Raw genomic sequence first — 113,397 nt, 5'->3', positions numbered from 1 at the left:
GCGGCGGTGTGCTCGGCAGCTTCGAGGTGGACACCCTCGACGCGGCCGACGCCGAGGCCCCCGTCGTCTACGTGGACGGCTGGGCCGTGCTGGGCTCCGTCGAGGCCCGTCCCAGGCGCGGCAAACTCGTCGCGGACCTGCTGGACCGGGTGCACCGCACGGCCGAGAGGGGTGTGCGCAAGCGCGTGTAGCGCGGCGCCGGCCACGGCGGGAAACCCAGTGCATAGGCGTGCGCACAGCGGGTAAGCCTGACGCATCGTCTCTCGCTCGCGAAGCCGTCGTCAGGAGTAGACCGTGCTGCAACCGCCGCATTCGTCCCTGCAGGTAGCCGCTGTTCCGGCCCAGCGGGTGCCCGTGCGGGACAGGGACCAAGACGCTCCCTGGCACACCGAGGCGGTGTGCCGGCGCGACGAGGCCGGACTGTTCTTCGCACCCTCCAAAGAACCCACCGCCGCCCGGCTCTCCCGCGAGGAGGCGGCCAAGCGCGTCTGCGCCCGCTGCCCGGTCATGGTCGAGTGCCGCGAGCACGCCCTCCTGCAGCCCGAGCCCTACGGCGTCTGGGGCGGCCTCACCGCCGCCGAACGCCGGGTGGTGCTGGCCCGGCGCCGCCGCCGCGACCTCGAACTGAAGAAGACGGCCCGCACCGCGGCGGACCGCATAGCCGCGGCCGGCTAGGACACGCCCACGCCGAAGGGGCACCCTCTCCGTGCACCGAGGGTGCCCTTTCGGCGTGGGCGCGTGGCGTTCCGCACGGGGACGCGCAGCCGGCCCGGGAGGGTGGCGGTCCTGGCGGATCGCCGTACCCGCAGGGGCGGTGACGTCGGCGCTCGCCGTACCCGTGGGGGCGGCCGGCCCAGGGGTGCGGGGAACCGCGCGGTCGGCCAAACTCACCCGCAGTCGTCCGTTCCGCGGCCCGGCCCCCGCTCAGGAGCCGTTCCGCGGCCCAGCCCCCGCTCAGGAGCCGTCCCGTGGGAGCGGGCGCGTCACTTCGCCCGGTCGAAGTCGATCGCGCTGTAGGCCCGCAGCTTGCTCAGCCGGTGCTCGGAGTCGATCCGCCGCACCGTGCCCGACTTGGACCGCATGACGATCGAGTCGGTCGTGGCCGTCTCGGACCGGTAGCGCACCCCGCGCAGCAGCTCGCCGTCGGTGATGCCGGTCGCGACGAAGAAGACGTTGTCCCCGGAGACCAGGTCGTCGGTGGTCAGCACCCGGTCCAGGTCGTGCCCGGCGTCGATCGCGCGCTGCCGCTCCTCGTCGTCCTTGGGCCATAGCTTGCCCTGGATGGTGCCGCCCAGGCACTTCACGGCACAGGCCGAGATGATGCCCTCCGGCGTGCCGCCGATCCCGAGCAGCAGGTCGATGCCGGTGCCCTCGCGCAGCGCCAGGATGGAGCCGGCCACGTCGCCGTCGGAGATCAGCTTGATGCGGGCGCCGGTCTCCCGGACCTCCTTGATGAGGCCCTGGTGCCGGGGCCGGTCGAGGATGACGACGGTGACGTCCTCGGGGGTGCGCCGCTTGGCCTTGGCGATCCGGCGGATGTTCACGGACACGGGTGCGTTGATGTCGACGAAGTCGGCGGCCTCCGGCCCGGTGACCAGCTTGTCCATGTAGAAGACGGCCGACGGGTCGAACATGGAGCCCCGCTCGGCGGCGGCCAGCACCGCGATCGCGTTGGTCATGCCCTTGGCGGTCAGCGTGGTGCCGTCGATCGGGTCGACGGCGATGTCGACCTCGGCCCCCGTGCCGTCGCCGACCCGCTCCCCGTTGAAGAGCATCGGGGCCTCGTCCTTCTCCCCCTCGCCGATCACGACGACGCCGTTCATCGAGACGGTGTGGACGAGGGTCCGCATGGCGCGCACCGCGGCACCGTCGGCGCCGTTCTTGTCACCGCGCCCGACCCAGCGGCCGGCGGCCATCGCCGCGGCTTCGGTGACCCGTACGAGTTCCATGGCGAGGTTGCGGTCGGGGGCCTCTGAGGGGACGTCCAGCTCGGACGGCAGATGATGCTCGGTCATCGGAACGCACCTTTCTGATACGACGACGGCCGGATGAGGGTGTGCCCAGACTCTATCGCCAGTCCGACAGGATGAGCAGGGGACCCCACGTATGAGCGGACCGGGCACCTGCGACGATAGGAGGCGTGGCAGGAACGAGTGGCAAGCAGAAGTCGGCCCGGGACATGATCCTCTCCCTCGGGCTCATCGTGCTCGCGGCGGGCGTCATCTGGATCTTCATCCCGCACGACGACGGCGAACCTCCGGTCAAGCGGGTCGACTACCGGGTCGAGCTGCTCACCGCGCAGCGCGCCGCGTCGTACCCGGTGGCGGCGCCGGAGGGCCTGTCCGAGGACTGGAAGGCGACCTCCGTGCGCTTCAAGGGCGACGACTCCGACGCCTGGCACCTGGGCTTCCGCGCCCCCGACGGCGAGTACGTGGCGGTCGAGCAGTCCACGAAGAAGCCGGCCGCGTTCATCGAGGACGCCAGCCAGGGTGCTCGGGCCACCGGGGCGACGCAGGAGATCGGCGGCCGGACGTGGACCCGGTACACGGGTGGCCGCTACGACGCGCTGGTGCTGAAGGACGCGGAGGGCATGGCGGGCGCGACCACGGTCGTGGCGGGCACGGGGTCGTTCGAACAGCTGGGCGCGATGGCGGCGGCGCTGAAGCTGGCGTGAGCCGGCCGCGCACCCCGCGAGCACGACGAAGCCCCCGGTGTGCGCCGGGGGCTTCGTCGTGCCGGGGGCCGTGCTCGGGCAGCGACGGGGCGGCCTGCCTCAGACCGTGGTGACGACCTGGTCGTACTCCAGGCGCGGCGAGCGCGGGAACCAGGCGTCCGGGCCCGGACGGCCGATGTTGACGACCATCAGCGGGGTGTGGTCGTCGTCCAGGAACTCCTTGCGGACGCCCTCGAAGTCGAGGCCGGTCATCGGGCCGGCGGCCAGGCCCGCGGCGCGGACGCCGACGATGAAGTACGCGGCCTGCAGGGCGGCGTTCAGCAGGGCGGCGCCCTCACGCGCCGGGCGCTCGCTGAAGAAGGCGTCCTTGGCCTGCGGGAAGTGCGGGAAGAGCTGCGGCAGCTCCTCGTGGAACTCGTTGTCCGCCGACAGGATCGCGACCAGCGGGGCGGCGGTCGTCTTGGGGCGGTTGCCCTCGGCCATGTGCCGGACGAGACGCTCGCGGGCCTCGGGGGAGCGGACCAGGGTGATGCGCAGCGGCGACTGGTTGAAGGCGGTCGGGCCGTACTTGACCAGGTCGTAGATCGCCTGGACCTGCTCGTCGGTCACCGGCTCGTCGGTGAAGGTGTTCGCGGTGCGGGCCTCGCGGAACAGCAGGTCCTGGGCGGCGGGGTCAAGAACGAGAGACATGCGTGATCTTCCTCGGGTGTGCGTCGGCGCTCCGCGCCCGTCGGTGCGGAGCCGTTGACGGGGACGACGCTACGGGAGATATGTTCAAGCTTCAACCAAAAGTGGGACGCGGTGATCCGCTTCACGCGAACGCCGGACGGGGAGGCCTTCGAAGTGACGTGGATCACAGGGGATCGGCGATCACTTCACGGGGCGTCCGCGGTCCTACCCGGCGTACACCGTCACTCGCACCGAGGGAGCGCACCGGCATGACGAACAGCACCGTGAAGGGGCCCGCCGGCTACTTCCCGTCGATCGAGAAGAAGTACGGCCGCCCCGTGGCGGACTGGAAGGAGCTGATCCGCTCCTCGCCGCTCACCCAGCACATGCAGCTCGTCTCCTGGCTCAAGACCGAGCACGGACTGGGCCACGGACACGCCAACGCCCTCGTCGCCCACACCCTCGCCGAGGACAGCGGGAAGTAGGCGTTCGCCCCCGGCGGGCCGGGGCGTCGGGGGCGGGGGCCGCAGTCCGGGGCCGGAGCGGACGGGGACCACGGGGGCTGGGGCTGGGGGTTGACGACTGAAGGCTGAGCGCCGGTGACTACCGGCTTTGGGACCCCGGCTCCGGTGACACCGGCCCGGGAGTGCCGGCCCAGAGCCACTGACCGGGGAGTGCCGGCTCAGAGCTACTGCCGGGGGCTGCCGGCCCGAGACGACTGGCTCGAGACGACTGGCCCGGGACGGCTGGCCCGGGACCACCGGGGGACTACGGGACGGGCGCCCCGGTCTGCGACCGCGGGCCGGGGGCTACAGCTCCCCGGCCTCGTCCTCCGCGCCCGCCTCCTCGGCCAGCGCCGCGTCCAGGCGGGCCCGGGCGCCGTCCAGCCGGCGGCGGCAGACCTTCGCCAGTTCCTCGCCCCGCTCCCACAGGGCGAGTGACTCCTCCAGCGTCGTACCGCCGGCCTCCAGCCGCCGTACGACCTCGATCAGCTCGTCCCGCGCCTGCTCGTACCCGAGCGCCTCGGACACGGCCGTCGGCTGCTCCACCTCGCTGGTCATCCACCCACCTTATGCGTCGACTCGAACGGAGAAATCACCTTCGGAGACGCGTGCGCGCAGCGTCTCGCCCGGCTCCACCTCGCCGGGGTCACGCACGGCGTGGCCGTCGGCCCGCTGCAGCACCGCGTACCCGCGCTTCAGGGTCGCCGCGGGGGAGAGGGCCACCACGCGCGCGTGCGTGTGCGTCAGCTCCGAGTCGGCCCGGTCGAGCTGGTGCCGCAGGGAACGGCGGCCCCGGCCCAGCAGGGCCGCCACCTGCTCGGCCCGCTCGTCGATCATCCGGTGCGGATCCTGTATCGACGGCCGGGCCAGCGCGTGGGCCAGCCCCCGCTCCTCGCGGTCGACGTACGCCGCCACGCAGCGCCGCGCGCGGTCCCGGAGCTGGCGCACCCGCTCGTACTCCTCGCCGACGTCCGGCACGACCTTCTTCGCGGCGTCGGTCGGCGTGGAGGCGCGCAGGTCGGCGACGTGGTCCAGAAGCGGATTGTCCGGCTCGTGCCCGATCGCCGAGACGACCGGCGTACGGCACGCGGCGACCGCCCGCACCAGCTGCTCGTCGGAGAACGGCAGCAGATCCTCCACGCTGCCGCCACCCCGCGCGACGACGATCACGTCGACGTCGTCCCTCGCGTCCAGCTCCTTCACCGCCTGCACCACCTGCGGCACGGCGTGCACGCCCTGCACGGGGACGTTGCGCACCTCGAAGCGGACGGCCGGCCAGCGGTGCCGGGCGTTCTCCAGGACGTCCCGCTCGGCGGCCGAGGCCCGACCGCAGACCAGGCCGACCAGCTGCGGAAGGAACGGCAGCGGCTTCTTCCTCTCCGGTGCGAAGAGCCCCTCGCGCGCGAGTGTCTTCTTGAGCTGCTCCAGACGGGCGAGCAGCTCCCCGACCCCCACCGGCTTGATCTCGGCGGCCCGCAGCGACAGCTGCCCACGCGGCGCGTACCACTCCGGCTTCGCCTGTACGACGACCCGCGCGCCCTCGCCGACCACGTCCGCCACCGCGTCGAACACCTGCCGGTAACAGGTCACGCTCACGGAGATGTCGTACGACGGGTCGCGCAGCGTCAGGAACACGACCCCCGCGCCGGGCCGCCGCGACAGCTGCGTGATCTGCCCCTCGACCCACACCGCGCCGAGCCGGTCGATCCAGCCCCCGATCAGCCGTGACACCTCGCCCACGGGCAGAGGGCTTTCGGGAGTCGAGTGAACAGCCATGCGCCCGAGCCTAACGGCCGGGTCCGACAACCCGGCCCGGCGTGACACCCCCGCCCGTCCCAGCGCCCACCGCCCGGCCCGCGTGCCGGGCGCCTCGCCCACTCGCGAGTACACCGCCCGACCCCCGTGACCAGGCGTCCCGCTCACTCGCGAGTACGCCGCCCCGGCCGCGTGCCAGGCGGTCCGCCGGGTCGGCTCACGCCCTCGCCGGGCGCCGCCGGCGTGCCTGGACAGCCAGCACCACCAGCCCCACCACCAGCCAGACCGCCCCCACCGCCTGCGCGGTGTGCGAAGCCTCCACGATCACCGCCACGGTGATCGCCGCGCCGAGCACGGGCACCAGCACATGACGCCACCAGCTCACCGGTCCTCCGCGGCGCCGTACCGCGAACCAGCCCACCACGCTCGCGTGCAGCAGCGTGAACGCCGTCAGTGCGCCGACGTCGACCACCGAGACCAGGTGGTCGAGGCCGTCGTCCCGCCGGGCCGCCCACACCGCCGCCACCATCGTGACCACGGCAGAGACCAGCAGCGCGACCCGCGGCACCCCGGAATCCGTCCGCGACAGCACCTTCGGCAGCCGCCGGTCGCGGCCCATCGCGAACAGCAGCCGCCCGGCCGCCGCCTGCCCGGCCAGCGCGGCGAACGCCGCGCCGATCGCCTTGCTCACCGCCACCAGGTCGTGCAGCCACGTACCGACCGACACGTCCACGGCGTCGTAGAACGCCGACCCCTGCCGCTCCGGCTCCGCCGCCAGCTGTGCCGACGACACCGGCTCCAGCAGCGCCACCAGGTACGTCTGCGCCACGAACAGCACGCCCGCCAGCGCCAGGCAGAACAGCAGCGCCCGCGCGACCTTCGCCGACCCGCCGGTGACCTCCTCCGCGAACGTCGCGATCGCGTCGAAGCCCAGGTACGACAGCACCGCCACCGACACCGCGCCCACCACCGCCGACAGCGCGAACGCCCCCTGCGTGCCGTCCCCGGACAGCGGCGACAACCAGCCGCGCTCCGCTCCGTCGCGCGCGAGGACCACGACCGCCGCCACCACGAACACCAGCAGGACCACGATCTCCATGGCGAGCACCAGGAAGCCCACCCGGGCCGCCGCCCGCACCCCCCACAGGTTCAGCAGGGTCGTGACGACCACGGCGACCACCGTCCAGACCCAGCGCGACACCTCCGGGACCAGCGCCTCCATCGCGATGCCGGAGAAGAGGTACGCCACCGCCGGGATGAGGACGTAGTCCAGCATCGCCATCCAGCCGGCCACGAAACCGGCCCCGTTGCCGAGCCCCGCGCGCGCGTAGGCGAACACCGACCCCGCCTGTGGGACCACCCGCACCATCTGGGCGTAGCTGAAAGCGGTGAACGCCATCGCGACCGTGGCGACGACGTAGACGAGCGCCACCGCACCGTGCGACTTGGCGTCCAGGGTGCCGAAGACGCCGACCGGCGCCATCGGCGCGATGAACAGCAGCCCGTAGACGACCAGGTCCCTGAAGCCCAGGCTGCGCTTCAGCTGGTGTTCCCCACCGGCCCCCTGGGCCGTCGTACCGGTCTCGGACATCGTGCCTCCGCCAGCGCATCGGACTGTGCCTCGGAACGTCCCCGCCAGTCTCCCCGGCACCGCCGCACCCACGCGATCTTTGACCCGCCGAACGCGGCCTTACGATGGGTGCCATGACTGCTTCGCCTGGCCGCCGTGTCCTGCTCGCCGCCCCCCGTGGCTACTGCGCGGGTGTGGACCGCGCCGTGATCGCCGTCGAGAAAGCCCTGGAGCAGTACGGGGCTCCCGTCTACGTCCGGCACGAGATCGTCCACAACAAGTACGTCGTCCAGACCCTGGAGAAGAAGGGGGCCGTCTTCGTCGAGCGGACGGAGGAGGTCCCCCCGGGGAACATCGTCATGTTCTCCGCGCACGGCGTGGCCCCGGTCGTTCACGAGGAGGCCGAGCGCGGCAAGCTCGCCACCATCGACGCCACCTGCCCGCTCGTCACCAAGGTCCACAAGGAAGCGGTCCGCTTCGCGGACGACGACTACGACATCCTCCTGATCGGCCACGAGGGCCACGAGGAGGTCATCGGCACCTCCGGCGAGGCCCCGGACCACATCCAGCTCGTCGACGGCCCCGCGGACGTCGCCAAGGTCGAGGTCCGCGACCCGTCCAAGGTCGTCTGGCTCTCCCAGACCACCCTCTCCGTCGACGAGACCATGGAGACCGTCGACGCCCTCAAGGACAAGTTCCCGCAGCTGATCTCCCCGCCGAGCGACGACATCTGCTACGCCACGCAGAACCGCCAGCTCGCCGTCAAGCAGATGGGCGCCGAGGCCGACCTGGTCATCGTCGTCGGCTCCCGCAACTCCTCCAACTCCAAGCGCCTCGTCGAGGTCGCCAAGCAGGCGGGCGCGCGCGACGCGTACCTCGTGGACTTCGCCGACGAGATCGACGCGGCCTGGCTGGAGGGCGTCACCACGGTCGGTGTCACCTCCGGCGCCTCCGTCCCGGACGTCCTGGTCGAACAGGTCCTGGAGTGGCTGTCCCAGCGCGGCTTCGAGGACGTGGAGATCGTCAAGGCCGCCGAGGAGTCGATCACCTTCTCGCTGCCCAAGGAACTCCGCCGCGACCTGCGCGAGGAGGCGGCCTCCCTGGTGGCGGAGCGGGGCGGCTCGGGTACGGCGGGGGCGTGACCGTCAGTCGTCCGTCGTAACGTGGAGCCATGCAGATCTTCGGCGTGGACATCGGCGGATCCGGGATCAAGGGCGCCCCTGTGGACCTCGACAGGGGCGACCTGGCGCAGGAGCGCCACAAGGTACTGACCCCGCACCCGGCGAGCCCCGACGGCGTGGCCGACGGGGTCAAGCAGGTCATCGAGCACTTCGGGTGGACCGGGCCGGTCGGGCTGACCTTCCCGGGCGTGGTCACGGACGGCGCCACCGTCCGCACCGCGGCCAACGTGGACAAGGGCTGGGTGGACACGGACGCGCGGGCCCTGTTCAGCGAGCGGCTGGGCGGGCTGGACGTGACCGTCGTCAACGACGCCGACGCGGCGGGCGTCGCCGAGATGCACTTCGGCGCCGGCCGCGACCGCAAGGGCACGGTCATCCTGCTCACCTTCGGCACCGGCATCGGCAGCGCCGTCTTCACCGACGGCGTCCTCGTGCCCAACAGCGAGCTGGGCCACCTGGAGCTGGACGGCCACGACGCGGAGAAGCGCGCCTCCAGCAAGGTCAAGGAGGACCACGACATGTCGTGGGAGCACTGGGCCCACCGCGTGCAGACGTACCTCGCCCACGTCGAGATGCTGTTCTCACCCGAGCTGTTCATCATCGGCGGCGGGGTGAGCCGCAAGTCCCAGAAGTTCCTGCCCCACATCGAGGGCATCAAGGCGGAGATCGTCCCCGCGCAGCTCCAGAACAACGCGGGCATCGTGGGAGCGGCGATGCACGCGGCGGACCGGACGGACCGGAGCGCCACCGGCTGATCCCCTCGACTCGCCCCGCCGGCTGATCCGTCCGTCACACCGGCGGACGGTTCCGGGCGGCGGCCCGCCGGCGCAGCAGCCGGATCCGCCGGACGATCACGGTCGTCCCCGCGACCAGGGTCCCGCCGTACAGCCAGCCCGCCTCCGTGGCCAGGGCGGTCACGAGCCCCATCAGCCGCCCGCCCAGCCCCTCACCGCTCTCGGCGACGGCCACCAGCCCCACGGCGAAGGCGATCGGCACGACGACGGGGGCGGTCAGGACATCGCCCCTGCGCACCCAGAGCGCGGTGAGCAGGCACACCGGCAGGAACAGCACGCCGTACACCGTCAGGGACGCGCCGAACAGCACCCGGTCGAGACAGCCGAGCACGAGCATCGCCGCCGCGCAGAACAGGCCGCTGCCCAGACCGGTCAGCCGCGGGCCGGGCATCGGACGCAGGGCGCGCAGGGCATGCAGCGCCCGCGCCACCGGCGGACCGGACCGCACGGCCGGCGCAGGCCGCACCGGCGCCGACCGTGCCGTGGCCGGCCTGCGCGGTCCGCCGCCCGCACCCGGACCGCCGCCGGGCCGCGCGACGGGACGTCCGGCCGCGGCGTCGCCCGCTCTCCGCCCCTGCGGGGGCAGCGGCGCCCGGCCCCGTCGCGGTCCGTACTGCGCAGGTCGCGTCCTGTGTTGCTCCACTGGACCAACTTAGGTCGTTTTATGTGCCGAATAGCCCGACAGACACGCCGTCGGGCGCAGCTTGGCCAAGCGTTCGACGCCACGCGGGGGCGGTACCGGCCACCCCGTAGACTGGTGGATCGGCCCCCTGCCCGGCCCGCTCCGCCCCCTCCGCATCCTCACGTACGGGAAGTCGCAACGTGTCGCTCACGATCGGAATCGTCGGTCTGCCGAATGTCGGCAAGTCGACCCTTTTCAACGCCCTGACCAAGAACGACGTGCTCGCGGCCAACTATCCGTTCGCCACGATCGAGCCCAACGTCGGCGTCGTGGGCGTCCCCGACCCCCGCCTGGCGAAGCTGGCCGAGATCTTCTCCTCGGAGAAGGTCCTCCCGGCCACGGTCGACTTCGTCGACATCGCGGGCATCGTGCGCGGCGCGAGCGAGGGTGAGGGCCTGGGCAACAAGTTCCTCGCCAACATCCGCGAGTCCGACGCGATCTGCCAGGTCATCCGCGCCTTCAAGGACGAGAACGTCGTCCACGTCGACGGCAAGGTCTCGCCCAAGGACGACATCGAGACGATCAACACCGAGCTGATCCTCGCCGACCTCCAGACCATCGAGAAGGTCCTTCCGCGCCTGCAGAAGGAGTCGCGCATCAAGAAGGACGTCGCGCCGAAGGTCAAGGCGGTCGAGGAGGCCAAGGAGATCCTGGAGAAGGGCGACACGCTCTTCGCCCACGGCATCCTCCAGGGCAGCGAGCGGGCCGAGCTCCTCCACGACCTGCACCTCCTCACCACCAAGCCCTTCCTCTACGTCTTCAACGTCGACGAGGACGAGCTGACCGACGAGGACTTCAAGAACGAGCAGCGCGCCCTGGTCGCCCCCGCCGAGGCCATCTTCCTCAACGCCAAGCTGGAGGCGGACCTCGCCGAGCTGGACGAGGACGAGGCCCTGGAACTCCTCCAGTCCGTCGGCCAGGACGAGCCCGGCCTCGCCACCCTCGCCCACGTCGGCTTCAACACCCTCGGCCTGCAGACCTACCTCACGGCCGGCCCCAAGGAGTCCCGCGCCTGGACCATCAAGAAGGGCGCCACCGCCCCCGAGGCCGCCGGTGTCATCCACACCGACTTCCAGAAGGGCTTCATCAAGGCCGAGGTCATCTCCTTCGACGACCTGGTCGCCACCGGCTCGGTCTCCGAGGCCCGCGCCAAGGGCAAGGCCCGCATGGAGGGCAAGGACTACGTGATGCAGGACGGGGACGTGGTGGAGTTCCGCTTCAATGTGTAGCGGCTGACATGTCACCACGTCGTTGATCTAGCAAACATGCAGGTCAGAGAGGGCCCAACTCTTCGGGGTCGGGCCCTTGGTTTTTCCCGTGCTGGGATCGTGCTGGGATGGGACGGCGGCCCCCGTGCTGGGTCTCGGACAGTGGTCTGAGAGGGCGTTACTGACTTCGGCTCTTCAAGGTGACGTGGGTTCGTCGAGGGTCAGGCCGGTGCCGGCTATGAAACCGTCGAGAGTGTCGGGCCGGTACTGCAGGCGCTTGAGCCGGCTGCGGACGAGGGCTTCGAGCCGGTCCAGGGCGACCACGGCGAGGTTGGCCAGGCTGCGCTTGACGTGTGCCCAGACCCACTCGACGGGGTTGAGATCGGGCGAGTAGGCGGGCAGGAGGAACACCGTCAGCCACTCCCGCTCGGCGATCAGCTCACGCATGGCGTGGGAGACGTGAGTGTTCAGGCGGTCCCAGACCAGCACGATCGGTGCCTTGACGAGTTGGTGGACGCCGTCGACGAGTGCGATGAAGTCCCGCTCGCCCATGCTGCGGCGTACGCCCTTGCCCGCCCGGTGGGTGCGCAGTCGGTGGCACAGCCGGGTGCGTGAGCCCGGCCGTATCGCGATCAGCCCAGCCACCGACAGGCGCCCCGAGCGTCGCCCGCTGACGGTCACGACCGGGGTGCGGCCGCGCCGGCCCCAGGTTCGACCCCGTGGTGGCTTCCGGGTGAACCCTGCTTCGTCCTCGAAGCAGATGTAACCCCCGCAGGCCGCCCGGGCTCTTTCACCTCGGCCCAGGTCACCTCCTTCCACACGGTGACGGCCTGCTCGTCGCGCTCGGCGACCTGGCGTGCGGGGACCTGCGGGCTGAAGCCGAGCCGGTGCATCAGCCTCGTGGCGCCGGAGACGCTGTAGGAGACGTGGAACTTCCTGCCGATCAGCGTGGCCACCCTCGATGCGGTCCACACCTGGTCCTCCACCCAGCCGTGGGCGGCCGGTCCCTCATCGAGGTACGCGGCCAGTTTCTCCAGGCAGCGCGGGGACAGCCGGCAACGGGATCCGCTCGGGCCGCGGGAAGCCAGAGCCTCACGACCGCCCTCCCGCCACAACTGGTGTCACTGATACGCCGATTTCACGCTCACCCGCAGCTGCCGTGCGACCTCCGGCGGCTTGATCTCCTGTTCGAACCACTCGGCTGCCTGCATCCGTACCGACTCCCGGCGCCGACGCCCCGCAGGGGTCAGCCCGCCCCCATCCGCATGTCTCACACCACACGGATACAGCCACCCACCCACACCCATCTGGGGCTTCTCAAACATTCACCCCGATGAGCTGAAGTCGGTAACCACGCGCAGCGTCCCGCGCTGGAGCACTACGGATGACTCGTCCGCCAAGGACTCCTCGAACAACCCGGACGCGACCGCCACCAGAAACGGACTCAACGCCCTCTGGATCCCGTCGCTCGTGGCGGGGCGACGGCGGTGCCGTGTGATGTTAGGTCAAGTTCACGGGCGAGAGCGGGAGTTCCGAGCCTGTGATCTGGCGGTCGTGGCGCAAGAGCAGCGACAGTGCCTGGGCGTCCAGCATCAGTAACCCGGCCGCGGGCTCCTTCATGCGGCGCTGTCATTCGAGGCGTGCGGCGCCGGTGCGTCAGCGGCAACTCGTGCTGCGCGTCCTGGATCTCGGCCTCACTCAACGGTCGTGCTCGGCTTCATACGCCGTCACGATCGTCGACCTGGTCCGCCCGGACTGTCCGGAATGTAAGGGACGTGCCGTGGAGGACACAGACTCTTACCCCGCGCACAGGTCTTTGACATGCCCTCCCTAACCGCCGGAGACACCGTGCGTGGCATGACCGACACCATGCAGGAGAACAAGTCGCGCACGCCGGGAGCCCATCGTTCCCGCCGTTGGTTCATGAACAAGGCTCTGCTCGCGGGCGGTGTCTCGGCCGTCGCGGTCATGGGAGGCTACGCCGCCACCACGGCCGGCGCCGAGGAGGCGGCCTCCTCGGACGCGACGGCGAGCGCCACGCCGTCCGGCCCGCCGCGGGGCGGTGGCCCCGGCGGCGGGCCCACCCCGATCGCCTATGACGACTTCGTGGGCGTCACCACGGACGGCACCGTCGTCGGCGACCTGTACGCGATCCACTCCACCGGGGTCTCCACCACGCCGGTGACCCGCGCCGCCAAGAGTTTCGTCGACTCGCTCACCGAGGAGCAGAAGTCGGCCACGCTCTACGACGTCGACTCCGACCAGTGGCTCGCCTGGACCAACGTCGACTCCAACGACCGCGACGGCCTCGCCCTGCGCGACATGACGGAGAAGCAGTACGCGCTCGGCATGAAGCTGCTCAAGGCCGCGCTGTCGGCCCGCGGGCTGAAGCAGGCCAACGGCATCCGCAAGCTCAACCAGTTCCTCGGCGAGTACGGGGGCGACACCACCAAGGCGCTCAACGAGGACGCCTACTGGTTCACCATCATGGGCACCCCGTCGGCGACCGAGGCGTGGGGCTTCCAGTTCGAGGGCCACCACCTCGTCATCAACTACTTCGTCCTGGGTGACCAGGTCGTGATGACGCCGACCTTCATGGGCTCCGAGCCGACGAAGATGACGTACGACGGTGTGAACTACCACCTGTTCAAGGAGGAGACCGCCGCCGGTCTCAAGCTCCTCCGCTCGCTGGACAGCACTCAGCTCGCCACCGCCCTCTCCGACCAGGAGAAGTCCGGCGACGACCTGGGGGTGGGGGCCTACAAGGACAACACCGTCCTCGCGTACGCGGGCGTCAAGGGCTCCGACCTGAACCGTCGCCAGCAGCAACTCCTGCTCGACCTGGCCGAGGTGTACGTGGGCTACCAGGACCAGGGCCACGCACGGGTGCGGATGCGGGAGATCGAGAAGCACATCGACGACACGTACTTCTACTGGATGGGGGAGTACGAGGACGACTCGGCGTTCTACTACCGCGTCCACAGCCCGGTCGTGCTGATCGAGTACGACGCGCAGCACCCCCTCGCCTATCACGAGGGCGAGGACGGCAGCTCGGCGTCGCCCGCCGCCTCCGCGGCCACCGGGTCGCCGAGCCCGGGCGCGGGCGCGGGCGCGGGTGGCCCCGGCCAGTCGGCCGAACCCACCCAGCAGCACATCCACACCGTCATCCGCACCCCCAACGGCAACGACTACGGCGTGGACCTGCTCAAGCTGCACCTGGAGACGGCCCACCGGAAGTGACACGACCCGCGCCACCAAGGGCGCGTCGGCCCGGCCGACGCGCCCTTGGTGGCTGTGATGCGGGGCGCCACTCCGTGAGCACCCTGTCCCGGCTGGAGACTGGAGAGCGGACAGCGCCGGGCGACGCCGGAGCTGCTGCTGCCCCTCGCCCGGATCCACGACGTCCCGCCGGACGACCTCGCCGGCGCCCCGCGCACGGGCGACCCCGCGTCCGCCCGAAGCCGATCCGGCGGTTCGGGATGGTCTTCGTACCGCTCCTCCCGCAGGCCCGGCGGGACGCAGGCCTTCAAGATGATCCTCCCGGGCCGGCCGCGACCGCTCGAACCGGCCCCGCGGACGCACGAGGGCTTCGAGTGGCTCCACGTGCTGAGCGGCCGGCTGCGGCTGGTGCTCGGGGAGTGCGACCTGACGCTGTCGGCGGGTGAGGCCGCCGCATGCGGCACCTCCCTGCCGCACCGGACGGGCAGTGCCGACTCGGGCGCGGTCGAACTTCTCGTACTCTTCGGCCTGCAAGGGGTGCGTGCGCACGTGCGCAGCGGCTGAACGGTGGGGCCGGGGGGCCGGGTCCCCGGCGGCCGGGAGGGAGTGCGGTAGGGGATGGGGCGCGGTGAGCGGGAGGCGGTCGCGCGCGGGGCGCGGCTGCGGGAGACGGCGCGGTCGCTGGCCGGTGACCACGAAAGGGCCGTCGAGGCGGTCCGGGCGGCGCTGAAGCCGCTGCACGACACGGCGGTGGCCCAGGCCCTGGACGCCATCCCCGTGGCCCGGTTGCAGGATGTCACCGGTGGGCGGCTGCGGCTGGGCGCCGTCGAGAAGAGCGGTCTCGGCACGGTCCGGGCCGTCCTGGACGCCGGTCCCTACCGGCTGCGGCAGATCCCCGGTGTGGGGCAGCGGACCGTCGACCAGATCGTCGCCGCCGCACGCGGGCTGGCGGAGGCCGCCGAGGAGACCGCCGCCGTGCACCTGGACGTGGACCGGCCAGAGCCGCGCACGACGGCGCTGGTCGGGGCGCTGCACGTGCTGGTCGAGGCCGGGCCGGACGCGCGGCGCGCGGTCGACGCGGCGGCGGGGCTGGTCCGGCGGCTCGACCCGCTGCTGGCCGACGCCCGGCCGGCCGCCGGGCGGGTCGGACTGCTGCTGGCCGGGCGGGCGCGGAAGACCCGCGCGCTGGAGGCCGTCGCGGCGATCCGGTCCCTCACCGACGAGGCGGAGCGGGAACGGATTCCCGAACAGCTCGCCCAGGCGTCGGTGGACCTGCTGCGCGGGCCGCCGGGCGACCTCGCGGCCTGGACCGACTTCGCGCTCCGCTCCGCCGAGTACTACGGGCTGCTCGGCGAGATCGCCGGACGCGCGCCCGACACCGCCGCCGCCGAGGGGTTCCTGCCCGACGACGTCGCCGAGCGGGTGCGGGGCCTGCGGCTCGACGACTCCCACCGGCGGGTCTCCCTGCGCGGGTACCAGGCGTTCGGCGCGCGCTTCGCCCTGGCACGGCGCCGGGTGATCCTCGGCGACGAGATGGGTCTCGGCAAGACCATCCAGGCCATCGCGGCGCTGGCCCACCTGGCCGCGGGCGGGCGGACCCACTTCCTGGTCGTGTGCCCGGCGAGCGTGCTGGTCAACTGGACGCGCGAGATCGGGTCCCGCAGCACCCTGCGGGCCCTGCCCCTGCACGGGCCGGACCGGCAGGACGCGTTCGCCGACTGGCGGGAGCGGGGCGGGGTGGCCGTGACCACCTTCGACGCCCTGCGCGGATTCCCGGTCCCGGACGCGGACGAACTCGGGATGCTGGTGGTGGACGAGGCGCACTCCGTGAAGAACCCGCAGGCACTGCGGTCGCAGGCGGTCGACCGGTGGGCCGCGCGGTGCGAGCACGTCCTGTTCATGACGGGTACGCCGATGGAGAACCGGGTCGCCGAGTTCCGCAACCTGGTCAGGATGCTCGACGCCGGCGTGGCGGACGATCTGGAGGACGGTGCCGGACTGGCCGGTTCGGTGGCGTTCCGCAAGGCGGTCGCGCCCGTCTACCTGCGCCGCAACCAGGTGGACGTCCTGACCGAACTGCCCAGTCTCCAGCACACGGACGAGTGGGAGGAGCTGAGCGCCGCCGACCAGGACGCCTACCGCGAGGCCGTGCGGGACGGTAACTTCATGGCGATGCGCAGGGCGGCGTACGCGCGTCCGGAGACGTCCGCCAAGCTCGGCCGGCTCCGGGAGATCGTGCGGGAGGCCGGCGAGAACGGGCTCAAGGTCGTGGTCTTCTCGAACTTCCGGGACGTCCTGGCGGCGGTGGCGGAAGCCCTCGCCACCGACCCCGCCGGCACCGCCGATGCGTCCGCCGTCCTCGCCGACGTCACCGTCCTCGCCGGTCCCGTCGGCCCTGCCGGCCCAGCCGACGCGCCGGACCTCGCCGACGCGTCCGCCGCCCACGAGACAACCGCCGCCCACGACACCGCTGCCGTCCCCGCGCCTTCCGCCCCCGTCCCCGGCCCCTCCGCCCCTCACGGCCCCGTGTTCGGTCCGCTCACCGGAGGTGTGCCGCCCGCCCGGCGGCAGTTGCTCGTCGACGAGTTCACCGCCGTGCCCGGTCCGGCGGTGCTGCTGGCGCAGATCCAGGCGGCGGGGGTCGGGCTCAACCTGCAGGCCGCCTCCGTGGTGGTCATCTGCGAACCCCAGATCAAGCCGACGACGGAGCACCAGGCGGTCGCGCGGGCCCACCGCATGGGCCAGGTCAGACCGGTGCGCGTGCACCGGCTCCTCGCCATCGGCGGGGTCGACGAGCGGATGGTGCGGATGCTGGAGAGGAAGGCCCGCCTCTTCGACGCCTACGCCCGACGCAGTGAGACGGCCGAAGCGACCCCGGACGCCGTGGACGTGTCGGACACGGACCTGGCACGTCGGATCGTCGAGGAGGAGCAGGCCCGGCTGGGCGTGGACGACGGGCAGCCGGCGCCGGCGACCTGAGCGGGCGTCACCCTGCTCGGCCGCCCGGCGGTCCGTTTCCCCGTGCCCCCGGCGGCGCGTTTCCCCGTGCCCCCGGCGGTCCGTCTGCCCGTGCCCCCGGCGGTCCGTTTCCCCGCGCCCCCGCCGGCACGTCTCCCCGCCCCGCCCGTCGGCACGCCTCAACGCCCCATCAAGTCCGTGCCCCCATCGAGCCCATCCCCCCATAGAGTCCACGCCCCCGTCGAGCCGGGCGTCTCCCGCACCGGCACCGGTCCGGTCGCGCACGGCCCAACGCCGGGGTCAGCGCAGACGGCGGTTCGGCGGCTGACCGACCGGTCAGGAGGGAGGTCCGGTAGCGGTCCGCTCAAACGGCACGGGGCCCCGCACATCCGTGCGGGGCTCTTGTGCAATTCCTCTGGAAGCCTCAATCTTTCGGCTGACGCACCAAAGTCGCCCCCGACTTGGCATGGTCATGACTTGAGAGTCTCCGGGGCGGCCTGCTCGGCGTGCACGAACCCCACCACGCACCACCGACTGAGGAGGACCCCTCACATGGCAGTGCTGCGTCACCACCCCCACCGCCCCACCCGGCGAAGACTGGCCGCCGTCTGCGCCGCGGCCACCGCGGCCCTCGCCGCGAGCCTCGTCTCCGCGCTCCCCGCGGGCGCCGCCCCGGCCGCCGCGGAGGGCCGTGTCCAGTACCAGGACGCGGCGAACGCGGTCGCAGGCAGCTACATCGTGACCCTGAAGGCGGACGAGGCGAGGTCCGGGACCGCCGAGGGCCGCGCCGTGGCGAAGAAGTACGGCGCCGACATCGAGCGCACCTACACCAAGGCCCTCAACGGCTACGCGGTCGAGGCCTCCGAGTCCGAGGCGAAGCGTCTCGCCGCCGACCCGGCCGTCGCCTCGGTCGTCCAGAACCGCACCTTCCACGTCACCGGCACCCAGCCCAGCCCGCCGTCCTGGGGCCTGGACCGCATCGACCAGCGGAACCGCCCGCTGAACAACTCGTACACCTACCCGGACAGCGCCGGGCGGGGCGTGACGGCGTACGTCGTCGACACCGGCGTGCGCATCACCCACAGCGACTTCGGTGGCCGCGCCTCCTACGGCTACGACGCCATCGACAACGACAACACCGCCCAGGACGGCCACGGCCACGGCACCCACGTCGCCGGCACCGTCGCGGGCGGCGCGTACGGCGTCGCCAAGCAGGCGAAGGTCGTCGGCGTCCGGGTCCTGGACAACTCCGGTTCCGGGACCACCGCCCAGGTGGTCGCCGGCATCGACTGGGTCGCCCGCAACGCCGTCAAGCCGGCCGTCGCCAACATGTCCCTCGGCGGCGGCGCGGACAGCGCCCTGGACGCGGCCGTGCGCAACGCCGTCGCCTCCGGCATCACCTTCGTCGTCGCGGCCGGCAACGAGTCCACCAACGCCTCCACCAAGTCCCCGGCCCGGGTGACGGAGGCGATCACGGTCGGCGCCACCACGTCGAGCGACGCCCGCGCGAGCTACTCCAACTACGGTTCGGTCCTGGACCTGTTCGCGCCCGGCTCGTCCATCACCTCGGCGTGGAGCAGCGGCGACACGGCCACCAGCACCATCTCGGGTACGTCCATGGCGAGCCCGCACGTCGCCGGGGCCGCGGCCCTCCACCTGGCCGACAACCCCTCGGCCACCCCCGCCCAGGTCGCCTCCGCCCTGACGTCCGCCGCCACCACCGGCGTCGTCACCAACCCGGGCAGCGGTTCGCCCAACCGGCTGCTGTACGTCGGCGGCGGCACCACGCCCCCGCCGACCGGTGACCGCTTCGAGAACACCGGCGACTACACCATCCAGGACAACGCCACCGTCGAGTCCCCGGTGACCGTCTCCGGCGTCCCGGGCAACGCGCCCTCGTCCCTGGCCGTCGAGGTGAACATCGTCCACAGCTACATCGGCGACCTCCAGGTCCAGCTGGTCGCCCCGGACGGCACCGCGTACACGCTGAAGGCGTACGGCACCGGCGGCAGCGCGAACGACATCAGCACCACGTACACCGTGAACGCCTCCTCGGAGACGGCCAACGGCACGTGGAAGCTGCGGGTCGGCGACAACGCGTCGTTCGACACCGGGCGCATCGACGCCTGGGCCCTGCAGTTCTGACGCCCGCTCAGTGACAGCCCTCGTCCTCGCGGTACGGCTCCGGGTCGGTGACCCAGCCGGCCGCGAGGGCGAGGCGCGTGTGGCGGTGCACGGCGAGAAAGCCGAAGGGGCGGTCGAAGACGGCCCGGACCGTGGTGCGCGACCAGCGCAGGCGCGGCATCCCCGCCCCGGGCACGCCGAGGGCCGTCACCGCGGCGGCCTCGAAGCCCCGGGCGTCGAACCGGGCCACGGCGGACTGCCGGGCCGCCCGGACGCACAGGGGATGCGCGCTGACGCCGGGGAAGTGACCGGGCACCGGCAGCGCCGCGGTCGCCAGTCCGAACCGCTCCGGGCGTTCCAGCAGGTCGTGTCCGGCCGTCATGCCGTACGCCGGCGTCGTCACGTCGAGCGTCGGCGGCTCGGGCGTCACCGTGGGCTCCCGTACGACACGCAGGCCCGGGCCCGCCTCCCCGTACGGCAGGCGGGGGCCCGGTACGACCGGGTGCGTGCGCGCGAGGACGCCGATGCCGGCTCCCAGGACCTGTCCGGGCGTCATGTCCACCTCGCCGAGCAGCAGATGGACGTCGACGGCGTCGTGCCCCAGCACCGCCAGCCCGGTGACCCGGCCGCCGGGCGTGTCCGCCACACCGATCCGGTCCAGCAGTGCGCTCTGCCGCCACAGTCCCCGCAGCCCACGTCCCGCCCAGGGGCCGCTCTCCGGCGCGAGGTACGTCTCCTCGAAGGGCCGCAGCCACCGGGTGCGCAGCGCCAGCGCGCTCGCCAGCACCATCTCGGTGTCCGGCGCCGCCGCGACCGGCATCCGGTCGACCAGCCCGCCCGTGCGCCTCACCGCCCAGGCGTCCAGTGCCTCCCGGTCGGACGTCTCGTCGCCCGTGAGCACCCCGTGCGCGCCGACGGGCAGTTTCGCCTCCCACTCCTCGTGCAGCTCCAGCGTGCGCCTGGTCCACAGCCCCAGGGCGGTCTCCAGGCCGCGCACGCGGCCCAGCCCGGCGAGCAGTTCCCGGGCGGCTCCGGCCGCCCGGTCGGCGGGCACGCCCACCGCCTCCGTCAGCTCCGCCCGGGCCGCGCCCGCCGCGCCGTCCGCGAGGAGGGCCAGCAGCGGCCACACGCCCACGGCGGAGAACACCGTGCCGCCGCTCGTGGCGGCCGCCCAGCGTCCGGTCAGGGCGTTCACCGCCCGGATCGTCGTGGGTGTGACCCGCATACCGCCCCCGTCCGTCGCGTACCTGCCCGGCGCTCAGTGATCGGCCGGACGCCCCACGGGCGCGGCCCGGCCCCGCCCCGCGGCGCCTGCACGTCACCGCCCGAAACAGGAGCACGGTACACGTGCCCACACCGCCGCCGCCCGGCCCCGGGGGCCCCAGGGACGGGTCCCGCGGGGCTCACCCCCGCCGGACGTCCGTCAACGGGGCGGCCGTCGCCGCCTTCGTGCTCGACGTCCTCCGCTTCGTGCCCGGGACCGGTCTCGCGCCGGGGGTGGTCGCGCTCGCCCGGGTCCGGAGGAGGGGCGAGCGGGGCGATGAGCTTCGCGGTGGGCGGTCGCCGAACTGGTCGCCGGTCCGGAGGCGGCGCGCGAGGAGTCCGCCGCCGCCCGGGCGAGCCTCGACGCGGGCCCGTTCCGGGAGCACGTGGACAAGGGCCGCGCGCGTCGGCGCCGGCACCGCGGTCACCGCCCGCCGGTCCCCGGGACTGGACGCCACGCCGCCGGTGGACGAGGAGGACGGCGGTGGGGGAGGGAGCCCCGGCGGGGAGGTGTGACGGTGGCCATACCGGGGAGAAAGTGCCTGCGTAAAGCCCCCCGCACCCACAAGTCATCACATCGAGTGGTTCTCTGGCCTTTGCTTGCCTGGGCGAACCCGCGGTTGCCACGCTGTTGCTGTCTGTACAACCTGACGGGAGCGGCCAGTGACATTCGGTGAGCAGCCGGCGTACCTGCGTGTCGCGGGTGATCTCCGCAAGAAGATCGCCGACGGCCTGCTGCCGCCCCACACCCGCCTCCCCTCCCAGGCCCGGATCCGCGAGGAGTACGGCGTCTCGGACACCGTCGCCCTGGAGGCGCGCAAGGTGCTGATGGCCGAGGGCCTGGTCGAGGGACGCTCCGGTTCCGGGACGTACGTGCGCGAGCGGCCGGTGCCCCGCCGCATCGCCCGCTCCGGATACCGCCCGTCGGGCGGCGCCACCCCCTTCCGGCAGGAGCAGGCCGAGGGCGAGACGCGCGGCACCTGGGAGTCGCGCAGCGAGCAGGCCGAGGCGAGCGGCGCCGTCGCCGAGCGGCTCGGGATCAAGCCCGGTGACCGGGTGATGTGCACGCGGTACGTCTTCCGGGAGGCCGGCGAGGCCATGATGCTCTCCACTTCCTGGGAGCCGCTGGACCTCACCGGCCGCACGCCGGTGATGCTGCCCGAGGAGGGGCCGCTCGGCGGCATGGGGGTCGTCGAGCGGATGGCCGCCATCGACGTCGTCGTCGACAACGTCACCGAGGAGGTCGGCGCCCGCCCCGGCCTCGCGGAGGAGCTGCTCGCCCTGGGCGGCGTTCCGGGGCATGTGGTCCTGGTCGTCCAGCGCACGTTCTACGCCTCGGGCCGCGCGGTCGAGACGGCCGACGTGGTCGTCCCGGCCGACCGCTACCGGGTGGCGTACCACCTGCCCGTCAAGTAGCCGCTCCGGCCCGGGGATTCAAGCCCGCGGCATTCCCGCCGGTGTGCCCGCCCGTGGTGCTCCCATCCGCGGCATTCCCGCCGGCGGTGTGCCCGCCCGTGGTGCTCCCAAGCGCGGCATTCCCGCCGGTGTGCCGGCGCGCGGTGCTTTCGCCGGAAGGAACACGCGCGGTGCTCCTGCCGCGGTGCCCGCGCGCGCTGCGTCCGCCGGTGTGCCCGCCCGCGGCGCTCCCGCCGGAGTGCGCACGCGCCTGCTTCCACCGCAGTGCGCGGCCGTGGTGCTCCCGCGGGAGTTCACGCGCCCCGGGTGTGTGAGATGGCGCACGCCTCCCGTGCGCCTCTCGCGCCCCTGCCCCGCCTGCCCACCGGCGCCCGTGCCTCGCGCCGACGTCCGCATGGCGCCGCGATCCGGCCGTTCCCGCTGGTCGCCCTCGCAGTCCCCGGTGCGCCTCCGACCGGAAGCGTCCCTGTGCGGGGCGGCGCGTTTCGTCTCGCGCGCCCCCTGCGTTCTGGCTGGTTGCGTACCTCTTTGTGCAAAGTCGTGTTCGCTGCGTGAAGGTTGGGCGTAGGGTCCGGCATATGCGGATCGGGGTTTCCTTGGCGGGCGGGGCGCGGGGCGTGCCGCGGACGGGAAGTGGAGGGGTGCGATGAACGACGGCACGGTCACTCTGCCCTGGCTGGTCTTCCGGCAGGACGACAACGGCAATCGCTACCGGGTGGGCCGGTACGCGACGCGGGACGAGGCCCAGAGCGTCGCGGACACCCTCGACGGCCGCGGGCACCAGCAGCTCTACTGGGTCGAGGAACTCGGCGTGAGCGGTACGGGCGCGGCGGACTGACCGCCCCGGCGGCGCCGGAGCACCCGCCGGACGGCCGTAGGCTCCGGCGTATGACGGAACGGATCGTGGTGGGCGCCGCCCTGATCGACGACGGACGCCTGCTGGCCGCACGCCGCAGCGCACCGCCCGAGCTGGCCGGACGGTGGGAGCTGCCCGGCGGGAAGGTGGAGGCGGACGAGGCGCCCGAGGCGGCCCTCGTGCGCGAACTGCGCGAGGAACTGGGCGTGACGGCCGAGCCCGGTGAGCGGGTCCCGGGACAGTGGCCGCTGAGACCCCCTCTCGTCCTCCAGGTGTGGACCGCGCGTCTGCTCCCCGGCTCCGCCGCCCCCGAACCCCTCGAGGATCACGACGAGCTGCGCTGGCTCACCCCCGCCGAGATCTGGGACGTGCCCTGGCTCGACCAGGACGTACCGGCCGTCGAGCGGGCGCTCGAACACCTGGGACCGGCGGTGACGGACACGCCGGGTGCGTGAACGGACCGACGGGAGCGCCCTGTGCGCCGGTGGTGCCACCATGCGCCTGTCCGGACGGTACCGGGGCGTGCATATCGGGTATGTCCCCACTAACCCCTAAAAATCGGGCAGGGTTGCGGGCGTCGGCCGGGGAAGTGAGCGGCGTGATCGACAGCGAGGGCGGACGTGCCGAGTGGGTCTTCCCCGCGGCACCGGACGCCGTGCGGACCGCCCGCTCCCTCGTCCGCCGCACGCTGCACGGGTGGGAGCTCGACAGCGTCGGCGACATCGCCGCCCTGCTGGTCAGCGAGCTGGTCACCAACGCCCTGCGGCACGCCACCGGCCCCATCGGCGTCCGTCTGGTGCACCGCCCCGCCGGACCGGTCGGCGTGCTGCTGGTGGAGGTCTCCGACCCGCTCCCGGACCCGCCCCGCAGACGCGTCGCCCGTCCCGGGGACGAGAACGGCCGGGGACTGCAACTGGTGGCTTCCTCCGCGCGGCGCTGGGGAACCCGGCCCGGAGAGGTGGGCAAGACGGTGTGGTTCGAACTCGCGGTGACCGGATGACCGGATGACCGGGTGGCGCGGGCGTCTCACGGCCTCCTCCACCGCCCGGATTCGCCCCGGTTCCGGGTCCGGTCCCGCCGGCCGACCGGATCAGGCCGGTGGCAGTTCTCGGATCGAGTGGTTCGATGTCGTGTCCGCTGGTTAGAAGACTGGAAGTGTTGTCACGGTCCGGACCGAAAAGCATCGGGATCGTGCTGTGATCGTGAACACCGTGTCGTGCGGCGCCGTAGTGCTGGATACTGCGGACAGCCGCCCCCGGTGACCGGTGCCGGACGCGGTGAGCTGGAGGGGACGGTTCGCGTGAGCGAGATACCAGCGAGGGCCTCGGAGTCCGAGGGCCCGTCGGACGGCGCGCCGTTCGGTGACGCGGTGTGGCAGAGCAGCCCGCCCGGCTCCATCTACGACTACGTCAAGGTCGCCTCCTTCTCCATCGGTCCCGACGGGCTCGTCGAACAGTGGAGCCTGCGCGCGGAGCAACTGCTCGGCATCCCGGCCGAGCACGCCGTGGGCACCGATCCCATCGAGGCCTTCATCGACCCCGACCTGCGGGAGCGGGGCCAGCGGAAAATGGCCGAAATCCTCGACGGACGGGAGTGGACCGGCGTGGTCCCCTTCCGGACACCGGACCGGACACCGGACACCGGCACCGGAGGCGGGCGGCGCGGACGCGGACAGCGCGGCCTCGCCGAGGTGTACGTCATGCCGACGCGGACCGAGGACGGTGAGAAGGCCGCCGTCTGCATCGTCGTCGACGTCCGCGTCCTGCGCAGCATCGAGACCGACCTCGCCGCCTCGCAGGCCATATTCGGCCAGTCTCCCTTCGGCTTCCTGCTGATCGACCCCGACCTCAGGGTGCGCCGCGCCAACCAGCGCTTCGCCTCCGTCTTCGGCGGTACGCCCGACGGCCACCGTGGCAAGGGCGTCCACGACTACCTGCCGCGCGCCGAGGCCGACCGGGTCTCGGCGACCCTGCGCCGGGTGCTGGAGACCGGCGACTCCATCACCGACATGCACGTCACCGGCTTCGCGCCGGGCTCCGACGAGCGCCGCCACTGGTCCGTCAACCTCTACCGGGTGCACAGCGGTTCCGGCCGGCCCATCGGCGTCGCCTGGCTCGGAACCGACATCACCGCCCGTCGCGAGGCCGCCCGCGAGGCCGCCGCCGCCCGGCGCAACCTCGCCCTCCTCAACGAGGCGGGCGCCCGCATCGGCAACTCCCTCGACCTGGAGACCACCGCCCGGGAACTCCTCGACGTCGTCGTCCCCGGCTTCTGCGACCTGGCCACCGTCGACCTCTACCAGGGCCTGCTGGCCGGCGACGAGACCCCGCCCGGCCTCGCCGACGGCAGCGCGGAGCTGCGCCGCGTCGCCTTCTCCAGCGCCGTCTCCGACGCACCGTTCCAGGGGGCCGGCGAACGGGTCCGGCTCGGCGCCGTCCACCACTACCCGTTCACCTCGCCCTGCGCGGACGCCCTGCGCGCGGCCCGTCCGCGCACCGTCCCCGCCGAGGACGGCGGCCTCGTGCAGTCCACGCTGGCCGTGCCGATGGTCGCCCACGACACGGTCGTGGGACTGGTCCAGTTCGCCCGGACCAAGGGCAGCGAGCCGTTCGGGGACCGCGACCGCGACCTCGCCGTGGAGCTGGCCGCGCGAGCAGCCGTCTGCATCGACAACGCCCGCCTCTACCGGCGCGAGCACGAACGCGCGCTGATACTGCAACGCTCCCTGCTCCCGCCGGGCGACCCGGAGGCCTCCGGCCTCGACATCGCCTGCCGCTACCTGCCCGGCAACGCCGCCACCGGCCGGCCGAGCGAGGTCGGCGGCGACTGGTTCGACGTCATCGAACTCCCCGGTCACCGCACCGCGCTGGTCGTCGGCGACGTCATGGGCCGCGGACTGCGCGCCGCCGTGGCGATGGGGGAACTGCGCACGGCCGTCCGCACCCTGGCCCAGCTCGACCTCGAACCGGCCGAGGTGCTCTCCCAGCTCGACGAGATCGCGCGCGGCCTCGGAGCCCCCGGAGGCGTCCAGCAGGCGACCCGGGCCGCCCGCCGCCCCCGCGAGGCCGACCTGTCCGAGGTGTACCTGGCGACCTGCGTCTACGCCGTCTACGACTCGGTGACCAGGCGCTGCACCTTCGCCAACGCGGGCCACCTGCCGCCCGTCCTGGTCGAGCCCGGCGAGTCCGCGCTGATGCTGGACGTGCCGCCGGGCCTGCCGCTCGGCGTCGGAGGGGAACCCTTCGAAGAGGTGGAGGTCGAACTGCCCGAGGGCGCCCTGCTCGCCCTCTACACGGACGGGCTGGTCGAGAGCCGCGACCACCCCCTCGACGAGGGCCTCCAGGCCTTCGTCGGGGCGCTCAGGGACCCCACCCGTCCGCTGGAGGACGTCTGCGACCAGGTCCTCAACACCCTGGACAGCCACCACGGCGAGGACGACATCGCCCTGCTGATGGCCCGCGTCCAGGGCCTGCCCAGCGAGTCCGTCGGCGACTGGACCCTGCCGCGCGAGCCGCGCAGCGTCGGCCGGGCCCGCGAGTACGCCCGTGTCCAGCTGCTCGCCTGGGACATGGAGCCACTGGTCGACACGACGGAACTGCTCGTCAGCGAGCTGGTCACCAACGCCCTGAGGTACGGCGAGGGGGAGATCAGGCTCCGCCTGCTCCTCGACCGCACCCTGGTCTGCGAGGTCTGGGACTCCGGCCTGGTCCAGCCCCGCCGGCGCCGTGCCCGGGACACCGACGAGGGCGGCCGCGGCCTGCAGCTGGTCGGCCTGCTCAGCGCGGCCTGGGGCTCACGTCGTACGCCGCGCGGCAAGACGGTGTGGTTCGAACTGCCCCTGCCGGGCGGCGACACCCGGCTCACCGACCCGGCGGAGGCCCTGCTGAGCCTGTTCTGACGCGGCCGGGAGTCGTACGGGTCCGGGTGCGCCGGATGCGGCGCACCCGGGCGCGCCCGGCCAGGAGAAGGGCCGCCCCGGCCGCGACCAGGGGCGGCACCAGGTCGGCGGAGATCATCGTGGCGAGCCCCCGGCTGCAACCGGAACACCGGTTCGAGTCGTCCACGTCGGCAACACCAGCCACGACCGGTCCCACCTGCCACATGGCCTCACCCGCGCAGCGTACGAGTGCGAGGGGGCCACCGCGACCGGGGCGGGCGACAGGGAGGGGAACGCCGTGGACCACACACAGCCGAAGACCGACGAACCGGCGGCCGGTGACCCGGAGACGGGTGCACCGAAGGCCGGCGATCCGGCGGCCGGTGCACCGGCCGCCACCGCCCCCGCGGCCACTGACTCTGAACCCACCGCCCGCGCGGCCACCGCCCCTGACCCCACCGCCCCCGCGGACGACGAGGAGAACTCCCCGCAGGGGCCACCCGCACCGGCCGGCGAGGGGGAAAACGGTGTCGCGGAGGGAAGACCGCGGAAGAACCGCCGGCCGCGCCGCACCCGCGCCCGCGCCCGCCGAACCCTCCTCGCCGTCCTAGCGGTCCTGCTGCTGCCCCTCCTCACCGCCGAGGCGGCCCTGCGCGTCGCGTACGTCGGAGACCCCGCCGACGGCACGTACACCAGGAACCGCGACGCGATGTGGCTCGGCCACGCCTGGGTCGACGGCCGCAAGGACGACGCGGACGTCACCGCGCTCGCCCGGCGCCTGAGGACCACCGGCATCCGGGACCTGTACGTCCACACCGGCCCGATGGAACACGACGGCACTCTGCCGAGGTCGCGCTACCCGAAGGCCCGCCGGCTGACCGACGCCGTGCACCGGGAGCTTCCCGGAGTCCGCGTCCAGGCCTTCCTCGGCGACGTCCTCGCCACCGAGACCCCGGACGGCATGCGGCTGGAGCGGGCCGGTACCCGTGCCGCCGTCGTCCGCAGCGCCGGCCAGGTCCTGGACGCGGGCTACGACGGCGTCCACCTCGACGTGGAGCCCCTGCACTCCGGCGACCGGAACTACCTCTCCCTCCTGGACGACCTGCGCGAGACGACCCGCGCCCGCGAGGCGCAGCTGTCCGTCGCCGCGCACCAGATCGACCCGCTCCCCGCCTTCCACTCCTTCTGGGGCGCCCTCACCGGGCACCCGAAGTGGTGGTCGCAGGAGTTCTTCGGCCAGGTCGCCCGCCGCGTCGACCAGATCGCCGTCATGACGTACGACACCATGCAGCCCCTGCAGAGCACCTACGGCGGCTACGTCGCCCAGCAGACCTCGCTCGCCCTGGAGGCGACCCCGCCCACCACCCACCTCCTGATGGGCCTGCCCTTCTACCACGAGAACCGCTTCGGCCACTGGAACCACGCCGAGACGGTCGCCGCCGCCGTCCGCGGTGTCCGCCTGGGCCTGTCCCGCACGGACGCCGGCCGGGCCCGCTTCGGCGTCGCCGCCTACATCGACTTCGCGGCGACGGAGGAGGACTGGCGGGCGTACCGGGAGGGCTGGGTGCGCTGAGCCCGCCCGCGCACCGTCAGGAGCGGCGCCTGATCTTCGAGCCCAGCCACACCAGCGGGTCGTACGCGCGGTCCACGGCCCGTTCCTTCAGGGGGATCAGCGCGTTGTCCGTGATCCTGATGCCCTCGGGGCAGACCTCCGTGCAGCACTTGGTGATGTTGCAGTAGCCGAGGCCGTGTTCCTCCTGGGCCGTGCGTCCCCGGTCGAGGCCCGTGTCGTCGGCGGAGTCCAGCGGGTGCATGTCCAGTTCGGCGACGCGCATGAGGAAGCGCGGGCCCGCGAAGGCCGGCTTGTTCTCCTCGTGGTCGCGTACGACGTGGCAGGTGTCCTGGCACAGGAAGCACTCGATGCACTTGCGGAACTCCTGCGAGCGGTCCACGTCCTCCTGCATCATCCGGTACTCACCCGGCCCGAGGTCGGCGGGCGGCACGAACGCCGGGATCTCGCGGGCCTTGTCGTAGTTGAAACCGACGTCCGTCACCAGGTCGCGGACGACCGGGAAGGCGCGCAGGGGCGTGACGGTGATCGTCTCCTCTCGGGTGAAGACGGACATGCGGGTCATGCACAGCAGTCGCGGGCGCCCGTTGATCTCCGCCGAGCAGGAACCGCACTTGCCCGCCTTGCAGTTCCACCGCACGGCGAGGTCGGGGGCCTGGGTGGCCTGGAGGCGGTGGATGACGTCGAGGACCACCTCGCCCTCGTTCACCTCGACCCCGAAATCCTCCAGGCCGCCGCCCTCCACGTCGCCCCGCCACACCCTGAAGCGGGCCTCGTAGCCGCTCATTCGGACAGCTCCTCCTCGGTGAGGTACTTGACCAGCTCCTCCTTCTCGAAGAGGGCGAGCAGGTCGGGTCGGACGGGTTCGGTGGCCGTCCGCTCCAGGACGATCCGGCCGCGTTCCGCGTCCGTCGCCGCCGGGCCGCCCGTCGGGTCGGCCAGCGAACACAGCAGGTTGACCGGGCGCCAGCGGCGGTCCATCGACGGATGGTCCTCGCGGGTGTGCCCGCCGCGCGACTCGGTGCGCTCCAGCGCGGACCGTGCCACGCACTCGCCGACCAGCAGCATGTTGCGCAGGTCCAGGGCGAGGTGCCAGCCCGGGTTGAACTGCCGGTGCCCCTCCACGCCGGCCCGGCGGGCCCGTACCCGCAGCTCCGCGAGCTTCTCCAGGGCCCGCTCCATCTCCGGCCCGCGGCGGATGATGCCGACCAGGTCGTGCATCGTCTGCTGGAGTTCCTGATGGAGCGTGTACGGGTTCTCCGGCGGACCGTCGTCGGGCGAGCCCGTCCCGGCGGAGAACGGCCGCAGCGCCTCCGCGGCGGCCGCGTCCACCTGCGCGTCGTCCACCCGGGGCCGCGCCGCGTCGGCCCGCCCCGCCGCGTACCGGGCCGCGTGCCAGCCCGCCCGGCGCCCGAACACCAGCAGGTCGGACAGCGAGTTGCCGCCGAGCCGGTTGGAGCCGTGCATGCCGCCGGCCACCTCACCGGCCGCGAACAGCCCCGGTACCCCGCGCGCGGCGGCCGAGTCGGAGTCGACGGCGATGCCGCCCATGACGTAGTGGCAGGTCGGTCCGACCTCCATCGGCTCGGCCGTGATGTCGACGTCGGCCAGCTCCTTGAACTGGTGGTACATGGAGGGCAGCCGGCGCTGGATCACCTCGGCGGGCATGCGGGTCGAGACGTCGAGGAAGACGCCCCCGTGCGGGGAGCCCCGGCCCTCCTTCACCTCGGTGTTGATGGCGCGCGCCACCTCGTCGCGGGGGAGCAGTTCGGGGGGCCGCCGGTGGTGGTCCGGGTCGTCGTACCAGCGGTCGGCCTCCTCCTCCGTCACGGCGTACTTGTCCTTGAAGACGTCCGGGACGTAGTCGAACATGAACCGCCGGCCGTCCGCGTTCCTGAGCACCCCGCCGTCGCCGCGCACCGACTCCGTGACGAGGATGCCCTTGACCGACGGCGGCCAGACCATGCCCGTCGGGTGGAACTGCACGAACTCCATGTTCAGCAGGGGCGCCCCGGCCAGCAGCGCCAGGGCGTGGCCGTCCCCGGTGTACTCCCACGAGTTCGACGTCACCTTGAAGGACTTGCCGATGCCGCCCGTGGCGATCACCACCGAGGGCGCCTCCAGCACGAAGAAGCGGCCCGTCTCGCGCGCGTAGCCGAAGACGCCCGAGACCTGGCCGTCGGCCTTGAGCACGCGGGTGACCGTGCACTCCTGGAAGACCTTCAGACGGGCCTCGTAGTCGCCGCTCTCCGCGAAGTCCTCCTGCTGGAGCGAGACGATCTTCTGCTGGAGGGTGCGGATCAGCTCCAGGCCCGTACGGTCACCGACGTGGGCCAGGCGCGGGTACTCGTGGCCGCCGAAGTTGCGCTGCGAGATCCGGCCGTCCTTCGTACGGTCGAACAGCGCGCCCCAGGTCTCCAGCTCCCACACCCGCTGCGGCGCCTCCTGGGCGTGCAGTTCGGCCATCCGCCACTGGTTGAGGAACTTGCCGCCGCGCAGGGTGTCGCGGAAGTGGACCTGCCAGTCGTCCCCGGCGTTGGCGTTGCCCATCGCCGCCGCGATGCCGCCCTCGGCCATCACCGTGTGCGCCTTGCCGAACAGGGACTTGCAGATGACGGCCGTACGGGCGCCCCGCTCGCGGGCCTCGATCGCGGCGCGCAGCCCGGCGCCGCCCGCGCCCACCACGACGACGTCCCATTCCTGCCGGTCGACCACGGACATCAGAAGGCCTCACTCATCAGAAGAAGCGCGGATCGTCGAAGGCGCCGGACGCGACGAGGTACACGTAGAGGTCGGCGAGGGCCACGCTCACCAGCGACGCCCAGGCCAGCTGCATGTGGCGGGCGTTGAGCCGCCCGGCCCACCGCCACATCCGGTAGCGCACGGGGTGCCGGGAGAAGTGCTTGAGCTTGCCGCCGACGATGTGCCGGCAGGAGTGGCAGGAGAGGGTGTACGCCCAGATCAGCACGATGTTGGCCAGGAACACCAGGGTGCCCAGGCCCATGTGGCCCCAGTCGTGGTGCTCGTCGCGGAAGGCGAGCACGGTGTCGTAGGTGAGGATCAGCGCGACCAGGAGGGCGGCGTAGAAGAAGTACCGGTGGATGTTCTGCAGGACGAGCGGGAAGCGGGTCTCGCCGGTGTACTTCCTGTGCGGCTCGGCCACCGCGCAGGCCGGCGGGGAGGCCCAGAAGGCCCGGTAGTAGGCCTTGCGGTAGTAATAGCAGGTCAGGCGGAAACCGAGCGGGAAGACCAGGATGATGATCGCGGGGGAGAGGCCCCACCAACCGCCGAGGAGTTCCCAGTTGGGGCCGCCTTGCATCGGCCGGCAGTTCTCCGCCAGGCAGGGGGAGTAGAAGGGCGACACGTAGGGGGCCGCGTAGTAGTCCGCGCCCGCGAAGGCCCGCCAGGTCGAGTAGACGACGAAGGCCAGCAGGCCCGCGGCGGTGGCGGCCGGGGCCAGCCACCAGCGGTCGGTGCGCAGGTGCGGGGCGCGGATGGCGGCGCGCGTCGGGCTGTGGACGCCGCGGCCCCGGGATTGCGGTGCGGTGTCTGGGGGTTCCGTGCCAGTGGCCACGGGGCGACTCCGGTCGGTCGGGTCGGGTTCAGGGGGCGCGTCGGTCGCGGGCGCCGAGGCCCTCGTCGTCCGAGTCCGTCCACAGCGAGCCGTCGTACGGCGTGTCGGGGATCGGGACGAGGTCCGGACGTCCGGGCGTGTCCGGAGCGGCCGCCGCGCGCAGCAGCGCGACGCTCTCGCGCAGGTGGTCGGCGTCGGTGCGGACCCGGCGGACCTCCAGGCCGCCGCTGCCCATCTGCTGCTCCAGCCGGGCCACCGACCGGGACAGGTCGTCGAGACTGCGCTGCATCGATGTCAGGTCGTCGTGCACGGACATGACGTGACCTCACTTCCGCCCGCCAACGGCGCGGGCCGGCCCTGGATGGCGACGTTCATGCGCCTGAGAGTGTCGCGCGTCACACCTGCCGCTGGGAAGGGACGTGCCGCGATTGGCCGGGGCGTGTCGGTGCGTCGCGGGTGGCGTTGCGCCGCACGGGTGGGCTTGCGCGCCGTCGCCGTCGTGTCTCCCGGCGTCGGCGAACCGTTTCCTCTTCAGTGGCCGCATCCCCGTCCGGATACAAATGATCAACTCCAAATACCGCATATCGCGCCTGTCACGCAGACGCCGCCAGGGCGATCACCGCGCCCGCGGCCTTCCGGAGGTAGCAGAGATGTCTCACGTCGGCGTCGGACCGCGCGCGGTCATGCGCTCGGTCGCCTTCCTCACCGCGAGCGCGCTCGCGGTCCCCGCGCTGGCCGGCTGCAGCTCCGAGGACCCGTCGGGCAAACCGCTCGCCGAGCAGGACATCGCCTCCGCGGCCCGCGCCCGGATCGCCGACGGCGGCACCCTGCGCTGGGCGGTGGACTCCGTGCCGGACACCCTCAACACCTTCCAGTCGGACGCCGACACCACCACGACCCGCGTCGCGCAGGCCGTGCTGCCCTCGATGTACCGGATGGACGAGGCCGGCCGTGCGGTGCGCGACCCCGAGTACCTGGAGTCGGCGAAGGTCGTCGAGACCGAGCCCAAACAGGTCGTCGTGTACAAGCTCAACCAGCAGGCCGTGTGGAGCGACGGCCGGGAGATCGGCGCCGCCGACTTCGCCGCCCAGTGGCGTGCCCTGTCCGGCAAGGACAGCGCCTACTGGACCGCCCGCAACGCCGGCTACGACCGCATCGAGAAGATCGAGCGCGGCGCCGGCGACCTGGAGGTCAGGGTCACCTTCAGCCGGCCCTACGCCGACTGGAAGTCGCTGTTCACACCGCTGTACCCGAAGGACGTCATGGGCACCCCGGACACCTTCAACGACGGCGCGCGACGCAAGCTCAAGGTCACCGCCGGCCCCTTCGCCCTCAAGAAGGTCGACACCGAGGCCGACGAGGTCGTCCTCACCGGCAATCCGCGCTGGTGGGGGGAGCCGGCCAAGCTGGACGAGATCGTGCTGCGCGCCGTACCGCGCGACGAGCGGGTCGCCGAGCTGGTCGCCGGCAGGCTGGACCTGGCCGAGATCGACCCGGACACCGCCGGCCGGGTCGCCCTGGCCGCCGCCCCCGAGGGCGCCGGCACCGGCACCCCGCTCACGGGCCCCGACGGCACGCCGGCCGCGGACGCGTCGCCCCGCCCGGGGCCGCAGGGCAGGTCCGCCGCGGCCGCCCTGCGTTCCTGGGCGGTCGCCAACGGCTCCGACGAGGAGGCCGCCGAGGAGGAGGTCCTCGCCCGTGAGAAGCGGCGCGAGGCCGCGGCGAAGCGCGAACGCCGGCAGAAGGCCCTCAGCGGCTTCGAGGTCCGCAAGTCGCTGGAGCCTGCCTACACCCAGCTCGCCCTCAACGGCGCCGACGGCCCCCTCGCCGACGAACGCGTCCGCCGGGCCGTCGCCCGCGCCCTGGACCGCGACGCGCTCGCCAGGGCGGTGCTGAAGCCGCTGGGCCTGCCCACCGAGCCGGTGGGCAGCCACCTCGCCCTTTCCGGCCAGCCCGTCTACGCCGACGGCAGCGGCGCCCTCGGCGACCAGAACGCCAAGGAGGCCCGGGCCCTCCTCGCGGACGCCGGGTGGGTGCCCGGCGGGCCGGTGAAGGAGCCCGAGGAGGGCGAGAAGGCGGCCGGCGCCGAGAAGTCCGGGGACGACGAGGGCGGCGACAAGTCCGACGGCGGCGACGACGGGACGTACATCGTCGGCGAGGACGACAAGAACGCGGACGGCGGGGACGAGAAGGACGGGGACGAGAAGGACAAGAAGGAGAAGGGGGAGAAGGGGGAGAAGGGCAAGGCGGAGAAGGAGGGCGACGGCGCCGGCGGTAGCGGCCAGGAGAGCGGCGAGAAGCACAGCAGCGGCAAGAACACCGCGCAGGGCGGCGCCCCCGGCGCCTACGCCCCCAAGGGCACCGCCGCCCCGGCCGGCTCCGCGGTGGCACCGCTCGCCAAGGACGGCAAGGCGCTCACCCTGAGCTTCGTGCTCCCCTCCGGTCCCGGCGCCGAGCCGCTGCGCACCGTGGCCGACCGCATCACGGACATGCTGGAGGAGATCGGCATCGGCGTCGAGACCACCAAGGTCTCGGACGAGAGCTACTTCAAGGACCACATCGCCTCCGGCGAGTACGACCTGGCGCTCTACTCGTGGCCGGCCTCGGCCTACCCCGCAACCGACGCCCGCCCCGTCTACGCCAAGCCCGTCCCGGCCGCCGACGGCTCCCTGAACGTCGCGCAGAACTACACCCGGGTCGGCACCGACCAGGTCGACCAGCTCTTCGACCAGGCCATGGCGACGCTGGACGAGAAGGAGGCCCGCGACCTGCTGCGCAAGGCCGACTCGCGGATCTGGGCGGCGGCCGGTTCCATCCCCCTCTACCAGCGTCCCCAGCTCATGGCGGCCCGCAAGGACCTCGCCAACGCGGGCGCCTTCGGCTTCGAGACGCCCGTCCACGAGGACATGGGTTTCCTGAAGAAGGGGGCCCGGGGCGCCGAGGCCCCGGCGCGCCCCTCGTCGTGAGCTCGTGAGCGGCCGCCCCCGGCCCGTGCGTCCGCGACCCGGCAAGCCGCAGCCCCCGGGGCCCCGTACCATGGGGTGAGGCCGTGGCATGTACCGCCCGGCAGGCCCGCGTGACACGGACGTACGCAAGGGCCGTCCTCACATCTCCGGGAGTACGCCTCAATATGGCCACGCGCCACGACATCCGCAACGTCGCCATCGTCGCCCACGTCGACCACGGCAAGACCACCATCGTCGACGGAATGCTCAAGCAGGCCGGTGCCTTCGCCGCGCACCAGCTCGACTCCGTCGACGACCGCATGATGGACTCGAACGACCTGGAGCGTGAGAAGGGCATCACGATCCTGGCCAAGAACACGGCGGTCAAGTACCACCCGAAGGATGGCGGCGACGTCATCACCATCAACATCATCGACACCCCCGGCCACGCCGACTTCGGCGGTGAGGTCGAGCGCGGCCTGTCGATGGTCGACGGCGTCGTCCTGCTCGTGGACGCCTCCGAGGGCCCGCTGCCGCAGACCCGCTTCGTGCTGCGCAAGGCGCTCCAGCAGCGGCTGCCGATCATCCTGTGCATCAACAAGACGGACCGGCCGGACTCCCGGATCGACGAGGTCGTCAACGAGACCTACGACCTCTTCCTCGACCTGGACGCCGACGAGGAGCAGATCGAGTTCCCGATCGTCTACGCGTGCGGCCGGGACGGCGTCGCCTCCCTCACCAAGCCCGAGGACGGCACGGTGCCGGCGGACTCCACCAGCCTGGAGCCCTTCTTCTCCACCATCCTGGAGCACATCCCGGCCCCGACCTACGACGAGGACGCCCCGCTCCAGGCGCACGTGACCAACCTGGACGCCGACAACTTCCTCGGCCGTATCGCCCTGCTGCGCGTCCACCAGGGCGAGCTGAAGAAGGGCCAGACGGTCGCCTGGATGAAGCGCGACGGGACCGTCAGCAACGTGCGCATCTCCGAGCTGATGATGACCGAGGCGCTCACCCGCAAGCCCGCCGAGAAGGCCGGCCCTGGTGACATCTGCGCGGTCGCCGGCATCCCGGACATCATGATCGGCGAGACGCTGGCCAACCAGGAGAACCCGGTCCCGCTGCCGCTGATCACGGTGGACGAGCCCGCGATCTCCATGACCATCGGCACCAACACCTCCCCGCTGGTCGGCCGCGGCGCCACCGGCAAGGGCGCGGACAACAAGGCGGTCGTCAAGGACCGCAAGGTCACCGCCCGCCAGGTCAAGGACCGCCTCGACCGCGAGCTCATCGGCAACGTCTCGCTCCGGGTCCTGGACACCGAGCGCCCCGACGCCTGGGAGGTGCAGGGCCGCGGTGAGCTGGCGCTGGCCATCCTGGTCGAGCAGATGCGCCGCGAGGGCTTCGAGCTGACCATCGGCAAGCCGCAGGTCGTCACCCGCGAGATCGACGGCAAGGTCCACGAGCCGGTCGAGCGCATGACGATCGACGTGCCCGAGGAGCACATGGGCGCGGTCACGCAGCTCATGGGCGTGCGCAAGGGCCGGATGGACAACATGTCCAACCACGGTTCGGGCTGGGTCCGCATGGAGTTCGTGGTCCCGTCCCGCGGTCTGATCGGCTTCCGGACCGAGTTCCTGACCCAGACCCGCGGCACCGGTATCGCCCACTCCATCCACGAGGGCCACGAGCCCTGGTTCGGCACCCTCACGACCCGGAACAACGGCTCGCTGGTCGCCGACCGCTCCGGCGCCGTCACCGCCTTCGCGATGACGAACCTCCAGGAGCGCGGCGTGCTCTTCACCGAGCCCGGCACCGAGGTGTACGAAGGCATGATCGTCGGAGAGAACTCCCGCTCCGACGACATGGACGTCAACATCACCAAGGAGAAGAAGCTCACGAACATGCGGTCGTCCTCGGCCGACTCGTTCGAGGCGATCGTCCCGCCGCGCAAGCTCTCGCTGGAGCAGTCGCTGGAGTTCTGCCGCGACGACGAGTGCGTCGAGGTGACCCCGGAGGCCGTACGTATCCGCAAGGTGAACCTGGACGCCCGCGAGCGCGCCCGCGCCGCGAGCCGCGCCAAGCACGGCTGACCCGCCAGCCGCGACGGCGACACACAGCGGAGCCCGGGTGCCCCCATCATGGGGGCACCCGGGCTTTTTTCAACCGGTTTTCCGAGCGTCGGACGCCCCTCCGTGACCTCCCCAGCACCCCCTTGTGTCCGAAACGCGGAGATCGACGCCCGATAGGCATGTAACACGTCCGTTTCGCGGTCTTCTCGCCCCGAACGGTTTGTCCAGATTTTGGAAGATCTACCCCGCAGCTGTGACTGAATTGAGATTTAAAGACGGTGGTCGGTTCTTCTGCTCATGGCAGATAGTTAGCCGCGTAACGCTCGGGTCGATGGGTCAAGACACTGTGGGGACAGTGCCCGACTCACGAGCACCGGGGGGTGACTGAGCTTCCGTCAGGGGTGTCGGAAGCCAGACGCACGCCCCCTCCTGTCGGTGAACACGTGGAGTCATGAGGAGGAGTCCCATGCGAGGTGTCACGAACACCAGGTGGGTCACACGGTCCGTCGCCCGCATCTGTGCACCGTTGGACGGCGACCGACTCTGAGGAGCGGGCCGGCCGCTGAAGTCCGGGCATCCGGCTACGCGCGTCCGGCTGCGGGTTTCCGGTGTCTTCCGGGACGTCCCGACGCTTCTTCATGATCCGTTCCGCGATGGCGCACACCCTGCGCCCGTCGCCGGTTCGGCACACCCACACCTGTGAAATGGGCGAATTGTGACAAGTCCGATCGACATTGAGGACGGCGGAACGGCAGCCGTCGCCGCCGACGCTCCGGAGCCCGTCAAGACGGGGGAGGCGAAGAGCCACGAGGGCCGGTCACCCGGGCAGTTGAGGTGGCTCCGCTTCAAACGCGACCGCACCGGAGTCGTCTCCGCCTGTATCGTGATCCTCTACTTCGTCGTCTCCGCACTGGCGCCGCTCATCGCCAAGGTGTACGGGAAGAACCCCTACACGCTGTACGCCCGGGAGCCCGATTACCCCTTCCTCCTGGATGACTTCGCGATGCCCACGGGTTCCTTCGGCGGCATGTCGGGCGACTTCTGGTTCGGCGTCGAACCCAAGCTGGGCCGCGACGTGTTCACCATGCTGCTGTACGGCATGCGCACCTCCCTTTACATGGCCGTGCTCGTCACCACGCTCTGCGTCGTCACCGGCGTGCTCATCGGGATGGTCAGCGGCTTCTTCGGCGGCCGGGTCGACTACTGGCTGGGCCGGGTCATCGACTTCTTCCTGGCCTTCCCGCAGCAGCTGTTCTTCATCGCCTTCATGCCCGTCGTGACCGCGATGTTCGTCTCCCCGCAGGACGAGACCCCCACCTATCTCAGGGCCGTGGCCATCACCCTGGTGATGTGGTTCCTCGGCTGGATGGGTCTGGCCCGTCTGGTGCGCGGCTCAGTACTGACGCTGCGGGAGCGGGAGTTCGTGGAGGCCGCCAAGGTGTCCGGGGCCTCTCCTTGGCGCATCGTGCGCAAGGAGATCCTGCCGAACATCGTCACACCGATCCTGGTGCAGGCCACCTACATCCTCCCGAGCACGATCCTGTCCATCGCCTTCCTGTCGTACATCGGCGTGGGCTTCGTCGAACCGACCCCGGACTGGGGCCGCATGTTCGCCATCGGTGCCGACGTGTACGAGCAGGACCCGATGTTCATGTTCTTCCCAGGAGTGGCGCTGGTCGTCTTCGTCCTCTCCTTCAACCTTCTCGGCGACTCCGTCCGGGACGCATTCGACCCCAAGACCGGACGGTAACCGTCCATTGGTGGGTGGGGGAGCTGCCACCCCCGTGCCGGGCTTCCGGACCGTCAGGCAGCACTCGTGGACAACTCTCGACAGGCAGGTGGATCGGCACTATGAAGCCCATCAGAACCCGCACCACGCGCAGCACGCGCGCCATAGCCGTGGCCATCGTGGCCGGCGCGCTGGTGCTGACCGGCTGCTCCGGCGACAACGACGGGGGCGGCGGCAAGGGCAAGAGCGACGCCAAGAACCAGAAGGACGCCGCCGAGCAGCAGGACCCGGTGGCCTACGGCGACGCCGCGGCCTCCAACGGTCCGGCCGAGGAGGTCCCCGGAGCCAAGCCCGGCGGCTTCATCAACGTCTACATGCAGTCGGACCTGACCCACATGGACCCGGGCCAGATCTACGTCAGCGACGCCGGCCAGTTCGCCAACCTGATCCACCGCGGCCTGACCAACTTCCAGGAGGACGACGAGGGCAACCTGACCGTCGTCGGCGACATCGCCACCGACTCCGGCCAGTCCTCCGACGGCGGCAAGACCTGGACGTACAAGCTCAAGGACAACGTCAAGGACGACCAGGGCAACGCCATCACCTCGGCGGACGTCCGGCACAGCATCGAGCGCCTGTACTCGAAGGTGATCTTCGACGGCCCGACCTACATCCAGTCCTGGCTCTCCGGCAACGACTACCGCAAGGCGCTGCCGGACGGCCCGTACAAGGGCAAGCACCTGCCGGACTCGGTGCTGGAGACCCCGGACGACAAGACGGTCGTCTTCCACTTCTCCCAGCCGCGCCCGGACCTCCCGCAGGCCCTCGCCATGGCCGGCTACGCCATCGTGCCCGAGAAGCGGGACACGAAGGAGAAGTACGACGACGCCCCTGCGTCCCTCGGCCCCTACAAGATCGCCGAGTACAAGCCGGGCAAGTCCATGAAGCTGGTCAAGAACGACCAGTGGGACCCGAAGACGGACTCGGTGCGCCACCAGTACGTCGACGGCTACAACTTCACCAGCACCATCGACCAGGCCAGCCAGACCAAGCGGCTGATCGCCGACCAGGGCGAGGCCAAGAACGCCATCCAGTTCACCGACCCGGTCGACCCGGCCCAGATGTCGACGGTCGTCAGCGACCCGGCGACGAAGAAACGTACCATCGCGGGCTACCAGGTCTACGTCTGGCAGATGAGCTTCAACCTGGACCGTCTGAAGGACAAGAAGGTCCGCGACGCGATCACCTACGCGATCCCGAACCAGTCCATGGTCCAGGCGGACGGCGGCCGCTACGGCGGCGAGGTCGCCGGCGGCCTGCTCGCGCCGACCCTGCCGAACTTCGACCCGAAGTACGACCCGTTCGGCAAGCTGAAGAAGCCCAACGGCGACCCGGAGAAGGCCAAGGCGCTGCTCAAGGAGGCGGGTGTCAAGGAGGGCACGAAGCTCACCTACGCCTACTCCAACACCCCGCGCGGCCAGGCCCAGATGCTCATCGTCAAGGACGCCCTGGCGAAGATCGGCTTCGATGTCCAGGCCAAGGAGATCGACCGGGCCAGCTTCTACGAGCAGATCGGCAAGCTGAACAACCCGTACGACCTCTACATGACCGGCTGGGGCCAGGACTGGCCCAACGCGTCCACGGTCATCACCCCGGTCTACGACGGTGAACTGGTCGCCGACGGCGGGTCCAACTACTCGCACATCGACGACGCGCAGGTCAACGCACTGATCAAGAAGGCGCTGACGCAGCAGCCGGAGGAGGCGGCGAAGACCTGGGAGAAGGCCCACCACCGCATCGTGGAGGAGATCAACCCGGCGGCCCCGGTCTACTACTCCAAGCAGATCCAGCTCTACGGGTCGAACATCGGCGGTGCCCGGTACAGCAACGAGTCGAGCTACATCGACATCAACGACCTGTACCTGAAGCAGCCGTAGCCCGCCGGCCCGGCTGACCGCGGGGGTGCGCGCCAAGCGGAGCGCGACGGAGCGCACCCCCGCGGAGGTCCTCCTCACCTGCCGCCGCGTTTCCGAAGAGAGCATCCACCTGCCATGCTTCAGTTCCTCGTTCGCAGGTTGATCGGCGCATGCGTGATCATCTTCCTGATCGGCGCCTTCACCTTCTTCCTGTTCTATACGATCCCCCAGGACTTCGCCGAGCTGTCCTGCGGCAGAAACTGTACCCCGCAGAACATCGCGGTGATCCGCGAGAACCTCGGCCTCGACAAGCCCATCACCTCCCAGTTCTGGGAATTCATGGCGGGCATCGTGAGCGGCCGGGACTTCACCCAGGGGCACTGCTCCGCGCCGTGTCTGGGGGTGTCCTTCGACACCGGAGAGTTCGTCTGGGACTCGATCCTGGACCGGTTCCCGCTGACGCTCTCCCTGACCCTCGGCGGCCTGGTCATCTTCCTGTTCCTGGGTCTCGGCTCGGGTCTGCTGGCCGCCTGGAAGCGCGGCACCGTCGTGGACAAGGCCGTCAGCGGTGCCTCGATCGTCCTCAGCTCGTTCCAGATCTACTTCCTCGGCCCGATCGTCCTCGGCATCTTCGTGTACCAGTCGGGGATCATGGACAACCCGAAGTACGAGCCGTTCACGGAGAACCCGATCGCCTGGATGGTCGGCATGATCATCCCCTGGTGCGTGATGGCCACCATCTTCACCGCCCAGTACACCCGTATGGCGCGCTCGACCATGATCGAACAGCTCCAGGAGGAGCACGTCCGCACCGCCCGGGCCAAGGGCATGAAGCAGCGCTACGTCTTCTTCCGCTACGCCTGGCGCGGTTCGCTGATCCCGATCGTCACCATACTCGGCGTGGACCTCAGCGCGCTGCTGTCCGGGGCGGTGGTCACGGAGTTCACCTTCGACCTCGCCGGCATCGGCCGGCTCGCGGTCGACTCGTCGCTGACCAAGGACCTGCCGGTGACGATGGGCGTCATGCTGTTCGGGGCCTTCTTCATCCTGCTCCTGAACATCGTCGTGGACCTCGCCTACGCCTACATCGACCCGCGCGTGCGGCTCAGCTAGGAGAACTTCGTGAGTACTTCGACCAAGACCGAAGGCGCCGCGGCCCCGACCGGGCCGGAGTCCTTCTTCTCGGTCCGCGACCTCCGGGTGCGGTTCTCCACCGAGGACGGCATCGTCAAGGCGGTCGACGGCCTGTCCTTCGACGTCGAACGCGGCCGGACCCTCGGCATCGTGGGGGAGTCGGGCTCCGGCAAGTCCGTCACGAACCTCACCGTGCTCGGCCTGCACAACCCCAAGACGACCACGGTCGACGGCGAGATCGTCCTCGACGGCAAGGAACTGGTCACGGCGACCGAGAAGGAGCTGGAGAAGCTCCGCGGCAACAAGGTCGCCATGATCTTCCAGGACCCCCTGACCGCGCTGTCGCCCTACTACACGGTGGGCCGGCAGATCGCCGAGCCGTACATGAAGCACACCGGTGCCTCCAAGAAGGAGGCGCGGGCACGGGCGATCGAGATGCTGACCAAGGTCGGCATCCCGCAGCCCGAGTCCCGCGTGGACGACTACCCGCACCAGTTCTCCGGCGGTATGCGCCAGCGCGCGATGATCGCCATGGCCCTGGTCTGCGACCCCGACCTCCTGATCGCCGACGAGCCGACCACCGCCCTGGACGTCACCGTGCAGGCGCAGATCCTGGACCTGCTCAAGGACCTCCAGCAGGAGTTCGGCTCGGCCATCGTCTTCATCACCCATGACCTCGGCGTCATCTCCGACATGGCCGACGACCTGCTCGTGATGTACGCGGGACGAGCCGTGGAGCGCGGCAGCGCCGCCGAGGTGCTGCGCAGCCCGCGGCACCCCTACACCTGGGGCCTGCTCAGCTCGATGCCGCGCCTCGGCGGCAGCCTCGACCAGCCGCTCAGCCCGATCCCGGGCTCGCCGCCCAGCATGCTCAACCCGCCGTCCGGCTGCCCCTTCCACCCGCGCTGCGCGTTCACGGACGAGGTGGCCGGCGACCGGTGCGCCACCGAGCGTCCGCCGCTCGGCGAGGGACGCGCCGCAGCCTGCCATCTGACGGCGGAGCAGAAGCAGACCCTCTTCATCGACAAGATCCAGCCCCGGCTGCGTTAGGGAGACCGAGACATGAGCGACGACGTCACGCTTCCCGCGCAGCAGTACACCGCCACCGCCTCCGCCCCGTCCGAGGTGCTGCTGAAGGTCGCGGGCCTGACCAAGCACTTCCCGGTCTACGGCGGCTTCCCGATCAAACGCAAGGTCGGAGCAGTCCAGGCCGTGGACGACGTCGACCTGACCGTCGGCGCCGGCGAGAGCGTCGGCCTGGTGGGCGAGTCCGGCTGCGGCAAGTCCACCACCGGCCGGCTCATCACCCGGCTCATGGAACCGACCGGCGGGAGGATCGAGTACGCGGGCCGGGACATCACCCACGCCTCACGCAGGCAGCTCGCGCCCGTCCGGTCCGAGATCCAGATGATCTTCCAGGACCCGTACTCCTCGCTGAACCCCCGGCAGACCGTCGGCACGATCATCAAGTCGCCCATGGAGGTCAACGGGATCAACCCCAAGGGCGGCCGGGACACGAAGGTCCGCGAGCTGCTCGAACTGGTGGGTCTCAACCCCGAGCACTTCAACCGCTTCCCGCACGAGTTCTCCGGCGGCCAGCGCCAGCGCATCGGCGTCGCCCGCGCCCTGGCCCTCAACCCGAAGCTGATCGTGGCCGACGAGCCGGTCTCCGCGCTCGACGTGTCCATCCAGGCACAGGTCGTCAACCTGCTCCAGAAGGTGCAGCGGGAACTGGGCATCGCGTTCCTCTTCATCGCCCACGACCTCGCCGTCGTACGGCACTTCTCCCAGCGCGTCGCGGTGATGTACCTCGGTAAGGTGGTCGAGGTCGGCGACCGGGTCTCCATCTACAGCAGGCCCCGGCACCCCTACACCCACGCCCTGCTGTCGGCGGTCCCCGAGGTGTCGACGATCGACGAGCCGGAGGACCGCGAGCGCATCCGCCTCGCCGGCGACGTCCCCTCACCGATCATGCCGCCCTCCGGCTGCCGCTTCCGCACCCGCTGCTGGAAGGCGCAGGACAAGTGCGCCAGCGAGGTGCCGCCCCTGGTCCGCATCGACGGCAACCACGAGGACCACCTGACCGCCTGCCACTTCCCGGAGCAGCCGACGACCGCGGCCCGCGACGAGGACATCGTCCTGGACCCGGCGCTGACCGCACTGGAGGACACCGGGAAGGACTGAACCCGGCACCGCGGAGAAGACAGACCGAGGGCCCGCGCCTGGGGAGGCGCGGGCCCTCGGTTTCCCTGGAAGCGGACGAGTCCGGGCTCGGGTCAATGGGCCTTGGACGGTCCCTTCCGCGGGCGGTGCCGACAGAATAGGGGTGTTGTCAGGCGGCCGCCCCGGGGCTCTTGGTGAGACGGGGCGAGGCTACGTCATCCGTCTCGGGGTAGTGACAGGCAGTGAGGTGACTGGCCTTGTTGCCCTCCACCTGGACCAGCGGCGGAGCTTCGGACGCGCACTTCTCCGTCGCCTTCCAGCAGCGGGTGCGGAAGCGGCAACCCGAGGGCGGGTTGATCGGTGAGGGCACGTCGCCGACGAGCCGGATGCGCTCGCGGGGCGTGTCCTCCACCGTGGCCTCGGGCACGGCGGAGAGCAGGGCGCGCGTGTAGGGGTGACGCGGGTTGTCGTACAGGTCGTCGCGGTCGGCGATCTCCATGATCTTACCCAGGTACATGACCGCGACGCGCTGCGAGAAGTGCCGTACGACGGCCAGGTCGTGGGCGATGAAGACGAACGCGATGCCCAGTTCCCGCTGCACCTTCTGGAGCAGGTTGACGACCTGCGCCTGGATGGACACGTCGAGCGCGGAGACCGGCTCGTCGGCCACGATCAGCTTCGGCTCCAGGGCCAGGGCGCGGGCGACGCCGATGCGCTGGCGCTGGCCGCCGGAGAACTCGTGCGGGAAGCGGTTGAAGTGCTCGGGGTTGAGACCCACGATCTCCAGCAGCTCGCGCACGCGGTTCTCGCGGCCGCCGACCGGGTTGATGTTGTTGATCTCCATCGGACCCGCGATGATCTTGCCCACCGTCTGGCGCGGGTTGAGGGACGCGTACGGGTCCTGGAAGATCATCTGGATCTCGGACCTGATCGGCGCGAGCGCCCTGCGCCCCGCGTGCGTGATGTCCTGGCCCTGGTAGACGACCTTGCCGCCGGTGGGCTCCAGCAGGCGAGTGATCAGCCGGCCGGTGGTCGACTTGCCGCACCCAGACTCGCCGACCAGACCCAGGCTCTCGCCCGCGCCCACCGTGAAGTCGAGGCCGTCCACGGCCCGGACGGCACCGACCGTGCGGGAGATCGGGAAGCCGCCCTTGATCGGGAAGTGCTTGGTCAGGCCGCTGACGTCCAGGAGCGTTTCCGCGTTGCTCATGATGGTGAAGTCCTGTCTCTTGTACGTCAGTTGTGCCGCGAGGCGACGGAGTCGGCGAACAGCTCCTTGCGCTGCTCCTTGGGAAGGTGGCACGCGGACCCGCGGCCCTCGAGCACCGTGAGCACCGGCTGCTCCGAGGAGCACAGCCCGCCCTCGACCTTCTCGAGGAAAGCGCACCGCGGGTGGAACCGGCAGCCCGTGGGCGGGTTGAGCAGCGAGGGGGGCGAGCCCGGAATCGGCTCCAGCGGCACGTCGACCGGCCCGTCCAGGCTCGGCATCGAGCTCATCAGGCCCAGCGTGTAGGGGTGCTGCGGGTCGCGCAGCACCTCCTCCTTGGTCCCCCGCTCCACGCACCGGCCGCCGTACATCACCAGGACGTCGTCCGCGATGTCGGCGATGACACCGAGGTCGTGGGTGATGAAGACGATGGCCGTGCCGAACTCCTGCTGGAGGTCCTTGAGCAGGTCCATGATCTGCGCCTGGACCGTCACGTCCAGGGCCGTGGTCGGCTCGTCCGCGATGAGCAGCTCGGGGTCGCAGACCAGGGCCATGGCGATCATCGCGCGCTGGCGCATACCGCCGGAGAACTGGTGCGGGTAGTCGTCCACCCGCATCTCCGGCTGCGGGATGCCCACCCGGCGCAGCATCTCGATCGCCCGCGCCCGCGCCTCCTTCTTGGAGGCGCCGGTGTGCTTGCGGTACGTCTCGCCGATCTGCTTGCCGATGGTGTGGTATGGCGACAGCGAGGCCAGCGCGTCCTGGAAGATCATGGCCATCTTGTTGCCGCGCAGCCGCTCCAGCTCCCGCTCGGTGGCGGTGAGCAGGTTCTTGTCGTCGAGGACGATCTCGCCCTCGATCGAGGTGTGGTCCCGGTCGTGCAGGCCCAGGATCGTCAGGTTGGTGACCGACTTGCCCGAGCCCGACTCACCGACGATGCCGAGCGTCTTGCCCTTGGCGAGATCGAAGGAGAGCCCGTCGACGGCCTTGACGATGCCGTCCTCGGTGGAGAAGTGGACCTTCAAGTCCCTGACGGAGAGGAAGGGCTGCTGTTCGGTGCTCGTCACGGGGACGCTCCAGGAGGTGATGCGGGGGGTAGCCGGGTGGGGCGGTGGGAGAGGCGACTGTGGCGGGCGCAGGTCAGGCGAGCCGGATCCGCGGGTCGATGAGGGCGTAGACCGCGTCGACGACGATGTTGAAGATCACGATGGCGCCGGCCGCCAGCACGGTGACGCCGAGCAGCATGGGCAGGTCGCTCTTGAACACGGACTCGATCGCGAGCCGGCCGATGCCCTGGAGGCTGAAGGTCGTCTCGGTGATGATGGCGCCGCCGATCAGGACACCGAGGTCGACACCGAAGATGGTGACGATCGGGCCCATCGCACCGCGCCAGGCGAAGCGGAAGAAGACGTTGCGCTTCGACAGGCCCTTGGCCCGCGCGGTGCGCACGTAGTCCTCGCTCAGCTGCTCCACCATCTGGGAGCGCGTCATACGAGTGTAGTTGGCGGTGAAGATGATCGACAGCACCAGCCAGGGCAGCAGCAAGCCGGACACCCAGGCGGCCGGGTCGTCGGTCAGCGGCGTGTACGACGGCTGGCTGAGGATGCCGAGCTCACCGACCAGGAAGAACATGGCGATGTAGCCGACGAAGTAGATCTGCAGCGAGGAGCCGAGCAGCGACACGGAGCTGGCGAACTTGTCCAGGAACTTGCCCTGCTTCGAGGCCGCGAGCATGCCAGCGCCGATACCGATGATCAGGAAGAAGATGGCCGCACCGAAGGCGAGCGACAGGGTCAGCGGCAGCCGGTCCATGATCGTGCCGTAGACGGGCTGGTTGTTGGCGAACGAGTAGCCGAGGCACGGCGCCTCGCAGTTGCCGTAACCGGCGTAGTCGCGGCCCGCAAAGATGCCGGAGAGCCAGTGCCAGTACTGCATGACGATCGACTCGTCGATGCCCAGGTTCTTCCGGATCTGCTCAAGGTTTTCCGGCGTGCAGTTCTTGCCGCAGGACATCATGGCGGGGTCGCGCGGCACGGCGTAGAAGAGCCAGAAGGTGATGGCGCTGATGATCAGCAGGATGACCAACGCACCGAAGACTCGGCGGACTAGGAAGCGGAACATGGGGCGTGACTTTCCGGACGGGGCGCCGTCGCCGGGGTGAGAGGGGGGTGGGCCTCAGGGGGGCGGCCATAAGGGTGGTGGCCGCCCCCCTGTGCGTCTGCGCGCTTACTTCTTGACGTAGAGCTTGCAGAGGGCGATGCAGGTGTTGCCGTAGTCGAACACGACGTTGCCGATCTTCGATCCGTACATCCAGTTGCGGATCGAGTGGTAGTCGGGCACGACGGCCGCGAGCTCCATGATCTGGCGGTCGATGGCGCCCCAGGCCTTGTTGGCCTCCTCCGCGTCGGCGATCTTGGACGCGGCGTTGATCGCCTTGTTCACGCTGGGGTCGTCCAGCTGGGCGTAGTTGCTGCGGCCGTTGCCGATGTTCTCGCCGCTCCAGCACGGGTAGAACACCGAGTAGCCGTTCGGCCAGTCCGGGCTCCAGCCGGCCGCGAACAGGTCGTAGCCGTTGTCGATCTTGCCGATCTGGGTGTAGAAAGTCGACTTGTCGAGCTGCTTGTTGACGACCTTGAAGCCCGCGGCCTCCAGGGCGTTCTTGATCGCGACGGCCTGCTTCAGCGCGTTGTCCGAGGTCTGGTACGCGATGACCAGCTTCTGGCCGACCTTGCCGGCCTCCTTCAGCAGCGCCTTGGCCTTCTCCGGGTCGCCACCGGGCTTCTTGTCGACGCCGTACAGGTCGAACTCCTCGTGGCCGGGGGTCACCGGGCTCAGGATGGTGGTGGCGAGCTCGCTGGTGGAGGCGCCGCCGCGGATCGTCTGGAGCTGCTGGTGCGGCCAGGCCCAGTTGATGGCCTGGCGGACCTTGACGTCCTTGATGCGGGTGGTGTTGATCGGCCAGTAGTAGGTGACCGTGTCGACCGCGGTGAGGACGCGCTTCTTCAGGCTCGGGTCGGTGAGCACCTTGGCGATGCGCTCCGGCGCGACCTCGTTGAAGATCGCCATGGCCTGCTTGTCCTCGCCGGAGTCGGCGATGAAGCGGTCGGTGGCGGCCAGCGGCTGGTAGCCGAACCGGAACTGGTACTCGTCCGGGTAGGCGTTGCGGATCGCGTCCGTCTTCGGGTCCCAGTGCTCGTTGCGCACGTAGGTCAGGGACTTGCCGACGCTGCGCTCCTTGATCTTGTAGGGACCGCAGGAGAACGGACGGCTGTCGTACTTCTGCTTGGTGTCCTTCGCCTTGGGCACGAGGGAGTAACCGCGCATGGCCAGCGTGAAGTTGAAGTCGGCGCGGGGCTCGTTGAGGCGGAAGGTGATGGTCTTGCCGTCGACCTCGACGGAGTCCAGCTGCTTGCCGTCGTACGGGCCCTTGTACTTGTCACCGCCGACGAGGAACTGCTGCACGTAGCGCGGGCCCTCGGTGACGAAGTCCGCGAAGAGACGTTCGAAGGTGTGGCGGACGTCGTCCATGGAGACGTCGGAGCCGTCCTCCCACTTCACGCCGTCCTTGATGGTGAACGACCAGGTCTTGCCGCCGTCCTTCATCGTGCCGGCGTCGGTGGCCACGTCGCCGACCAGGGTGCAGCCGCCCTTGTCGTCGAGCTTGTAGCCGGTCAGACCGCGCATGATCGGAACGGTGATGGCGCCCTCGGTCGAGACGTAGATCTGCGCCGGGTCCATGTGGTCCATGTCGAACTGGTCGAGCGAGTGGATGATCCCGCCCTTCACCGCGCCCTTGACCTCGGGCGCCGGACCGGTCGAGTCGGCCTTCGTGCCGACCAGGATCTCGACAGTCTTGGAGCCGGTGACCTTCGGAGCGTCGCTCTTGCCGCCGCCCTTGTTGTCGCTGCCGCCACAGGCGGTCAGGACCGACGAGGAGGCCGCGACGACACCGGTCGCTATGAGGAAGTTTCTGCGGGAGAAAGCCATGGAGAACCTACCAAGGGTGGTCATACGGGACGGAGGTGGCCGGCCGGACTCCTGTGTACGGACCGGGGAAGGAACGGATCAGCGCTTGGTCTTCGGGTCGAGCGCGTCGCGCACCGAGTCGCCGAGCAGATTGAAGGCGAGGACGAAGATCACCATGGAGAGGCCCGGGAAGAGCATGAAGGTGAGGTCCTCGGTGTAGAACTGGGCGCCTCGTTGGATCATGACGCCCCAGTCCGGCGTCGGGTCGATCATGCCGACGCCGAGGAATGCCAGCCCCGCCTCGGCGGTGACGAACATCGGCAGCATCAGCGTGGTCTGGATGATGATCGGAGTCCAGAGGTTCGGCAGCAGCTCCTTGAAGACGATGCGCCAAGGAGACGCGCCCGTGACCTTCGCGGCCTCGACGAACTCCCGCTCGCGCAGGCCGAGTACCTGACCGCGCAGCAGACGGGCGAGGGAGGCCCAGCCGAAACCGGACAGCACGATGATGAGCGAGATGGCCCGCAGGGACGTCGGGATGTTCTCGTCCGGCGCGACGAACAGGCCGTAGATGACCGGCATGAACGCGATGAAGAACAGCGTGGAGGGGAACGACAGCAGGATGTCGATGATCCGTCCGACGAGGTAGTCCGTCTTGCCGCCGAGGTAGCCCGCCGTGGTGCCGATGACGACGCCGAGGACGGCCGTGACGATCGTGGCGGCCAGCGCGAGGCCCAGCGAGGTCCGGATGCCGTACAGCAGGAAGGTGAAAACGTCCCGGCCGAGCTGTGGCTCGATGCCGAACCAGAACTCCGAACTCATACCGCCGTTCGGGCCGGCCGGGTACGAGAAGGCGTCGAGCAGCTCGGGTCGCTGGCTGGCGTACGTGGTGTACGGGTCCTTGCCGTAGAGCTTGGCGATGAGGGGCGCCGCGAGCGCGATCACGAAGAAGAAGATCACGATGCACGCCGATATGACGCCCGTGCGGTCACGCTTGAAACGCTTCCAGGCCAGTCGGCCCGGCGAACGGCTCTCGCTGCCCTTGGGGGTGGCGGGCGTGGGCGACTTATCGACGGTTTCGTCGGTCACCTCGAGCGGGGCGGCCGCTGATGGAGTTGGGGGGGTCATGGTGCTCCTGGCCCAAGGGAGGGTCTGATGACTCCGCAGGGCGTCCCCCTACGGGCTACGCCGGACTTTTTCAACGCAATTCGTTCAAGGTCAATAAAATCTGGCTCGAGTTGACCCTGTCTTTAACTTCTTTACCTTCTCTTGGTCATACTGTAGTTACGCGTGTAGCGCGTCGTGATCGATCCGTGCCTTAAATCGGGCCAACTGAATCAATCGGACAAGGTGTTCGTTATGTGGACGCCAGGTCGTCGGAATGCGTACACCTGAGGGTCGCAAAGTAACGGCTTCGCATCGCTTTTTGGTGATCCATTGCGTGGTCGGCCGGACGAATCGCGGCGCTGTCCCGCGGCGTCCGTGCGTGATCCATGCAGAACCCGAACGTCCGGTCCGCACAGTGAGAGGTGCCGCTGACACCAGACCGACGAAGACCTTCAGGGGACCGCGTGAACGTACAGATCCTGGGTTGTATCGAGCTTCACGCCACAGACGGTGGAAGCATTCCGGTCAGCCCGACCGTCAGCCGCCTTCTGGCCACGCTGGCCTGGTCCGCGAACTCCTTCATCACCGACGAGGACACGATCGGCAGGGTCTGGGAAAGCAGGGTCCCGGCCCACCCCCGCGCCGCCCTCTACACAGTGGCGACCCGGCTGCGCAAGGCGCTGCAGGCGGTCGCCGCGCCGGACGCCTCGTGCGACGTCGTCCGTAGGCCGGGCGGATACACCCTGGTCGCGGCCGAGGAGACCGTCGACGTCCTTCGCTTCCGCGCCCTCGTCCGGCAGGCCAGGAACGCGCAGTGCCGGGGAGAGGAGGCGGGGGCCCTTGAGTTCTACGAGAGGGCGCTGGCCCTGTGCCACGGCCGCCCCCTGTCCGATGTCCGGACGGCATGGGCGGAGGCCGCGCGCGTGACGTTCGGCCAGGAGCTGCGGGCCGCAAGGGTCAACAGCGCGGAACTGGCGCTCGGCCTCGGGCGCTGCGACGACTACGTGCCGTTGCTCCACGAGCTGGTCGAGGCCCACCCCCTGGACGAACGGATCGCCAGTCTGCTGATGCTGGCGCTGTACCGCAGCGGACGCCAGGACGAGGCGCTGCGCTGTTTCCGTTCGACCCGCTCACGGTTCGTCGCGGAACTCGGCGTCGAGCCCGGGGGCAGGCTGCGCATGCTGCACGAGCGGATCCTGCGCAGGGACGAGGTCGTGCACGGCGGCCGTCCGGTGTGGGCGGCCATGGCGTCATAGCGGCCCACCCGTGACGGGCCCGTCGTCCGTGAGGTCGTCGAAGTGATCGGCGAGGTAGCGCGCGAGACGTTCCTCCGGGTCGTCCGGCAGGGGAGGCCGCGCGCTCCGTGCCGCGGGGCTCCGGTCCGGCGCGGCGTCGACTCCCCGGCGTCCGGTGGCCGTCCGGCAGGAGGACGGGACGCCGATCGCGTTGAACAAGGTCTCCGCCTCGTCGCGGTACCCGGCGGGGGACCGGACGTCGCCGGCAGCCTCGCGGGCGCCGGCGAGAGCGGTCAGCGCACGAGCCAGCACCAGGCGCTGACCCGAGTGCCGCGCCTGCTCCACCGCCTCCCGCGCCGCCTCTGTCGCGGCGGCGGTCTCACCGGTCTCCCGGAGGGCCACGGCATACAGGTTCCGGATACGGGGCAGCGTGAGGGGACTGCCGTTCACCGCGAGCCCGCCGGCCGTCTCCAGAACAGCCGTCGCCTCCCGGTACCGTCCCTCCGCGCAGTGCAGGGCCCCGCGCACCAGCAGGATCTCGATCAGGCCGGTCCGGTGCCCGGTCTCCTCGGCGATGGTCCGGGCGTCGTCGAGGTGGGCGGCGGCCTCCCGCTTCCGGCCCGTGCGCAGTTCGACGGAGGCGAGGCCCACCAGGGAGTCGACCTGACCGTTGCGGTTGCCGACGCGCCGGGCCAGCCCGAGCGCGTCCTCGTAGGCGAGCAGGGCACGGGTGTCCTGGCCCGCGTCGTCGCGCACGCGGCCGAGGGTCTCCAGCATCACCGCCTCCGCGTAGAGCGATTCGGAGGCGCGGGAGACCTCGAGGCCCTTCCACAGAGTAGCGGCGGCTTCCCGGAACCTCGCCTGCTTCTGCTGCACGAGCGCGTGGTTCACCAGGGTCATCGAGTGGAGGTGCCCCTGCGTGCCGTCGTCGAGCGCGAGCGCTCCGGTCACCGCCTCCTCGGCCTCGGCGAGCCGTCCCAGCGCGAGCTGCAGGGAGGCCGTGTTGGTCAGCATGATCTTCTCGGCCTCCGTCATGCCGAGGGTGCGGTAGAGGGTGAGGGCGCGGTCGTAGAAGGGCAAGGCCTCACGCGGTTCGCCCAGCAGTTTCAGCGTCACCCCCGTGCCCTGCGCGCTCCGTGCCTCTCCCGACAGCCACCCGGCGTCGCGGGCCGCGAGCTGTGCGCTCTCGTAGGCGCCGAGGGCACCCCTGAAATCGCCGCTCCGCCACAGGGCGTGGCCGGACGACAGGTGGACGACCGCCTGCCCCCGCCGGTCGCCGCCGCGTTCGGCCGCCTTCCCGGCGAGCGCGGCCAGCCGCAGCCAGTCGGAAAGCGGGCGGCGGTGGTGGAACAGGTCCTGCAACGCGTCGACGATCTGCCAGGCGAAGCGGGAGGGCCCGTGCTCGGCCGCGTACGCGATCGCCGCCGCGATGTCCTCCCACTCCTCGTCGAACCAGGCGAAGGCCTCCTCCGGGGTGCGGAAGGTCCGGGGGGCGGAGCCGCCGACGGGTTCCGGAAGGGGCTGCGGGCAGTAGAGGCGGCACGTCACGGCGACGCGGGAGACACTCTGCAGGTAGTGGTCGAGGAGGCGGTCGACCGCCCGGGCCCGCTCCGTTTCGGCGTCCTCGGTGACCACGCGTTCCACGGCGTACTCGTGCACGAGGTCGTGCCAGGCGGTACGGCCGTCCTCGGTGTCGCGCAGCAGGTGCACCCGCTGGGCGAGCCTCAGCAGGTCGGCCGTGTGCGACTCGTCGAGTCCCGCGCCCGCCGCGGTCGCGGCCACCGAGCGACCGGTGCCCGGAAGGAGCCCCAGGGAGCGGAAGACCCACTTTGCCTCGTCGGGCAGCGTCCCGTAGGACAGGTCGAGCGCGGCCCGTACGGCGACGCTCTCCTCCCCCTCCACGTGCAACCGGGCAAGACGGCCGCGTTCCGCGAGACTGGTGACGTAGGCCCGGACGCTCCCGGCCCCGGTACCGATCCAGGAACCGGCGACGCACAGAGCCAGGGGCAGGTGGTCGCAGAGTTCGACCAGGTGGGCCGCGGCCCCGGGGTCGGCCGCCACGGCGTCGGCACCGATCGCGGCGCCGAACAGCTCCAGCGCCTCTTCGCGGGACAGCACGTCACAGGTCACCCGGTGGGCCCCGTCCAGGACGAGCCCGTTCAGTTTCCGCCGGCTGGTCACCAGGGTGAGCGACCCGCTGGTGGAGGGAAGGAGCCGGCGTACGGTCGAGGCGTCGGCCACGTCGTCGAGGAGGACGAGGACCCGACGGCCCGCCAGGAGCGTGCGGTAGAGCGCGGTCTGCGCGTCCAGCCCCAGCGGGATGTCGTGCGGCGCGCAGCCCAGCCCCTGCAACAGCAGGGGCAGCGCCTCCTCCAGGGACATGGGACCGGCGTTGTCGAAGCCCCGCATGTCCAGGAAGAGCTGCCCATCGGGATAGCCGTCGGCTATCCGGTGGGCCCAGTGCAGGGCCAGCGCGGTCTTTCCGGCGCCGGCGGGCCCCACGATCACGGCCGGAGCGCCGTCTTCCCGCCGGCAGGCGTCGAGCAGGCGCAGCTCCGTGTTCCGGCCGACGAAGCGGTGGGGAGCCCGGGGCAGCTGTCGGGGCACCCAGCGGTGCCGGGAGGGCTCGGGGGGAGCGGACCCGGCCGTGCGGGGCGCGGCGTCTCCGACGAGCAACCTCCGGTGGAGTTCCGTGAGTTCGTCCGAGGGGTCGACGCCGAGTTCCCTCACCATGCGGTTGCGCAGGCCGGTGTAGACGGCCAGGGCGTCCGGCGACCGCCCGTCCCGGGCCAGGGCGCGCATCAGCAGCGCGTGCGGGCGTTCGCGCAGCGGGTGCTCGGACGTGAGCCGGACCAGGTCGGCGACGGCGGAGCGCGGCCGGCCCAGTTCCAGTTCCGCCTCCGCCCTGCCCTCCTCGGCGGCGATGCGCAGTTCGGTCAGGCGCCGGCGCTCCGCTTCCATGGTCAGCAGATCGGGGAGCGGGTCGCCGCGCCACAGCGCGAGGGCGTCGTCGTGGTAGCGGTACGCCTCCGCCCACTCCTTGTGCGCCAGCGCCCGCAGCCCGTCCCTGATCAGCGCTTCGAAGAGGAACGCGTCGACCTCTGCGGGAGCGGCGCGCAGGACGTACCCGGGCTTCTGGGTGGCCAGCAGAGCGGCTCCGTCCGGGCCGAAGGCCTGCCGGACCTCGGAGACCAGGGCGCGGATGCGTGCGGCCGACGCGCTGGGCATCCGTTCGTTCCACAGTCCCTGGGCCAGCCGGTCCACGGAAACGACGCGGTCGGCGTGCAGCAACAGGACCGCGCAGAGGGCGCGTTGGCGGCCGGTGAGAACGACGGCGGTGTCGTCGACTCGGATCTCCAGGGGGCCGAGCAGACGGAACCGGGGCGAGCGGTTGTGCATCAGGGAAGGGTAGACCAGCGGCCTTCCCCCGGGCTATGGGACTCCTCTCAGTGACCGCGCCGCCACCTGCGGGCCGCCCACTTCACACGCCGGACCCGGCCACCATGGCGTTTCCACCACAGGCGTGCCCACAGCGTCTGCATGCCGCACAGGACCAGGACGGTGGCGAGCGCGTCGAGCCGCAGCCACCAGTCGGATCCGTCTGCCATGTGTACGAGGGACCGGCGTAGCAGCGGCCAGGTGACCTCGGTGAGCACCCGGAAGCCGATGGCCAGGCAGACCGCGCTGCCCACGGCCACGGCGACGGCGTAGGCCTGGACGAAGCGCCGCTCGCGGGAGGGCAGCGACCGCAGGGGGTGCGGGGCCCGGCGACCGAAGGGCAGGGCGGCCACGTGGCGCAGGTAGCGGGTCGTGTCGGTGAACAGGTTCCGGCAGCCCGTCAGGTCCTGGACGACGAAGTACAGGTCCGTGCGCATGAACACCAGGCACTGGTTCGCCAGCGCCAGGAACAGGGTCGCCACGATGACGGGAAGCAGGACGAAGTCCGCTCCCCAGCCGCGGGCCAGCAGGCAGCCGCCCCAGATCACCGCGTCCAGGATGATGCCCGACAGGTACACCGTCAGCCGCTCCCGCCGGCCCTTGAGCCAGATGCCCGACACCTCGGTCTGCGCCACCAGGAACTGCAGGCGGGTACCGAGCCGGATCCGCCCGCGCACCCCCGTGGCGCGGGCGGTCAGCAGGTGCGCGGCCTCGTGCAGGGCGATGAGGCACCAGCCGATCACGCACTGCACCAGCACCGTGAAGGTGCCGTACTCCGTCCACAGGAAGCTGTCCCAGGAGGGGAAGGTGCCCGGACGCGTCAGCGCGACCGCGAGACCCGCGACCGGGGCCAGGAGCAGGACGGCGTGCAGCACCGGGTTCAGGAGCAGGCGCACATGGTGCGGCCGCACCCGGGGAAACGAGACCGCGGCCGGTGCGACGGGGAAGCGCCGCTCGCCGATGGACGCCACCAGCCCGGCCGACGCGAGCCGCTCCACGAAGGCCCGGACGTCGACATCGCGGCCGGTGGCCGCGCGCAGGCTGCTCCTGGTCTCGTCCACCGTCCGGCCGGCGGACAGCAGCCGTAGCGCGTCCATGCCGATCGCGGGCAGGGCGACGATCTCGTCGGTGCCCTGCTGTCCGACGATCCACTCGTCGCGGTCGGGGCGGAACTCCAGGCCGTGGAAGGAGACCCGGAGACCTTCCGGACCACCGGTCAGGGGCTGCACAACGGGCATTCCGGCCGGGCGGGGTGCCGCACGTGGACGAGGTGGTCGGGGGCGATCAGATTCAGGCCGCGCACGTAGCCGGGAGCGGCCGCGCCCGTACCCGTGATCAGCGAGACGACCTCGTTGGCGATCAGCTGCCCGGAGATCCCGGCGGCCGGTGCCAGGGCCCCCGTGCCGCCCAGGTCCGGATGCCAGCCCGGCTTCAACTTGGCCTCCTCGCCGGCACCGACGCATTCGAAACACGGACCCTCGGGACCGTAGACACCGACCGTCACCAGCGGACCGTTGTAGCCGGCGGTCACCCAGGGAATCCCCAGCGCCGCGCAGACCCTGCTGGTCATCGTGTTGATGACGTCATTGCGCGGCTCGTCCGCGCCCAGCACGAAGACGTCGCAGCCGGCGACGAGTTCACGCAGTGCGTCCTCGGTGTCCACCCGCCCCACGTCGTAGGTGAACGTCCCCGAGGAGTTGACCGCGGCGAGGCGTTCGGCGGCCACCCGTGCCTTGGCCCTGCCCACGTCCGCCTCGGTGTACAGCGTCTGCCGGGTCAGGTTGGACACCTCGACACGGTCGGGATCCACGAGATGAAGGGCCCCGACGCCGACCGCGGTCAGCGCCCAGGCGGCATGGCTGCCGGTGCCTCCGACGCCCAGCACCGTCACACGGGCGCGTCTGATGCGCCGCTGGGCCTCCCAGGGGTCGCTCCCCGGACGCAGATCGACGCGCCGGAAATAGTCGTGGTTGCGGCTGTAGCGCTCGATCTCGACGTCCGCGAACCCGTCGGGACGGCCGGCGGCCGCGTCTTCCACGTAGCCGGTGCCGATCAGCTCCCGCACCAGCCGCCGGGCGCCGTCGGTACCGAGGCGGGGGTGCCGCCCGGCCAGCGCTGTCTCTATGTCCTGGCGTGGAGCCGTCCCGTCCATCCTGGTCAGGGCGTCCCACGCCCAGCCGTGGGGGTCGGCGATCTCCGCCGCGATTCCGTAGACCTCGCCGCCGATGCGGACCGTTCCGTCGTCGAACCGGTGCGGGATGTGTTCCCGTTTCACTCGTGGACGTCTCACAACCAGCCTTCCCGGAGTACTTCTCCGACGCAACGGTCCGCCGTGGGCCGGCGACTACCCGGCGATTACCTGGCGACTGCCTTGCTGTCGATGGTCTCGATCTTGTCGAGCATGCGGATCTCGATCAGCTCGGTCTGTCCCTCCGGCTCCGTCACCACGGGGACCGCCCTCTCGTCGTCCTGCGTGACGCGCGTGTTGTCCTGCATGTGTCTTCCTCTCCTCTGGGTGTGCGTTTCCTTGGTCCGCCGTGATCCTCCGACGAAGCTCCGAACAAGCTCCGAAGAAGCCTCGGAGGTCACAGCCGCCGCCACACCGCGCCGAGAACCCGTTCCGCAGGGAAGGGCCCCATCTGACGCGAGTCGAAACTGACGGACGCGTTGTCCCCGAGCAGCAGCAGATGGCCCGGTGGCACCCGGCCGGCCGCCGCGTCCCGGCCGCCGCACGGATCGCCAGCCACGGCGGAGACCCGTTTGAGCAGCCACTGGCGCTCGGTCACCGGCGTCCCGGGACTGCCCAGTCCGGCCGGTTCGGAAATCCAGCTGCGGTGCTCCGTGTCCGGGAGCTCCACGACGACCACTCCGCCGCGGCGCGGGACGACACCACGCCGCACCAGGACCCGGTCGCCGGGCCGGTACGCCGGCAGCATGCTGTGTCCCGTGACGGTGACCGAGACGAGGCGCCTGCGCAGCAGCGCCGTCCCCGCGACGACGAGTCCCGCGCACCCGCCCACCGCCGCCCACATCACGGCACCGCTCCTTCCACGGCGGCCGGCCCCTGTTCCGGCAGGTGCGGGGACCCACCCGCGTACCCGGCGGCCTGGAGCCCGAAGAGCCGGGCGTACGAGCCGTCACGGGCCATCAGGGCGGCGTGGTCGCCTCTTTCCGTGATCCGTCCCTCGGAGAGGACGACGATGACGTCCGCCTCCCGTACGGAACCCAGCCGGTGGGAGATGAGCAGACTCGTCCGCCCGTGGTGGAACTCGCTCAGCCGCGTGTGCAGTTCGTGCTCGGCCTCGGCGTCGAGACCGGACGTGGGCTCGTCGAGGATCAGGAAGTCACGCTGCTCGCGCACCAGGGCACGGGCCAGGGCCAGCCGCTGCATCTGGCCCCCGGACAGCAGGACGCCGGTGGTCGCGTCGTCCTGCTCCTCGCCGGGGAAGAAGGTCCGGGTGACCAGGGTGTCGTATCCGCGGGGGAGGCCCTCCAGCGTCCGGTCGATGCCCGCATTGCGGGCTGCCTCGGCGACGCGTGAGGAAGAAGCCAGCGCGTCCAGGTCGCCGAGCGCGATGTTCTCCCGTGCGGTCAAGTCGTAGTGCATGAAGTCCTGGAAGACCGCGCTCGTCCGCCGGCGCAGGTCGTCCGGGTCGAACTCGCGGATGTCGACGCCGTCCCAGAGGATCGCGCCGCGCGTCGGGTCGTAGAACCGGCACAGGAGCTTGACCAGCGTGGACTTGCCCGCTCCGTTGAGGCCGACGAGGGCCGTGCTCCGTCCCTGGGGGATGAAGAGGTCGACCCCCCGGAGTATCCACGGCTGGTCCGGACCGTAGCGGAACCAGACGTCGCGGAGTTCGAGTCCGTGTGCCAGGGCGGGGGCGGGCAGCGGATCGGCGGCGCGCACCAGGTCGGGTTCCGTGGCGACGACGTCCTGGTAGTGACCGAACAGCACCAGCGCCTGGTGGGCCTGGGCGGCGCTGGCCGACAGCTGGCCGACGGAGCTCTGCACCCCCGCGACGGCGGCGATGAAGATCGCGACGTCTCCCAGCGTGAGCCCACCGGACAGCGCACTGTGGATGGCCCAGACCAGGCCGGTTCCGGACACCAGCGCCGCGAACAGCGCCAGCAGGGACTGGGTCGAGAGCTCACGGCGGTCCACCCCGCGCCGCGCGGCGTTCGAGGCGAGCCGCTCCGTCTGCATCCGGCCCAGCAGAAAGCCACCGATACCGAACAGCCGTACTTCCTTGGCGGCCTCGACGTTGGAGAGCAACTGGTCGAAGAAGAATTCGCGGCGCTCCCGCGGGCTGATGCGCCAGATCATGTCCGCCCTGCGACGGGACAGCACGATCTCGGCGACCAGCACGGGCACGGCGAAGACCAGGACGAACAGGGCCATCAGCGGCGCGAGGACCAGGAGGGAACTGAGAAATCCCACGATGGTGACGCCCGCGCGCACGGTTCCCAGCACCCCTCCCACCACCTGGCCGGGCGCGCTCTTCCCCGACTGCTTGGCCAGGCGCAGCTTGTCCAGGAAGCGCGGGTCCTCGAAGGGCCCGATTCCGACGAACCGGCCCACCGCGGTGAACAGCCGCCCCTGCGCCAGGGTCCCGGTGGCCCGCTCCACCTCCGCCTGCAGATAGCCGGAGACGTGCGGGACGACGGCCTGGACGACGCCGACGAGGGCCAGCCCGACGGCCAGCGCCACCAGGGTGTTCACCGGCGCCTGGGCGCCCAGCTCGTCGAGGGCGAGCTTGGTGAGCCAGCCGGCGGCGACCGGGAAGGCCCCGCTGAGCAGGTCGAGCGCGGCATAGGCGGCCAGCTTGAACGCGGCGGCCTCGCGTGCGAGGGAAAGAACGCCCAGAATTGGGACGAGGCCGCGCCTGATCCATCCGGTCCGTCGGCTCGTCGCGCCCTCCGAGGCCTGCGAGGTCGCTCCACGTGTCTCGGGAGGCATGACCACTAACTCCCGGCGAGGGCCGACGAGGACAGCTCGGGGACGCTGCCGGCGAGCCGGGCCGAACTGCCGGACGACACCGTCACCCTGCCCTCTCCGTCCACCACGAGGTAGGTGGGGAACATCGACACCCCCAACTCGCCGATCAGCGTGGGTGCCTGCTTCTCACCGGCGACGACGTGGGCCAGTTCGCCGAGCTGGTCCCGGTAGAGGGCGGCTCCGTCCGGGTCCCCGACGACGAAGGAGACGACGCGGTCCCGGTCGACACCCGCGTCGCGCAGGAACTTCGCGTATCCCGGCAGCTGCTGTTCACAGCCGCTGCAGCCGACCGATTGGAAGGAGAGGATCCACGGCCGCGAGCCGGGAACGGGCAACCGCACCTCGTTCCCGTCCATGTCGAGGAGTCCGGGCACCGGCGGGACGACGGTGCCCACGGCGGGGAGCTCGTCCGGACGGCGACTCAGCGCTCCCTCCTGGGTAAGCGGATCGAGGAGCTTCTTGACGCGCAGCGCGACGGCCACGGAGAGACCGCACGCGGCGGAGGCAACCAGCAGGGCGAGGACGGCGAGCGTGATGCTCATAAGGACTCCAGTTCTCAGGTCGTGCGCGGGGGGCGGAAGAAGGAGACCAGTTCCCCGAGGTGGAGCAGGGCGACGCCGAAGACCGCGGCGGGTGCCACGACGACGGCGTAGGCGACCGGGCCGGGACCGCCGCCGGTGCGCACGGTCGCCCACCAGGTGAGGACGCAGACGGTCAGGAGCAGGACGTTGCGCAGGACGTGCACTTCGGACACGGGCGTGTCGTCCGCTCCGGCGCAGCCGCAGGACGCGTCCGGGCGCGACCGCATCAGGCCGATCAGATATCCCGTGAAGGCCAGCAGCAGCAACGTGGCCGCGGCACACCCGAGCCAGGCCCACGGCCGGATCAGCAGAAGCCCCGCGGCGGCCACCTCGACGGCGGGGACCGCGAGTGCCAGGGCTGCCGGAAGGCCGCCCCCCAGCCGCGGCAGGGTGGTGGCGACGTGCCGGCGAAAGGCGGAGACGTCCCGGAGCTTGAGCAGGCCCGACCAGAAGAGCACGGTGGCCAGACACAACTGGCCGAATGCTACTGCCATGTCTGTCAATTCCCGCTAGATGTGGATCGGTGGCCGATGGCCGCCGTGCACCTGTTCGGACACGGCGGCCACGGGTCTCAGACGTAGCAGCGCACCGAGCAGTTCGGGTTGTAGCAGCACTTGTACTCGTAGAACTGGCCACCCGCGCTGCTGCGCTCCATCCAGCAGCCCGGTGCGCAGCCGGCGGCGGCGGACGTCTGGGGCAGCAGCTTGTCGGCGATACGGCTCAGTATCTTGGACATGGAGTTCTCCTTGTCGTGTTCTCCGTCGGGGCGTCAGGCGGGCGCCCGGCCTCGGTCCCCAGGCTCCACCGGCGAACTTTCCGTCGTCTTTCAGTGGCCTTTCCGGCGCGGTGAGCGGGCGTCGGAGCCGGTGGGCGGCTGCCCTCCGGCCGCGGAGCACCCCGGATGGTGGGACTGAAGGTGCGGAGTGTCAGTGATCAACGGATATTGACTGAAATGGGGTAAAGGACGAGTCAGGGCACGAGGAGGCACTCCATGCGCGGAGCCACGCACGCCAGATGGGCCGCTTGCGCGGCGGCGGTAGTCCTCGCGGCGACGGCCTGCGGAGGCGGGGGCGGGAGCGGCGGGGACACGAGCGCGGTGCTCAGCTCCTCCTGGGGCGACCCGCAGAACCCGCTGGAGCCGGCCAACACCAACGAGGTGCAGGGCGGCAAGGTCCTCGACATGATCTTCCGGGGGCTGAAGAAGTACGACCCGAAGACCGGCGAGGCGCAGGACATGCTCGCCGAGAAGATCGAGACCTCCGACTCGCAGAACTTCACCGTCACCGTCAAGGACGGCTGGACCTTCAGCAACGGCGAGAAGGTGACCGCCCAGTCCTTCGTGGACGCCTGGAACTACGGCGCGAGCCTGAAGAACAACCAGCGCAACGCGTACTTCTTCGCCTACATCGACGGCTACGACAAGGTGCACCCCGAAGAGGGCGAGCAGAGCGCCGACACCCTCTCCGGGCTGAAGGTCACCGGGCCGCTCACCTTCACCGTCAGGCTCAGCCAGAAGTTCTCCACCTTCCCCGACACCCTCGGCTACCCGGCCTTCGCACCGCTGCCCCGGGCGTTCTTCGACGACCACGACGCCTGGCTGAAGAAGCCGGTCGGCAACGGCCCGTACAGGGTGGACAACTACACCCGCGGCTCCCAGATGTCCCTGCGCACGTGGGAGGAGTACCCCGGCGACGACAAGGCGCGAAACGGCGGCGTCGACCTGAAGGTCTACACCGACAACAACACCGCCTACACCGACCTGATGGCCGGCAACCTCGACCTCGTCGACGACGTCCCCGCCGCCCAGCTCAGGAACGCCGAGAAGGACCTCGGCGACCGGTACATCAACACCCCCGCCGGCATCATCCAGACCCTCGCCTTCCCGTTCTACGACAACGACTGGAACAAGCCCGGCTCCGAGAAGGTCCGCAAGGGCCTCTCGATGGCGATCGACCGCGAGCAGATCACCGACACGATCTTCCAGCAGACCCGCACCCCGGCCACCGACTGGACCTCACCCGTACTCGGCGAGGACGGCGGCTACCGGGCGGGCCTGTGCGGCGAGGCCTGCGAGTACCGGCCCGACGAGGCCAAGGAGCTGATCCGGGAGGGCGGCGGACTGCCCGGCGGCCAGGTCAAGATCACCTACAACGCCGACACCGGCTCCCACGGCCAGTGGGTGGACGCGGTCTGCAACTCCATCAACAACGCCCTGGACAACGACCGCGCCTGCGTCGGCAACCCGGTGGGCACCTTCGCCGACTTCCGCAACCAGATCACCGACCGGAAGATGAGCGGCCCCTTCCGCGCCGGCTGGCAGATGGACTACCCCCTGATCCAGAACTTCCTCCAGCCGCTCTACTACACCAACGCCTCCTCCAACGACGGCAAGTGGTCCAACGAAAAGTTCGACGACCTCGTCGACAAGGCCAACGCCGAGACCGACACCGCGAAGGCCGTCGACCTGTTCCAGCAGGCCGAGGAGGTGCTGCGGGACGAGATGGGGGCCATCCCGCTCTGGTACCAGAACGGCAGCGCCGGCTACTCGGACCGGCTCTCCGAGGTCGAGCTGAACCCCTTCAGCGTCCCGGTCTACCACGAGATCAAGGTCGGCTGAGGAGGCGCCATGGGACGCTACGTCGTCCGGCGGCTGCTCCAGATGATCCCGGTCTTCATCGGGGCCACGCTGCTGATCTTCCTGATGGTCAACGTGATGGGCGACCCCATCGCGGGCCTGTGCGGCGACCGGGAGTGCGACCCGGCGACGGCCGCCCAGCTGCGCCACGAGTTCGGCCTCGACCAGCCCGTGTGGCGCCAGTACGCCACCTACATGGGCAACGTCTTCACCGGGGACTTCGGCACCGCCTTCAACGGCCAGCCGGTCACCGAGCTGATGGGCACCGCCTTCCCGGTCACCATCCGGCTGACGATCGTGGCGATCCTCTTCGAGATCGTCGTCGGCATCGTCCTCGGCGTCGTCACCGGTCTGCGCCGGGGCCGTCCGGTCGACACCGGGGTACTGCTGCTCACCCTGGTCGTCATCTCCGTCCCGACCTTCGTCACCGGCCTGCTGCTCCAGCTCCTGCTCGGCGTCAAGTGGGGATGGATCGACCCGGCCGTCTCCTCCGAGGCGACCTTCGCCGAGCTGATCGTCCCCGGCCTGGTCCTCGCCTCGGTCTCCCTGGCCTACGTCACCCGGCTGACCCGTACCTCCATCGCGGAGAACCGGCGCTCCGACTACGTCCGCACCGCCGTCGCCAAGGGCCTGCCCCGCCACCGGGTCATCACCCGGCACCTGCTGCGCAACTCCCTCATCCCCGTCGTCACCTTCATCGGCACCGACATCGGCGCCCTGATGGGCGGCGCCATCGTCACCGAGCGGATCTTCAACATCCACGGTGTCGGCTACCAGCTCTACCAGGGCATCGTCCGGCAGAACACGCAGACCGTCGTCGGCTTCGTCACGGTCCTGGTGCTGGTCTTCCTGGTCGCCAACCTCGTCGTCGACCTCCTGTACGCCGTACTCGACCCGAGGATCCGCTATGTCTGACCAGCCCCACGAGCCCGAACGCGCCATCGCCGGAACCGGCATGGGCGGGACGATGGACCTGGGCGCGAGCGAGGCGGCCACGCTGGAGCAGCCGCCCGGCCCGGACGGGGGCGACCCGCGGGACAAGCCCCGCAGCCTCTGGTCCGACGCCTGGCACGACCTGCGCCGCAACCCCGTCTTCCTCGTCTCCGCCCTGGTCATCCTCTTCCTGGTCGTCATCTCGCTCTGGCCGTCGCTGATCACCTCCGGCAGCCCCCTCACCTGCGACCTGGCCAGGGCCCAGGAGGGGTCCCAGGCCGGCCACCCCTTCGGCTTCAACGGCCAAGGCTGCGACGTCTACACCCGCACCGTCTACGGCGCGCGCACGTCGGTGGCGGCCGGCGTCCTCGCCACCCTCGGGGTCGCCGTCCTCGGCAGCGTCCTCGGCGGCCTCGCCGGCTTCTTCGGCGGCGCGGGGGACGCCGTGCTCTCCCGGATCACCGACGTCTTCTTCGCGATCCCGGTCGTCCTGGGCGGTCTCGTCCTGCTCTCCGTCATCACCAGCAACACCGTCTGGCCGGTCATCGGCTTCATCGTGCTGCTCGGCTGGCCGCAGATCTCCCGCATCGCCCGCGGCGCCGTCATTACCGCCAAGCAGAACGACTACGTCCAGGCCGCCCGAGCCCTCGGCGCCTCCAACTCCCGCCTGCTGCTGCGGCACATCACCCCCAACGCCGTCGCCCCCGTCATCGTCGTGGCGACCATCGCGCTCGGCACCTACATCTCCCTGGAGGCCACCCTGTCCTTCCTCGGCGTCGGCCTCAAACCGCCCAGCGTCTCCTGGGGCATCGACATCTCCGCCGCCGCCCCCTACGTCCGCAACGCCCCGCACGCCCTGCTCTGGCCCTCCGGGGCGCTCGCCGTCACCGTCCTCGCGTTCATCATGCTCGGCGACGCGGTGCGCGACGCCCTCGACCCGAAGCTGAGGTGAGCCGCCGCATGCTGCTCGAAGTACGCGACCTGCACGTGGAGTTCCACACGCGGGACGGCGTCGCCAAGGCCGTCAACGGCGTCAGCTACGGCGTGGACGCGGGCGAGACCCTGGCCGTCCTCGGCGAGTCCGGCTCCGGCAAGTCCGTCACCGCCCAGACGGTCATGGGCATCCTCGACGTGCCACCGGGCCGGGTCACCGCCGGCGAGGTCCTCTTCGAGGGCCGTGACCTGCTGAAGCTGAAGGAGGCGGAACGCCGGAAGGTCCGCGGCGCCGAGATGGCGATGATCTTCCAGGACGCACTGTCGTCGTTGAACCCCGTCCTGACCGTCGGCGACCAGCTCGGCGAGATGTTCACCGTGCACCGCGGGATGTCCCGCAAGGACGCCCGCGCCAAGGCCGTCGAGCTGATGGACCGCGTGCGCATCCCGGCCGCCGGGGAACGGGTCGGGCAGTACCCGCACCAGTTCTCCGGCGGTATGCGCCAGCGCATCATGATCGCGATGGCGCTGGCCCTGGAGCCGAAGCTGATCATCGCCGACGAACCGACCACCGCCCTCGACGTCACCGTCCAGGCCCAGGTCATGGACCTGCTCGCGGAACTCCAGCGCGAGCTGCACATGGGCCTGATCCTCATCACCCACGACCTGGGCGTGGTCGCGGACGTCGCCGACAGGATCGCCGTCATGTACGCGGGCCGGATCGTGGAGACGGCACCCGTCCACGACATCTACAAGGCGCCCGCGCACCCGTACACCCGCGGTCTGCTGGAGTCGATCCCGCGCCTGGACCAGAAGGGCCAGGAGCTCCACGCCATCAGGGGCCTGCCGCCCAACCTCACCCGCATCCCGCCCGGCTGCGCCTTCCACCCCCGCTGCCCGATGGCCCAGGACGTCTGCCGCACCGACGTACCGCCGCTGTACGAGGTGACGCGAGCTCAGGCGGAGCGGGGCAGCGCCTGCCACTTCTGGAGGGAGTGCCTGCATGGCTGAGCCCATCCTCGAGGTCCGGGGCCTCGTCAAGCACTACCCGCTCACCACCGGCATCCTCCTCAAGAAGCGGGTCGGCGCGGTGAAGGCGGTCGACGGCGTCGACTTCCACCTCGACCGCGGCGAGACCCTCGGCATCGTCGGCGAGTCCGGCTGCGGCAAGTCGACGGTCGCCAAGATGCTGGTCAGCCTGGAGAGGCCGACGGCCGGCGAGATCCGCTACAAGGGCGAGGACATCACCAGGCTGTCCGGCAAGGCGCTGAAGGCCGTCCGCCGGAACATCCAGATGGTCTTCCAGGACCCCTACACCTCCCTCAACCCCCGGATGACGGTGGGCGACATCATCGGGGAGGCGTACGACATCCACCCGGAGGTGGCGCCCAAGGGCGACCGGCGGGGCCGCGTCCAGCACCTGCTGGACGTGGTCGGCCTGAACCCCGAGTACATCAACCGCTACCCCCACCAGTTCTCCGGCGGCCAGCGCCAGCGCATCGGCATCGCCCGCGGGCTCGCCCTGCGCCCCGAGATCATCGTCGCGGACGAGCCGGTTTCGGCGCTCGACGTGTCCGTGCAGGCGCAGGTGATCAACCTGATGGGCCGGCTCCAGGACGAGTTCGACCTGTCCTACATCTTCATCGCCCACGACCTGTCGATCGTCCGGCACATCTCGGACCGGGTCGGCGTGATGTACCTCGGCCGCATCGTGGAGACCGGCCGGGACGCCGAGATCTACGACCACCCCACGCACCCGTACACCCAGGCCCTGCTGTCCGCCGTGCCGGTGCCCGACCCGGAGGCCCGCGAGCACCGCGAACGGATCATCCTGGCCGGGGACGTGCCGTCGCCGACCGCCATCCCCTCCGGCTGCCGCTTCCGCACCCGCTGCTGGAAGGCGCGGGAGCGCTGCGCCCTGGAGGTGCCGGCCCTGGCGGTGCCCGCCGAGTTCCGGGGCGTCCGCGGGCCCGTGGCGCACGACTCGGCGTGCCACTTCGCGGAGGAGAAGCAGGTGGTGCCGCCGGAGGAACACGGCGTGGACGCACCCGGCCCGCACGGCTCGCACCGGGAGGACAGCGCGGAGGCCGGGGACGGCGACGGGCACGGCAGCGGGCCGGGGTGACATGGTGCTCCCCGGCCCGCTTACGGCACCCGCACGGCCGTACGCAGACCAGCGTCACGCGTCCGTATATCGGAACCGCGTCGGCGAAGTTGCCTGCGTGTTACAGCGGTTGGTGCCCTCGTGCGACGCGCAGGCGCTACGCCGGTGACGCCAGCGACCGCCTGAGGAAGTCCACCTGGAGCAGCAACAGGTTCTCGGCGACGGACTCCTGCGGGGTCATGTGCGTCACGCCGGACAGCGGGAGCACCTCGTGCGGGCGGCCGGCGGCCAGCAGGGCCGAGGACAGGCGCAGCGAGTGGGCGACCACCACGTTGTCGTCGGCCAGCCCGTGGACGACCATCATGGGCCGGTGGGGTTCGGCGGCGTCCACCAGGCCCACGTCGTCGATCACCGAGTTGCGGCGGTAGACCTCCGGCTGCTCGTCCGGATGTCCGACGTAGCGCTCCTGGTAGTGCGTGTCGTAGAGGCGCAGGTCGGTGACCGGGGCGCCCACGACGGCGGCGTGGAAGACGTCCGGCCGGCGCAGGGCCGCCAGCGCCGCCAGGTACCCGCCGAAGGACCAGCCGCGGATGGCGACGCGGTTCAGGTCGAGCGGGAAGTCGGCGGCCAGGGCCTGGAGCGCGTCGACCTGGTCCTGGAGGACGACCGCGGCCACGTCGTCCTTGATGGCCTTCTCCCAGGCGGGGGACCGCCCCGGAGTGCCCCGCCCGTCGGCGACGACCACCGCGAAGCCCTGGTCGGCGAACCACTGCGAGGTGAGGTGGGCGTTGTGCGCGGCGACGACGCGCTGACCGTGGGGGCCACCATACGGGTCCAGGAGGACGGGGAGGGGGGTGTCACCGTGGTAGTCCCTTGGCATAAGCACGGCGCACGGGACGCGGCGTGCGCCCCCTTGTGTGAGCGTCACGCGCGGGGACAAACCGGGGTCTTCGGCGTAGGACGTGAGGGTCGCCGCCGTCTTGCCGTCCCGCAGCACCCGGGCCCGGGCCCCCGGCCGGTCGAGGGTGGCGGAGACCAGGACGGTCACGCCCCCGGCGCGCACCGCCGAGTGCACACCGGCCTCCTGCGAGACGCGCTCCACGCCGAGTTCGTTCACCCGGTACACGTGCACCTCGCCGGTCTCCGGACCGGCCGCCTCCTCGCCGGCCGACGCGGAAACCAGCACGTCGTCGTCGGAGACGTCCAGTACGGCGCGCAGGTGCAGCTGCGCGCCGGTGAGCGGGCGTTCCCCGACCGCCAGCACCCGCGCGCCCCCCTCGTCGGCGATCCGCACGAGCTGCCCGGAGGGGCTCCAGCAGGGCACACCGGGGAAAAGTTCAAGCCAAGTTGGATCTTCATCGGCGTGCACCATCCGGGTCGTGCCGGACGCGGTGTCCACGGCCAGGAACAACTGGCTGCGCTGGTCGCGCGCCTGTACGAGAAGCAGTGGTGCACCCGCCGCTGACCAGTGCACTCGCGCCAGATAGGGATACCGCGCCCGGTCCCAGAGGACCTCCGTGCGCCCCCCGTCCAGCCCGAGCACGAACAGCCGTACGTCCGCGTTGGCGGTGCCCGCCGCCGGGTACGGCACGTGGTGTGGATCACGCTCGGGGTGGGCCGGGTCGGAGATCCACCACCGGCTGACCGGCGTGTCGTCCACGCGCGCCACCAGCAGCCGGTCCGACTCCGGGCCCCACCAGAAGCCCCGGCCGCGCCCCATCTCCTCGGCGGCGATGAACTCGGCCAGCCCGTGGGTGACGCCCTCCGCGTCGGCCTCGGCCAGGGCCCGGTCCCCGTCCCCCTCGGCGCCCACGACCCGCAGGGCACCCTGGGCGACGTAGGCGATGTGCCGTCCGTCGGGGGAGGGGCGCGGGTCGATCACCGGGCCGGGGGTGGGCAGTTCGCGCGCCGTCCCGGCCCGCAGTTCGGCCGCGAAGAGCCGCCCCGACAGGGCGAAGGAGGCCAGTTCGACGGCCGCGTCGGTGGCGTAGCCGACGATGCCGGCACCGCCCTCGCGGCTGCGCTCACGCCGTGCCCGTTCCTCGGGCGACAGATGTTCCTCGGTGTCGCCCAGGAGGGCGCGCGGGTCGGCGGCGACGCGCTCCCCGCCCTCCTCGACGTCGAGGACCCACAGGGAACCGGCCCGGTCCGTACCGGAACCGGAGCGCAGGAAGGCGACCCGCGAACCATCGGGTGCCACGGTGAACGAACGCGGCGCGCCGAGCGTGAACCGCTGGGTGCGGGCGTGCCGTCTGGGGAAGGAATCGGGCTCGGTCGTCATGCCTCGACCATATTGGCCATGCGCCCCCTTGTGCGGCCGTGCGCCGAGAGATGCGCGCGCACGGATAGTTATGATCACTAGCGCATTGTGGGTAGCAATCGGGTGCCCGCCGTGTGGATTCATCCGTCTCAAGGTTTCGACTGCGTCCGACCCCCCTGTCCCTGGGCTTATTGGAGGTGAGCCGCCATGGCACTCTCGATTTCGGCGGTTGTGCTGCTGGCGATCATCGTCTTCCTGCTGGTCAAGAAGTCAGGACTGAAGGCGGGGCATGCGGTCGTCTGCATGCTGCTCGGCTTCTACCTGGCCTCGTCGACCGTCGCGCCCACGATCAGTGAGCTGACGACGAACCTCGCGGGGATGATCGGAAGCATCAACTTCTGACGTACGGACGGCCCGAGGGCCGGCCGGAGGCGGTGGGCCCGGCCGGTCGCGGCCGGGTCCGGTCCGCACGGCCTCGCTGCCGCGGGGCCGTGCGCCTCATCGCCGGTGTCGTGCTCGCACGGCCCGGCCGGAGGGCGTCCCCCGGTGCCGGGCCGTCGCCCGCAGTGCCACCGTCCCGGCCGGACGACCCCACGGACGGTCTCCCGCGTTACGGGCTCCGGGACGCGGCCTCATAGGGTGGACCCATGACGGAACTGCCCGCCCGGCGTCTGCTGCTGGTGCACGCTCACCCGGACGACGAGTCGATCAACAACGGCGTCACCATGGCCAGGTACGCGGCCGAGGGCGCCCATGTGACCCTGGTGACCTGCACCCTCGGTGAGCGGGGGGAAGTCATCCCGCCCGGGCTCGCGCACCTGACCGGAGCCGCGCTGGGCGGACACCGCAGGGAGGAGCTGGCGGCCGCGATGCGCGCGCTCGGCGTGGACGACCACCGGCTGCTGGGCGGACCGGGCCGGTTCGCCGACTCCGGGATGATGGGCCTGCCCGACAACGACGACCCCGGCTGCCTGTGGCAGGCGGACGTCGACCGGGCCGCCGGACTCCTCCTCGACGTGATCCGCGAGGTACGGCCCCAGGTCCTCGTCACCTACGACCCCGACGGCGGCTACGGCCACCCCGACCACATCCAGGCCCACCGCGTCGCCATGCGGGCGGTGGAACTGGCGGCCGAGGCCGGGTGCCCGGTCGCCAAGGTCTACTGGAACCGCGTGCCGCGCACCGTCGCCGAGGACGCCTTCACCCGGCTGGACCGGGAGCTGCCCGCGCTGCCCTTCGAGAAGGCGGCCGGCGTCGAGGACGTACCGGGAGTCGTCGACGACGAGCGGATCACCACCGAGATCCGCGGCGACGGCGACGCGCACGCCGCCAAGACCGCCGCCATGCGCGCGCACGCCACCCAGATCACCGTGGCCGGGCCCTGCTTCGTCCTCTCCAACGAACTGGCCCAGCCCCTCTTCACCACCGAGTACTACGAGCTGGTGCGCGGTGAGCGGGGCCCCGGGGGCGGGGACGGACGCGAGGACGACCTCTTCGCCGGGATCGCCGCCGAGGAGGCGTCGTGAGCGGGCGCACCGGGCCGACGGTCTCCGCCCTGGCCCAGCCCCCGCGCGCGCCGTCCCTCGGGCGGGCCGCCCTCCACCTGGGCCTCTTCGTGCTCGGTGCCGTGGTCGGGGTCGCGGGGGCGCTGGTGCAGCCCGGGTGGTTCCCGGGCGGGCTGCTGCTCGCGCTGGCCGCGGAGGCGGGTCTCTGCCTCGGCGCGGGCCGGGCCGTGGGGCGCCGCAGCGGGGCGGTCGCGCCCGCCGCGGGCTGGGCGCTCGCCGTGGTGCTGCTCACCACCAGCCGTCCCGAGGGCGACTTCCTCTTCGCCGCGGGCAGCGGCTCCTACCTCTTCCTGCTGGGCGGGATCGCCGTCGCTGTGATGTGCGCCACCCTCGCGCCGGTGCGGCAACCGGACGGCGACGGCGGCCGACTTCGCAAGTGACGTACCTCTGCCACGGCACCGGCGTGCGCGTCCCGTGCGGGTTTCCCGGTGGTCACGGGATACGCGCCAGAAGTGGCCAGTATGGTGGTGCGCGCCGCCGAGCCGCCCGCTGCGAAGGGGTGGCGGGCGGCGGAGCCAACCGGGAGAACCTGCCTTGAGTCGTGAAACTGACAGTTCGTCCTCCGGGCCCCACGGGCGCGGCGGAGCCGCATACCCCTCGGGCACCCCGCCCTACGGGACACCCACGGCTCCCGACGCCGGTGCGGACGCGGGCCGTTCGGCCTCGCGGCCGGGGGAGCGCAAGACCGAGACGACGCTGACGACCCGCATCCGGATCAACATCCCCGGGTCGCGGCCCATCCCGCCGGTCGTCATGCGCAAGCCCGTTCCGGACGCCGAGTCCGACGCCGTCGACGCGGGGACGGCCGAGCGGCCCGAGCCGGGCGCGGCCGTGCCCGCGGGCGCCGGCGAGGCTCCCGCCGAGCCCGTGCAGCACGCCGGGCCGACCAGTGACTGGTTCGCGCCGCGCAAGTCCGGTCCCGCCCAGGGCGCCCAGGGCGGCGGGTCCACCAACGGCGCCGGTCAGCCCGGCGGTTCGGCGGCGGCGGCGGGCGGTCCGGGCGCGGGCACTCCCGGTGCCGGTGCCGGTGCCGGTGCGCGACCGGGTGGCGGGAGCGGCCGTCCCGGCGGCGTCGTCGGCTCCATGAACGTGCCGGGCGGCTCCCGGCCCGGGTCCACCGACGGTGCCGGTCCCACCGGCGCGACCGGCGGCCCCGTGGCGCCCGGCCACGGCGGCGGCACCGGCTCCTTCGACGTGACCGAGGCGCTGGCGGCCGGGCCGCTGGGCAACGGCGGCAACGGCACCGGTCCGGGTGCCGACGGCGGCCCCGCACCACGCCGCGACGACCTGCCGTACGTCCCGGGGAGCGGGCAGGGCGACCTCGGCGCGGGCGCCCGCGACGCGCAGCACGGTCCGAACGGGCCGTCCCCGTACGGCGGCGGCCCCGCGGGCCCGACGGGCGGCCCGGTCACCGGGAACGGCCCGCTGACGCCTTCCCCGGCGGCCGGTCCCGGCGTGCCGGGCGGGTCCGCCCACTCCGGCGCACCCGACGGACAGCGCGGACCCGCTCCCGACGGTCCGGGTGGCCCCGGCGGGCCGGGCGGACTGCGCGGCCCGGGCGCCCCCGACGGCCCGCGCGGTCCCGGCGCCCCGGGCGTGTCCCGGAGCCCCGGCGCGGCCCGGCGCGGCCCGGGCGGCGGGCTCAGTGACGACACCGCGATCCTCACCCCGCAGAAGCAGGTCCCTCCCGGTTACGGCAACCCGGACAACGTCTCCGGGAACACCGTCACCAGCGGCATCCCCGTGGTGCCGAGCGACCGGAGCGCACCGTTCCAGGACGCGCCGGCCGACGGGCCGCCGCCGAAGCGCTCCGAACCGGTCTCCGCCTCCCCGGCGGGTTCCGCCAAGCCGGCCGGGAAGAAGGGCCGCGGCAAGCTCCCGCTGCTCGTCGGCGGCCTGGTCGTGGTCGCCGGTGTCACCTACGGCGCCGGCCTGCTCATGAACCGCTCGGACGTGCCGAAGGGCACCAGCGTGCTCGGCGTCGACATCGGCGGCGGCACGCGCGACGACGCCGTGGAGAAGCTGGACGACGTCCTGTCCGCGCGCGCCGGCAAGCCGCTCAGGATCACGGTGGACGGCGAGACCGTCTCCCTGAAGCCGGACCAGGCGGGCCTGCAGCTCGACACCCAGGCCACGGCGAGTTCGGCGGCGAAGAGCGACTACAACCCGGTCTCCGTGATCGGCTCGCTCTTCGGGCAGCAGCGGGTCGTCGAGCCGGTCATGCCCGTCGACGAGGAGAAGCTGCACGCCGCCCTGGAGGAGGCCGCCGGCGGAGCCGGGTCGGTGACCGAGGGCACCATCGAGTTCGAGTCCGGCAAGGCCGTCCCCGTGTACGGCAAGGCCGGCAAGGGCATCGACGTCGACAAGTCGACCGAGGCCGTCCAGGCGGCGTACCGGACCCAGGTGGAGACGGGCACCGCCACCCCGGTGAGCGTGCCGACGACCACGCAGCAGCCCACGGTCTCCAAGGCCGAGGTCGACCGGATGCTGAAGGAGTTCGCCGAGCCGGCGATGTCGGGCAACGTGACCGTGCAGACCGACGCGGCGCACTCCGTCCCGATGAGTCCGGAGAAGTCGCTCTGGAAGTTCCTCAGGGTCACGGCCGTCAACGGCAAACTGGTCGACAAGCCCGACCTGGACGCCCTCGAGGAGCTGTACGGCGGAGCGTTCGACGGTGTGCTCATCACCCGCGCCACCGGGGAGAAGACGCCCGTCACCCCGGAGGACGTCTACGGCGCCCTGCGCCAGGCCCTGAAGAGCGAGACCGACCGCGTGGCGGTCATCGAGACCGACCCGAGCTGACACCACGCGACGACGGGGGCGCCCGGCACCCGCCGGACGCCCCCGCCGTCGTGAAACCGGTCGTACGGGGTGCGACGAACCGGTCGTACGGCGGGCGGGACCGGTCCCACGGGGTGCGACCGACCCGCCGTACGGGGCGAGCGGTACCCCGCGACCGGCGGCGGCCGTACGACGCCGGCGCCCCGCGGCGGGCCGGCCGCCTCCTCAGTTGAGCAGGGCGCGGGCCGCCCGGGCCTCCCCGCGCACCTGCTCCGCGACCGTCTCGTCCACCGCGGCCACCACCTCGGCGTACGCCTCCAGCTCACCGGCCCCCGCCGAGAACTCCCCCCGCTGCACCAGCAACCGGGCCCGCTCGTAGCGCAACCGCGCCGCGTGCGCCGGCAGCAGCAGCGCCAGCTCGATCGCCCACAGCCCGACGTCCGACCGCTCCGGCCGGGCCGCCGCCCACGCCCGGACGTTGTTCAGGATGCGCGCCACCACGTCCAGCGGCGCCGCGGGCTCCATCAGCGGGGGCCGCGGGCCGGCCCCCGTGGCCCCCGCCACCAGCGCCTCCGCGTCGCTCCCGCCGAGCACCCGCCCGCCGTCGAACGGATCGGCGAGCACCCGCTCCTCCTCCGGGCCGCGCTCCGGACCGAACCCGACCACGAAGTGCCCCGGCAGCGCGACCCCGTACACCGGAGCCCCCGCCCGCCGGGCCACCTCCAGCCACACCACGGACAGCATGATCGGCAGCCCGCGCCGGCGCCGCAGCACCTCGTGCAGCAACGACGACTCCAGCCGCCGGTAGTCCGCCGCGACCCCGTGGAACCCGTACCGCTCGCCGAGCAGGTCCCGCAACGCCACCGCCCAGGCCCGCGGCGCGCCCGGCCGGAACGGCAGCTGTCCGGCCAGCCGGTCGAGCTCCATCTGCGCGGCGTCCAGGCCCGCCTCGTCCAGCGCCCCGTCCGCCTCCGCGCCCACCAGCAGGCAGAGCGTCGCCAGGTCGGGCCGCTCGGACCGCGCCTCCTCGGCGAAGCGCCGCCGCACTTCGGCGGAGCGTTCCGGTGACGGGGGATGAGGGTGACGCATGGCCGGCTCGTGCCCTTTCGCGGAGATCGGTCACCGGTCCGTCCCGGCACTCGCCGGTTCCCGGTAGTGGTGGTAGGCGTGGTGCGCCGCGAAGCCCATCCCGGCGTACAGCGCCCGTGCCCGAGCGTTGTCCGCCTCGACCTGGAGCCAGGCCGCCGACGCGCCCTCGTCGAGCGCCCGCCGGGCCAGCGCCGCCATCACGGCGGTGGCCAGTCCCCGGCGCCGCTGCGCGGGGTCGACCTCGACGGCCGCGAAGGAGGCCCACCGGCCGTCCACGGCACACCGTCCGACGGCGGCCGGTACGTCCGGTCCGGGCACCGTGGCGAACCACACCGAGGGTCCCGCCCCGCCGTCTTCGCGGGAGGCGCCCGACCCCAGCACCCGCAGGGCCACGTCGCTCACGCCCTTGCGCCGGTAGCGGGCCAGCCAGGCCCCGTCCGCCTCCCGGGCCAGGACCACACCGGTGCCCTCCGCCCGGTCGGCGACCGGTGCCAGTGCGCCGGTCCACACCTCGGCCGTCACCTCCCGCACCCAGCCCCGCCGCTCCAGCTCGCCGCAGAGCAGCTCCTGCGTGCCCTCGGCGCCGGTGGCGGTCTGGACGTAGGCGGGCAGGCCGCGCTCGCCGTACCAGCGGCGTACGGCGGTCAGCGCCTCGTCGAGCGGTAGGCCCGGATCGCCGAGCGGCAGCACGGAGTTGGCCCGCCGCGTGAACCCGGCGGCGGCCCGCAGCTCCCACCCGCCGAGCCACTCGCTCTCCACCGGCCGCCAGGCCCGTGAGGCCGAGCGCGCCAGCTCCTCGTAGGTGGCGGCGGGACCGCGCCGGCGGGCGGGGGCGGACGGCACCACCTTGCCCGCGACCAGCGCGGATTCGAGGATGCGCACGCTCTCACCACTCTTCCGTGTGATCAGCAGCACACCGTCGTCCCATGATGTGAGAACACCGACCGTGTCGGTGAACTTCTCACCCGCCGCACCAGTTTCGCTCAAGCGCCGTACGGAGACTCGTTTGCCCACGTCAGCAGCGGTGATGCGGACCTCTAGACGCCCAGCGGCGGAGATTTCCACGGGTCGGTCCACCCCTCCTGTTCGGATCGTGCCCAAGAACGGAGATACTAGGGGCGGGCATCGACGACGCCGCGCTCCCGCGCGCCAGGCGGCGGAGCCTGAGGAGGCCCGCCAGCGCCCTATCGAGGAGGAACGACAGCGTGACCTACGTCATCGCGCAGCCTTGTGTCGACGTGAAGGACAAGGCGTGCATCGAGGAGTGCCCGGTCGACTGCATCTACGAGGGCCAGCGGTCCTTGTACATCCACCCGGACGAATGCGTCGACTGTGGTGCCTGTGAGCCGGTCTGCCCGGTCGAGGCGATCTTCTACGAGGACGACACTCCGGAGGAGTGGAAGGACTACTACAAGGCGAACGTCGAGTTCTTCGACGAGCTCGGCTCGCCCGGTGGTGCCAGCAAGCTGGGGCTGATCGAGCGCGACCACCCCTTCGTCGCCGGGCTGCCGCCGCAGAACCAGTAGGAGCGGCCCGCACCGCGCCGCCTCGGTCCCGTACGGCTGATCACCCCCGATCGGTGCCGTGCGGGACCGAGGCGTGTGGCCGTACGAGCGCCGCACCGGCCGCACCGAGGAAAGTGAGCCAGGAACCGTGTCCGCAGTCTCCGACCCCCCGCCCGTCGCCCGCCGCCCCGCCCCGCCGTCGCTGCGCGACCGCCTTCCGGCCTTCCCCTGGGACAGGCTGGAGCCGTACAGGAAGACGGCCGCCGCGCACCCCGACGGCATCGTCGACCTCTCGGTCGGCACCCCGGTCGACCCGGTCCCCGAAGTGATCCAGAAGGCCCTGGCGGACGCGGCGGACTCCCCGGGCTACCCGACGGTCTGGGGCACCACGGCCCTGCGCGACGCGATCACCGGCTGGGTCGGGCACCGCCTCGGCGCCCGCGACGTCACCCACCGCCACGTCCTGCCCGTCGTCGGCTCCAAGGAACTCGTCGCCTGGCTCCCGACCCAGCTGGGCCTCGGCCCCGGCGACAGGGTGGCCTTCCCGCGCCTGGCCTACCCGACGTACGAGGTCGGCGCGCGTCTGGCCCGCGCGGAGTACGAGGCGTACGACGACCCGACCGAGCTGGACCCGGCGGGTCTGCGGCTGCTGTGGCTCAACTCCCCGTCGAACCCGACCGGCAAGGTCCTGTCGAAGTCCGAGCTGACCCGCATCGTGGCCTGGGCGCGCGAGCACGGCGTCCTCGTGGCCTCCGACGAGTGCTACCTGGAGCTGGGCTGGGAGGCCGACCCGGTCTCCGTCCTGCACCCGGACGTCAACGGCGGTTCCCACGACGGTCTGGTGGCCGTCCACTCGCTCTCCAAGCGCTCCAACCTCGCGGGCTACCGCGCGGCCTTCCTGGCGGGCGACCCGGCGGTGCTGGGCCCGCTCCTGGAGATCCGCAAGCACGGCGGCATGATGACGTCCGCGCCGACGCAGGCGGCCGTGGTGGCGGCCCTCGGCGACGACGAGCACGTCCGCGTCCAGCGCGAGCGCTACGCGGCCCGCCGCACGGCCCTGCGCGAGGCCCTGCTCGGCCACGGCTTCCGCATCGAGCACAGCGAGGCCGGCCTCTATCTCTGGGCCACCCGCGACGCCTCCTGCTGGGACACCGTGGCCCACCTGGCCGAGCGCGGCGTCCTCGTGGCCCCCGGCGACTTCTACGGCCCGGCGGGCGGGAACTTCGTCCGCGTCGCCTGCACGGCGACGGACGAACGCGTCCACGCGGCCGTGCGGCGCCTGGCGGCCTGACGGTCCGGCGGTACGCAGGGGCCGGCGGTACGCACGAGGCGGCGGGGCCCGGAAACACCGGACCCCGCAGGCCGTGCGGCGCCTGACGGTCCGGCGGTACGCACGAGGCGGCGGTACGCACGAGGCCTTAACCCACCCCCCCCCCCCCCCCCCCCGCCGCACCGGCCGGAATCGGCCGTCGTCAGCCGGCTGTCGTCAGCCGAGCGGCAGCCCCTGGACCGGCAGCGATCCGGTGGCCGGCAGCCCGCCCTTGCCCAGCGCGTCCGTCGGCAGGCCGCCCTTCGTGGCGGTCTGCGCGGTGTCGCCGACGATGTCCCCGGCGGAGCCGGCCGCGTCCCCGGCCGTCTTCTGCGCCACGGGCGTGGTCTTCCTGACGGCCTTGCCGCCGGTGTCGTCCGCGGTCTCGGTGATGTTCTGGGCCGCGGCGTCGACGGTGCTGCCGACGTTCGCCCCGTCCAGGGCGGTCAGTCCCCCGAGGTTCGGGGTGGCGGGCAGTTCGGGAGCCGCGCTGGCGGAGCCGGCCGCACCGACCCCGGCGGCCGCTCCCGCAGCGACGAGCAGCGCGGCACGGGCGATCCGGCGGGTCAGGGGGAGGGACATGATGCTCCTTCGACGGAAGTCAACGATGGGTGATCCGACCGCACCCGGCGGAGTGATCGGCCGGGCGCGGACGCAGTGACTACCGCTCGAAGGCCGCGAAGGTTGCGGCGGCCCAACGTAAAGACTTGGTAATGCGTCGCATTATCAGGTGCACAGAAAAACGGGCAAAAGGGAGCCCGTCGTAGCGGCCCCCGAACCCTTGCGGCCCTTGGTCCGTCTGGGCTCCACGGGATGCGAGGCGACCTCGCGGACCCCCGTGGCCCGCACCGCCCCGCCGCCGACGCGGGTAACCCCCGGGAGTGACGGCTCGTACGCGCGAGCGCTACCGCGCGGAGGTGATCCGGACCGGGCCCCCGGACCGCTCCGCGCCCTGGGTGCCGCCCGCATCCGTCGGGCGCCACGTGCTGGCGGTGTTTCCCGCGGTCCACTCCCGGCCCGCATAGGAGACCCGCTGGATGTGCAGCGACGAGGCGTTCGCCACCGCCCAGTGCGCCAGTTGCCAGCCGCGCCGCTCCGGGCTCAGGTCCGTGTCCGTGCCGCCGCCCGCGGTCACGGGCAGCGTGACGGTCCGCCCGTCGGAGCCGCCCGCGGCCGCCGGGGGCGAGGGCTTCGCGGTCGCGGTGTCCGCCTGCGCGCCGGCGGGCTGGAGGACGTCCCGGCCGAAGTCCCGTACGAGCGCCGCGCGGACCGCGTCCGGGCCCCTGGTCCCGGTCGCACCGGGTCGTCCCTCGCAGGTCAGGGTCGCCGCCGACCGTCCGGTCAGCGCGGCGGCGAGCAGCGTGGCGTCCGGCTCGTGCTTGGCGTACGCCTGCGGGAAACCGCTGCGCTGCACGCGCTGCGCGGCGACGGTCAGCGGGAGGCGCGTGTAGCCGGGCACCTCGACCAGGTGGTCGTAGAACATGCCCGCCGAGTACGCCGGGTCCATGATCTCCTCCGGCGTGCCCCAGCCCTGCGAGGGGCGCTGCTGGAACAGGCCGAGCGAGTCGCGGTCGCCGTGGTCGATGTTGCGCAGCGACGACTCCTGCAACGCGGTCGCCAGCGCGATCGCCACCGCGCGTTCCGGCAGGTCGCGCGCGGTGCCCACGGCGGTGATCGTCGCCGCGTTCACCGCCTGCTCCGGCGTGAACTCGTACGTCGCCCGGCCGTCCCCGTCCGAGACGACCCGGCAGCCGGGAGCGCCCGCGCCCCCGGTGACGTACTGCACTGCGAGGTAACCGGCGACCGCGAGCAGGACCATGAGGGCCGCTCCGGAACGGAGGAGGCGGCCATGGCGTTTGCGGGGTGGCGACGGCTGAAGCACGCGTACAAGGTACTGGAGGGTAGGGAGTGGTGTACGCCGAGCGCGGACAGTGCCCGCGAGGGCGGGGGCGCTAGGGTCGGGGCCATGGCCGATACCCCGCTTGACCTCACGCTGGACGCCGCGGAGCTGACCGCGCGGCTCGTCGACCTCCCCTCCGAGAGCGGCACGGAGAAGCCGCTGGCGGACGCGATCGAGAGCGCCCTGCGCGCCCTGCCGCACCTGGCGGTCGAGCGGTACGGCAACAACGTCGTGGCGCGCACGGACCTGGGCCGGGCGGAGCGCGTGATCCTGGCCGGTCACATTGACACCGTTCCGATCGCGGACAACGTACCGTCCCGGCTGGACGAGGACGGCGTCCTGTGGGGCTGCGGCACCTGCGACATGAAGGCCGGCGTCGCGGTCCAGCTGCGCGTCGCGGCGACCGTACCGGCCCCCAACCGCGACCTGACCTTCGTCTTCTACGACAACGAGGAGGTCGCCGCCGAGCTGAACGGGCTGAAGCACGTCGCCGAGGCGCACCCCGAGTGGCTGGAGGGCGACTTCGCGGTACTGCTGGAGCCGTCGGACGGACAGGTGGAGGGCGGCTGCCAGGGCACGCTCCGGGTGCTGCTGAGGACGACCGGCGAGCGGGCGCACTCGGCGCGCTCCTGGATGGGCTCCAACGCCATCCACGCCGCCGCCCCGATCCTCGCCCGCCTGGCGGCCTACGAGCCGCGCCACCCGGTGATCGACGGCCTGGAGTACCGCGAGGGCCTCAACGCGGTCGGCATCACCGGCGGGGTGGCGGGCAACGTCATCCCCGACGAGTGCGTGGTCACGGTCAACTTCCGCTACGCCCCCGACCGCAGCGCGCAGGAGGCGCTCGCGCACGTGCGCGAGGTCTTCGCGGACTGCGGGGTGGCGGAGTTCGTGGTCGACGACCACAGCGGTGCGGCCCTGCCGGGGCTGTCCCACCCGGCCGCGGCGGCCTTCATCGAGGCGGTGGGCGGCACCCCGCAGCCCAAGTACGGCTGGACGGACGTGTCGCGCTTCTCGGCGCTCGGCGTCCCGGCCGTCAACTACGGTCCGGGCAACCCGCACTTGGCGCACAAGCGCGACGAGCGGGTCGACACGGCCAGGATCCTCGCGGGGGAGGAGCGCCTGCGGTCCTGGCTGACGGCCTGATCACCCCTTGGTTTGGCGCGGCGCGTGGTGGACATGCTGAGGTCCCTCGTACGTAACCCGCGTGGATCTACGCTGAGGTGGACGAACCTGCAACTGGAGGGAGCGCGCATGGCTACTGGCAACCCGGAGGGCAAGAAGCGGCCACCGGAGGAGCAGCGCCTGGGCCCCGTCCTCCGGCGGCGGGACCAGGTCCAGGGGAGCACCACGGACCAGCGCCTGCTGGACGAGCGTGCCCCGTCGGACTGGGTCCACACCGACCCGTGGCGCGTGCTGCGCATCCAGTCGGAGTTCATCGAGGGCTTCGGCACGCTCGCCGAACTCCCGGCCGCGATCAGCGTCTTCGGCTCCGCCCGCACGGCGGCCGACTCACCGGAGTACGAGGCGGGCGTGCGGCTCGGACGCGGCCTGGTGGAGGCGGGCTTCGCGGTCATCACCGGCGGCGGACCCGGCGCCATGGAGGCGGCCAACAAGGGCGCCCTGGAGGCGCAGGGCACGTCGGTCGGCCTCGGCATCGAGCTGCCCTTCGAGCAGGGGCTCAACCCGTACGTCGACATCGGCCTGAACTTCCGGTACTTCTTCGTCCGCAAGATGATGTTCGTGAAGTACGCGCAGGGGTTCGTGGTCCTGCCCGGCGGCCTCGGCACGCTCGACGAGCTCTTCGAGGCCCTCACCCTGGTGCAGACCCAGAAGGTGACACGCTTCCCCATCGTCCTGTTCGGCACCGAGTACTGGGGCGGTCTGGTCGACTGGCTCCGCAACACGCTGGTCGCCCAGGGCAAGGCCGCGGAGAAGGACCTGCTGCTCTTCCACGTCACGGACGACGTGGACGAGGCGGTCGCCCTGGTCTCGAAGGAGGCGGGGCGCTAGCGGGTTCCGGACGGGGGCCGGAGACGAAGCCCCGGGGCCGGCGCGGGTGAGGACGGCGGGGCGGGTGAGGACGGCGGTGCGAACCACCCCGCCAGGGCCCCCACCACCCAGCCCCGGCCCCCCGCCGGCCCGCGGCGGCGCTCCGGACCCCGCCCCGGCCTCAGCCGTCGTCCGGCCCGTCTCCGGGCCCTGTTCCGCCTGCGTCGGCTTCTGCCCGGCCTGCGTCGGTCGTCGGACTGCGCGCGCCCGTGACCCCGTCGGCCCGTACCGGCCCCGCCCCGCCTACGCCAGCCCCCGCCGGGCCACCGCGGGTGCCCGGTGCCCCGCGATCGTCGCCACCATGTCCAGTACCTGCCGCGTCTCCGCGACCTCGTGCACCCGGTAGACCCGCGCCCCCAGCCACGCCGACACCGCCGTCGTCGCCAGCGTTCCGAGCACCCGCTCCTTCACGGGCCGGTCCAGGGTCTCCCCGACGAAGTCCTTGTTGGACAGGGACACCAGCACCGGCCACCCCGTGTCCACCATCTCGCCGAGCCGTCGCGTCGCCTCCAGGCTGTGCCGCGTGTTCTTCCCGAAGTCGTGCCCGGGGTCGATCAGCACCGACTCCCGCGGCACCCCCAGGGCCACCGCCCGCTCGGCCAGCCCCAGCGTCACCCGCAGGATGTCGGCCATGACGTCGTCGTAGGCCACCCGGTGCGGCCGTGTCCGCGGCTCGGCGCCGCCCGCGTGCGTGCACACCAGCCCCGCCCCGTACCGCGCGGCGACCTCCGCGAGTTTCGGGTCGACGCCGCCCCACGCGTCGTTCAGCAGGTCCGCCCCGGCCTCGCACACCGCCTCGCCGACCTCGTGCCGCCAGGTGTCCACGCTGATCACGACATCGGGGAACCGCCGCCGCACCTCCGCGACGAACCCCACCGTCCGCCGTGCCTCCTCCTCGGCCGACACCTCGTCCCCGGGTCCGGCCTTCACCCCGCCGATGTCGATGATCGCGGCACCGTCGGCCACGGCCCGCTCCACCCGGGCGAGGGCGGGCTCGTCGTGGAAGGTCGCCCCCTGGTCGTAGAAGGAGTCCGGGGTCCGGTTCACGATCGCCATGACCACCGGCTCGTGCGCCGCGAACGCGCGCCTGCCCAGCCTGAGCATCCCCTGTGACATCTCCTCGTCCACACCGTTCTCCCGTCCCGCGTTCGGCCTCGGGGACCGGCCTTCGGCCGCCTGCGGCCCCGGCTGCCAGACTCGCATGGCACGATCGGACCCGACACAACCGACTCCTGCTCCGCACGCCCGACTCCCGATCCGACTCCGATCCCACCAGCGAAGCGATCCGCCGGATCACGCGATCGCCGCGCTCGACCCGACCATGGGGGCCCCAGCGATGGTCATGTTCCTGTTCCTCGTCGTCGCCCTGGCCGCCGTGGTCGCCGCGGTGACGCTCGCCGTGGTGAGCGGCGGCGACAGCGGGCCGCTGCCCGACGCCGCCCCCGAGCGGCTGCGGGACTCCCTGCCCCCGGACCGCCCGGTCGGCCGTGCGGACGTGGAGCGGCTCCGTTTCCCGCTCGTCGTCCGCGGCTACCGCATGGCGGACGTCGACGACGCCCTCGGCCGCCTCGGCGCCGAACTCGCCGAGCGCGACGCCCGCATCGCCGACCTGGAGTCCGCGCTGGACGGCGCCCGCGCCGCCGTCGTCCCCGGCCACGTGTCCATGGAGGAGCCGGGCCGCGAGGAGCGGCCGTGAGCGCCGGGGAGGCCGTCGCGGGACCGGACGGCGCGCCGCGCTGCCCGTGGGCCCTGTCCACCGCCGACTACGTGGCGTACCACGACGAGGAGTGGGGCCGCCCGGTCCACGGCGACGACGCCCTGTACGAACGCCTCAGCCTGGAGGCCTTCCAGTCCGGCCTGTCCTGGATCACCATCCTGCGCCGCCGCCCCGGCTTCCGCGCGGCGTTCGCCGGCTTCGAGATCGCCAGGGTGGCGGCCTTCACCGACGAGGACCGCGAGCGCCTGCTCGCCGACGCGGGCATCATCCGCAACCGTGCGAAGATCGACGCGACCCTCGCCAACGCGCGCGAGCTGGCCGGGTGGGTCCCCGGCGCGCTGGACGAACTGATCTGGTCGCACGCCCCGGACCCGGCCGGACGCCCGGTCCCGAAGACCCTCGCCGACGTCCCGGCCGTCACACCGGAGTCCACGGCGCTGTCCAAGGCGCTGAAGAAGCGCGGCCTGCGCTTCGTCGGCCCGACGACGGCGTACGCGCTGATGCAGGCGTGCGGCCTGGTCGACGACCACCTGGCGGCGTGCGTGGCGCGGCGGGCCTGAGCCGTCCGGCCCCCCGCCCCCCGGCGCCGGGGCTCACCGGCCCAGATACGTGGGCTTCTCCTTGTTGACGAACGCCCGCACCGCGATCGCGTGGTCCTCCGAGGAGCCCGCCCGCGACTGCAGCTCGTCCTCCTTCTCCAGCGTCTCGGAGAGCGAGTGCGTCAGCCCGTACGCCATCGCCTCCTTCAGCGCCGCGTACGCCACCGTCGGCCCCTCGGCCAGCGCCCGCGCCGCCCGCTCGGCCTCGGCGCGCAGGTCGGCGGCGGGGACGATCCGGTTGGCGATGCCCAGCTCGTACGCCTCCCGGGCGCCGATGCTGCGCGGGAAGAGCAGCAGGTCGGCGGCGCGCCCGGGGCCGACGACGCGCGGCAGCGTCCAGGAGATCCCCGAGTCGGCGGTGAGCGCGACCCCCGCGAAGGACGTGTTGAAGGCCGCCGTGTCCGCGACGACCCGGTAGTCGGCCGCCAGCGCGAACCCGAAGCCGGCCCCGGCCGCCACGCCGTTCACCGCGGCGACCACCGGCTTACGGGCCTCGGTGAGCGCCCGCACGATCGGGTTGTAGTGCTCCCGCACCGTGCTCATGGTCCGGCCGGAGCCCGTCTCCCGGTCGGAGGCCAGCAGCCCGACGTGCTCCTTGAGGTCCTGGCCGACGCAGAACGCCCGCTCCCCGGCGGCGGTCAGCAGGACCGCCCGCACGGTGTCGTCGTCCGCCGCGGAGCGCACCGCGTCCCGGAGCGCGACCTTGGTCTCGATGTCCAGCGCGTTCATCGCCTCGGGGCGGTTCAGCGTGATCGTCGCGAGCCCGTCGCTCACCTCGTGGAGCACGGTGTCGGCCATGGTTTCCCCTCCGCGTCGTAGTCGTACGTGTGTGTCCGGGAGACAGCATGACGGAGATCCCCGGCGCCGGACCGCTCCGGAGATGTGACCTGTGTCTAAGGAATCCGGTCCGTATCCATTCGGCTGAGGGGGCGAGGGCGCGCAGTATCGCAGTCACATCGCCGAATTGAGTGGTTTTGCTCGCGCGCGTTGCCCAAGCGATGCCGGCCGATGTTGGTCATCGGGTCCTGGGATGCGGGATAATGGCTGGGAAGCAATGTGTTCGATGCCGGTGTCGCGCGTCCGGGCCGGACTGCGCGTGCCCTCACGGGCCGTCGGCGGTGACGGTGAGCTGGTATCAGGAAGGGGAACGAGCATGGCGGCCATGAAGCCGCGGACGGGCGATGGCCCGCTCGAGGTGACCAAGGAGGGGCGGGGCATCGTCATGCGCGTTCCGCTCGAAGGCGGCGGTCGACTCGTCGTCGAGCTGACCCCCGACGAGGCCGACGCGCTCGGCGACGCCCTCAAGAAGGTCGTCGGCTGACGCGCGAGCGACCATTACCCGTTCAGTCGCCCCGGTACCGCGCATGGTGCCGGGGCGATTGATTTCCTGTTTCACCGCGCGTTTTCCCGGGTTTTTCCCCGAGCCCTCACGGGCCGGGGCCAAGGGAATCACCACGGTCCGGGGCCGGGGGAATCACCGCTTGACGGCGCACAGCAGCCCGTCGCCCACCGGAAGCAGCGACGGCACCAGCTCCTGGCTCTCCCGGACCGCGCGCAGCAGCTCCCGCAGGCGCAGCACCTCGGTGGGCTGCGGTCCGGAGTCGATCGTCCGGCCGGCGCCGAAGACGCCCTCGAAGGCGACGAGCCCTCCGGTGCGCAGCAGGCGCAACGATTCCGCGAGGTAGTCCAGGTACTCCAGGCGGTCGCCGTCGCAGAAGACGAGGTCGTAGCCGGCGTCCGCGAGCCGGGGCAGGACGTCCAGGGCGCGGCCCGGGATGAACCGGGCCCGGTTGCTGGCGAAGCCCGCGGCCCGGAAGGCCTGGCGGGCGAACTGCTGGTGCTCCGGCTCCGGGTCGACCGTGGTCAGTACGCCGTCCGGCCGCATCCCGTGCAGCAGATGGATGCCGGAGACACCGCAGCCGGTGCCGATCTCCGCGACCGCCTTGGCGTCCACGGCGGCGGCGAGCAGTCCCAGCGCGGAGCCCGTCCCCGGGGTCACCGAGTGCAGGCCCGCCTCGCGGGCCCGGTCGCGTGCCCAGAGCAGCGCGTCGTCCTCGGCGACAAAGGCGTCGGCGAACGCCCAGCTCGTCTGCCGGTTGCCGGTAATGACCCTCTCCTGTCCCCGTCGTTGCCTCGGCGTGACTGTATCCGTTGGCGTCGGGAACCCGCAGATGGGACCGGTCGTTTAAGGGGGCAACAGGGAGAAGGCCGACGGCCGGGACCGCGACGGGGGGCAGCGCGTTGGAGCACGGTGCCGAGCAAGTGCTGACGCAGCCGTACGAGCCGTGTCAGCCCAGATCAAATTCTCGTAAAACCGCTTATCCGGAGCTAACGGGCGAGGTGGCTATGGTAGGGGCTCCACTGGACACCACCAGAGCCGACAGGGGAGGTGCGGCCGCTCCCGCGGATCGGGGAGGAGTGCTGCGGCGCTTCCTCGGATCGGCAGGCAGGCCGAAATCCGTGAACGACACCGCTGCTGACCACAGCCACGCCGGCCGCCCCGCCACGGGGCACGCCACGACCGCGACTTTTTCCAGCGACGCGGACGGGCAGGCGTGGACTCCGCCCACCTGGGAGGAGATCGTCAGCACGCACAGCGGCCGGGTCTACCGCCTCGCGTACCGCCTCACGGGCAACCAGCACGACGCCGAGGACCTCACCCAGGAGGTCTTCGTCCGCGTCTTCCGGTCGCTGTCGACCTACACACCGGGCACCTTCGAGGGCTGGCTCCACCGCATCACCACCAACCTCTTCCTGGACATGGTCCGCCGCAAGCAGCGCATCCGCTTCGACGCGCTCGGCGACGACGCGGCCGAGCGGCTGCCGAGCAGGGAGCCCAACCCGCAGCAGGTCTTCCACGACGCCCACTTCGACGCGGACGTCCAACAGGCCCTCGACACCCTCGCGCCCGAGTTCCGCGCGGCCGTCGTCCTGTGCGACATCGAGGGGCTGTCGTACGAGGAGATCGCCGCGACCCTCGGCGTCAAGCTCGGCACGGTCCGCTCGCGGATCCACCGAGGCCGCTCCCAGCTGCGCAAGGCACTTGCGCACCGTTCGCCCAAGGCGCGTGCCGAGCGTCGCTCGTTCGCGACCCGTGTTCCCGCACTGGGAGGAGGGGGCACGAGCGCGTGAGTGGGTCACGGCCTGAACCCGAGGGACACCTCGCAGAGCAGCACCTGGGAGACCGACTCTCCGCCCTGGTGGACGGAGAGCTCGGTCATGACGCGCGTGAGCGCGTTCTGGCGCACGTGGCCACCTGCCCGAAGTGCAAGGCGGAGGTCGACGAGCAGCGCCGGTTGAAGAGCGTCTTCGCGCAAGCGGCCCCGCCGGCCCCGTCCGAGAGCTTCCTGGCCCGCCTCCAGGGGCTTCCCGGGGGCGGTGACACGGACGGCGGTGGTTCGCCGCGGAGCGGTGAGGGGTTCTCCACGGGTCTCGGCGGCCTCGACGGGGTCTTCGGAACCAAGCGGGGCGAGCGGTTCGAGTTCGGTTACGCCCCCGCGCGGCCGCACTCCTCCGTCCTGCCGCCCTCGGCGCCGGGCCGGGGCTTCCGTATCCACGACGTGAGCCGGCACGAGTCGGAGCGGGCGTCCTCACGTGGGCTGCGGTTCGCGTTCGCGGCGGCCGGAGCGGTGTCGCTGGCCGCGATCGCGCTGGGCGGTGTCACCCTCGGCACGCCGGACACCTCCACGGAGGCGCGCGGCTCGGGCAGCGGCAGCAACGTGACGCCGGCGCGGACCACCGGAGCGCTCACGAGCCCCGACGGCCAGCGTCGCCGTGCGGGCGGTCCGCTGCTCGGACAGGGCCAGGGGCAGCGGGCGCTCGGAGACACCCCGGCCGCCCCCACCGCGATGTCCGCGCCGCTGCTGCCCGGGCTGCCGGCCCCCGCGGGTGCCGATCCGCGGCAGCGGACCAGGACCGCACCGGCCCCCGTGGTGACGGCCGGCGCCGCCGCGCTGTCCCCGCTGATACGTCCGCTCGGAGCGGTCCCGCCCCTCGCCCTGAGCGCCTGGTCGACGGTCACCGACGTCAGGCCGCCCGGCCTGCTCACGGCGCCCGTCCCCGGCCCGGTCCCCTCCCCGTACCCGGCGGTCGCTCCCGGCTCCTCCCACCGTCCGGCTCACTGACCGGGACCTGCGCGTCGGCCCGGGAACCTGATTGAATCCGGGGTGGCGCCAGAGCCCTTGGGGCCGACGACCAGCGGCCGGCTGCGGGGGAGAACATGAACGAGGGGAAGCCCACGAAGGCGAAGCGGTGGACGCGTCCCCGTTCGTCGCACGACGCGTCCGGCGGTGACTTCGAACTGGAACGCCCTCGCGCGGCCCACCCCGCCCTCACCGGTGACGACGAGCCCGGCGGGGGCGACTTCGAGCTGGAGCGCCCGGCACCGCGCCACGCGTCCGGCACGGGCGACTACGAGCGCCCCGAGCCGCTGCACGAGCCCGACCCCTACAGCACCCCGCCGTACGGCGAGCCGGGCCCCTGGGCCCCGGCCCCACCGGTGCAGCACCCGGCGGCGCAGGTGCACGGCACGACGGCCGAGGGCCTCCCGGCAGCCGTCGGGGCGGTGCCGCCCGCGGGTGCGGTGCCCGATCCGGCGTTGGCGGATGCGCCGCCTCCGGCTCCGCCGGTGCCCGGTGCGGCGGAGCCGACGCCTGCGGGGTCTGTCGGGGCGGCGGTGTCTGCGGGGCCTGCCGTGTCTGTCGGGGCGGCGGTGCCGCCCGCGTCCACGGGTGCGGTGCCCGGTCCCGGTCCGGCGTCGGCGGATGCGCCGTCGGCGGCCGTCGTGGCGTCGTCCGCCTCGGTGGGGGCGACACCGGAGCAGCCGACGCCCGACGGGCCGGACTCCGGGCTCCCGGACGCCGACCCCTGGCGGCGCTACGACCCCTGGGCCGCCTCGGCCGCCGCCGCGTCCCTGCAGCACAACGGTGCGGCCGTACCGGCGCGGGAACCACGACGCGGCCGGACCGCGAAGACGCTCGTCGCCGGGGCCCTGCTGATCGCGCTGGTCTCCGGCGGCATCGGCGGCGCAGCGGGCGCGTACCTGGAGCGGAACGGCGGCGTGGGGACCGTGGAGCTGCCCCAGGCCGGTGAGGAGGCGGCCGAGAGGGCGCCGGACAGCGTCGCGGGGATCGCCGCCCGGGCCCTGCCCAGCGTGGTGACCCTCCACGTCAGCGGCGGTGACGCGGCGGGCACCGGCACCGGGTTCGTCCTCGACGACCGCGGCCACATCCTGACCAACAACCACGTCGTGGAGCCCGCCGGGTCAGGCGGCGGCATCACCGTCACCTTCAACGGCGGCGACACCGCCGAGGCCACGATCGTCGGCCGAGACGGCGGATACGACCTCGCCGTGGTCCGGGTGAAGGGCGTCAGCGGCCTCACCCCCATGCCCCTCGGCAACTCCGACAACGTGCGGGTCGGTGACCCCGTCGTCGCCATCGGCGCCCCCTTCGACCTGGCCGGCACGGTCACCTCCGGCATCATCAGCGCCAAGGAACGGCCCATCACGGCGGGCGGCGAGGAGGGTGACGGCAGCGACGTGTCGTACGTCGACGCCCTGCAGACCGACGCGCCCATCAACCCCGGCAACTCCGGCGGTCCCCTCCTGAACGCACAGGGCCGGGTCATCGGCATCAACTCCGCCATCCGGTCCGCCGGCAGCGGCAGCGCCGGCGCGGACGGCGGCCAGGCCGGATCGATAGGCCTCGGCTTCGCCATCCCCGTCAACCAGGGCAAGCGCGTCGCCGAAGAGCTGATCAACACCGGCAGGGCCACCCACCCGGTCATCGGTATCACCCTCGACATGGCCTACACCGGCGACGGCGCCCGCGTCGGCACCCGGGGCGGCGACGGCGGACCCGCGGTCGCCGCGGGCGGGCCCGGCGCCGAGGCCGGCCTCAAGGCGGGGGACGTGATCACCGCCGTCGACGGCCGGCGCGTGCACTCCGGCGAGGAACTCATCGTCAGGACCCGAGCCCACCGCCCCGGCGACCGCCTCGAACTGACCCTGCTGCGTGACGGCAGGGAGACGAACGTCTCACTGTTCCTCGGCTCCTCCGGCGGGGAATGAACCGGGGCACAGGTCCGACAAGGGGCCAGGAAGGCAAACAATTCGGAAAGCGTCCGCGTACACGCACTCGGGGCTCGCGGGACGGTACCGGCCGGACAGGATCGGCGGGTACCGTGGGGGCGGCCCGGACATCCCAAGGAGCTTCAGGTGTTCAATGACATAGGCGCCCTCGAGCTGGTGACGCTCGTCGTCCTCGCCGTGCTCGTGTTCGGCCCGGACAAGCTCCCCAAGGTCATCCAGGACGTGACGCGCACCATCCGGAAGATCCGGGAGTTCTCGGACAGTGCCAAGCAGGACATCCGCCAGGAGCTGGGCCCCGAGTTCAAGGACTTCGAGTTCGAGGACCTCAACCCGAAGACGTTCATCCGCAAGCAGCTGGACAACGACGAGCTGGGACTCAAGGAGATCCGCAACGGCTTCGACCTGAAGAAGGAGATGGCCGAGGTCACCGACGCGGTCCACGGCCGCGAGCCGGAGTCCTCCTCCGGCGCCTCGTCCTCGTCCGGCTCCGCCGGCGGTCGCATCGACATGGTGAAGAAGCCCGAGGGCGCCGCCTCCGACGACCGTCCGCCCTTCGACGCGGACGCCACCTGAGGCCACCCGGCCGGCTCCGGCGCGCCCCGGGGGCCGACACCCCCTTCCATGGTGACGCGTATCACATCGTGGACGCGGCGCGCAGGGCCTGAAGGCGACGCCCGCGCGACCCACGCGCCGGGCGGTTTCCCGGTAGTCGCCGGTGGTGTGGCTATGCTGCCCGAGTTGTTGTGCGGACCGGACGAGTGCGCCCGAAGGGGGGCGGGCCGTTCCGGTCCGACCAGAGCGAGGAGGCGTCCGGGCACATGGAGACGACGAGTCGGGCAGTCGCGCAGACGCCGGCCGCGGAGGACGGGCAACAGGTCCCCTCCGGCCGGCGTACGGTCGACGGCTACCTGCGTGCGCCCTTCCCGTGGTACGGCCTCGACGAGGCCTTCACGGGACGGCGTTGGCTGATGCAGGTGGGTACGGCGGCCGACGGAGCCGTGGAGCACGGCTCGATCGGGCACGGCGACGAACCGTCGGTGCGCAACGAGCACGTGGCGGGCGACGAGCAGGACGCCAAGGAGAAGTTCGCGGTCGTCGTGACCGTCGCGGCCAACCCCGATCGGCGCAGTGCCGACGGCACGGGCCTGCTGGAGGCCACCTCGGTGTCCTCCGCGGCCTGGCTCGCCGGCGTCGGGCTGCTGTCCTTCACCTGGCCCGGCCAGATGGACCACTCGCTGCGGGACGACTGGCTGGAGCAGCAGACGGAGACCGCGTGGGTCCTCGCGGACGACCTCGCAGGGGCCGACTGGACGACGCTGTCGCTCCCCGTGGACGGCGTGCCCACGTCCTTCCACTACCGGGAGTCCGAGTTCGGCTGGGTGCTGGCCGGCTCCACCGGACAGGGCGTCCACCTGGGGGCGTACGGCAGGGGCGTGAGCGCCTACGGGCTGGCCTTCTCCGTGGTCAAGGACATCGCCGCGTACGCCTGACGGCGATACGGCCGCGCGGGCACCGTCCACCCGGGCCGCGTACGCCGGACGGCGGCACGGCCGAGGGGCGCCGTCCTCCCGGACAGCGCCCCCGGTGCCGTACGCAGGACGTCGGAACCCGTTCTTCACGCAGGACGTCGGAACCCGTTCTTCACGGAGAACGTCAGAACTTGTTCTTCGGGGTGATCCCCAGCGACAGCCCGGACAGGCCCCGCTGCCGCCCGCCCAGCTTCCCCGCGATCGAGCGCAGGGCCGCGCCCGCTGGGGAGTCCGGGTCGGACAGGACCACGGGCCTGCCCTCGTCGCCGCCCTCGCGCAGCCGGACGTCGATCGGGATGGAGCCGAGGACCGGGACCGAGGCGCCGGTCGTGCGGGTCAGGCCGTCGGCGACCGCCTGACCGCCCCCGGTACCGAAGACGTCGACCATCTCGCCGCAGTGCGGACAGGGCAGGCCGGCCATGTTCTCGACCACGCCGACGATCTTCTGGTGGGTCTGGACGGCGATGGCGCCCGCCCGCTCGGCCACCTCGGCGGCGGCCTGCTGAGGGGTGGTCACGACCAGGATCTCCGCGTTCGGCACGAGCTGCGCCACCGAGATCGCGATGTCACCGGTGCCGGGCGGCAGGTCGAGCAGCAGGACGTCCAGGTCGCCCCAGTACACGTCCGCCAGGAACTGCTGGAGCGCGCGGTGCAGCATCGGGCCGCGCCAGACGACCGGCGCGTTGCCCGGGGTGAACATGCCGATGGAGATGACCTTCACACCGTTGGCCGAAGGCGGCATGATCATGTTCTCGACCTGGGTGGGACGCCCGTCGGCGCCCAGCATCCGCGGCACGGAGTGGCCGTAGATGTCGGCGTCGACGACACCGACCTTCAGGCCGTCCGCCGCCATCGACGCCGCCAGGTTCACCGTCACCGAGGACTTGCCGACGCCGCCCTTGCCGGAGGCGACCGCGTACACCCGGGTGAGGCTGCCGGGCTTGGCGAAGGGCACCTCCCGCTCGGTCTGGCCGCCGCGCAGGGCGTTCGCCAGCTCCTTGCGCTGCTCGTCGCTCATCACGTCCAGCTCGACGTCGACGCGCGTGACACCCTCCACCCGGGAGACCGCCTCCGTCACCCGCTGCGTGATGGTGTCCCGCATGGGACAGCCGGAGACCGTGAGGTAGACGGCGACCGCGACCGCTCCGTCCGCACCGATCCCCACCGACTTGACCATCCCCAGCTCGGTGATGGGCCGGTTGATCTCGGGGTCGTTCACCGTCGCCAGTGCTTCGCGCACCGCGTCTTCCGTAGCCATAGGGACGATGGTACGGCGCCGCCCACGGGGCACGGAAAGCCCCGTCACCGGTCGTGTACGTCACTCCCCGCCGAGCGGTCCGCCGGGAATACCCCGCGATCGGGGTGGTGGCCGTCGCGCCGCTCCTCCAGGTCCTTGAGGACGTCCTGCAGCTCGGAGCGGATCCAGTCCCGTGTCGCGACCTCGCCGAGGCCGATGCGCAGGGCGGCGATCTCGCGCGTCAGGTACTCGGTGTCGGCGATCGACCGCTCGTTCTGCTTGCGGTCCTGCTCGAGATTGACCCGGTCCCGGTCGTCCTGCCGGTTCTGCGCGAGCAGAATCAGAGGGGCCGCATAGGAAGCCTGTAGCGAGAGCACGAGCGTCAGGAAGATGAACGGGTACTCGTCGAAGCGCAGGCCGGCCGGCGCGGACACGTTCCACACCACCCAGCAGATGATGACGACGGTCATCCAGACGATGAACCGCCCGGTGCCCAGGAAGCGCGCCACGCGCTCCGACAGCCGGCCGAAGGACTCCGGGTCCCACTCGGGCAGCAGCCGGCGGCGCGGCGCACGGGGCTGGTCCAGGCGGGCCCGGGTACGGGAGGCCGCCGTGGCTCCCGACGCCGCACGCTCACGGGGCGGGGTCTCGCGCTCAGGCACCACCGGCGCCCACCTCCCCCGACGGCTCCTCCAGGTGGTACTCGGTCTCCCGCCAGTCGTCGGGCAGCATGTGGTCCAGTACGTCGTCCACGGTGACCGCGCCCAGCAGCGCCCCGGAGTCGTCCACGACGGGCGCCGCGACCATGTCGTACGCGGCGAAGAACCCGGCGACCACGGGCAGCGCGGCGTCCGGGTCCAGGGGCTGCAGGTCGTCGTCGATGATCGAGCCGACCAGGGTGTACGGAGGGTCGCGCAGCAGGCGCTGGAAGTGGACCGTGCCCAGGTACTTGCCGGTCGGGGTCTCCTCCGGCGGCCGGCAGACGTAGACCTGGGCCGCGTGCGCCGGGGACAGGTCGGGATTGCGGATGCGGGCCAGGGCGTCGGCGACGGTCGCGTCGGGCCGCAGCACGATCGGCTCGGTGGTCATCAGACCGCCGGCCGTGTGCTCCTCGTACGCCATCAGGCGCCGCATGTCGGCCGCGTCGTCCGGCTCCATCAGGCTCAGCAGCCGCTCCTGGTCCGCCTCGGGCAACTCGCCGAGCAGGTCGGCGGCGTCGTCGGGGTCCATCGCCTCCAGGACGTCCGCGGCGCGCTCCTCCTTGAGCTTGCCGAGGATCTCGATCTGGTCGTCCTCCGGCAGCTCCTCCAGCACGTCGGCCAGCCGGTCGTCGTCGAGGGCGGCGGCGACCTCCGCGCGGCGCTTGGCCGACAGGTGGTGCAGCACGTTGGCGAGATCGGCGGGGCGCAGCTGCTCGAAGGTGGCGAGGAGGTTCTCGGCGCCCTGGCCCTGCTCCTCCACGGAGAAGCCGGTGACACCGGACCAGTCGACGGTCAGCGTCTCGCCCTTGTTGCGCCGGAAGGCCCCGCCCTTCCTCCCCTTGCGGACGAAGACCTTGTCGATCTCCCAGTCCCGGCGGGCGGGCAGCTGCTGCACCGACAGGTCCAGGACGGTGACCTCCTCGACGGTCTCCGTCAGGGTGACCCGCCGGTCGAGCAGCTCACCGAAGACGAGCCGCTCGGTGGGCCGCTGCTCGAAGCGCCGGACGTTGAGCACCCCGGTCGTGATGACCTGGCCGGACTCGATGCCGGTCACCCGGGTCATGGGCAGGAAGATGCGGCGGCGGGTGGTGAGTTCGACGACCAGCCCGAGCACCCGCGGGGGTTTGCGGCCGACGCGGAGCATGACGACCAGATCGCGTACGCGTCCCACCTGGTCACCGGCCGGGTCGAAGACGGCGATGCCGGAGAGGTGGGAGACGAAGATCCGGGGGGTGCCCGCTGCCATGGCCGCGGCTCCTTTTCTCGAGCGTGCGTCAGAATGCGTGAGAGCCGACTCGTACGGTGTCTCTTTCCCGAATTGCCCGCTCGGACGGGCTTCAGGCTAGCCCGTCCCGTACGGCTCCGCCCTGGTGGGCGGTGCGGACGGACTGGCTCCGTCCGCCGTCCGCGGCCCCGGTACGCTGCGGTACGCCGCCCGGCCCCCGGTCAGCTCCGTGTCAGCCCCTGTCAGAAAGGCAGCCCCACCTGTGTCTGTGACTTCCCGGCGCCGAATTCGCAGGGCCGCACTGACGGGCGCCGTGTGCGTCCTGGTGGTGACGGGAGCGGGGCTGACGGGATGCAGTGGCGAGGACCCCGACGCGGGCACCAACGGCGTGGGGAAACTCCCGGCCGACAAGATCCACACCCGGACCCGCACGGCCGCCGAGTCCGCCCGGGCGGTGCACCTGCACGGCACCGTGGACGCCGGCGGGAACACGTACCGCCTCGACATGCGGCTGAAGCCCGACGGCGGCACCGGATCGGTCGCCGCCGAGGGGACGACGTTCGATCTGCTGCGCGTCGGCGACCAGCTCTTCCTCAAGGCCGACGCCGGTTTCTGGAGCCATGACGGCGGTGACGCCAAGGCCGCCGAGAAGCTGGCCGACAAGTACGTGAAGGTGCCGCAGAGCGACCCCGTGTTCCAGAAGTTCAGCGGCTTCACCGACAAGGACGTCCTCCTCGGCGATCTGCTGACCCTGCACGGCACCGTGGAGACGGACGGCCGCCACGAGCAGGCGGGGCTGCGCACCATCCGGATCACCGGCGACCAGGGCTCCGGCGGCTCGCTGGACGTGTCCCTGGAGGGCACGCCGTACCCGCTGCGCCTGGTACGGGCGGGCAGCGCGGGCACGCTCAGCTTCTCGGACTGGAACAAGGACTTCGCGCTCGAGGAGCCGACGAAGGACGAGACCCTGGACTACGGCGGCCAGCTGCCGGCGTCCTAGAGGCGCTAACGCCTCCTCCGGCGCTTGAACAACAGGCGCGGCAGCCCCGCCGGGGCCGGCTCGCGCGTCGTCGCCGGGCTCGGCAGCGGTGGCTCGGCCAGCGAACCGTCCGGCAGCGGCGCCGTCGCCCCCGTCGGTTCCAGGCGCAGCACCCGGCACTCGCGGGACCAGCGGTCGGTCATCGCCTCGCCGTCCGGGGCGTTCAGGCGCTTGCCCTTGAGGTCGGCGACGGCCGCCTGCCACGCCTCGGAGCCGGACGGCAGCTCGACGACCCGGGCCGCCCAGGAGACCAGCCGGCCGCCCTTGTCCTTGCTGCGCACCGTCACCTCGGCCGCGGCCCCGTCGGCCAGCCCGGGCAGCGGCTGCTCCCCGGGTCCGTCGCCGACGACGAGCGCGGCACCCTCGTGCCAGACGTGCCACAGCGCGCGGGCGGGCGCCCCGGACCCCTTGACCCAGATGAGGCCGGACTTCTTGGTGGCCTCCTCGACGAGGGCCTGGCCGAGCAGCTCGCTTGTCATGCGGTCAGCCTATCCAGGAGCCCGCCGGCGAAGTCAGAGCCAGCCGTTGCGCTTGAGCGTGCGGTGGATGCCCAGACAGATGACGACCGTGATCGACAGGACCAGCGGATAGCCGAACTTCCAGTGCGTCTCCGGCATGTAGTCGAAGTTCATGCCGTACACCCCGCACACCATCGTCGGCACGGCGACGATCGCCGCCCAGGAGGTGATCTTGCGCATGTCCTCGTTCTGCGCGACGGACGCCTGGGCGAGGTTGGCCTGGAGGATGGAGTTCAGCAGTTCGTCGAAGCCGACGACCTGCTCCTGCACCCGCGCCACGTGGTCGGCGACGTCCCGGAAGTACTTCTGGATCTCCGGGTCGACCAGCCGCATCGGCCGCTCGCTGAGCAGTTGCATGGGACGCAGCAGCGGCGCCACCGCCCGCTTGAACTCCAGTACTTCGCGCTTGAGTTGGTAGATCCGGCCGGCGTCCGTGCCGCGCGGCGTGCCCTTGCGGCCGGGCGAGAAGACCTCCGTCTCGACCTCGTCGATGTCGTCCTGCACCGCGTCGGCGACCGCGATGTAGCCGTCGACGACGTGGTCGGCGATGGCGTGCAGTACTGCCGAGGGGCCCTTGAGCAGCAGCTCGGGGTCGTCCTGCAGCCGGTGGCGCAGCGCGCGCAGCGAGCCCTGCCCGCCGTGCCGGACGGTGATGAAAAAGTCCCGTCCGGTGAAGCACATGACCTCGCCGCTCTCGACCACCTCGCTGTTGGCGGTCAGCTCGTCGTGGTCGACGTAGTGGATGGTCTTGAAGACCGTGAACAGGGAGTCGTCGTAGCGCTCCAGCTTGGGCCGCTGGTGGGCCTGGACGGCGTCCTCCACGGCCAGCGGGTGGAGGCCGAACTCCCGGGCGATACCCGCGAACTCGTCCTCGGTCGGCTCGTGCAGGCCGATCCACACGAACCCGCCGTCGCGGCGCACCTGGCGCATCGCCTGGTGGGGGCCGAGCGGTGTGTCCGTCTCGACGCGCGCGCCGTCGCGGTAGACGGCGCAGTCGACGACGGCGGAGGCGGTCGCCGGGTCGCGGGTGGTGTCGTAGGCGCCGCTGTCCTTGCGCAGGGAGACGCGGGACGGGCGGACCGCGGCGCGCAGGTCACGGATCATCGACATGGCAGGCTCCTTCGCGACGGGCAGCGAACGGCGCCGGTGACGGGTGGAACCACCCGGAATGGGGACGTCCTGGCCGTACGTGCTCGGCACGTCCACAAAGCGGGGTGCACCGCACCGTCGCGGTGGCCGGCTTCGCTGCTGATTCAGCTGCTGATCCGGATCGATCGATCGGATCAGGCAAAACGAGACGAAGTGCTCTTCCGGATGACGGCGCGCAGGCGAGCGGAGGCGGCAGTGGTGAGGAGCCGGAGCAGCTGCATCAGCGGCCGGAAGAGCGGGTGGTACTGCACGGTCGACTTCGGTCCATGCCAGCCCCACCTCCTCCGGCCGGTCCCTCGTGAGGGACGATCGATTCCCTCTGTTTGGAGGGGTTCCCCGTAGGGGAGTCTTCAGGTGTCGGGGTCTTGACCGCGACGCTTCTGCGTGCTGCCCCGAACGCTGGGCCACAGTACCAGTCACGCGACGTGTCAAGGCGCGGCTTTGCCGCTTCACCACGAGTTCTATGCTCGCGGCATGCCTGATGTTCTTCCCTTGGTCGAAGCCCGGTTGCTCAGTGCGCTGGGTGAGCCGGACGCACGCGCGGCGGTCACCTTCCTCGGTACCGACCGGATCGAGGTGCTGCGCTTCCCCGGCGGCGGCCAGGAGGGCGACGTCGTCCGCTACGCCACGCTCGGCATGTCGTCCCAGCCCATGGCGGACCCCACGGCCGTGCTCGCCGACCCGGTCAAGGGCCCCCGCGCCGAGCTGGTCCTCTCCGTCCGGGCCGGTCTCGCCGACACCGACAAGGTCCTCCGTCCGCTCGCCGTGCTCGCCGCGTCGCCGCAGGTCGAGGGCGTGGTCGTGGCGCCCGGCGCTTCGCTGGACGTCGGTGGGCCGCTGTGGCCCGAAGCGCCGTTCACCTCGGTCCTGGTCGCCGAGCCGGGCGGCCTGGTCGAGGACCTGGAGCTGGACGCCCCGCTGGACCCCGTACGGTTCCTGCCGCTGCTGCCGATGACGCGGAACGAGGCCGCCTGGAAGCGCGTGCACGGGGCGCAGGCGCTTCAGGAGCGCTGGCTGACGCACGGGACGGACCTGCGTGATCCGTCCCGCCGGTCCGTCCCGCTGGAGTGACGCAACTCACCACCCCCGGACGGGTCTTCGTCAGTCGGCGAAGCACAGGAAGCCGATCGCCATCAGGAACGCCGTGCCGAAGAACGGGTGGCGCCGGCCGGCGTCGCATCACGGTGTTCCTGGGGGAACAGCCGAAGCCGGCCCGCAGACCTCGCCGCCGGACCCGCTCAGGGCGCTGGGCCACGGCGGCCGCGCCTCCGCGCCGACGACGACCGCGAGGGCCGTTGAGACGAACGGCGCGTTGCCGAGTCCCCGGCCGGCCCGGTACCCGACGAGCTCGCCCGACCGTGTCGGAGGTGCCCGCCAGGCCCGCGAAGACGACGACGAGGGCGAGTCCGAGCAGCAGGGTCCCGCGTCCGCCGATGCGACGAGAACGGTTGGTGAGTGCACATAGTGAGTTGGCGCTGCTAATCGATGCGGCGTGCATCTAACTCCTTCCGGTCGGTCCTTCCATCCGGATGGGTGCCGGATGGGTGATCGTCCTTGACGTGGGGGAGCGAGGGTAGGACCGTGGGGCTCTATGAGGGGCGAACCCAGTTGCCCGAAATGTGGTGGCCGGGTCAGGGCGCCCGGCCTCTTCGCCGATTCCTGGCAGTGCGACCTGCACGGCACGGTGCATCCGCTGCAGCCCGTGCTCCCGCCCAGCGTCGAGGCGCTGGCCGTGGTGGTGCACCGCACGCAGGTCCCGGTGTGGATGCCGTGGCCGCTGCCGGTCGGCTGGCTGTTCACGGGGGTGACCTGCGCGGGTGACGACCGCAGCGGCGGCCGGGCGACCGCGGTGGCCTGCTCGGGGCCCGGTCCCCTCGGGGGCATGGGCGAGCTGATCCTGATCGCCGAGGAACTCGGCGTCGGCCTCGGGGCGCGGTACGCGGGCATCGACGCCCCCGACCCCGGGCCGTACATGGACGTCGAGAAGCCGGCGCAGGCCAAGGTTCTGGCCGCAGGGCGCCCGACCCCCCTCTGGCACGTCTCCGGGGCACCCGGCGACCGCGCCGTCTTCGCCGGCGAGGCCCTCGGGATGTGGCTGTGGGCCGTCGTGTGGCCGGAGCGGTCCGGGCTCCTGATGTACGAGGAGCTGGTGCTGACCGATCTGCGGGACGCCGGTGCCGAGGTGGACCTGGTGCCGTGCGGAGCGCTGTCGCCGCGCCTGATCCAGCCGTAGGTGCCGGGTGCCCGGCAGTGGGCGCCGGTAGCCGTGGGGTGTGCGCGGGAGGCGACGGGGGGTACCGGGGGGTGCCGGCGGCCGTCGGGGTGTCCGCGGGGGGCGACCGGGGGTGGCGCGTGAGGGGCGGGGCAGGGGCCGGGCAGGGGCGTAGGGGGTGCAGGGTCGCTTCGGGTGTGACAGTGGTGGGTGGAATTCCGGTTATCCTTGGGCGTCCCCCTCCGTCCCGTCACCGCTTGGAGTCAGCGTCGTGCGCATCGATCTGCACACCCACTCCACCGCGTCCGACGGCACGGACTCCCCGGCCCAGCTCGTGCGCAAGGCCGCCGCGACCGGGCTGGACGTCGTCGCGCTGACCGACCACGACACCACCCGCGGTCACGCCGAGGCCGTCGCCGCGCTCCCCGAAGGGCTCACGCTCGTCACCGGCGCCGAGCTGTCCTGCCGCGTCGACGGCGTCAGCATGCACATGCTGGCCTACCTCTTCGACCCCGAGGAGCCCGCTCTGCTCGCCGAGCGTGAGCTGGTCCGGGACGACCGGGTGCCGCGCGCCAAGGGCATGGTGGCCAAGCTGAACGCGCTGGGCGTGCCCGTCACCTGGGAGCAGGTCGCGCGCATCGCCGGCGGCGGCTCGGTCGGACGGCCGCACGTGGCCTCCGCCCTCGTCGAACTCGGCGTCGTGCCCACCGTGAGCGACGCCTTCACCGCGGACTGGCTGGCCGACGGAGGCCGGGCCTTCGTCGAGAAGCACGAGACCGACCCCTTCGAGGCCCTCCGGCTGGTCAAGGACGCGGGCGGGGTCGCCGTCTTCGCGCACCCGGCCGCCGCCAAGCGGGGCCGTACGGTGCCGGAGGCCACGATCGCCGGGCTGGCCGCCGCCGGGCTCGACGGCATCGAGGTCGACCACATGGACCACGACGCGGACACCCGGGCGCGGCTGCGCGGCATGGCGAAGGAACTGGGGCTCCTGGTGACCGGCTCCAGCGACTACCACGGCAGTCGGAAGACCTGCGTGCTCGGCGAGTACACGACGGACCCCGAGGTGTACGGGGAGATCACGCGGCGGGCGTTCGGAGCCTTCCCCGTGCCGGGAGCCGGCGGGGCCTGAGCCCGCCTCCCGCACGCCCACCCTTCCCTCTCCGCAAGGCCAGTAGCTCACCCATGTTCGACGTCGCCGTCTTCGGCTCCCTCTTCCTGACCCTTTTCGTCATCATGGATCCCCCCGGGATCACCCCGATCTTCCTCGCGCTGACCTCCGGCCGTCCCGCCAAGGTGCAGAAGCGGATGGCCTTCCAGGCCGTCTGCGTCGCCGGCGGTGTGATCACCGTGTTCGGTCTGCTCGGGCACCAGATCCTGGACTACCTGCACGTCTCCGTGCCCGCGCTGATGATCGCGGGCGGGCTGCTGCTCCTGCTCATCGCGCTCGACCTGCTCACCGGCAAGACGGACGAGCCGAAGCAGACCAAGGACGTCAACGTCGCGCTCGTCCCGCTGGGCATGCCGCTGCTGGCCGGACCCGGGGCGATCGTGTCGGTCATCCTGGCCGTGGAGAAGGCCGACAGCGCGACCACGCAGGTGTCGGTGTGGGCGGCGATCCTCGCCATCCACGTGGTGCTGTGGCTGGTGATGCGGTACTCGCTGCTGATCATCCGGGTCATCAAGGACGGCGGCGTGGTCCTGGTGACCCGACTCGCCGGCATGATGCTCTCCGCCATCGCGGTGCAGCAGATCATCAACGGTGTCACGCAGGTCGTCCAGGCCGCGTGAGCCGGCATGCGCAGGGCCCCCGCACGACGTTCGTGCGGGGGCCCAGGCGGGTTGGGTGCGGGGGGTCCGCGCTACAGGGCCGTGGTGTCGGCGGGGCGGATCCACAGGCGCTGCCCGATGGCGGCGGCCTGCTGAACGATGCGGTTCACAGAGGCGGCGTCCACGACGGTCGTGTCCACGGGGGTTCCGTCGACGTCGTCGAGTCGCATCACTTCAAAGCGCATGGCCTCTCCCTTGCTCTGGTCATCCTCCTGAGGAGAACTACTGGTGTGGCTCCTGGGTCGTCGGTGCCCGGGCTTCCATGCATGTTCAACGAGGTGTGCGATGCAAACATTCCCTACGCTAAGGAAATTTTTCGAACGGCTAACTACTGTCCGGTAAGTGGCCCTGTATGCCGGAACCGCCACGAGTCGCTCGGATCAGGCGCTGGGAGCCCGGTACAAGACTGACGGGGACCGGTTGTGTTCGCAGCGTGACCGCCGGGACAATGGAGGGGATGAACGACGACCTCGCGTCCCTGAGCGCCCGCATCGATCGCACCAACGAGCTGCTGCAGCGCATGCTCGCCGAGGTGGCCAAGACGCCTTCGACCCACGCGATCTTCGTCGACGCCGGATACCTCTACGCGGCGGGAGGACGCCTGCTGGCGGGCACCGAGGACCGCCGGGCGTTCGACCTGGACGCCGAGGGGCTGATCGAGGCGTTCATCGACACCGCGCGCACGATCTTCGCCGACAGCCGCCTGCTGCGGGTCTACTGGTACGACGGCGCCCGGCGCCGCATCCACACCGCCGAGCAGCAGTCCATCGCCGAGCTGCCGGACGTGAAGGTCCGCCTCGGCAACCTCAACGCCAACAACCAGCAGAAGGGCGTCGACTCCCTCATCCGCTCCGACCTGGAGTCCCTCGCCCGGCACCGCGCCATCAGCGACGCGGCCCTGCTCGGCGGCGACGAGGACCTGGTCTCGGCGGTCGAGGCGGCCCAGGGCTACGGCGCGCGCGTCCACCTGTGGGGCATCGAGGCCCCCGAGGGCCGCAACCAGGCCGACCCGCTGCTGTGGGAGGTCGACAGCCAGCGCACCTTCGACCTGGACTTCTTCAAGCCGTACGTCTCCCGGCGCACGTCCCAGGTCTACGAGGCGACGGGCGCGGCCCGTCCGACCCGCGAGGACGTACGCTTCGTCGGCGCGCAGATCGCGGCGAAGTGGCTGGCCGCCCGGGGCCGTGAGTCCCTGGTGGAACTCCTCCCCGGTCACCCCTACCTCCCCGGCTCGGTGGACCAGGACCTCCTGGTGGAGGCGGAGGGGCTGCTGCAGTACTCGCTCCGCGGCCAGGCCGACCTGCGGCGGACGCTGCGGGACGGCTTCTGGGAGCACCTGCAGACGCAGTACTAGGCATCTCGGCATCCTGGGCCTGGGCCGTCGCCCGGCCGAGGTGCCACCGCCAGGCTCGGTGGGTCGTCGCCCGATCGAGGTGCCACCGCCCGGCTCGGTGGGTCGTCTCCCCGCTCAGGCCCCGTCCGGTCGCGGTCGTGAGCGGACGTCGTCCCAGAAGTCGGCGAGGGCGCGGGCGGTCGGCAGTGGCCGGTCGGTGTTGGGGGAGTGCTCGGCACCGGCGATCACGGTACGGCGTGCGCCCAGCCGTACGGCCATCTCGTCGAGGAGGGGGACCGGCCAGGTGTCGTCGTAGGCGCCCGACAGCACGTGGCAGGGCGGCGGCGTGGCGGCGAGTTCGGCGACCCGGTCCGGCTCGGTGCACAACTGCCGTCCCGTGGCGACGAGTTGCGCGGGTCTGGTGCCCAGCCAGCGGCTGCGCAGCCGTTCCGGGTCTCCGGGACCGGCGGCGGGCCCGCCGACCTCCTCCGGCGGGCCCATCGCCTGGATCACCTTCCAGACCTCGGCCATCGTCATCGTGTCGAGCGCGTCCCGCAGCAGTCTCACCCGCTGCTGCTGGGAGGTGGAGATGCGCGCCGGGCCCGAGGACATCAGGGTGAGGGAGACGAAGGGGGTGTGGTCGAGCAGCACGGCGGCGCGTGCGATCTGGCCGCCGAGGGAGTGGCCGACCAGATGCACGCGCGCCCCGAGGGCGGCGACCTGCGCCAGCACGTCCCGGGCCAGCTCGGTCTGCGCGTAGGCCGCCTCGTCGTGTTCCGGTCCGTCGGACTCGTACTGCCCCCTCCCGTCCACGGCGACCGTGCGGTAGCCGCGCGCGCCCAGTGGCTCGTGCAGCAGCGTGAAGTCCTCCTTGCTCCCCGTGAAGCCGGGCAGCATCAGCACCACTCCCTTCGAAGCGGCACCGTCGGCCACGGGCGAGTCGACGACGGCGAACTCACCGCGCGCGGTACGCAACCGGTACGTGCGGGCGTCCGGGGGCGGGGCGAAGGCGGCGTTCGTGCTCACGGGCCGAGGTTATCGGGAGGCGGGGGTGCGGGGTGGAGCGGCTGGTGGGCGGGGGCGTGGCGGCGGGCGCCTGGCGGCGGGCGCGGTCCCACGCCGTCGGCCCGGGCCCGCGTGGGTGGCGGGACCGGGCCGACGGTCGGGTGGAACGGTGTCGATCAGCTCTCGCCGGACTCCGCGGGCTGAGTGGCGGCCGCGGCCGCCTTGCGGGTACGGCGGGCCTTCGGCGCCGCCTCGGCCGTGCCGGTGGCCTCGGTGGCGGTGGCGGCCTTACGGGTCCGGCGCCGCGGTGCGGCCTCCGGCTCCTGCGAGGCCTGGGCCGGGATGTCGGCCGTGGCCTCCGCGGCCCCCGCGGTGCCGACGGGCTCGGTGGCCTTGCGGGTGCGGCGGCGGGGCTTGGTCTCCGTGCCTTCCGCGGTGTCGACGGCGGTCTCGGCCTTCGCGGCGGCCGTCTTCCGGGTGCGCCGGGGCTTGGCCTCGGCGGCTTCCGGTTCCGGGGTGGCCGTTTCGACGGGCTCGGTGGCCTTGGGGGTGCGGCGGCGGGGCTTGGTGTCCGTGCCTTCCGCGGTGTCGACGGCGGTCTCGGCCGTGGTGGTGGCCGTCTTGCGGGTGCGGCGGGGCTTGGTCTCCGTGGCCTCGGCGGTCTCGGTGGCGGCCTCCGCCCTGGTGGCGGCCGTCTTGCGGGTGCGGCGCGGCTTCGTCTCCGCCGCTTCCGGCTCCTGCGCGGTCTGGGCCGGGATGTCGGCCGTGGCCTCCGCGGTGTCGACGGGTTCGGCGGTCTTGCGGGTGCGGCGGCGGGGCTTGGTGTCCGTGCCTTCCGCGGTGTCGACGGCGGTCTCGGCCGTGGTGGTGGCCGTCTTGCGGGTGCGGCGGGGCTTGGTCTCCGTGGCCTCGGCGGTCTCGGTGGCGGCCTCCGCCTTCGCGGCGGCCGTCTTCCGGGTGCGGCGCGGCTTCGTCTCCGCCGGTGCGGAGACGGGCTCGGCCACTCCCTCCGCGGTGTCGAGCGTCGTCTCGGCGGTCGTGGCCGAGGCCTTGCGGGTGCGGCGGCGCGGCTTCTCCGCGGGAGCCTCGGTCACCGGGGCCCCGGTCACCGGAGCCTCGGCGACGACCGGCTCGCTGGGCGCCGGCTGGACCACCGGGGCGGCCTCCGGCCGGGCGGCCGTCGCTTCGGCCGACTGGCGGGTGCGGCGGCGACGCGGACCGGCCGGGGCCTCCGCGCTCTCCGCGGGTGCGGAGGCCGCCAGCGCGGGGTCCGCCGGGTCCTGCGCCGCAGAGGCGTCGGTCGCCGGGGCCGCCGCCGGGCGGCGCGAGGACTCCCCGCCGCGCGTACGGCGCCGACGGCGCAGGGTACGGGGACCCTGGGCGGCGTCCGTGCCCGCGTCGGCGGCGCTGTCCGCACCGCCGGTCACGGCCTCGGGCGCCACGGCCACGGAGGCGTCCGCGTCCACCGGCGCACCGCCGCGCATCCGACGGCGGCGACGCGGCGTCGTACGGGAGGAACCCTCGCGGTCGGCGGAGCGGGACTCGTCCCGGCCTCCCCGGCCGCCATCCCGGCCGCTTCGGTCGCGGGCGCGGCCACCGCGGCCGCCCGTCTCGCCCAGGTCCTCCACCTCCTCGGCGTGGAGCCCGGCGCGCGTGCGCTCCGAGCGCGGCAGGAGGCCCTTCGTGCCCGCGGGGATACCGAGGTCGGTGTACAGGTGCGGAGAGGTGGAGTACGTCTCCGGCGGGTCGCTGAAGCCCAGGTCCAGCGCCTTGTTGATCAGCTGCCAACGGGGGATGTCGTCCCAGTCGACCAGCGTGATCGCCGTACCCTTCGCGCCCGCGCGGCCGGTCCGGCCGATGCGGTGCAGGTACGTCTTCTCCTCTTCCGGCGACTGGTAGTTGATGACGTGCGTCACGCCTTCGACGTCGATGCCGCGGGCGGCGACGTCGGTGCAGACGAGCACGTCCACCTTGCCGTTGCGGAAGGCGCGCAGGGCCTGCTCGCGGGCGCCCTGGCCGAGGTCGCCGTGGACCGCGCCGGAGGCGAAGCCGCGCTGCTTGAGCTGGTCGGCCAGGTCGGCCGCCGTGCGCTTGGTGCGGCAGAAGACCATGGCCAGTCCCCGGCCGTCGGCCTGCAGGATGCGCGCCACCATCTCGGGCTTGTCCATGTTGTGCGCGCGGTAGATGAACTGCTTCGTGTTCGCGACCGTCGCGCCCGCGTCGTCCGGCGAGGTGGCGGAGATGTGCGTGGGCTGGGACATGTAGCGGCGGGCCAGTCCGATGACGGCGCCCGGCATGGTGGCCGAGAACAGCATGGTCTGGCGCCTGGCCGGCAGCATGTTGATGATCTTCTCGACGTCGGGCAGGAATCCCAGGTCGAGCATCTCGTCGGCCTCGTCGAGGACCAGGCTCTTGATGTGCTTCAGGCTCAGCTTCTTCTGGCCCGCGAGGTCCAGCAGGCGGCCCGGGGTGCCGACGATCACGTCGACGCCCTTCTTGAGGGCCTCGACCTGCGGCTCGTAGGCCCGGCCGCCGTAGATCGCGAGGACGCGCACGTTGCGCACCTTGCCGGCGGTCAGGAGGTCGTTGGTGACCTGCTGGCACAGCTCGCGCGTCGGGACGACGACGAGGGCCTGCGGGGCGTCGGTCAGCGCCTCGGGCGTCGCGCGGCCCGCCTCGACGTCGGCGGGGACGGTCACGCGCTCGAGGAGCGGGAGGCCGAAGCCCAGCGTCTTGCCGGTGCCGGTCTTGGCCTGGCCGATGACGTCCTTGCCCGAGAGGGCCACCGGGAGCGTCATCTCCTGGATGGGGAAGGGCGTGAGGATGCCGACGGCCTCAAGGGCTTCGGCGGTCTCGGGGAGGATGCCGAGGGATCGAAACGTCGTAGTCAGGGTGCTGCCTCTTCTGTGTGCGTGGTGCGAGGCGAGCGCGCGGGTCGTGCCGGAACCGTGTTTCGGGGACGTCGGCTGCCTTACGGGTGAGCCGTAGGACACAGGACCTCTGTCGACGCTCCAGCGCTCGTACCACTGAGGGTCCCCCTCCGGATTCCGTACGCAACGTGGCGTACGGCAGGGAGGGCTGTCGGGTCGGAGCCGATCGGGCCACCGACCGGGCATCCTCAAGCGTGCGGCCCGACGACGATGTCACGTACCCGTACGTCACATACTCGGCAGGCGCATTACCACCATACCCCGAATTCGCGCACACGCGATGGCCGATTCGGTCACGTAGTCGTCGTCACAGTGACTGACCAGGGACGACCAGGACGGATCGGGTGCGCATCCGAGGCGGATCGAGTGCGTATCTGGGTTGGATCAGGGGCGTGCGGAGGTCGTCCGGGGGACGGACCGAGGGCGCCCGGGGGCCTTCCGGCCGACAGCGGGCGGGTTGGCGGGCGGGTTATTGTGCGCTGCATGACGAGCTCTGACAAGCCTGGCAACGCCTCAGCCGCCGCAGCCGCCTCCACCGAAACCGCCGGTGCCACCGGAGTCGCCGCCCAGGACTGGGCGACCGCCGCCGCCGTCCCGCAGTACCGCGCCGCGGTCGTGGACCTGCTCGGCGCGCTCGCGTACGGCGAACTGGCGGCGTTCGAGCGGCTCGCGGAGGACGCCAAGCTGGCGCCCACGCTGGCGGACAAGGCGGAGCTGGCGAAGATGGCGTCGGCGGAGTTCCACCACTTCGAGCGCCTGCGCGGCCGGCTCGCCGAGATCGGTGAGGAGCCGACGGCGGCGATGGAGCCCTTCGTGGCCGCCTACGACGGTTTCCACAAGCAGACGGACCCCTCCGACTGGCTCGAGGGGCTCGTCAAGGCCTACGTCGGCGACTCCATCGCCAGCGACTTCTACCGCGAGGTCGCGGCCCGTCTCGACTCCGACACCCGTGAACTGGTGCTGGCCGTGCTCGACGACACCGGACACGCCGGTTTCGCCGTGGAGAAGGTCCGCGCGGCGATCGACGCGGACCCGCGTGTGGGCGGGCGGCTCGCGCTGTGGGCGCGGCGGCTGATGGGGGAGGCCCTCTCGCAGTCCCAGCGCGTGGTCGCCGACCGGGACGCGCTGTCGACGATGCTCGTGGGCGGGCTCGCGGACGGGTTCGACCTCGCCGAGGTCGGCCGGATGTTCTCCCGGATCACCGAGGCGCACACCAAGCGGATGGCGACGTTGGGCCTGGCCGCATGACGGCTGCCGGCGCGGGAGTCACCCGGTGCGGCGGCCGGTCAGGCGGTCGCCGACCGGCCGCGGAGCCGTCCGGCGGGGCGCAGCAGCAGCGAGAGCGAGGCCGCGGAGATGACGGCCGAGCCGAGGAGGACCGGCAGCAGACTGCCCGCACCCAGAGCGGTGTGTGTGACGAACGCCCCGAAGAGGGCTCCGGCGATCCCGGTCGGCAGGACCAGGACGCGGGCCGGGAGACGGTGTGGCAGACGAAGGGCGGCGGCCCATGCCAGGGCGAGGCCGAGGATCGCGGCGCTGAGCGCTTCCAAAAGCATGTCGGGGTCCCTCCCACGCGGCCGGCCCGCCCGAAACGGTCCCAGTCGACTTACCCCTGACCTGCGGAATGCAACCCTCCCCCTGTGGGTGAACTGTGCTCCGTCCGTGAACGGTGCGAGGGCGGGGGCGGAAGGTCCCGGAACGTACGGGAAGTGCGGGGGAGGAAATACGGCAGGGGAAGTGCGGGAGGGGACGTACGGCGGGGGGAAGTGCGGGAGGGGACATACGGCGGGGGGGGGGGGGGGGGGGGGGGGGGGGGGGGGGGGGGGGGGCTTTTTCCCCCCCCCCCCCCCCCCCCCCCCGTCCCCCTCCCGTACTGCGTCCGTCGTCCGCGTCCGCCGCTACAGCGCGCCGAAGCCCACCTTGCGCGGAGCCTGCTCGCCGATCTCGACGTAGGCGAGACGCTCGGCCGGCACCAGGACCTTGCGGCCGTGTTCGTCCACGAGGCTCAGCAGCTGCGACTTGCCGGCCAGTGCCTCGGCCACCACACGCTCGACCTCCTCGGCACTCTGACCGCTCTCCAGAACGATCTCGCGGGGCGCGTGCTGCACGCCGATCTTGACCTCCACGGCTATGTCCCTCCGACGGTCAGTGAAGTGCGCGATCTTCCGCGCTGTACTCCGCACACATTAGCCCGGTGAGGGGATGTACACGCGGTGCCGGAGAACGCCAGGAGCGAACAGCCGACGGGAACACGGCCGGCGCGCAGCCGCCGCGGACTCCGGCCGGGCCGTACCGGTGCGGGCGCCGGCGAGCACCCGTCAGTGCTGCTCGCTGCCGTGCAGCGGGAAACCGGCGATGCCGCGCCAGGCCAGCGACGTCAGCAGCTGGACCGCCTGGTCGCGGGGCACGCTGCGGTCGCTGTGCAGCCAGGAGCGGGCCACCACCTGGGCGAGGCCCCCCAGACCGGAGGCCAGCAGCATCGACTCGGCACGCGAGAGCCCGGTGTCCTCGGCGATGACGTCGCAGATCGCCTCGGCGCAGTCGTTGGTGACCTTGTCGACACGCTCGCGCACGGCGGGCTCGTTGGTCAGGTCCGATTCGAAGACCAGGCGGAAGGCGCCGCCGTCGTCCTCGACGTAAGCGAAGTAGGCGTCCATCGTGGCCCGGACACGCTGCTTGTTGTCGGACGTCGACGCGAGCGCGCTGCGCACGGACTGGATCAGGGCCTCGCAGTGCTGGTCCAGCAGGGCGAGGTAGAGGTCGAGCTTGCCCGGGAAGTGCTGGTAGAGCACCGGCTTGCTGACACCGGCGCGCTCGGCGATGTCGTCCATCGCGGCCGCGTGGTAGCCCTGGGCGACGAAGACTTCCTGTGCGGCGCCCAGCAGTTGGTTGCGTCGGGCTCGGCGGGGAAGGCGTGTGCCCCGCGGGCGTACCGCCTCTGTCTGCTCGATGGCTGTCACGCCGCCTCCCATAGTCGTCCACGTGCGGTGTGCGCCGCCTGGCCATCGTACTTTTCGGTAACCGTGGTGTGCGCGGTGCGAGCGCAGAATTTCACGGACCGGACGGCGGCGAAAGACGCACAACAGGTTTTAAAAGGGTTCAGTCCGGGCAGGAATCGTCCTTTTTCCCGCTCGGTAAGTCTCTCGTTCAGCGCTTCACGAGGTTGCGGCGTCCCGTGCCCGCGGTGGCGTCTCAGCGGTAGTCGTCCTCGTCGTGGGAGACGATCCGTGCCTGTTCGGCCAGGTCGGCCTCGTTGGCGCGGCCCGGTTCGATGTCGGTCGGCGGGTCGTCGTGCTCCGGGGCGACGACCGCCTGCTGTTCGGCCGCGTCGGCTTCGGGCGCCTCGACGCTGCCCTCCTCGGAGTTCCGCGCCTCGGTGTCGAAGGTCTCGGGGTCGGTCGGATCGACGGTCATGCCGGGCTCCCTTCCTACGAACGTCCCTGGAGATGCAGGGGGTCACACGCGGGTGCCCATTTCATGAGCGTAGGAGACACCCGTTCCGGATGCCATGTGTCGTCCGTGGTCATGGCCCATGGATCTCCGGAGATCCCCGGGGTTTCCGGGGGTGGGGGCGGGGGCGGGGGCGAGGGAGGGGCGGTGAGGAGGAGGTGCGGCGTCCTCTTGTGATGGCGAACACATGAACCACTGCGTGATCGTCTCGTAACATTGCCGCATGCCTTCGCCCGAGCCGCCGTCCGTCCCGCCCGCCAACGTGCTGCCGAAGGTCGCGGCCGTCAGGGTCGCGGACGGCGAACGCCTCAGGTCGGTCCATCTGCCCGGCATCACGCTGACGGTGCGTTCGAGACCACCGGCCCGCGAGGGGCTGCCGCCGGCGCTCTACGTCCACGGCCTCGGCGGTTCCTCGCAGAACTGGTCGGCGCTGATGCCGCTGCTGGACGGCGTCGTCGACAGTGAGGCCATCGACCTTCCGGGCTTCGGCGACTCCCCGCCGCCGGACGACGGGGACTACTCGATCACCGGCCACGCGCGCGCGGTGGTCCGCCACCTGGACGCGGCCGGGCGCGGTCCCGTGCACCTCTTCGGCAACTCGCTCGGCGGTGCCGTCGTCACCCGCGTGGCCGCGGTACGCCCCGACCTGGTGCGGACGCTGACGCTGGTGTCCCCCGCGCTCCCGGAGATCCGTGTGCAGCGCAGCGCCGTGCCGACGGGGCTGCTGGCGCTGCCGGGGGTGGTGTCGCTGTTCGACCGGCTCACCAGGGAGTGGACCGCCGAGCAGCGGGTGCGCGGCGTGACGGCCCTCTGCTACGGGGATCCGGAGCAGGTGTCACCGGAGGGCTTCCGCAACGCCGTGGAGGAAATGGAGCGGCGACTGCGCCTGCCGTACTTCTGGGACGCGATGGCGCGGTCCGCGCGCGGGATCGTCAACGCGTACACCGTGGGCGGCCGGCACGGGCTGTGGCGACAGGCCGAACGGGTTCTCGCGCCCACGCTCCTGGTCTACGGTGGACGGGACCAACTCGTCGGCTACCGCATGGCCCGGCGCGCCGTCCGCGCCTTCCGTGATTCCCGGCTGCTGACCCTGCCGGACGCGGGGCACGTGGCGATGATGGAATACCCGGAGACCGTGGCCATGGCGTTTCGTGAACTACTCGCGGACACCGAGCAGTCGGCGGTCGGCGAGAGGACCGCCCGGGCCGTGGACGACGAGCCCGCCAACCAGAGCACAGGAGGCTGAGGCGCGACGTGGGACGCCACAGCCGCCGTGGACCCGCCCCCAAGGCCGACGACACGGACACCGCCGCAGCAGGACGGGAGGCCCGGCCCGGACTGCTGGGCCGCCGCCGCGCTCCCCGTCCCCCGGCCGGGGAGCAGGCCCCGGCCGGGGGCGGGACATCCGGCGCGACGCCCTGTGGAGCCCCGGGCGGAGCCGCCCGGGACGAGGCCCGCGGCCGCCCTCAGGAATACACGGTTCCGGGGCCGCGGCTTCCGGAGGGCGCGTCGGGGCGCGCGCATCCTACGGATCCCGGTGGCACGCCGGCCCATGGGTTCCCGAAGGTCTCGGACGGTGCTCCCACGCAGGGCGGGCCGGGATTCTCCGGCGATGCTCCGGCGCAGGGTGGGCCGGGGTTCCCCGACGGGACGCCGGTGCGCGGTGTGCCGCGGGTTCGTGGCGGTCATCCCGAGCAGCGTGAAGCCGGCGGTGGCTGGGGTGAGCCGAGCGGGCGGGCCGGCGCCCAGGGTGCGACTCCGGCGGGGCCGCCGCCTGCCGTAGCCCCCGGACGGCCTGGGTTCCCTGGTTCTCAGGACCCTTCTGCGACTCCTGGTCCTACTGCGCCTTTCGGGTCCTTCGCGGCTCCCGGACCTTCCGGGCCCTCCCGGTCTTCCGGGCCTTCTCGCCCTTCCGGACCGTTTCGGCCTCCCGGGCCTTCTCGCCCTTCCGGGCCTTCCGGGGCCGCGGAGTCTCCCGGGGCTGCGGGGCCCCCCGGGGCATCCGGGCTTTTCGGGCGGTCCGGGTCGCCCGGCCGGTCGACGAGGCCCCGAACGCCCTTCCCGCGGCAGCGGCAGGGTGCTCCGGGAACGGCTCGGCAGGGGGCTCCGGGCAGCCCGCGGCAGGAGTACCTGGACGCCTTCGGCGAGGAGGCCGACGACCTCTTCGCGGCCCGGCCTCCTCGCCGTACCCCCGCCCCCGCGCAGCCCTCCGACCCCTACTCCTCCGTCACCGACTGGAGCGCCGACGCCGGGAGCGGCACCGGCGGCGGTGGCACCGCGTCCGACGCCGACGACGCGGCGCCCGCGGGTGAACCCGCGCCGGTCAGGGGCGGCAAGGGCAGGACCTTCACCGGTATCGCCGCCGCAGCCGTCACCACCGTGCTGGCGGTGGTCGTGGCCGGCCAGGTCGCCGACGGGCCGGACGGCGGCGACGCACGGTCGCAGGCCGCCACCGACCAGGCGCGTGACGTCCACGACTCCGCCTCGCGGGCGGACGGACGGTCGACGCCCTCCGAGCCCGAGACCGCGGCGCCGCTGACGTACGAGCAGAAGATGGACAAGACGTACCCGCTCGGCGCCACACTCAAGGGCTCGGGCACGTTCGACGCGATCCCCGGCATCGCCAAGGGGCCCGGCAAGGGGCAGAAGTACACCTACCGCGTCGACGTGGAACAGGGCCTCGGTCTCGACGGTGAACTCTTCGCCGAAGCGGTGCACAGGACGCTCAACGACAACCGGAGCTGGGCCCACAACGGAGCCCGCAGCTTCGAGCGGATCCACTCCGGGCAGCCCGACTTCGTGATCACCCTGGCCAGCCCGGGTACCACCGCCGACTGGTGCGCCAAGTCCGGCCTGGACACCACCGAGGACAACGTGTCCTGCGACTCCGCCGCCACCGAGCGCGTGATGATCAACGCCTACCGGTGGGCGCAGGGCGCGGAGCCGTACGGCGACGCCATCCACGCGTACCGGCAGATGCTGATCAACCACGAGATCGGCCACCGCATCGGCTTCAACCACGTCAGCTGCGACAAGGACGGCGAGCTGGCCCCCGTCATGCAGCAGCAGACGAAGTTCATCGATCACGACGGAATCGACTGCCGTCCGAACGCCTGGGCCTATCCCAACGGCTGACCGGTCACGCCTGACCGGTCCGGTCGGGCGGGATCGGTCGGACCGGATCGGTTGGGCCGGATCGGTTGGGCCTGGCCGGGGCATCGCGCAATGTGACCTCTTGATCTCTGTGATCGCTGTGATCTCTTGATCCCCTAGCGGGGCCGAACGCGTTTCGTAAGGGAAAGTTACGGCCTTTCACCCCTTCTGGTGGGGGGGGGGGAAAAAAGACCCCACGCCACCCCCCCCTCCCCACACACTCATCCCCCCACC

99 protein-coding genes and 3 pseudogenes (1 of these 102 only partly in view) are annotated in these 113,397 nt (G+C 71.9%); 55 read left to right on the top strand and 47 right to left on the bottom strand.

Annotated elements, in window-relative coordinates:
* Together ACVV2G_RS05370 and ACVV2G_RS05365 are read left to right on the top strand one after the other, a co-directional pair.
* Positions 1–191, top strand: partial view of a DUF1707 SHOCT-like domain-containing protein gene (locus tag ACVV2G_RS05370; protein WP_453841413.1) — the 3' end only. It extends 517 nt beyond the left edge of the window; 191 of the gene's 708 nt are visible here — the last part of the coding sequence; the start codon falls outside the window, past its left edge; the stop codon is at positions 189–191.
* 103 nt (positions 192–294) lie between these two features.
* Positions 295–675 (top strand): WhiB family transcriptional regulator, encoded by a 381-nt coding sequence (locus ACVV2G_RS05365; protein ID WP_053136479.1) that lies wholly within the window; start codon positions 295–297, stop codon positions 673–675.
* Between the two features lie 308 nt (positions 676–983).
* Here ACVV2G_RS05365 and glpX read toward each other — a convergent pair whose 3' ends face one another.
* Entirely contained in the window at positions 984–2,015 is a 1,032-nt protein-coding gene (glpX, locus tag ACVV2G_RS05360) for a class II fructose-bisphosphatase (protein WP_453841412.1), read from the bottom strand.
* Between the two features lie 125 nt (positions 2,016–2,140).
* On the opposite strand from glpX, the gene ACVV2G_RS05355 reads away from it, so the two are divergent.
* On the top strand, positions 2,141–2,674 hold the full coding sequence (locus tag ACVV2G_RS05355) for a DUF4245 domain-containing protein (protein WP_453841411.1): 534 nt from the start codon (positions 2,141–2,143) through the stop codon (positions 2,672–2,674).
* A gap of 99 nt (positions 2,675–2,773) precedes the next feature.
* On the opposite strand, the gene ACVV2G_RS05350 is transcribed toward ACVV2G_RS05355, so the two are convergent.
* The gene (locus ACVV2G_RS05350) at positions 2,774–3,364 is read right to left on the bottom strand and encodes a malonic semialdehyde reductase (protein ID WP_453841410.1); all 591 of its coding nucleotides are present in this window, start codon (positions 3,362–3,364) and stop codon (positions 2,774–2,776) included.
* A 248-nt stretch (positions 3,365–3,612) separates the two neighbouring features.
* Between ACVV2G_RS05350 and ACVV2G_RS05345 the strand changes: the two genes are divergently transcribed.
* Positions 3,613–3,828: a DUF4287 domain-containing protein gene (locus ACVV2G_RS05345; RefSeq protein WP_453841409.1), complete on the top strand. Its 216-nt coding sequence runs from the start codon at positions 3,613–3,615 to the stop codon at positions 3,826–3,828.
* Between the two features lie 324 nt (positions 3,829–4,152).
* On the opposite strand, the gene ACVV2G_RS05340 is transcribed toward ACVV2G_RS05345, so the two are convergent.
* From ACVV2G_RS05340 to ACVV2G_RS05330, 3 genes are all read right to left on the bottom strand, one after another.
* Complete coding sequence (locus ACVV2G_RS05340) at positions 4,153–4,404, bottom strand: exodeoxyribonuclease VII small subunit (RefSeq protein ID WP_453841408.1); 252 nt, start codon at positions 4,402–4,404, stop codon at positions 4,153–4,155.
* A gap of 9 nt (positions 4,405–4,413) precedes the next feature.
* Positions 4,414–5,622 (bottom strand): exodeoxyribonuclease VII large subunit, encoded by a 1,209-nt coding sequence (xseA, locus tag ACVV2G_RS05335; RefSeq protein ID WP_453841407.1) that lies wholly within the window; start codon positions 5,620–5,622, stop codon positions 4,414–4,416.
* 196 nt (positions 5,623–5,818) lie between these two features.
* Positions 5,819–7,192 carry an APC family permease gene (locus ACVV2G_RS05330; protein WP_453841406.1) on the bottom strand — a complete coding sequence of 458 codons (1,374 nt, stop codon included), beginning with the start codon at positions 7,190–7,192 and terminating at the stop codon, positions 5,819–5,821.
* A gap of 104 nt (positions 7,193–7,296) precedes the next feature.
* Here ACVV2G_RS05330 and ACVV2G_RS05325 point away from each other — a divergent pair, with 104 nt between their 5' ends.
* Both ACVV2G_RS05325 and ppgK read left to right on the top strand, forming a co-directional pair.
* Positions 7,297–8,313: a 4-hydroxy-3-methylbut-2-enyl diphosphate reductase gene (locus ACVV2G_RS05325; protein WP_453841405.1), complete on the top strand. Its 1,017-nt coding sequence runs from the start codon at positions 7,297–7,299 to the stop codon at positions 8,311–8,313.
* A 29-nt stretch (positions 8,314–8,342) separates the two neighbouring features.
* Entirely contained in the window at positions 8,343–9,107 is a 765-nt protein-coding gene (gene ppgK, locus ACVV2G_RS05320) for a polyphosphate--glucose phosphotransferase (RefSeq protein ID WP_453841404.1), read from the top strand.
* Positions 9,108–9,141: 34 nt separating this feature from the next.
* On the opposite strand, the gene ACVV2G_RS05315 is transcribed toward ppgK, so the two are convergent.
* Positions 9,142–9,789 (bottom strand): DUF6542 domain-containing protein, encoded by a 648-nt coding sequence (locus tag ACVV2G_RS05315; RefSeq protein ID WP_453841403.1) that lies wholly within the window; start codon positions 9,787–9,789, stop codon positions 9,142–9,144.
* A 179-nt stretch (positions 9,790–9,968) separates the two neighbouring features.
* On the opposite strand from ACVV2G_RS05315, the gene ychF reads away from it, so the two are divergent.
* Positions 9,969–11,057: a redox-regulated ATPase YchF gene (gene ychF, locus ACVV2G_RS05310; protein WP_453841402.1), complete on the top strand. Its 1,089-nt coding sequence runs from the start codon at positions 9,969–9,971 to the stop codon at positions 11,055–11,057.
* Between the two features lie 174 nt (positions 11,058–11,231).
* Here ychF and ACVV2G_RS05305 read toward each other — a convergent pair.
* Positions 11,232–12,310: pseudogene (locus ACVV2G_RS05305) on the bottom strand (IS630 family transposase).
* 583 nt (positions 12,311–12,893) lie between these two features.
* Between ACVV2G_RS05305 and ACVV2G_RS05300 the strand changes: the two are divergent.
* The 4 genes and pseudogenes from ACVV2G_RS05300 (at position 12,894) to ACVV2G_RS05285 (ending at position 19,358) form a co-directional block, all read left to right on the top strand.
* Positions 12,894–14,276 carry a DUF3500 domain-containing protein gene (locus ACVV2G_RS05300; RefSeq protein ID WP_453841401.1) on the top strand — a complete coding sequence of 461 codons (1,383 nt, stop codon included), beginning with the start codon at positions 12,894–12,896 and terminating at the stop codon, positions 14,274–14,276.
* Positions 14,277–14,372: 96 nt separating this feature from the next.
* Positions 14,373–14,819, top strand: a pseudogene (locus ACVV2G_RS05295) (cupin domain-containing protein); the annotation flags it as partial.
* A gap of 54 nt (positions 14,820–14,873) precedes the next feature.
* The gene (locus tag ACVV2G_RS05290) at positions 14,874–17,234 is read left to right on the top strand and encodes a DEAD/DEAH box helicase (protein WP_453841400.1); all 2,361 of its coding nucleotides are present in this window, start codon (positions 14,874–14,876) and stop codon (positions 17,232–17,234) included.
* Between the two features lie 531 nt (positions 17,235–17,765).
* A complete protein-coding gene (locus tag ACVV2G_RS05285; RefSeq protein ID WP_453841399.1) occupies positions 17,766–19,358 on the top strand; it encodes a S8 family peptidase in 1,593 nt (530 codons plus the stop codon).
* Positions 19,359–19,365: 7 nt separating this feature from the next.
* Here the strand turns inward: ACVV2G_RS05285 and ACVV2G_RS05280 are convergent, their stop codons facing one another.
* The gene (locus ACVV2G_RS05280) at positions 19,366–20,562 is read right to left on the bottom strand and encodes a serpin family protein (RefSeq protein ID WP_453841398.1); all 1,197 of its coding nucleotides are present in this window, start codon (positions 20,560–20,562) and stop codon (positions 19,366–19,368) included.
* Between the two features lie 701 nt (positions 20,563–21,263).
* Between ACVV2G_RS05280 and ACVV2G_RS05275 the strand changes: the two genes are divergently transcribed.
* From ACVV2G_RS05275 to ACVV2G_RS05250, 6 genes are all read left to right on the top strand, one after another.
* Positions 21,264–22,016, top strand: coding sequence for a GntR family transcriptional regulator (locus tag ACVV2G_RS05275; RefSeq protein ID WP_453841397.1), 753 nt, complete (start codon positions 21,264–21,266; stop codon positions 22,014–22,016).
* A 646-nt stretch (positions 22,017–22,662) separates the two neighbouring features.
* The gene (locus ACVV2G_RS05270; protein ID WP_453841396.1) at positions 22,663–22,854 is read left to right on the top strand and encodes an SPOR domain-containing protein; all 192 of its coding nucleotides are present in this window, start codon (positions 22,663–22,665) and stop codon (positions 22,852–22,854) included.
* A gap of 50 nt (positions 22,855–22,904) precedes the next feature.
* Positions 22,905–23,327: a (deoxy)nucleoside triphosphate pyrophosphohydrolase gene (locus ACVV2G_RS05265; RefSeq protein WP_453841395.1), complete on the top strand. Its 423-nt coding sequence runs from the start codon at positions 22,905–22,907 to the stop codon at positions 23,325–23,327.
* A gap of 80 nt (positions 23,328–23,407) precedes the next feature.
* Positions 23,408–23,872: an ATP-binding protein gene (locus ACVV2G_RS05260; RefSeq protein WP_453841394.1), complete on the top strand. Its 465-nt coding sequence runs from the start codon at positions 23,408–23,410 to the stop codon at positions 23,870–23,872.
* Between the two features lie 300 nt (positions 23,873–24,172).
* The gene (locus ACVV2G_RS05255; protein WP_453841393.1) at positions 24,173–26,770 is read left to right on the top strand and encodes a SpoIIE family protein phosphatase; all 2,598 of its coding nucleotides are present in this window, start codon (positions 24,173–24,175) and stop codon (positions 26,768–26,770) included.
* 277 nt (positions 26,771–27,047) lie between these two features.
* The gene (locus tag ACVV2G_RS05250; RefSeq protein WP_453841392.1) at positions 27,048–28,322 is read left to right on the top strand and encodes a glycoside hydrolase family 18 protein; all 1,275 of its coding nucleotides are present in this window, start codon (positions 27,048–27,050) and stop codon (positions 28,320–28,322) included.
* A 16-nt stretch (positions 28,323–28,338) separates the two neighbouring features.
* Here ACVV2G_RS05250 and ACVV2G_RS05245 read toward each other — a convergent pair whose 3' ends face one another.
* The 4 genes from ACVV2G_RS05245 to ACVV2G_RS05230 are packed head-to-tail and all read right to left on the bottom strand — an operon-like array spanning position 28,339 to position 32,209.
* A complete protein-coding gene (locus tag ACVV2G_RS05245; RefSeq protein WP_453841391.1) occupies positions 28,339–29,106 on the bottom strand; it encodes a succinate dehydrogenase/fumarate reductase iron-sulfur subunit in 768 nt (255 codons plus the stop codon).
* On the bottom strand, positions 29,103–31,040 hold the full coding sequence (locus tag ACVV2G_RS05240) for a fumarate reductase/succinate dehydrogenase flavoprotein subunit (RefSeq protein ID WP_453841390.1): 1,938 nt from the start codon (positions 31,038–31,040) through the stop codon (positions 29,103–29,105). The genes ACVV2G_RS05245 and ACVV2G_RS05240 overlap by 4 nt, the downstream gene beginning before the upstream one ends.
* A 16-nt stretch (positions 31,041–31,056) precedes the next feature.
* Positions 31,057–31,893: a hypothetical protein gene (locus ACVV2G_RS05235; RefSeq protein WP_453841389.1), complete on the bottom strand. Its 837-nt coding sequence runs from the start codon at positions 31,891–31,893 to the stop codon at positions 31,057–31,059.
* Between the two features lie 28 nt (positions 31,894–31,921).
* The gene (locus tag ACVV2G_RS05230) at positions 31,922–32,209 is read right to left on the bottom strand and encodes a hypothetical protein (RefSeq protein WP_453841388.1); all 288 of its coding nucleotides are present in this window, start codon (positions 32,207–32,209) and stop codon (positions 31,922–31,924) included.
* A 334-nt stretch (positions 32,210–32,543) separates the two neighbouring features.
* Here ACVV2G_RS05230 and ACVV2G_RS05225 point away from each other — a divergent pair, with 334 nt between their 5' ends.
* From ACVV2G_RS05225 to ACVV2G_RS05195, 7 genes are all read left to right on the top strand, one after another.
* Positions 32,544–34,859: an ABC transporter family substrate-binding protein gene (locus ACVV2G_RS05225; RefSeq protein WP_453841387.1), complete on the top strand. Its 2,316-nt coding sequence runs from the start codon at positions 32,544–32,546 to the stop codon at positions 34,857–34,859.
* Positions 34,860–35,023: 164 nt separating this feature from the next.
* On the top strand, positions 35,024–36,931 hold the full coding sequence (typA, locus tag ACVV2G_RS05220; protein ID WP_453841386.1) for a translational GTPase TypA: 1,908 nt from the start codon (positions 35,024–35,026) through the stop codon (positions 36,929–36,931).
* Between the two features lie 694 nt (positions 36,932–37,625).
* Positions 37,626–38,660, top strand: coding sequence for an ABC transporter permease (locus ACVV2G_RS05215; protein ID WP_453841385.1), 1,035 nt, complete (start codon positions 37,626–37,628; stop codon positions 38,658–38,660).
* A 101-nt stretch (positions 38,661–38,761) separates the two neighbouring features.
* Positions 38,762–40,576, top strand: a complete 1,815-nt coding sequence (locus ACVV2G_RS05210; protein WP_453841384.1) for an ABC transporter substrate-binding protein — start codon at positions 38,762–38,764, stop codon at positions 40,574–40,576.
* Between the two features lie 114 nt (positions 40,577–40,690).
* Positions 40,691–41,668 carry an ABC transporter permease gene (locus ACVV2G_RS05205; RefSeq protein WP_453841383.1) on the top strand — a complete coding sequence of 326 codons (978 nt, stop codon included), beginning with the start codon at positions 40,691–40,693 and terminating at the stop codon, positions 41,666–41,668.
* Between the two features lie 9 nt (positions 41,669–41,677).
* Positions 41,678–42,739: an ABC transporter ATP-binding protein gene (locus ACVV2G_RS05200; RefSeq protein WP_453841382.1), complete on the top strand. Its 1,062-nt coding sequence runs from the start codon at positions 41,678–41,680 to the stop codon at positions 42,737–42,739.
* 12 nt (positions 42,740–42,751) lie between these two features.
* Complete coding sequence (locus tag ACVV2G_RS05195) at positions 42,752–43,873, top strand: ABC transporter ATP-binding protein (protein ID WP_453841381.1); 1,122 nt, start codon at positions 42,752–42,754, stop codon at positions 43,871–43,873.
* A gap of 148 nt (positions 43,874–44,021) precedes the next feature.
* Here ACVV2G_RS05195 and ACVV2G_RS05190 read toward each other — a convergent pair whose 3' ends face one another.
* From ACVV2G_RS05190 to ACVV2G_RS05170, 5 genes are all read right to left on the bottom strand, one after another.
* Positions 44,022–45,062, bottom strand: coding sequence for an ABC transporter ATP-binding protein (locus tag ACVV2G_RS05190; protein ID WP_453841380.1), 1,041 nt, complete (start codon positions 45,060–45,062; stop codon positions 44,022–44,024).
* Between the two features lie 26 nt (positions 45,063–45,088).
* Positions 45,089–46,126, bottom strand: a complete 1,038-nt coding sequence (locus ACVV2G_RS05185; RefSeq protein WP_453841379.1) for an ABC transporter ATP-binding protein — start codon at positions 46,124–46,126, stop codon at positions 45,089–45,091.
* Between the two features lie 73 nt (positions 46,127–46,199).
* Positions 46,200–47,180 (bottom strand): ABC transporter permease, encoded by a 981-nt coding sequence (locus ACVV2G_RS05180; protein WP_007444468.1) that lies wholly within the window; start codon positions 47,178–47,180, stop codon positions 46,200–46,202.
* A 105-nt stretch (positions 47,181–47,285) separates the two neighbouring features.
* Positions 47,286–49,046: an ABC transporter substrate-binding protein gene (locus ACVV2G_RS05175; RefSeq protein WP_453841378.1), complete on the bottom strand. Its 1,761-nt coding sequence runs from the start codon at positions 49,044–49,046 to the stop codon at positions 47,286–47,288.
* 78 nt (positions 49,047–49,124) lie between these two features.
* Complete coding sequence (locus ACVV2G_RS05170) at positions 49,125–50,153, bottom strand: ABC transporter permease (protein ID WP_453841377.1); 1,029 nt, start codon at positions 50,151–50,153, stop codon at positions 49,125–49,127.
* Between the two features lie 443 nt (positions 50,154–50,596).
* On the opposite strand from ACVV2G_RS05170, the gene ACVV2G_RS05165 reads away from it, so the two are divergent.
* Positions 50,597–51,388 carry an AfsR/SARP family transcriptional regulator gene (locus tag ACVV2G_RS05165; protein ID WP_453841376.1) on the top strand — a complete coding sequence of 264 codons (792 nt, stop codon included), beginning with the start codon at positions 50,597–50,599 and terminating at the stop codon, positions 51,386–51,388.
* Here the strand turns inward: ACVV2G_RS05165 and ACVV2G_RS05160 are convergent.
* From ACVV2G_RS05160 to ACVV2G_RS05120, 9 genes are all read right to left on the bottom strand, one after another.
* Positions 51,383–54,766 carry an AfsR/SARP family transcriptional regulator gene (locus tag ACVV2G_RS05160; protein ID WP_453841375.1) on the bottom strand — a complete coding sequence of 1,128 codons (3,384 nt, stop codon included), beginning with the start codon at positions 54,764–54,766 and terminating at the stop codon, positions 51,383–51,385. The genes ACVV2G_RS05165 and ACVV2G_RS05160 overlap by 6 nt on opposite strands.
* A 47-nt stretch (positions 54,767–54,813) precedes the next feature.
* Entirely contained in the window at positions 54,814–56,034 is a 1,221-nt protein-coding gene (locus ACVV2G_RS05155; protein ID WP_453841374.1) for a hypothetical protein, read from the bottom strand.
* Entirely contained in the window at positions 56,022–57,095 is a 1,074-nt protein-coding gene (locus ACVV2G_RS05150) for a HesA/MoeB/ThiF family protein (RefSeq protein WP_453841373.1), read from the bottom strand. Before ACVV2G_RS05150 ends, ACVV2G_RS05155 begins: the two co-directional genes overlap by 13 nt.
* Before the next feature lie 65 nt (positions 57,096–57,160).
* Positions 57,161–57,301, bottom strand: a complete 141-nt coding sequence (locus ACVV2G_RS05145; protein ID WP_453841372.1) for a hypothetical protein — start codon at positions 57,299–57,301, stop codon at positions 57,161–57,163.
* Positions 57,302–57,390: 89 nt separating this feature from the next.
* A complete protein-coding gene (gene lepB / locus ACVV2G_RS05140) occupies positions 57,391–57,837 on the bottom strand; it encodes a signal peptidase I (RefSeq protein ID WP_453841371.1) in 447 nt (148 codons plus the stop codon).
* On the bottom strand, positions 57,837–59,762 hold the full coding sequence (locus ACVV2G_RS05135; protein ID WP_453841370.1) for an ABC transporter ATP-binding protein: 1,926 nt from the start codon (positions 59,760–59,762) through the stop codon (positions 57,837–57,839). The genes lepB and ACVV2G_RS05135 overlap by 1 nt, the downstream gene beginning before the upstream one ends.
* Before the next feature lie 5 nt (positions 59,763–59,767).
* Positions 59,768–60,343 (bottom strand): TlpA family protein disulfide reductase, encoded by a 576-nt coding sequence (locus tag ACVV2G_RS05130; RefSeq protein WP_453841369.1) that lies wholly within the window; start codon positions 60,341–60,343, stop codon positions 59,768–59,770.
* Between the two features lie 14 nt (positions 60,344–60,357).
* Entirely contained in the window at positions 60,358–60,876 is a 519-nt protein-coding gene (locus tag ACVV2G_RS05125) for a MauE/DoxX family redox-associated membrane protein (protein ID WP_453841368.1), read from the bottom strand.
* 77 nt (positions 60,877–60,953) lie between these two features.
* Positions 60,954–61,118, bottom strand: coding sequence for a hypothetical protein (locus ACVV2G_RS05120; protein WP_453841367.1), 165 nt, complete (start codon positions 61,116–61,118; stop codon positions 60,954–60,956).
* A gap of 255 nt (positions 61,119–61,373) precedes the next feature.
* On the opposite strand from ACVV2G_RS05120, the gene ACVV2G_RS05115 reads away from it, so the two are divergent.
* Genes ACVV2G_RS05115 through ACVV2G_RS05095 form a run of 5 tightly spaced genes read left to right on the top strand, consistent with a single transcriptional unit; the run spans position 61,374 to position 67,008 of the window.
* On the top strand, positions 61,374–62,999 hold the full coding sequence (locus ACVV2G_RS05115; protein ID WP_453841366.1) for a peptide ABC transporter substrate-binding protein: 1,626 nt from the start codon (positions 61,374–61,376) through the stop codon (positions 62,997–62,999).
* A 9-nt stretch (positions 63,000–63,008) separates the two neighbouring features.
* On the top strand, positions 63,009–63,932 hold the full coding sequence (locus ACVV2G_RS05110; protein WP_453841365.1) for an ABC transporter permease: 924 nt from the start codon (positions 63,009–63,011) through the stop codon (positions 63,930–63,932).
* A complete protein-coding gene (locus ACVV2G_RS05105; RefSeq protein WP_453841364.1) occupies positions 63,925–64,902 on the top strand; it encodes an ABC transporter permease in 978 nt (325 codons plus the stop codon). Before ACVV2G_RS05110 ends, ACVV2G_RS05105 begins: the two co-directional genes overlap by 8 nt.
* Before the next feature lie 8 nt (positions 64,903–64,910).
* Positions 64,911–65,894 (top strand): ABC transporter ATP-binding protein, encoded by a 984-nt coding sequence (locus tag ACVV2G_RS05100; protein ID WP_453841363.1) that lies wholly within the window; start codon positions 64,911–64,913, stop codon positions 65,892–65,894.
* Positions 65,887–67,008 carry an ABC transporter ATP-binding protein gene (locus ACVV2G_RS05095; protein WP_453841362.1) on the top strand — a complete coding sequence of 374 codons (1,122 nt, stop codon included), beginning with the start codon at positions 65,887–65,889 and terminating at the stop codon, positions 67,006–67,008. Before ACVV2G_RS05100 ends, ACVV2G_RS05095 begins: the two co-directional genes overlap by 8 nt.
* A gap of 136 nt (positions 67,009–67,144) precedes the next feature.
* Here the strand turns inward: ACVV2G_RS05095 and ACVV2G_RS05090 are convergent, their stop codons facing one another.
* The gene (locus tag ACVV2G_RS05090; protein WP_453841361.1) at positions 67,145–69,268 is read right to left on the bottom strand and encodes a S9 family peptidase; all 2,124 of its coding nucleotides are present in this window, start codon (positions 69,266–69,268) and stop codon (positions 67,145–67,147) included.
* 186 nt (positions 69,269–69,454) lie between these two features.
* On the opposite strand from ACVV2G_RS05090, the gene ACVV2G_RS05085 reads away from it, so the two are divergent.
* The 4 genes from ACVV2G_RS05085 to ACVV2G_RS05070 all read left to right on the top strand — a co-directional run bounded on the left by ACVV2G_RS05085 (position 69,455) and on the right by ACVV2G_RS05070 (position 73,614).
* Positions 69,455–69,649, top strand: a complete 195-nt coding sequence (locus tag ACVV2G_RS05085) for a hypothetical protein (RefSeq protein ID WP_121749054.1) — start codon at positions 69,455–69,457, stop codon at positions 69,647–69,649.
* A gap of 245 nt (positions 69,650–69,894) precedes the next feature.
* Positions 69,895–70,773: an N-acetyl-1-D-myo-inositol-2-amino-2-deoxy-alpha-D-glucopyranoside deacetylase gene (gene mshB, locus ACVV2G_RS05080; protein ID WP_453841360.1), complete on the top strand. Its 879-nt coding sequence runs from the start codon at positions 69,895–69,897 to the stop codon at positions 70,771–70,773.
* A complete protein-coding gene (locus ACVV2G_RS05075) occupies positions 70,770–71,192 on the top strand; it encodes a DUF6113 family protein (RefSeq protein ID WP_453841359.1) in 423 nt (140 codons plus the stop codon). Before mshB ends, ACVV2G_RS05075 begins: the two co-directional genes overlap by 4 nt.
* A 154-nt stretch (positions 71,193–71,346) precedes the next feature.
* Positions 71,347–73,614: a hypothetical protein gene (locus ACVV2G_RS05070; protein ID WP_453841358.1), complete on the top strand. Its 2,268-nt coding sequence runs from the start codon at positions 71,347–71,349 to the stop codon at positions 73,612–73,614.
* Positions 73,615–73,818: 204 nt separating this feature from the next.
* Here the strand turns inward: ACVV2G_RS05070 and ACVV2G_RS05065 are convergent, their stop codons facing one another.
* Complete coding sequence (locus ACVV2G_RS05065; protein ID WP_453841357.1) at positions 73,819–74,682, bottom strand: transglutaminase-like domain-containing protein; 864 nt, start codon at positions 74,680–74,682, stop codon at positions 73,819–73,821.
* Positions 74,683–74,712: 30 nt separating this feature from the next.
* Complete coding sequence (locus ACVV2G_RS05060) at positions 74,713–75,747, bottom strand: GNAT family N-acetyltransferase (protein ID WP_453841356.1); 1,035 nt, start codon at positions 75,745–75,747, stop codon at positions 74,713–74,715.
* 140 nt (positions 75,748–75,887) lie between these two features.
* Between ACVV2G_RS05060 and fdxA the strand changes: the two genes are divergently transcribed.
* Both fdxA and ACVV2G_RS05050 read left to right on the top strand, forming a co-directional pair.
* On the top strand, positions 75,888–76,208 hold the full coding sequence (fdxA, locus tag ACVV2G_RS05055) for a ferredoxin (RefSeq protein WP_190033468.1): 321 nt from the start codon (positions 75,888–75,890) through the stop codon (positions 76,206–76,208).
* 127 nt (positions 76,209–76,335) lie between these two features.
* Positions 76,336–77,478 carry a bifunctional succinyldiaminopimelate transaminase/glutamate-prephenate aminotransferase gene (locus ACVV2G_RS05050; RefSeq protein ID WP_453841355.1) on the top strand — a complete coding sequence of 381 codons (1,143 nt, stop codon included), beginning with the start codon at positions 76,336–76,338 and terminating at the stop codon, positions 77,476–77,478.
* 195 nt (positions 77,479–77,673) lie between these two features.
* Here the strand turns inward: ACVV2G_RS05050 and ACVV2G_RS05045 are convergent, their stop codons facing one another.
* Both ACVV2G_RS05045 and ACVV2G_RS05040 read right to left on the bottom strand, forming a co-directional pair.
* A complete protein-coding gene (locus ACVV2G_RS05045) occupies positions 77,674–78,078 on the bottom strand; it encodes an ATP-binding protein (RefSeq protein ID WP_453841354.1) in 405 nt (134 codons plus the stop codon).
* A gap of 322 nt (positions 78,079–78,400) precedes the next feature.
* Positions 78,401–79,378, bottom strand: coding sequence for a VldE C-terminal domain-containing protein (locus ACVV2G_RS05040; protein ID WP_453841353.1), 978 nt, complete (start codon positions 79,376–79,378; stop codon positions 78,401–78,403).
* A gap of 84 nt (positions 79,379–79,462) precedes the next feature.
* On the opposite strand from ACVV2G_RS05040, the gene dapE reads away from it, so the two are divergent.
* Together dapE and ACVV2G_RS05030 are read left to right on the top strand one after the other, a co-directional pair.
* Positions 79,463–80,542 carry a succinyl-diaminopimelate desuccinylase gene (gene dapE, locus ACVV2G_RS05035; RefSeq protein WP_453841352.1) on the top strand — a complete coding sequence of 360 codons (1,080 nt, stop codon included), beginning with the start codon at positions 79,463–79,465 and terminating at the stop codon, positions 80,540–80,542.
* A gap of 108 nt (positions 80,543–80,650) precedes the next feature.
* Positions 80,651–81,409, top strand: a complete 759-nt coding sequence (locus tag ACVV2G_RS05030) for an LOG family protein (RefSeq protein ID WP_453841351.1) — start codon at positions 80,651–80,653, stop codon at positions 81,407–81,409.
* Positions 81,410–81,691: 282 nt separating this feature from the next.
* On the opposite strand, the gene folP is transcribed toward ACVV2G_RS05030, so the two are convergent.
* Positions 81,692–82,552, bottom strand: coding sequence for a dihydropteroate synthase (gene folP / locus ACVV2G_RS05025; RefSeq protein WP_453841635.1), 861 nt, complete (start codon positions 82,550–82,552; stop codon positions 81,692–81,694).
* A gap of 232 nt (positions 82,553–82,784) precedes the next feature.
* On the opposite strand from folP, the gene ACVV2G_RS05020 reads away from it, so the two are divergent.
* Positions 82,785–83,144: a DivIVA domain-containing protein gene (locus ACVV2G_RS05020; protein WP_453841634.1), complete on the top strand. Its 360-nt coding sequence runs from the start codon at positions 82,785–82,787 to the stop codon at positions 83,142–83,144.
* A complete protein-coding gene (locus ACVV2G_RS05015) occupies positions 83,141–83,725 on the top strand; it encodes a DNA-3-methyladenine glycosylase I (protein WP_453841350.1) in 585 nt (194 codons plus the stop codon). Before ACVV2G_RS05020 ends, ACVV2G_RS05015 begins: the two co-directional genes overlap by 4 nt.
* Positions 83,726–83,758: 33 nt before the next feature.
* Here ACVV2G_RS05015 and chcB read toward each other — a convergent pair whose 3' ends face one another.
* Positions 83,759–84,562 carry a 2-cyclohexenylcarbonyl CoA isomerase gene (gene chcB, locus ACVV2G_RS05010; protein ID WP_453841349.1) on the bottom strand — a complete coding sequence of 268 codons (804 nt, stop codon included), beginning with the start codon at positions 84,560–84,562 and terminating at the stop codon, positions 83,759–83,761.
* 355 nt (positions 84,563–84,917) lie between these two features.
* On the opposite strand from chcB, the gene ACVV2G_RS05005 reads away from it, so the two are divergent.
* A complete protein-coding gene (locus ACVV2G_RS05005; RefSeq protein WP_003966491.1) occupies positions 84,918–85,085 on the top strand; it encodes a DUF3117 domain-containing protein in 168 nt (55 codons plus the stop codon).
* 153 nt (positions 85,086–85,238) lie between these two features.
* On the opposite strand, the gene ACVV2G_RS05000 is transcribed toward ACVV2G_RS05005, so the two are convergent.
* Positions 85,239–85,937, bottom strand: coding sequence for an O-methyltransferase (locus ACVV2G_RS05000; protein ID WP_453841633.1), 699 nt, complete (start codon positions 85,935–85,937; stop codon positions 85,239–85,241).
* Positions 85,938–86,224: 287 nt separating this feature from the next.
* Here ACVV2G_RS05000 and sigE point away from each other — a divergent pair, with 287 nt between their 5' ends.
* The 5 genes from sigE to ACVV2G_RS04975 all read left to right on the top strand — a co-directional run bounded on the left by sigE (position 86,225) and on the right by ACVV2G_RS04975 (position 91,345).
* Positions 86,225–86,896 (top strand): RNA polymerase sigma factor SigE, encoded by a 672-nt coding sequence (gene sigE / locus ACVV2G_RS04995; RefSeq protein ID WP_453841348.1) that lies wholly within the window; start codon positions 86,225–86,227, stop codon positions 86,894–86,896.
* Complete coding sequence (locus ACVV2G_RS04990) at positions 86,893–87,888, top strand: anti-sigma factor family protein (protein WP_453841347.1); 996 nt, start codon at positions 86,893–86,895, stop codon at positions 87,886–87,888. The genes sigE and ACVV2G_RS04990 overlap by 4 nt, the downstream gene beginning before the upstream one ends.
* Before the next feature lie 95 nt (positions 87,889–87,983).
* The gene (locus ACVV2G_RS04985) at positions 87,984–89,834 is read left to right on the top strand and encodes a S1C family serine protease (RefSeq protein ID WP_453841346.1); all 1,851 of its coding nucleotides are present in this window, start codon (positions 87,984–87,986) and stop codon (positions 89,832–89,834) included.
* 147 nt (positions 89,835–89,981) lie between these two features.
* Complete coding sequence (locus tag ACVV2G_RS04980) at positions 89,982–90,428, top strand: sec-independent translocase (protein WP_453841345.1); 447 nt, start codon at positions 89,982–89,984, stop codon at positions 90,426–90,428.
* A gap of 245 nt (positions 90,429–90,673) precedes the next feature.
* The gene (locus tag ACVV2G_RS04975; RefSeq protein ID WP_453841344.1) at positions 90,674–91,345 is read left to right on the top strand and encodes a hypothetical protein; all 672 of its coding nucleotides are present in this window, start codon (positions 90,674–90,676) and stop codon (positions 91,343–91,345) included.
* 163 nt (positions 91,346–91,508) lie between these two features.
* Here ACVV2G_RS04975 and ACVV2G_RS04970 read toward each other — a convergent pair whose 3' ends face one another.
* The 3 genes from ACVV2G_RS04970 to ACVV2G_RS04960 are packed head-to-tail and all read right to left on the bottom strand — an operon-like array spanning position 91,509 to position 94,568.
* Positions 91,509–92,642 (bottom strand): Mrp/NBP35 family ATP-binding protein, encoded by a 1,134-nt coding sequence (locus ACVV2G_RS04970; protein ID WP_453841343.1) that lies wholly within the window; start codon positions 92,640–92,642, stop codon positions 91,509–91,511.
* A 44-nt stretch (positions 92,643–92,686) separates the two neighbouring features.
* Positions 92,687–93,286, bottom strand: coding sequence for a DUF1003 domain-containing protein (locus ACVV2G_RS04965; protein ID WP_453841342.1), 600 nt, complete (start codon positions 93,284–93,286; stop codon positions 92,687–92,689).
* Complete coding sequence (locus ACVV2G_RS04960) at positions 93,276–94,568, bottom strand: magnesium transporter MgtE N-terminal domain-containing protein (protein ID WP_453841341.1); 1,293 nt, start codon at positions 94,566–94,568, stop codon at positions 93,276–93,278. Before ACVV2G_RS04960 ends, ACVV2G_RS04965 begins: the two co-directional genes overlap by 11 nt.
* Positions 94,569–94,809: 241 nt before the next feature.
* On the opposite strand from ACVV2G_RS04960, the gene ACVV2G_RS04955 reads away from it, so the two are divergent.
* Complete coding sequence (locus ACVV2G_RS04955) at positions 94,810–95,547, top strand: hypothetical protein (protein ID WP_453841340.1); 738 nt, start codon at positions 94,810–94,812, stop codon at positions 95,545–95,547.
* Between the two features lie 5 nt (positions 95,548–95,552).
* Here ACVV2G_RS04955 and ACVV2G_RS04950 read toward each other — a convergent pair whose 3' ends face one another.
* Complete coding sequence (locus ACVV2G_RS04950; protein ID WP_453841339.1) at positions 95,553–96,065, bottom strand: hypothetical protein; 513 nt, start codon at positions 96,063–96,065, stop codon at positions 95,553–95,555.
* 33 nt (positions 96,066–96,098) lie between these two features.
* Positions 96,099–97,214, bottom strand: a complete 1,116-nt coding sequence (locus ACVV2G_RS04945; RefSeq protein WP_453841338.1) for a magnesium and cobalt transport protein CorA — start codon at positions 97,212–97,214, stop codon at positions 96,099–96,101.
* A gap of 513 nt (positions 97,215–97,727) precedes the next feature.
* On the opposite strand from ACVV2G_RS04945, the gene ACVV2G_RS04940 reads away from it, so the two are divergent.
* Positions 97,728–98,324, top strand: a complete 597-nt coding sequence (locus ACVV2G_RS04940) for a suppressor of fused domain protein (protein WP_453841337.1) — start codon at positions 97,728–97,730, stop codon at positions 98,322–98,324.
* Between the two features lie 42 nt (positions 98,325–98,366).
* Here the strand turns inward: ACVV2G_RS04940 and ACVV2G_RS04935 are convergent.
* Positions 98,367–98,697: pseudogene (locus tag ACVV2G_RS04935) on the bottom strand (MFS transporter); the annotation flags it as partial.
* Positions 98,698–98,844: 147 nt separating this feature from the next.
* Here ACVV2G_RS04935 and ACVV2G_RS04930 point away from each other — a divergent pair.
* The 3 genes from ACVV2G_RS04930 (at position 98,845) to ACVV2G_RS04920 (ending at position 101,253) form a co-directional block, all read left to right on the top strand.
* Positions 98,845–99,486, top strand: coding sequence for a DUF6758 family protein (locus ACVV2G_RS04930; RefSeq protein WP_453841336.1), 642 nt, complete (start codon positions 98,845–98,847; stop codon positions 99,484–99,486).
* Positions 99,487–99,736: 250 nt separating this feature from the next.
* A complete protein-coding gene (locus tag ACVV2G_RS04925; protein ID WP_453841335.1) occupies positions 99,737–100,594 on the top strand; it encodes a PHP domain-containing protein in 858 nt (285 codons plus the stop codon).
* Between the two features lie 53 nt (positions 100,595–100,647).
* Positions 100,648–101,253 carry a MarC family protein gene (locus ACVV2G_RS04920; protein WP_453841334.1) on the top strand — a complete coding sequence of 202 codons (606 nt, stop codon included), beginning with the start codon at positions 100,648–100,650 and terminating at the stop codon, positions 101,251–101,253.
* Between the two features lie 71 nt (positions 101,254–101,324).
* On the opposite strand, the gene ACVV2G_RS04915 is transcribed toward ACVV2G_RS04920, so the two are convergent.
* Positions 101,325–101,477: a hypothetical protein gene (locus tag ACVV2G_RS04915; protein WP_079030386.1), complete on the bottom strand. Its 153-nt coding sequence runs from the start codon at positions 101,475–101,477 to the stop codon at positions 101,325–101,327.
* Between the two features lie 272 nt (positions 101,478–101,749).
* On the opposite strand from ACVV2G_RS04915, the gene ACVV2G_RS04910 reads away from it, so the two are divergent.
* Complete coding sequence (locus ACVV2G_RS04910; protein WP_453841333.1) at positions 101,750–102,646, top strand: NYN domain-containing protein; 897 nt, start codon at positions 101,750–101,752, stop codon at positions 102,644–102,646.
* Positions 102,647–102,760: 114 nt separating this feature from the next.
* Here the strand turns inward: ACVV2G_RS04910 and ACVV2G_RS04905 are convergent, their stop codons facing one another.
* A complete protein-coding gene (locus ACVV2G_RS04905; RefSeq protein WP_453841332.1) occupies positions 102,761–103,651 on the bottom strand; it encodes an alpha/beta fold hydrolase in 891 nt (296 codons plus the stop codon).
* Positions 103,652–103,806: 155 nt separating this feature from the next.
* Entirely contained in the window at positions 103,807–106,428 is a 2,622-nt protein-coding gene (locus ACVV2G_RS04900) for a DEAD/DEAH box helicase (RefSeq protein ID WP_453841331.1), read from the bottom strand.
* A 615-nt stretch (positions 106,429–107,043) separates the two neighbouring features.
* On the opposite strand from ACVV2G_RS04900, the gene ACVV2G_RS04895 reads away from it, so the two are divergent.
* Positions 107,044–107,808, top strand: a complete 765-nt coding sequence (locus tag ACVV2G_RS04895) for a ferritin-like domain-containing protein (protein ID WP_453841330.1) — start codon at positions 107,044–107,046, stop codon at positions 107,806–107,808.
* 38 nt (positions 107,809–107,846) lie between these two features.
* Here the strand turns inward: ACVV2G_RS04895 and ACVV2G_RS04890 are convergent, their stop codons facing one another.
* The 4 genes from ACVV2G_RS04890 to ACVV2G_RS04875 all read right to left on the bottom strand — a co-directional run bounded on the left by ACVV2G_RS04890 (position 107,847) and on the right by ACVV2G_RS04875 (position 109,974).
* A complete protein-coding gene (locus tag ACVV2G_RS04890; protein WP_453841329.1) occupies positions 107,847–108,116 on the bottom strand; it encodes a hypothetical protein in 270 nt (89 codons plus the stop codon).
* 342 nt (positions 108,117–108,458) lie between these two features.
* Positions 108,459–108,686, bottom strand: coding sequence for a DUF3107 domain-containing protein (locus ACVV2G_RS04885; protein WP_453841328.1), 228 nt, complete (start codon positions 108,684–108,686; stop codon positions 108,459–108,461).
* A 192-nt stretch (positions 108,687–108,878) separates the two neighbouring features.
* Positions 108,879–109,520 carry a TetR/AcrR family transcriptional regulator gene (locus ACVV2G_RS04880; protein WP_453841327.1) on the bottom strand — a complete coding sequence of 214 codons (642 nt, stop codon included), beginning with the start codon at positions 109,518–109,520 and terminating at the stop codon, positions 108,879–108,881.
* 232 nt (positions 109,521–109,752) lie between these two features.
* Positions 109,753–109,974 (bottom strand): hypothetical protein, encoded by a 222-nt coding sequence (locus ACVV2G_RS04875; protein WP_453841326.1) that lies wholly within the window; start codon positions 109,972–109,974, stop codon positions 109,753–109,755.
* A gap of 259 nt (positions 109,975–110,233) precedes the next feature.
* Here ACVV2G_RS04875 and ACVV2G_RS04870 point away from each other — a divergent pair, with 259 nt between their 5' ends.
* A complete protein-coding gene (locus ACVV2G_RS04870) occupies positions 110,234–111,256 on the top strand; it encodes an alpha/beta fold hydrolase (protein ID WP_453841325.1) in 1,023 nt (340 codons plus the stop codon).
* Positions 111,257–111,666: 410 nt separating this feature from the next.
* Entirely contained in the window at positions 111,667–113,145 is a 1,479-nt protein-coding gene (locus tag ACVV2G_RS04865) for a DUF3152 domain-containing protein (RefSeq protein ID WP_453841324.1), read from the top strand.
* Positions 113,146–113,397 lie beyond the last annotated feature (252 nt).

Source organism: Streptomyces sp. JK94 (assembly GCF_053613315.1).
The sequence above is the reverse complement of the archived record's forward strand: the minus strand, read 5'-3'. Positions and strand labels throughout refer to the sequence as shown.

What these genes read in the sequence shown, in the direction of transcription:
- glpX (WP_453841412.1), bottom strand. Translation starts at nt 2,015, where the DNA reads ATGACCGAGCATCATCTGCCGTCCGAGCTGGACGTCCCCTCAGAGGCC.
- ACVV2G_RS05350 (WP_453841410.1), bottom strand. Translation starts at nt 3,364, where the DNA reads ATGTCTCTCGTTCTTGACCCCGCCGCCCAGGACCTGCTGTTCCGCGAG.
- ACVV2G_RS05345 (WP_453841409.1), top strand. Translation starts at nt 3,613, where the DNA reads ATGACGAACAGCACCGTGAAGGGGCCCGCCGGCTACTTCCCGTCGATC.
- ACVV2G_RS05340 (WP_453841408.1), bottom strand. Translation starts at nt 4,404, where the DNA reads ATGACCAGCGAGGTGGAGCAGCCGACGGCCGTGTCCGAGGCGCTCGGG.
- xseA (WP_453841407.1), bottom strand. Translation starts at nt 5,622, where the DNA reads ATGGCTGTTCACTCGACTCCCGAAAGCCCTCTGCCCGTGGGCGAGGTG.
- ACVV2G_RS05330 (WP_453841406.1), bottom strand. Translation starts at nt 7,192, where the DNA reads ATGTCCGAGACCGGTACGACGGCCCAGGGGGCCGGTGGGGAACACCAG.
- ACVV2G_RS05325 (WP_453841405.1), top strand. Translation starts at nt 7,297, where the DNA reads ATGGGTGCCATGACTGCTTCGCCTGGCCGCCGTGTCCTGCTCGCCGCC.
- ppgK (WP_453841404.1), top strand. Translation starts at nt 8,343, where the DNA reads ATGCAGATCTTCGGCGTGGACATCGGCGGATCCGGGATCAAGGGCGCC.
- ACVV2G_RS05300 (WP_453841401.1), top strand. Translation starts at nt 12,894, where the DNA reads ATGACCGACACCATGCAGGAGAACAAGTCGCGCACGCCGGGAGCCCAT.
- ACVV2G_RS05290 (WP_453841400.1), top strand. Translation starts at nt 14,874, where the DNA reads ATGGGGCGCGGTGAGCGGGAGGCGGTCGCGCGCGGGGCGCGGCTGCGG.
- ACVV2G_RS05285 (WP_453841399.1), top strand. Translation starts at nt 17,766, where the DNA reads ATGGCAGTGCTGCGTCACCACCCCCACCGCCCCACCCGGCGAAGACTG.
- ACVV2G_RS05280 (WP_453841398.1), bottom strand. Translation starts at nt 20,562, where the DNA reads ATGCGGGTCACACCCACGACGATCCGGGCGGTGAACGCCCTGACCGGA.
- ACVV2G_RS05270 (WP_453841396.1), top strand. Translation starts at nt 22,663, where the DNA reads ATGAACGACGGCACGGTCACTCTGCCCTGGCTGGTCTTCCGGCAGGAC.
- ACVV2G_RS05265 (WP_453841395.1), top strand. Translation starts at nt 22,905, where the DNA reads ATGACGGAACGGATCGTGGTGGGCGCCGCCCTGATCGACGACGGACGC.
- ACVV2G_RS05260 (WP_453841394.1), top strand. Translation starts at nt 23,408, where the DNA reads ATGTCCCCACTAACCCCTAAAAATCGGGCAGGGTTGCGGGCGTCGGCC.
- ACVV2G_RS05245 (WP_453841391.1), bottom strand. Translation starts at nt 29,106, where the DNA reads ATGAGCGGCTACGAGGCCCGCTTCAGGGTGTGGCGGGGCGACGTGGAG.
- ACVV2G_RS05240 (WP_453841390.1), bottom strand. Translation starts at nt 31,040, where the DNA reads ATGTCCGTGGTCGACCGGCAGGAATGGGACGTCGTCGTGGTGGGCGCG.
- ACVV2G_RS05230 (WP_453841388.1), bottom strand. Translation starts at nt 32,209, where the DNA reads ATGTCCGTGCACGACGACCTGACATCGATGCAGCGCAGTCTCGACGAC.
- ACVV2G_RS05225 (WP_453841387.1), top strand. Translation starts at nt 32,544, where the DNA reads ATGTCTCACGTCGGCGTCGGACCGCGCGCGGTCATGCGCTCGGTCGCC.
- typA (WP_453841386.1), top strand. Translation starts at nt 35,024, where the DNA reads ATGGCCACGCGCCACGACATCCGCAACGTCGCCATCGTCGCCCACGTC.
- ACVV2G_RS05210 (WP_453841384.1), top strand. Translation starts at nt 38,762, where the DNA reads ATGAAGCCCATCAGAACCCGCACCACGCGCAGCACGCGCGCCATAGCC.
- ACVV2G_RS05205 (WP_453841383.1), top strand. Translation starts at nt 40,691, where the DNA reads ATGCTTCAGTTCCTCGTTCGCAGGTTGATCGGCGCATGCGTGATCATC.
- ACVV2G_RS05195 (WP_453841381.1), top strand. Translation starts at nt 42,752, where the DNA reads ATGAGCGACGACGTCACGCTTCCCGCGCAGCAGTACACCGCCACCGCC.
- ACVV2G_RS05190 (WP_453841380.1), bottom strand. Translation starts at nt 45,062, where the DNA reads ATGAGCAACGCGGAAACGCTCCTGGACGTCAGCGGCCTGACCAAGCAC.
- ACVV2G_RS05180 (WP_007444468.1), bottom strand. Translation starts at nt 47,180, where the DNA reads ATGTTCCGCTTCCTAGTCCGCCGAGTCTTCGGTGCGTTGGTCATCCTG.
- ACVV2G_RS05175 (WP_453841378.1), bottom strand. Translation starts at nt 49,046, where the DNA reads ATGGCTTTCTCCCGCAGAAACTTCCTCATAGCGACCGGTGTCGTCGCG.
- ACVV2G_RS05170 (WP_453841377.1), bottom strand. Translation starts at nt 50,153, where the DNA reads ATGACCCCCCCAACTCCATCAGCGGCCGCCCCGCTCGAGGTGACCGAC.
- ACVV2G_RS05160 (WP_453841375.1), bottom strand. Translation starts at nt 54,766, where the DNA reads ATGCACAACCGCTCGCCCCGGTTCCGTCTGCTCGGCCCCCTGGAGATC.
- ACVV2G_RS05145 (WP_453841372.1), bottom strand. Translation starts at nt 57,301, where the DNA reads ATGCAGGACAACACGCGCGTCACGCAGGACGACGAGAGGGCGGTCCCC.
- lepB (WP_453841371.1), bottom strand. Translation starts at nt 57,837, where the DNA reads ATGTGGGCGGCGGTGGGCGGGTGCGCGGGACTCGTCGTCGCGGGGACG.
- ACVV2G_RS05135 (WP_453841370.1), bottom strand. Translation starts at nt 59,762, where the DNA reads ATGCCTCCCGAGACACGTGGAGCGACCTCGCAGGCCTCGGAGGGCGCG.
- ACVV2G_RS05130 (WP_453841369.1), bottom strand. Translation starts at nt 60,343, where the DNA reads ATGAGCATCACGCTCGCCGTCCTCGCCCTGCTGGTTGCCTCCGCCGCG.
- ACVV2G_RS05125 (WP_453841368.1), bottom strand. Translation starts at nt 60,876, where the DNA reads ATGGCAGTAGCATTCGGCCAGTTGTGTCTGGCCACCGTGCTCTTCTGG.
- ACVV2G_RS05120 (WP_453841367.1), bottom strand. Translation starts at nt 61,118, where the DNA reads ATGTCCAAGATACTGAGCCGTATCGCCGACAAGCTGCTGCCCCAGACG.
- ACVV2G_RS05115 (WP_453841366.1), top strand. Translation starts at nt 61,374, where the DNA reads ATGCGCGGAGCCACGCACGCCAGATGGGCCGCTTGCGCGGCGGCGGTA.
- ACVV2G_RS05110 (WP_453841365.1), top strand. Translation starts at nt 63,009, where the DNA reads ATGGGACGCTACGTCGTCCGGCGGCTGCTCCAGATGATCCCGGTCTTC.
- ACVV2G_RS05105 (WP_453841364.1), top strand. Translation starts at nt 63,925, where the DNA reads ATGTCTGACCAGCCCCACGAGCCCGAACGCGCCATCGCCGGAACCGGC.
- ACVV2G_RS05100 (WP_453841363.1), top strand. Translation starts at nt 64,911, where the DNA reads ATGCTGCTCGAAGTACGCGACCTGCACGTGGAGTTCCACACGCGGGAC.
- ACVV2G_RS05095 (WP_453841362.1), top strand. Translation starts at nt 65,887, where the DNA reads ATGGCTGAGCCCATCCTCGAGGTCCGGGGCCTCGTCAAGCACTACCCG.
- ACVV2G_RS05090 (WP_453841361.1), bottom strand. Translation starts at nt 69,268, where the DNA reads ATGACGACCGAGCCCGATTCCTTCCCCAGACGGCACGCCCGCACCCAG.
- ACVV2G_RS05085 (WP_121749054.1), top strand. Translation starts at nt 69,455, where the DNA reads ATGGCACTCTCGATTTCGGCGGTTGTGCTGCTGGCGATCATCGTCTTC.
- mshB (WP_453841360.1), top strand. Translation starts at nt 69,895, where the DNA reads ATGACGGAACTGCCCGCCCGGCGTCTGCTGCTGGTGCACGCTCACCCG.
- ACVV2G_RS05065 (WP_453841357.1), bottom strand. Translation starts at nt 74,682, where the DNA reads ATGCGTCACCCTCATCCCCCGTCACCGGAACGCTCCGCCGAAGTGCGG.
- ACVV2G_RS05045 (WP_453841354.1), bottom strand. Translation starts at nt 78,078, where the DNA reads ATGTCCCTCCCCCTGACCCGCCGGATCGCCCGTGCCGCGCTGCTCGTC.
- dapE (WP_453841352.1), top strand. Translation starts at nt 79,463, where the DNA reads ATGGCCGATACCCCGCTTGACCTCACGCTGGACGCCGCGGAGCTGACC.
- ACVV2G_RS05030 (WP_453841351.1), top strand. Translation starts at nt 80,651, where the DNA reads ATGGCTACTGGCAACCCGGAGGGCAAGAAGCGGCCACCGGAGGAGCAG.
- folP (WP_453841635.1), bottom strand. Translation starts at nt 82,552, where the DNA reads ATGCTCAGGCTGGGCAGGCGCGCGTTCGCGGCGCACGAGCCGGTGGTC.
- ACVV2G_RS05020 (WP_453841634.1), top strand. Translation starts at nt 82,785, where the DNA reads ATGGTCATGTTCCTGTTCCTCGTCGTCGCCCTGGCCGCCGTGGTCGCC.
- chcB (WP_453841349.1), bottom strand. Translation starts at nt 84,562, where the DNA reads ATGGCCGACACCGTGCTCCACGAGGTGAGCGACGGGCTCGCGACGATC.
- ACVV2G_RS05005 (WP_003966491.1), top strand. Translation starts at nt 84,918, where the DNA reads ATGGCGGCCATGAAGCCGCGGACGGGCGATGGCCCGCTCGAGGTGACC.
- ACVV2G_RS04985 (WP_453841346.1), top strand. Translation starts at nt 87,984, where the DNA reads ATGAACGAGGGGAAGCCCACGAAGGCGAAGCGGTGGACGCGTCCCCGT.
- ACVV2G_RS04975 (WP_453841344.1), top strand. Translation starts at nt 90,674, where the DNA reads ATGGAGACGACGAGTCGGGCAGTCGCGCAGACGCCGGCCGCGGAGGAC.
- ACVV2G_RS04970 (WP_453841343.1), bottom strand. Translation starts at nt 92,642, where the DNA reads ATGGCTACGGAAGACGCGGTGCGCGAAGCACTGGCGACGGTGAACGAC.
- ACVV2G_RS04960 (WP_453841341.1), bottom strand. Translation starts at nt 94,568, where the DNA reads ATGGCAGCGGGCACCCCCCGGATCTTCGTCTCCCACCTCTCCGGCATC.
- ACVV2G_RS04950 (WP_453841339.1), bottom strand. Translation starts at nt 96,065, where the DNA reads ATGACAAGCGAGCTGCTCGGCCAGGCCCTCGTCGAGGAGGCCACCAAG.
- ACVV2G_RS04945 (WP_453841338.1), bottom strand. Translation starts at nt 97,214, where the DNA reads ATGTCGATGATCCGTGACCTGCGCGCCGCGGTCCGCCCGTCCCGCGTC.
- ACVV2G_RS04940 (WP_453841337.1), top strand. Translation starts at nt 97,728, where the DNA reads ATGCCTGATGTTCTTCCCTTGGTCGAAGCCCGGTTGCTCAGTGCGCTG.
- ACVV2G_RS04930 (WP_453841336.1), top strand. Translation starts at nt 98,845, where the DNA reads ATGAGGGGCGAACCCAGTTGCCCGAAATGTGGTGGCCGGGTCAGGGCG.
- ACVV2G_RS04920 (WP_453841334.1), top strand. Translation starts at nt 100,648, where the DNA reads ATGTTCGACGTCGCCGTCTTCGGCTCCCTCTTCCTGACCCTTTTCGTC.
- ACVV2G_RS04915 (WP_079030386.1), bottom strand. Translation starts at nt 101,477, where the DNA reads ATGCGCTTTGAAGTGATGCGACTCGACGACGTCGACGGAACCCCCGTG.
- ACVV2G_RS04910 (WP_453841333.1), top strand. Translation starts at nt 101,750, where the DNA reads ATGAACGACGACCTCGCGTCCCTGAGCGCCCGCATCGATCGCACCAAC.
- ACVV2G_RS04900 (WP_453841331.1), bottom strand. Translation starts at nt 106,428, where the DNA reads ATGACGCTCCCGGTGGCCCTCTCGGGCAAGGACGTCATCGGCCAGGCC.
- ACVV2G_RS04895 (WP_453841330.1), top strand. Translation starts at nt 107,044, where the DNA reads ATGACGAGCTCTGACAAGCCTGGCAACGCCTCAGCCGCCGCAGCCGCC.
- ACVV2G_RS04890 (WP_453841329.1), bottom strand. Translation starts at nt 108,116, where the DNA reads ATGCTTTTGGAAGCGCTCAGCGCCGCGATCCTCGGCCTCGCCCTGGCA.
- ACVV2G_RS04875 (WP_453841326.1), bottom strand. Translation starts at nt 109,974, where the DNA reads ATGACCGTCGATCCGACCGACCCCGAGACCTTCGACACCGAGGCGCGG.
- ACVV2G_RS04870 (WP_453841325.1), top strand. Translation starts at nt 110,234, where the DNA reads ATGCCTTCGCCCGAGCCGCCGTCCGTCCCGCCCGCCAACGTGCTGCCG.